Origin of the sequence: Streptomyces sp. NBC_00316 (assembly GCF_036158715.1) — a bacterium.
Classification (GTDB): Bacteria; Actinomycetota; Actinomycetes; order Streptomycetales; family Streptomycetaceae; genus Streptomyces.
Map to the genome: position 1 here is coordinate 5676032 of NZ_CP108023.1, position 115343 is coordinate 5791374.

Consider the following 115343-nt stretch of genomic DNA (forward strand, 5'->3'; position numbering starts at 1 on the left):
TCGAACCGTCCGGGGTCCGGGTCCTTGAACTCCGGGACCAGCACCGGCACCAGGGCCAGCAGCAGCACCATCGCCGGCACATTGATCAGGAAGACCGAGCCCCACCAGAAGTGCTCCAGCATGACCCCGCTCAGCACCGAACCGAGGGCGATCCCGCCCGCCATGGCGCCGGACCAGATGCCGACCGCGCGGCTGCGCTGCTGTTCGTCGCGGAACATGTTCCGCACGAGCCCCATCGTCGACGGCATCAGCGTCGCGCCGCCGATTCCGAGCAGCGCCCGCGCCGCGATGAGCATCTCGGGGCTGGTGGCGTACGCGGCGCCGACGGATGCGGCGCCGAAGGCGGACGCCCCCAGGAGGAGCAGCTTGCGGCGGCCGATCCGGTCGCCGAGTGAGCCCATCGTGATGAGAAGGCCGGCCAGGGCGAAGCCGTACACATCGAAGATCCAGAGCTGCTGGGTGGCGCTGGGGGCGAGGTCCCGGTCGATGGACGGGATGGCGAAGAAGAGGACGGAGACGTCCATCGACACCAGGAGAAGGGGGAGCAGGAGGACCACGAAGGCGGTCCATTCCTTGCGGCCGGCGAGGCCACTGCGGTCAGTGGTGGTGCTCGTCGCGTTCGTCATGACAGGAAATATACGAGCGTATAAAACAGCTGTCTAGTACGTTTGTGTAACACGTTTGTATGGAACCTTGGGCAGCAGTGGACGCCGGTGTCGGGTGGGGCAGCGGGAGGGCATGCGGAAACGCACTGGGCGGTCCACGTGTATACGTGGACCGCCCAGTGCGTTTGTCTGTGCGCCGCCAGGGACTCGAACCCCGGACCCGCTGATTAAGAGTCAGCTGCTCTAACCAACTGAGCTAGCGGCGCCTGCTGACTCGAAAATAATACCTGGTCCCGCGGGGTGCTGATGACACGTGCCCGCGACAGCCCTCAGAGGGCCAGCGAGAGCAGGACCGGAGCGGCCCGCCGGTTCAGGGTGTCCGCCGCCGAGCGCAGCCGGTGTGCGTCCTCGACCGGCAGCGACAGTGCCAGGCAGCCGGCCGAGGAGCCCGCCGTCAGCGGCACGGCCGCGCAGACCGTGCCCACCGCGTACTCCTGGAGGTCGAGCACCGGGACCGTCGCCGGCTGGTTGTCCAGCTTGGAGAAGAGGACCTTCTCGCTGGTGATGGTCCGCGAGGTGAGCCGGGCGATCTTGTGGCGTGAGAGGTGGTCGCGGCGGCCGTCGTGGTCGAGCTGGGTCAGCAGGCACTTGCCGATCGCGCTGGCGTGCGCGGCGGACCGGAAGTCCACCCATTCGTTGACCGCGGGGGTGCGCGGGCCGTCGGCGTACTGGGTGACCCGGATCTCTCCGTCCACGTACCGGCTGATGTACACCGCGGCGCCGACCGAATCGCGCAGCTGGTCCAGGGTGTGCTGGAGCTTCGTCTCCAGCGCCTGCCGGCGGGCGGCGCCGGAGCCGAGCAGGAGGAGCGAGGAGCCGATCACGTAGGCGCCGTCGGTGATCTGCTCGACGTAACCCTCGCGGCGCAGCATCAGCAGCAGCGGGGCGAGGTGCCCGCCCGGCAGTCCCGTCTCGCGGGAGATCTGGGCGTCCATCACGCCGTTGCCATGCTTGGAGATCGTCTCGAGAACACGAAGGGCGTACTGCACCGAGTGGAACGGCGCGGTCGGTTCGGGCTTCAGCGCCACGGTTTCCCCCTACCGGATTGCGACCGCAAGACCAGGTTGTCACCACAAGCTGTCGCACCACGATAACTGCCAAAAGTCGTTTGAGGGGGGCCTGTTGACGACTTGATGAGACGATCCGGCGCTGTCAGCTGGGGCGCACCCGTATGGCATATGCCAAAGTCATGAGCAAGCGACGGAGGGCGAGGTCACGGCACCGCAACGAGGATCTCGCGCGTACGTTCGGGCGCGGGATCCGGGAAGATTTTTTTCCGGCGGACCGGCCGCAGCCGCCCGGCCGGTGCCGGGCATCGGCTTCCGCGGACCCTTCCCCGGTCTCAACGCGGGCGTGGGCAAGGGGTGTTCGCGCCATTGAGGACGTCCGGGGACGGCACGTGTCCGAGCCGCTTGTCGACCACGTTGGGCAACGGCTCCCCGGCCGCCCACCGTTCGTACATCTCCACGAACTGCTCGCCCAGCCGGTCGCGCCAGCCGGCCGTGTCGCCGCTCATGTGCGGGGACACGATCAGCCCCGGCACGTCCCACAGCGTGCTGCCCGGATCCAGCGGTTCGCCCGTGAACACATCGAGCGCCGCACCCGCGAACCACCGCCTGCGCAGTGCCTCGGCCAGATCCTCCTCGACGACCAACGGCCCGCGCCCCACGTTGATGAAGCGGGCCGACGGCTGCATCAGCCCGAAGAACCGCGCGTCGAACATCCCGCGGGTCCGCTGCGTCAGCGGCGCCGCGCAGATCACCCAGTCGGCCAGGGCGGCCAGCCGGTCCAGGTCCTCGGCCCCATGGATGGTGCGCCGCGCGGTGCGCCCCACGAGCGCCACCTCGACCCCCAGTGCGATCAGCAGCCGGGTGATCTCCCGCCCGATCGGCCCTGCCCCGACGACCACCGCGCGGGTGCCGGCGACCTGCTGCGACTCGCGGTGGTGCCACCGCCGCCGCTGCTGCAGCTCCAGGGTGCCGGGGACGTCCTTCGCGAACGCCAGCACCAGACCCAGCACATACTCGGCGATCGGCCGCTCGAAGACGCCCCGCGCGTTGGTCAGGACGGTGTCGGACTCGGCCAGTTCCGGGCAGAGCAGCCGGTCCACACCGGCGCTCGCCGTATGCACCCAGCGGGGCCGTGGTCCGTCGCCGGGCCAGGCGGCGCGTACTGCGTCAGAGGTGAAGTCCCACACCAGCAGGGCATCGGCGTACGGCAGTTGGCCGGCGAGACCGGCCTCGTCCGTGTACCGGATCCGGGCCCGTCCGGTCAGGGCGCCGAGGCGGGGCGACGGGTCGGTGTCCAGGACGAGCAGGGTGGGGTCTGGCATGAGAGGCGGTCGCTCCGCTGCGTCTGAGATGTGCGGATTGACCACGCTCGCACCCCGGCCCGGCTCCGTCAACGCGAAGGCCGGCCGCTGCTGCCGGGGGAATACTGGGCAGCGAGGGACAGCAGGGAGCAGTACAGCGGTCCAGCACTGCAGGAGGGCGAACATGACGACCGTCGGATTCCTCTACCCGGGTCACTTCGCGGAGGACGACTTCCCACGGATGGAGGTCATCCTCGACACCACCATCAGGCTGGTCGTGAACCGCACCGACCCCGGCGAGGACGACCGTCGCGCCGACACCCTGCGACAGCTGGGAGAACCCGAGCGCCTCGCCGCCGGGCTGGAGGAGCTGCGGCGGGCCGGCGTCGAGTCGGTGGTCTGGGCCAGTACCGGCGGGAGCTTCGTGTACGGCTGGGAGGGCGCCCATGGACAGACCACCACCCTGGCCCGGGCGGCAGGGCTGCCCGCGTCCAGCACGTCGCTCGGATTCGTCCAGGCGGTACGGGCGCTGGGCGCCGCCCGGGTCTGCGTCGCCGCGACCTACCCGGAGGAGATCGCCGGGCTCTTCAGCGCCTTCCTGGCCACCGCGGGCATCGACGTGGTCGCCACGCACAGCGGCGATGTCACCTCCGCCGCCGAGGCCGCCGAGTGGGGCCCGGACCGGCTGAAGGAACTCGCGGCCGCCGCGGACCGCCCGGACGCGGATGCGGTACTGCTGCCGGACACCGCCCTGCACACCGCCGCGCACATTCGTGACCTGGAGCGACTTCTCGGCAAACCGGTCCTCACCGCCAATCAGGTGACGGTGTTCGAGGCCCTGCGGCTGGCTCGCCGCCGCACCTGGGCGCCGCAGCTGGGCGCACTCTTCGCCACCCGGGAGGCACCACCGGCTCCGGTGGAGCAGTGACCGGCCGGAACAGCCGCCCGGAACAGGCGTCCGGTACGGCCGTCGGGAATAAACGGAGACGACCTCCTGTTACGTCCCTCCGGACGTAAGCGCATCACCGGAGAGGCCTTTCACGTGGACAAGAACCGAGGCGACGACATTCGCGGCAAGGCCGAGGGAACGGCCCCCGTGCCGCTCTCGGTGCTCGACCTGGTGAGCGTGGGCCAGGGGCGCACCGCGACCCAGGCGCTCCGCACCAGTGTGGACATCGCGCAACTTGCCGAACGCCGCGGCTTCCACCGTCTCTGGGTCGCCGAACACCACTCCATGCCCGGCGTCGCCTCGTCGTCCCCGGCCGTGATCCTGGCCCACCTCACCGCGCACACCGAGCGGATCCGGCTGGGCTCCGGCGGCGTGATGCTGCCCAACCACGCCCCGCTCGTCATCGCCGAACAGTTCGGCACGCTGGAGGCCATGGCCCCCGGCCGCATCGACCTGGGCCTCGGCCGTGCACCCGGCACGGACGGCGCGACCGCCGCCGCGCTGCGCCGCACCGACCGGCTGAACGAGGGCGCCGATGACTTCCCGCAGCAGCTTGCCGAACTGACCCGGTTCCTCGACGACGACTTCCCCGACGGCCACCCCTATTCCCGCATCCACGCCGTCCCGGGTCCGGTCCAGGGTCCCGCGGGCCGACCGCCGATCTGGCTGCTCGGCTCCTCCGGCTTCAGCGCCCGGCTGGCGGGCGTCCTCGGCCTGCCGTTCGCCTTCGCCCACCACTTCTCCGCACAGAACACGATCCCGGCGCTCGACCTGTACCGGGAGTCGTTCAAGCCGTCCGCGGTGCTCGACGCCCCGTACGCGCTGATCGGCGTGTCGGCGCTGGCCGCGGACGAGGAGCGCGAGGCCCGCCGTCAGGTGCTGACCGGCGCCCTGTCGATGGTCCGTCTGCGTACCGGCCGGCCCGGTCTCATTCCGACGCCGGAGGAGGCGGAGGCGTACTCCTTCAGCCCGATGGAGCGCGAGTTCGTCGACAGCTGGCTCGGCAACGTCATCCACGGCACGGCGGACGAGGTCCGGTCCGGGCTGAACGATCTGGCCAAGCGGACGGGGGCGGACGAGCTGATGATCACGGCCAATGCGCATGGGGGCGAGGCGCGGGTGCGCAGTTACGAGTTGATCGCCGATGCGTATGGGCTGGGTGGCTGAGGGCGGTGCGGGCCCGTCCGCGTGACGGGTTCGCCCTCGAGCGCCGGACGGGCCGGAAGGTGCCCACGATCGCCGGGCGGGCTCAGGTGCGCCGGGCGGGGCCGGGGATCGGCCGCAGGGCGCCGCTCAGCCGGCCAGGGGGCTGGTGCCGATCAGCTCTGCGATGCGCTCCGGGGCCACTGCCCGTGAGTACAGCCAGCCCTGCCCCGTGTCGCAGCCGATCCGGCGCAGGCGTTCCGCCTGGCCCGCTGTTTCGACACACTCGGCGGTGACGGTCAGCCCCAGCCGGTGCGCCAGTTGGACCATCGCCTCGACGATCGTCTCGTCGGCGGGGCTGGGGTGCGCGCCGTCCTCGTAGCGGAACCCCTTGACGAACGATCCGTCCAGTTTGAGTACGGACACCGGCAATCGGCTCAGGTACGCCAAGTTCGAGTAGCCCGTCCCGAAGTCGTCGATGGCGATCCGGACGCCCATGTCGCTGAGCTCCCGGAGCGCCTCCAGCGGGCGGCCGGCCGAACCCATCACCGCGGACTCGGTCAGTTCCAGCTGAAGCAGCCCCGGAGCCAGACCGGTCTCGGCGAGGATCTCCGCGACATCGGTCACGAGGTCGGAGTCCCAGACCTGCCGTACGGCCACATTGACGCTGATGAACAGCGGCGACTCGGTCGGATGGTCCAGCTGCCAGCGCCGGGCCTGGCGGCAGGCCGACTGCAGCACCCACCGGCCGAGCTGGACGATGGAGCCGTCCTCCTCGGCGATCGCGACGAACCGGTTCGGCGAGAGCATGCCGAACTGCGGGTGGTTCCAGCGAACCAGGGCCTCCACTCCGCGGACGACCCCGTCGGCCATGCCGACCAGCGGCTGGTACTCGATGGTGAACTCGCCGCGCTCGACAGCGGGGCGGAGCGTGGACGAGAGCGCCTGCCGCGTCATCCGGTGTGCGTTGCGCTCGGGGTCGAAGAGTGTCCAGCGGGCCTTGCCGTCCGCCTTCGCCCAGTAGAGCGTGGTGTCGGCGGCCTGCATCAGCCCGGTCGCCGAGGTGCCGGCCACGGCGCGCTCCACCACCCCGATCGACGCCGATACGGCGAGCCGCTGCCCGGCCAGGTCGAACGGCTTCTGCAGGGCGGTGAGCACCGCGCGGGCGAGATCGGTCAGTTGCTGCGCACCGGCGGACTCCTCGACGAGGATCGCGAACTCGTCTCCGCCGAGGCGCGCCACGAGCGAACCACCGGTGCGGTGCAGGCTCTCCTGCTCGGCGCAGTCGGTGAGCCGGGAGGCGACGGCGGCGAGCAGCCGGTCGCCGATCCGGTGGCCCATCGTGTCGTTGACGGCCTTGAAACCGTCCAGGTCGAGGTAGCAGAGCCCGATCCGGCTCTGCCGCGCCGGGTCTTCGTCCTGGTTCGGCGGGGTCTGCAGGGCAGCCGAGAGCCGTTCGAAGAACAGCATCCGGTTGGGCAGCCGGGTCACCGGATCGTGCATCTGGAGATGGTGCAGCCTGTTCTGCAGCTCGCGCCGGTCGCTGACGTCGGCGACGGAGAGCAGCACGGGGGAGCAACCCGGCCCCGGCGCCCGGGCCGAGCCCGCTCCCGCGGCCTCCGGCATCGGGACGACGGTGATCTCGGCCCACAGCGAGCGCCCGTCCGGGTGTTTGAGCCTGCGCGTGCAGCGGAACCGGGAACGCCGCCCGCGCAGCACCTCGCGGTACGCGTGCCAGGTGAGGCCGTCCGACGAGACGTCCAGCAGATCCGACGCGGACTGGGCGGCCAGGGCGGCGGGGTCGGTGCCGAGCAGCGCGCCGAGGGCGTCGTTGGCGGTGAGGACGAGGCCTTCGTGGTCGACGACGGCCATCGGGAGGCCGGCGGTCAGGAAGGCGGCCCGGTAGTCGGCCGCACTTGCTGAGGCACGCTCCGCATGACGCTCCGTGACCGTCGGTCGCACGGTAACGGGCGCTGTGCCTGCCGCGGGCCTCGGCCCTTCGGAGGTTCCGCTCACCGCTCGCTCCCGCCGTGCAGTTCTGTCCTGAACAGATGTGGTCGGACTGGGCCCGCCGCGCGGAGTGCCGTCGTCGGACCGGAAACCACGCAGGAAAGCGTGGTGAAGCATAGAGGTTGTCGTCCGGCCCGTTCCAGCTCCGTGCCCGTTCCTGGCCCCTGGATCGCCCCGCATGGACCATTCGCGTGCCGATCCGGTTTGCCCGCGACTGATTATTTCTGTGCAGCTCTGTTCTCTCCAGTCGATCTAGGGTCGCTCTTGCGTTGCCGTGGTGATCGATTGTGACTGTCCGTGAACGAGCCCCCGGGTTGCGGCTTGCTTACACGAGTGGGGCAGCACAACAGGGCGTATAGCGCAAAACCGGCACAAAGTGGGTGGTAACCAGCATTCCCGCACCCGGAGGTTGATGTGCCGCGCCAGCGCAGACTCGCCGGGTTGGAGAGGCCGAGTCCGCGCGCCGTCCTGGCCGGAGTGATCGCGCTCCTGTCGCTCGCCGCCATCTCCCTCGTCGCGGGCCCGGCCGTGGCCGCGACGGGTGCGGCCGGCCCGTGCGCCCTGCCCAGGACCGGGGCGCACCACTCACTGGGTGTGGGCAACTGGAACGACGCCTACCCGCGTCCCGACCATCCTCTCGACGCAGTCATGATCTTCCTGTCCTTCCCTGACGCGCACCCGGTCACCACCCCCGCCGAGCTCGCCGCCGACTACTTCCCGGCCACCAGCCGGTTCTTCAGGCGTTCCTCGTACGGGAAGTTCATCCTGCGCCCGCATCCGCAGCCGGACTGGATCCAGATGCCCCGGAGTTCCACCTCGTACGGCATGAAGCGTGACTGGGACGACGGGCGGCGCAGCGAGTACCTGCGCGACGCGATCTCCGTGGCCGACGACCAGGTCGACTTCTCGAAGTACGACATCGTCTATCTCGTCGCCGACCCGGACGCCCCCGGCGTCGACTCCGACGCCACCAAGGTCGTCAACTTCGACAGGCCGCTGCACGCCGACGGCACGGACATCCGGCGCGTCGTCACCGTCTTCGAACAGCACCCTCCGGACCGCAACGTGCTGGCCCACGAGACCGGGCACGTCCTCGATCTGCCGGACCTCTACCACCGGCCGGCGGACGGCAAGGGCGACTGGGACACCTACGTCGGCGACTGGGACGTGATGGGCAGCCAGTTCGGTCTCGCGCCGGATCTGTTCGGCTGGCTCAAGTGGAAACTGGGCTGGCTGGACCGCCGGCAGGTGGCGTGCATCCAGGAGAACGCGAACATCACCCTGGAGTCGATGGCCGCCGTGCCGGTGCCCGGTGAGTCGATCGGCACGCGGCTCGCGGTGATCAGGACCGGGGAGGACAGCGCGGTGGCGCTGGAGGCCCGCAGTGCCACCGGCAACGACCGGGCGACCTGCAGCGAAGGCGTGCTGATCTACCGGGTGCGCAGCGAGACGTCGTCCGGCGGCGGACCCGTCCAGGTCATCGACACGCACCCCGGCACCGATGCCTGCTGGGACCTGTCGGTCTACCCGCCGCTCGCGGATGCGCCGCTGCGGGTCGGTGAGACGTACTCCATCCCCGGTGAGCACACGAGGATCGAAGTAGCGGACCGGACGCCGTCGGGCGCGTGGACGGTCAGGATCACCACGGGTACCTGAGCCGGCCCGGCCGATACCGGAAACGAAGAAGCCCCCCGCTTGCGCGAGGGGCTTCTTCCGTCGGTGCGCCGCCAGGGACTCGAACCCCGGACCCGCTGATTAAGAGTCAGCTGCTCTAACCAACTGAGCTAGCGGCGCCTGCTGACGTCGTAGACATTAGCATCCTGATCGGCGGGAGGAAAAATCGAAATCCGGGCCGACGGCGTGGGCGCCGAGCGGGCCACCCGCACACAGGCCCAGAGCAGTACGTCGGGGCCCGGCAGCCACGGGTCACGGGTGTCGGGGGCGACCACCCAGCGGGGCCCGGCCGCAGCGGAACCACAGGTCAGGGGCGGGACGGTCACCGCGTCGCCGGTGCCGTGACAGAGCAGCGGCGGGACCCTGTCCGCGGAGCCGTCCGGCCCCCGGGACGGCAGGGGGGTCTGGCCCGCCCGTGGTCCGGGGCGGCTGCCCCACTCCTCCCAGTCGAGCAGGGACGGCAGCCGCTGGGCGGTCCCGGGGGCGGCGAACAGCAGCATCCGTCCGCGGTGCGTGGCGACCGGCCCGGAACCGGGTCCGTCGGCCCACAGGTGCTCCAGCATCCGCCGGCCGAAGAGCACGGGCACATTGACCACGTCGAACGCCGTGCCGCACGGCAGTACGCCGGGGGAGCCGGGGTGGGCCGTCCACTGGGCGAGCGTGGAGCGGGGGTAGGCCGTGGCGCCGGCGAGCCAGGCGGCGCCTGCCGCGGTGACCTGTGCGACGCGGTCCCCGGCCTGGTTCTCGTCACGGTTCCCGGTCCGGTCCCGCGCGGCGGCGAAGACGTCGACACCGTGGCGGGAGCCGGTGTCCGGTCCCGTGCGGGACCCGGTGCCGGGGTGCAGGGTCGTGTGGTCTGGCAGCCATGCGGTCATGTGCACCGGTCTACCGGGAGTGACGGACCGGATTCCAGGAGTTGCCGGAAAGCGGGACAGGGCGGGGCGGAGGGGAGTATCTTGCGCGCGGGCATATGCCAGCGGCTGTCCCCGGAGTCAGCTCCGGGCGGGGACCGGACGCTCCGGCGTCACGGCCTCGCGCCACCCAGCAGGCTCCGGCCGAACTCGACCATCTTCTTCGCGTAGTCCTCGGTCCACTCCGCGCGCTCCGCGATGTCCGCCGTCGTCAGCCGGTCGAACCGGCGCGGATCGGCCAGCTGCGCAGCGGCGATCGCCTGGAACTCGACCGCACGGTCCGTCGCGGCACGAAATGCCAGCGTCAGCTCGGTGGCACGGGCCAGCATCTCCCTCGGGTCGTCCATCGACTCCAGGTCGAAGAAGTGCTCGGGGTCGGCGACCGCCGCCGTCGGCTCGAAGAGCAGGGGCGCGGGGCGCAGCCGCTGCCGCTCGTTCCGCTCGGGTTGTGCCATGTGGTTGTTCCTCCTTCGGTGGGCCCGACGGCCACCCTCCATTGTCCAACGCGCCGCAAGAGCGCTTCCGGGGTGGTGTGTGGGGCCCGTGCGCGGGGGGCGCGCACCGGGACACCCCCCGGCGCGACGCACGCCCCCTCCGGTGGCCTATCGCCCGCGCCCCGTGGACGTTACGGACGTCAGGGAACCGGCGGCATCACGGTGCCCATCGCACCCGGTGTTCCGCGAGATGCGACAGCACGGCATGGTTCGCTTCCCAGCCGTCGGGGAATTTCACCGTGACGCCCAGCTGGACCGGTTCCGTCGACGGGTGCTCGTCCAGCAGGTCGGCGACACCCTCGCGGCAGACCACGATGCAGGCGTGGCGGTGGCGGGAGGCCAGTACGCACAGCCGGCCCGTCTCCAGATGGAACGCCGTGGCGTCCGGGCGGCCGGACAGTGGGTGCAGGACCACCGTCACATCGAACTCGCGGCCCTGGAGCCGGTTCGCCGTGTCCACGGCGACGCCCGTCACGCCGAGTTCCGCGAGCGCCGCCCGTACCGCCGCGGCCTGGTCCCGGTGGGCCGTGCCGACCGCGACCCGGTCCGCCGTCACCGGAGCAGGGGCGGGGGAGCGCTCGCTCGTGGCCGCGCCGCCGCGGTCCAGCAGCCTGCGGACCACCTGGGCCACCGCCCGTACCGCCTCCGGATCCGTGCGCGGGGTGTGCCGGGCGGGGAGCTCGAGCAGGCCCCAGCCGGACTCCGCGGCCCGGTCCAGCACCCGGTCCGGGGCGGAGCCGTCCGACGCGACGCCGAACGACAGCCGCCGGTCGCCGTGGCCGGTGCCGCTGCGGAACGGGGTGTACGGGTAGAAGGCGTCCGAGACCAGGGGGGCGGCCGACGCGGGCAGCCGCCACGACACCGGCAGCCGGTGCTGCGGCAGGTGCGGGTTGTGCGCCAGCAGCGTGGAGACCGCGCTCGCCGACGGGTCGTACGACAGCCCCGCCCACTGGTCCGCACCGACGATCGAGAACGGGTCCAACTGGCCCGGATCGCCGACGAACAGCGCCCGTTCGAAGAGTCCGGCGACGGCCAGCAGTGCGTCGGAGCGCATCTGGTACGCCTCGTCGACGATCGCGTGCCCCCACGGCTCGACGTTCTTCACATGCGCCCACTTGGCGGCCGTGGAGATGACGACGTCGAGTCCGGCGAGGTCCGCCGCCTTCGCCGACTTCCGTACGTTGGCCAGGTCGTCGAGGGCCTTGTCGTAGGGGTCCGCGTCGTTGCTGTGCAACCGGCCGACCGGAAGCCCCGGTTCCTTCTCGGCCAGCCGGACCACCAGGTCGTCGACCTGGGCGTTGGTCTGCGCGACCACCATCAACGGACGCCCGGCAGCCGCCAGTTCGAGCGCGGCGCGCACCACGAGTGTCGACTTGCCCGCGCCCGGCGGGGAGTCCACCACGATGCCACGGGCCGTGCCGTGCAGAGTGTCGTCGAGGATCGCGGCGGTGGCTCGTCCCGCCGCCGCGCCCGGGTCGAATACGGCGGTCACAGAAGGTCCTCCGCGGTCACGGGGTCGGGCTTCTCGGCGTGCCCGGCGGCGGCGCCCGGCGGGCCGCCGTGCGTCCAGGGAGTGTCCTCCGGGTCCGGCAGCTTCGGGCCGCCGCGCTGGTCGTGCTCGAACAGCGTCCACGCGATCCGGTCACCCGGCTCCGGCAGCGAACCGGGAGCCGGCTCCTTGCTCCGGCCCATCCGGTCGGTGATCCGCAGCACGAGCAGGCTCTCCTCGGCCGATGCGGCATCCTCGGCCGCGTACGCCACGAACTCCGCGGTCTGCGGCCTGCCGTCCAGCGAGCGGTACACCTTCGTCCGCTCACCGAGATGCGGGCGTTCGGCCGTCCGTACCGTGACCAGCGGGCGCGGTGAGGGCCGCTTCGACTCGCTGTACGCCATCACCACCTCGGTCACCTCCCCGACGAACGCCTCGCCGGCCAGCCGCCGCCCGGCCAGCACCAGCGGATCGTCCAGCGCCTCCTGCGCCTCCAGCTGCGCCTGCGCCGTCTCCCGCGACGCGAGCTTCTGCGCTGCCGTCACCGCGTCGTCCCGGCGTGGCTGCGGCGGCTCCCCGGACCGGACCCGGTCCCGGTGGCCGGTGAACGACCAGCGGTCCCGGGTCCAGCGGTCCTCGGACCTGGCCCCGGGCGGCAACTGCGCCAGCAGGTCCAGCCCCCGCCACACCGCGTCCCAGGTCGGCCGCATCACCCCGGCGAGAAGCGATCCGATCTCCCGTTCGGCCGCCGTCAGTGCGGCGAGCCGGGCATCGGCCGCGACCCCGTCCTCGGCGGCCGCGAGTGCCGTACGCGCCCGGTCGTACTTCTCGATCGCCGGGGCGAGCAGCCGGTTGTCGAACGCCGGGTCCGTCGCCGGACCGGCCGGCGGGCACACCAGCCGGCCGTCGCCGTCCCGCTCCAGCTCGGCCCGGAGCGCGGCCCGCGCCCCGGACTCGCCCGTCGGCGGATCGATCCAGGCGAGGAGCGCGCCCAGATGCTGGTCCTCCAGCGAGGACTGACCCGTCGCCCAGTGCCGGTTCAGCAGATCGGTCATGGCCAGGAGCAGCGAGGAACCCGGCACCCGGGCCCGCTCCCCGTAGTGGGTCAGCCAGCGGCCGAGCAGCGGGACACGGGCCGGGGCCGGGTACGGGGTGTCCGGATCGTCCTCGGCGGTGCGCCGGAACCGCATGGAGCGGCCGAGGAGTCGCACGAAGTCGATACCGGCCCGGCTCGGCACGATCAACTGCGGTGCGTCCGCGCACAGTTCGACCTCGACCTTGACCTTCTTCCCGGTCTCGGGGTCGGTCTCGTTGCGCTCGGCCGGCTCGACCACGTCCGCGTACGACTCGATGTGCGGCAGGACCGCCTCGGCCAGGTCGGCGAGGAAGGCGAACCGCAGATCACGGTCGCGCGGCTGGGCCACGGTGAGCAGGCGTGGCGCGTCCCGGTCGGTGCCCACGAGGGCGCCGAGCGGGGCGCCCGCCTCACCGGCGGTGGTCAGCGGGACGAGGACGAGCGGCCGGTCGGTGAGATGGCGGTGCCGAACGGTGGCCAGCGGCTGCGCCCGCCCGCTCTCCACGGCCTCGAGCCGGGCCAGGGTGCTGATCAGCGACATACGGCGCCGCCCTCCGGAGCCACCGGGCCGGTCGCCCGCTGGTGAGGCAGGGGGCCGGTCGCCCGTGCCGCTGAGCCGGCCGTCTGCTCCAGCGCCTCAGCGCGCAGGGCCGCCGCGCGGCGCAGGGCCGCGGCCGTCGGGTCCGCCGGGTCGCCCTCCTTGCCCGCGGCCGCGGCCAGCACCGCGGTGACCGTGGTCAGACCGCCGAGCTCGCCCCGCACGCTCCGCCCCAGCGCCTCCACCGCACCGGCCGCGCGCGCCGTGGCCCGGCAGTGGAAGGCCAGTTCGCAGGCGGCCAGGCACTCGGGTGCGTACGCCGCCGTCACCGATTCGACCGCGGCTGTCAGCTCCTGCGGCGAACACTGCGGGTCGAAGGTGGTGCCCTCGGGCAGGGCCGCCGCGATGTCCTCGATCCGGGTCAGCCGGGTCAGCTGCCGGCGGGTGACCGCCCGCTGCTTGCGCACGTCCACGACCGACGCCGTCGGCAGGTTGGAGAAGTCCTTCGGGCAGACCAGCAGCACCCGGTGGCCGACATCCGCGCCGTCCGTGACCGCCGCGATCCGCTCCAGCGCCAGGACGTACACGGCCGCCTGCCGGGCGGCCGCGCCGACCTTCGCCGCGTCCGCCGAACTGTCGATCATGGGGAACGACTTGATCTCCACGACCGTCCACCGGCCGTCGGGGTGCACCACCACCGCGTCCGGCTCCAGATAGGCGGGCGAGCCCGCCACCTCCAGGGCCAGCATCGGATGGTCGAGCAGCGCCCAGCCACCCGCCCCGGTCGCCTCCCGCAGGGCCAGCGCCGTACGCGCCGCGCGCCCCTCGGGGCCGGCCGCCGTCAGATCCGGCACCCGGACCTTGCGGGGCGTCTCGCCACCGCCGCCGAGCCGCTCGTGCAGCAGCCGCATCAGTTCGGTACCGCCGTCGGCCTTCACCTTCGCCTCGAAGGCGTTGCCCCGCATGAACGCGAACTGCGACTGACCGAACGCGGCCGGCGAGCCGAGCGCCGTGGCCAGCACCGCCTTGTCCACCCCGGCGCCGTCCAGCAGGGCGCGCCGCCTGCAGCCGGGGTTGGCGGCGAGCGCGGCCAGCGCGCGGGCGTCGAGCGGATGCGGGGCGACGGCCGGACCGCGCAGCTCAGCGAGCCGCTGCCGGAGTGCCGTCGCCGGCTGCGTCGCCCGATGCTGCGGCATCGGTGGAGTCTGCGGAGGAGGTCCGCTGGCCGGGAATTCGCTCACCCGCGGAAGTCTTGCATCCGGCACTGACAATCGGGGACTTCGCGACGGCGGGGGCCGGTGCGAGCCGGGCCCGTACGCCGGCGACGGCCTGGTCTGCGAGCCGCATCACCGGCCTGGTCAGCAGCGCTCCGGCACCCATCACGGCAGCGCCCGCGAGCGCGTCGAGGAAGTAGTGGTTGGCCGTGCCCATCACGACGAACGTGGTGACTATCGGGTAGGCGACACCCGCGGCGCGTATGAGCGGATGCCGCCCGTGGCGCCAGAGGAGGATCCCGCACCACAGTGCCCAGCCGACGTGCAGGCTCGGCATCGCGGCGTACTGGTTGGTCATCCAGCCCATCCCGCGCGGCGCGCTCGCCTCGTTGCCCCACCAGCCGTACGAGCTGTACTGGGCCATCGTGTCCACGAAACCGTGTGTGGCGTGCAGCAGCCGCGGCGGGCACGTCGGCAGCAGTGCGAAGCCGATCAGGCCGAGCAGTGTGGAGGTCATCAGCCACGTGCGGGCGGTGCGGTACACGGCCGCGCGGCGCCGGTAGATCCAGATCAGGACGGCCGGGGTGACCAGGTAATGCAGTGAGGCGTACGCGAAGTCGGCGGGTATGCCGATGGACGGATGGGCGGTCATCAGCCGGTTGAGCGGATGCTCCGCGTTGAGGAAGAGCGCCTTCTCGAGGTGCAGTATGCGCAACCCGTGGTCGACAGCGGTGGCCACATCGCTGCGGACCAGCAGCCGGCCGGCCGAGTAGATCGCGTACACCACCGCGATCAGCGGCAGCTCGGCCCACCAGCGAGGCCGGTGGCTCGGCGCGGGCGCGGTGCTGGCAAGCGGCATCCGGAAGCTCTCCATCATGTGTTCATGCTGCCGAGGACGGCCGTTCAACCGTACGGCGCGGATCGGCCACGAATTCCCCGGGGGTCCTCTGTGGATGCCCCGGTTCGTGCGGAGATTTCTCCGCGGGTGGATGGACGCCCGTTCGGGCCCGGAGGTTGCCTACCGGTGACGTGCGCGATGATGGAAAGGCGGATGACCGTCCCTGTTGTCGTTGTCTCCCGTTCATGTCTCAAGATCCATATTTCAAGATCCAAGAATCAGGGAGAGCCGTCATGGCACCGCGAATCCTGCTCGCCCGGCACGGCCAGACGGAATGGTCCGTGAAGGGCAACCACACCGGCAGGACGGACATCCCGCTGCTCGACGCGGGACGCGAGGGCGCCAAGCTCCTGGGTGAGCGGCTGCACCGCAAACCGTGGGCGGACCTGCCCGGCCTGGAGGTCCGCACCAGCCCGCTCGTCCGTGCCAGGGAGACCTGCGACATCGCCGGCTTCGCGGACCGGGCGCAGCCGTGGGACGCGCTCATGGAGTGGGACTACGGGGCGTACGAGGGCATGACCCCGGCCGAGATACAGGCGATCCGGCCGGGCTGGTTCATCTGGCGCGACGGGGTGCCGGAGGGCGAGACGCTGTCCGGACTGTCCGCCCGGGCGGACGAGATCGTCGACTGGGCGCGCTCGGCCGACCGCGACGTGCTGGTCTTCGCGCACGGCCACATCCTGCGGGCGCTGGGGGCGCGCTGGCTGGGCGAGGACGTGTCGTTCGCGTCGCGCATCCGGCTGGACCCGACGTCGCTGTCGGTGCTGGGGTGGGCGTACGGGGCGCCGGCGCTCGAACGCTGGAACGACACGGGGCACCTGGACCGGTAGACCCGGCCGAACCCGGCGCGTCCGGCGACCGGGGCGGAACCGGTGCACGGGACCCGGGTGCGGATCGCGTGGGGGCGGCCCCCCGGAGGGGCACCCCCGCCACCCGCACCGTGCCTCATGCCTCCGCCCCCACCTCCTCGTACCGCTCCAGGAACTCCGCCACCTCCGGTGACCCCCGCTGGGCCCGCAGTACCTGTACCGCTCCCGCCAGCATCGCCCGGATCCGGGAGGACCGGACCTGGGACAGCAGGTCGAGCACCTGGTGCCCCGCCGTTGCCGCCTCCGCCGCCGCCCCCGCACGGGCCAGGTCCGTCGTCAGTTCGGCGCGGTACAGCGCCATGTTCCGGGTGAAGTGCGGGTCCTGGAGCCGGGTGGCCCGCCGCGCGTGCCGGGCCGCCCGCGGCCAGTCGCCCAGCGCGGACCAGCACTGCGCCTCCAGCATTTCCAGCTCCGCCTCCCGGAAGAACGTCATCCACTCCGGATCGGCATCGGACGCCCCACGGCCGAAGGCCTTGTGCGCCCGCCCCAGCGCCCTTTCGCACCCGCTGCGGTCACCGAGCCCGGCCCTGCCCCCCGCCTCCCGCAGTGCGAGCAGCGCCAGCAGCTGCGGTGAGCCCAGTGGCCCCGCCGCCCGCTGCCCGGCCTCCGCCGCACGCACCGACTCGCGGGGCCGCCCCGTGTCCCGTGCCAGGAACGACGCATTGCAGAACGCGTGGGCCTCCAGCCCCGCGTCCCCGGCCACCCGCGCGGTGGCCAGCGCCTCCGCGTAGTGCGAGCGGGCGTCCTCGAAGCGCCCCGAGTCGTGGGCCAGCCACCCCACCGAGATGGCCAGCTCGCCGGCCCCGGCGTGCAGCCGGTCGGAGGTGGAGCGGCGGGTGGTGGTCCCCGAATCGAGCAGGGCGTACGCCGCCCGCAGCGGCTGGGCGGCGCGCCGGTAGAGGCCTCCGCCGCCGTGCCGGTCGTCCAGCAGCCGGATCTGCCGTACCGCCTTCTCGACGGCAGTCACCTCGGCCTCGCCCACCCGCCGCTGTACGGGCACGGCTGCGGCGGCGATGGCTGTGGTGCCCAGGCCGAGACCCAGGGATGCGGCCGCCATCGCGGTGGTGCCGCTCGTCATGAATACGCGACGCAGCACGTCGCTCTCCTCGTCGGTGTCGCTGTGGAGCGTGGGGGGTGGTGGGATGTCGGGACGGCCGGGGGTGTCGTCGGCGGCTCTCGCTCCCCGGCCGCGCACGGTCTCGCGCGCCGAGAAGCCCAGGTCCGCCAGGGTCGCCCCGGGGAACATGTGGAGGAAGACCCGTTCGTAGGCGTAGTTGGGGCAGCGGATCTCGCCGGATTCCACGCGTCCGATGTACCGGGCGTCGCATGCGACCTGCTCGCCGATCTCGCGGGCGGACCTGCGTACCGCGGCGGCGAACTCCCCGGCGGAGCGCGGTCCGCGCAGTTGTCGGAAGGCGAGGTTGGGGACTGCCCCTGTCGACACCATGGCTGGGCCCTCTCTGGTGCAAGCCGGGAGCCTGTTCCGGTGTCCCGGCGGAGCAAGAACGTACCTGCTGTGACAGCTCGCACACGCAGCGTTTGCCTACAAAACGGATATCTCACCCATGATCTGCCATGAACTGCCACCCTTTGCGGCGGTGCAGCACCGTAGCCCTTGACGCGGGCGGCGCGTTGGTCCATGTGGAGACGGAGTCTGGCTCCATCTGGCGATGAGAGGAGAGGTCCCTTGTTGCACCTCGGCACGGAGTCCGGCTCGCGGACGAATGCGACGACCTGTACGGCGACGACCGATTCCGGGACGACGGGGTCCGAACCCGCCGAGTCCACCGGCCCCGCAGAGCCCGCAGGCCCGGCCGGGCCCACCCACCCCACCGCGCCCGCGGGTCCCGTCGAGAGCGCCGCTGCAGGGCCCGGCACTCCTCTTGCCGAAGGCCCCTGCGATCTGGTGACCGTGCCGGCCCGCCAGGGCCTGGAGGCCGTGGACATCCTGCGCCGCGGCGCGGACCAGGAGGCCGTCGGCCCGGTTCTGCACGACGGCGCCTGCGCCACCCTCGGTTTCCTGGTGCCGCCGGGCACCGCCGAGGCCTGGGACGTGCCGGGCAGTGCCTGTACGCAGACGAACGGCCGCGGGCTGCGGATCCCCGCGGAACCGCCCGTCTCCGGCTCCGGCTGGCTGCTGCCGCCCGCCGACGACGCCCCGGTCACCGACCCGGCCGCGCTGCGCGCCGCGCTCGACCAGGCGGCCCGGCTGATCGAGGCGGCCGACAACTGCCGCTGAGCCGATAATGGCCAGGTGGGCGGGTTTCCCCGCCGCTGCCGGTCCTGCACCGGCCCGGGCGATGATCAGTGAGTAGGGACGAGCGCACGTGGCACGTCGAGGTGGATCGAGCGGCGGCGCAGGCGGCCGGAAACGGGCGGAGCGCACGTCGGACCGCGGCTCCGGCCGCATATCCGACCGCAAGCCGGAGACCCTCGCCGAGACCGTCGACGGCGGCCTCGCCGAGCTGATCCCCGACCGGGAGCGGGCGCACGCCTGGACGCTCACACTCGACGGCGCCCCGCAGTCCCACGTCGACCTCGACGACCCCTCGTACCTCTCCTTCGCCTACCAGCGCCGGATCGGTCACATCGCCGATCTCGCCGCCCCCGCCCAACAGCCCCTGCACGTTGTGCACCTGGGTGGCGGCGCCTTCACTCTCGCCCGCTACATCGCGGCGACCCGGCCCCGATCCACCCAGCAGATCGTCGAACTGGACGCGGCGCTCGTCCAACTCGTGCGCCGGGAGCTGCCGTTGGACCCGCAGGCCCGGATCCGGGTCCGTTCCACCGACGCCCGCGCCGGTCTCGCGAAGATCCCGGACGACTGGGCGGATCTCGTCATCGCCGACGTCTTCGGCGGAGCCCGCACACCCGCCCACCTCACCAGTGCCGAGTTCCTCACCGACGTACGCCGGGTCCTGAAGCCCACCGGGCAGTACGTGGCCAACCTCGCCGACGGTCCGCCGCTGGCCCATCTGCGCGGCCAGATCGCCACCGCCGCGACCGTCTTCCCGGAGCTGGCACTCGCCGCCGACCCGGCCGTGCTGCGCGGCCGGCGCTTCGGCAACGCAGTGCTGCTCGCCTCGGCGCTGCCGCTCAAGGTCGCCGAACTGACCCGCCGGGTCGCCACCGACCCGCACCCCGGACGCGTCGAACACGGCAAGGAGCTCGTCGATTTCACCGGAGGCGCGGCGGCGGTGAGCGATGCGGACGCCCGGCCGTCACCCGCGCCGCCGCCCTCCGCCTTCCAGTGACCGGCCGGTGATCAGGCGATCTCGACCATCGGCGGATGGCCGTTCCAGGTGCAGAAGACCGACACCGTCGTCCCGTCGTCGGTGGAGAAGTCCACCCGGATCCAGCTCGGCTCCGTCCAGACCTGCATCGACCAGCCCGGATCCGGGGTCGCCGAGACCAGCTTCGCCGAGTGGGCGTAGAGCTCGAACACGACCCGGCCGCCGTCCGTCGGGTAACTCTTCACCGTGCCGGAAGGGTTGGCCGGGCGTGCGGACGAAGGGCTGCTCACCGGGGTGCGGGAGGGGCGCGGGGACGTGGTCGCGGACGGCTTCGGAGTGGTGCGAGGGGTGCTGCTGGATGTCGCGCTCGCCGACGGCTGCGGGCGCTTCGTCGAGGACGACAGTGCCTGCGACCCGCTGCGGCCGGAGCGGGCGTTCGCGGAGATGGGCACCGCGCGCGGCGGGTCGTACGCGGTTCCCGCCATCACCGTGTGCACGCCCCACCACGACAGCGTGACCGCCGCCCCGGTGGCGAGCGACCACGCAAGCGCGTGTACGAGTCCTCGTTGCATCCGGCACATCCTGCACCAACGAAGCCGGTGCTGTCCTGAGGAGGACCGACGACCGGTCCATGGCGTACGGTGCCGCCCATGCCAAGTGTGCTTGTGGTCGAGGACGACCAGTTCGTACGATCCGCCCTCATCCGGCACCTCACGGAGGCCTCCCACACGGTACGGAGTGTCGGCAGCGCGCTCGAAGCGCTGCGCGAAGTCGCCCATTTCCGTTTCGATGTGGTCATTCTCGACCTCGGCCTGCCCGATCTCGACGGCGCCGAGGCGCTGAAGATGCTCCGTGGCATCACCGACGTACCCGTGATCGTCGCGACCGCGCGGGACGACGAGAGCGAGATCGTCCGGCTGCTGAACGACGGCGCCGACGACTATCTGACCAAACCGTTCTCGGTGGAGCACCTGTCGGCGCGGATGGCCGCCGTCCTGCGCCGCGCACGCGGCGCAGGGGGCGAGGCGTCGTCGGCGAGCGTCATACAGGTCGGCGGGCTCTCCATAGATCCGCTGCGGCGCCAGGCCGAACTGGACGGCAACGCGCTCGACCTGACCCGCCGCGAGTTCGACCTGCTGACGTTTCTGGCCGGGCGCCCCGGGGTCGTCGTCCCGCGCAAGGAGCTCCTGGCCGAGGTCTGGCAGCAGTCGTACGGTGACGACCAGACCATCGACGTCCATCTCTCCTGGCTGCGACGGAAGCTGGGCGAGACGGCCGCCAGGCCGCGCTATCTGCACACCCTGCGCGGCGTCGGCGTGAAACTCCAGCCCCCGGCCCCGGAGCGGCCCGCATGAGATGGGCCCTGGTCAAGGTGTGTCTGGCCGTCACCGCGATGGTCGTCGTCGCCTTCGCCGTACCGCTCGGCCTCGTCGTCAAGGAGATGGCCCGCGACCGCGCCTTCTCCGACGCCGAACGGCAGGCCGCCACGATCGGTCCGACGCTCTCCATCACCACCGACCGCGCCGAACTGGAGACGGCCGTCCTCACCACCGAACCGGGGGCCGCGGGCCGGATGGCCGTCCACATCCCGGCCTCCGCGGAGCCGGACAGCCGGCCGGTCGAGATCGGCACCCGGCGCGCCACCCGCAAGGACCTGGAGACCGTACGCACCTCGGGGCGTGCCTCGATCAGCGAGGTCGCCGGCGGCTCCGCGCTGCTCCAGCCGACCGCGCTGGGGTCCGGGGGCATCGCCGTCGTCGAGGTGTTCGTGCCCGAGGGCGAGGAGTCCAACGGGGTCACCACCGCCTGGCTGATGCTGGCCGGCGTCGGTATCGGGCTGATCGTCGGCTCGGTCGCGGTCGCCGACCGGCTCGGCGTACGGATGGTGCAGCCCGCCCAGCGGCTCGCGAGCGCCGCCCATGACCTGGGGGAGGGCCGGCTGGGGACCAGGGTCCGGGAGGAGGGGCCGACCGAACTGCGCTCCGCCGCCGTCGCGTTCAACTCGATGGCCGACCAGGTCGTCCAGCTCCTCTCCAACGAACGGGAACTGGCCGCCGACCTCTCGCACCGGCTGCGCACCCCGCTCACCGTCCTCCGCCTCAACGCCGCCTCGCTCGGCGAGGGCCCGGCCGCCGAACAGACCCGGGCCGCCGTCGAGCAGCTGGAGCACGAGGTCGACACGATCATCCGTACCGCCCGCGAGCAGCGCCCGCCGACCCAGGGGCTGAACGGCGGGCCGGGGGCCGGCTGTGACGCCTCCGAGGTGATCCGGGAGCGGATGGACTTCTGGTCGGCACTCGCCGAGGACGAGGGGCGCGAGGTGCGTCTCGCGGGGGTGGACCGTACGGTGCGCATCCCGGTCGCCCGGCCCGAACTGGTCGCCGCACTCGACGCGTTGCTCGGCAACATCTTCCGGCACACCCCGGAGGGCACCGCCTTCGCCGTCGACGTGCACCACAGCGGCGACGCCGTGATCGTGCTGGTCTCGGACGCGGGCGGCGGCATAGCCGACCCCAAGGCGGCCCTGGCGCGCGGCGGAAGCGGCGGGAGAGGGGCGCAGGGCTCGGTGGGCTCGACGGGACTCGGGCTCGACATCGTCCGCCGCGTCGCGGAGTCCACCGGCGGCGATGTGCTGATCGGCCGGTCGGTGCTCGGCGGCACGGAGGTCCGCGTCTGGATCTGGCTCGACGGCCGCCGGCCCGGGCAGGACGGGAGAGGCCGGGGCGGGCGCGGCCACCGGGTGGGCCGGCAGCGTCGCGGCCTGCGGTTCACGGGTCGGGCTTAACCAGTACCGATGCGCCCCTTAAGCCAACCCTAAGAACGTCAACCAGCGTCCGGATCAGGGCATTTGCCGGTTTCGGTGCCGCTAGCGTGCTGCCGCATCCCCACATCCGTAGGACTCCCGTAGGACAAGAGGCAGGCACGCAATGGGCACCAGCACGCACCGGCGCACGGCGAGCACCAGGACCAAGGCGATAGGCGCCGTCGTCGCGGCGGCCGTGATCGGCTCCACGATCTTCGCCCTCACCGGTACCGCCCAGGCCGCCGCGGTCGGAGCTGCGTACACCAGGACCAGCGGCTGGACCGGCGGCTACACCGGGCAGTACGTCGTCACCAACGACACCGACACGGTCCAGTCGGACTGGACACTCGAATTCGACCTGCCCGCGGGCACGACGATCAGCTCCCTCTGGAACGGCGACCACACCGTCAGCGGCAGCCACATCACCGTGAAGCCCGCCGACTGGAACAAGAAGCTGGCCCCCGGCGCGTCGGTCACCGTCGGCTTCGTCACCACCGCGGGCGGCACGGCGGCGGACCCGACCGGGTGTCTCATCAACGGCGCCAAGTGCTCCGTCGACACGGGCGCGACGCCGGAGCCCAGCGGCCGCCCGACCGGGACCGCGACCCCGACCCCCACGGCCACCCCCACGACCGAGCCCTCACCGACCGCCACGGCGACGACCCCCACGCCCACCCCGACCCCCACGGCGACCGACGGCGGCGGTGGCGGCGGTGGCGGCACGGCGGGCGGAGCGGGCTTCGCCCCGTACGTCGACACCTCGCTCTACCCGGCGTACGACCTGGTCGACACCGCGACCGGAACCGGGGTGAAGGAGTTCAACCTCGCCTTCATCACCTCCGGTGGCAGCTGCACCCCGCTCTGGGGCGGCATCACCGGCCTCGGCGACGACCACGTCGCCTCCCAGATCGGCGCGCTGCGCGCCAAGGGCGGCGACGTCCGGGTCTCCTTCGGCGGCGCGGCCGGCTCGGAACTGGCACTCAACTGCACCTCCGCCGCCGACCTCGCCACCGCGTACGGCAAGGTCATCGACGCGTACAAGCTCACCAAGGTCGACTTCGACATCGAGGGCGGCGCGCTGCCCGACACGGCGGCCAACTCCCGCCGCGCCCAGGCGATCGCACAGCTCCAGAAGTCCCACCCGTCCCTGGACGTCTCCTTCACCCTGCCGGTCATGCCCGAGGGCCTCACCCAGCCGGGTGTGGATCTGATCGCCGACGCGAAGAAGAACGGCGTCAAGGTCGGTGCGGTCAACGTCATGGCGATGGACTACGGGGCCTCGTACGGCGGCGACATGGGCTCGTACGCGATCCAGGCGGCGACCGCGACGCAGGCCCAGATCAAGGGCGTGCTCGGGCTGTCGGACGCGGCGGCGTGGAAGGCGGTGGCGGTCACCCCGATGATCGGTGTCAACGACGTCACCACCGAGATCTTCAAGGTCGAGGACGCCACGCAGCTGGTGAAGTTCGCCCAGGAGAAGGGCCTCGGCCGGCTGGCGATGTGGTCGGGCACCCGCGACAAGCAGTGCGCGGGCGGGGCGCAGCCGTACGCGGATGCCTCGTGCAGCTCGATCGTTCAGGAGCCGCTCGCCTTCACGAAGGCGTTCGGCGCGTACAAGTAGTCACCCAGCCCCACAGACCGCCACCCCCCGCGCGCATCCCGGCCGGCCCCACACCCCCCACATCCGGCCGGGGTGCGCCCCCCCATGTGTCGTGCGGGCCCCGCCGCCCCACTCGGTCACCGCCGCACGGCCGGGACCGATGCCGTGAGGACCGACGTGTCCTGGCCCGGCGCCCGGCACCGTTCTCCGACCGGTCCGACCCGGCACTCCGCGTACGTCCTTGCCGGACTGCCCTGCCCCGTCGCCGTCGCGTGCCGGGCGACGTCGCCGATCCCCACCTCGATCGCCGCAGCCGCACCCGTGACGCGGCCAGGCTCGCCGTCACCGCCGCCCGGGCCGTCTCCCGCACGGTGCATTCGTCGAGGTACAGGAGCCGCGCGGCCGGAGAACGGCTGCACGCGCCCACGGCGCACGAGCCCTACCGGCCCCTCACCCTCACCCTCACCCGGGCGGGAAGCGTGAACGGCGGGCCCGCGCGAACCCGGCGGCTGCGGGTCAGAATGAGCCGTGCCCTCCACGGGCAGGGACCCGGATCGCCAAGCCCGCCGAGCAGGAACGCGAGGAGGTCACGGGCGGTCACGCGGCCGTGACTCCCGCAGTGATCCATCACCACATGTCACATCTTTGGTGGATGACCGGTCATAAGGGTGAAAGCTTCACCTGGGATCGCTACCCCGAGGAGAACGACGTCGTGAACAAGCCAGTACGTGAGCCTGCGGCTCCAGAGCTCACGCGGGCGACGGCCAACCCGCCCTTCCCCTGCGAGCTGGGTCCGGAGGGCCCTGGGAAGGCCCTCGGCGATCTGCAGGCGGCGCCCGTCGAGAAGCCCGAGGTGCGGGAGAAGTACGTCACGGCGCCCGCCGGGGTCGGTGATTTACCGGTACGGATCGTCAGGACCGTCGATGGAGGGGAGCACGCCACCGGTCGTCCGCCACGTCCACGGCGGAAGCCGGCCCATCGGCAGCGCGGGCACCCGCGACCGCCTGGTGTGCGAGCGGCGGCTGCCGTCGTCCCTGCTGCCGCCCGGCCGCCCCGTGGCGGGCCTCGGCTTCGGAGAAAGAAGGCGGACAGGCCCCCGACCGCCCTCGCCGGGCAACGCCCCGTTCACCTTCCGGTGGGCGGCCGGGCGTGAATCGGGTATGACCAAGACCGCTCCCGGAGGCGGGCGGAAATGTGGCACGGTCGTCGGGACTCGGCGTGACCGGCTGGGCGGACCGTCCCCAACAAGCCATTGGCCTGCGGTTTTACGGAACGGCGCACGTTCTCGGTCGATGCCTTCGGGATATGGCAAGACCTGGGCGGGACACGATCTCGTGACCTGCAGGACACACTCGGGCAACGGAAGCGTCTTCAACTCTTGACACCCACCCCCTCAAGGCAGGAACCTTCCGACAACGACGCATGGGAGCGCTCCCACATCGTGCGGGGTTTTCCCGCTCGAAACGGCACTGCCCGTGTTCTCCCCCCTGAACCATTCGGCACCCGCACTCACCAGTGCGTATGCCGCGCAGTCAGAACGCCAGTCACATCCTGGAACAAGGAGTAGTGGAATGCGTATCACCCGCACCGTCGCCGGTCGGAGCCGCAGAGCCGCGGTTCTGGTCACCACGGGCCTGACAGCCTCGGCCCTGTTGCTGACCGGCTGCAGCAGCGACTCGGACTCATCGGACAACACGGGCTCTGATGCGAACGGGAAGATAACGCTGACCGTCGCCGACTTCGGGCAGTTCGGCTACAAGGAAGCCGGCCTCTTCGCCAAGTACCACGAGCTGAACCCGAACATCACGGTCAAGGAAGACGCCACCGCCGACGAGAAGGTCTACTACCCCAAGCTGCTCCAGCAGCTGAACTCGGGCAGCGGCCTGTCGGACGTCCAGGGCCTCGAGGTCGGCCGGATCAAGGAGATCGTCGACACCAAGGCGTCCGCCTTCGCCGACCTCAGCAAGGTGATCAACGTCGACGACTGGGTGTCCTGGAAGGAGAAGCAGGCCACCACGGCAGACGGCGCGGTGATCGGCGCGGGCACCGACATCGGTCCGATGTCGCTCTGTTACAACACCGACCTCTTCAAGAAGGCCGGTCTGCCGACCGACCCCAAGGAGGTCGCCGCCAAGGTTGCCGGCGGCTGGGAGGACTACCTCAAGCTCGGTGAGGAGTACAAGAAGTCCGCCCCCAAGGGCACCTTCTTCATGGACTCCGCGAGCGCGATGTACAACGCCGTGGTGAGCTCCAGCCCGAAGCAGTACTACGACGAGAGCGGCAAGCCGATCTACAAGGAGAGCCCCAGCGTCAAGCAGGGCTGGAACCTTGCGGCCGAGGCGGCGTCGAAGAAGCTGACCCAGGGCCTCGCCCAGTTCAGCCCGCCGTGGAACGCCGCACTGCGCAAGAGCACCATGGCCACCGTGGCCTGCCCCGCGTGGATGGCCGGTCAGATCTCGGTCAACGCCGGTGAGGGCAACAAGGGCAAGTGGAACATCACCACCGCCCCCGGGGCGACCGCCGCCAACTGGGGTGGCTCGTTCCTCGCCGTGCCCAAGTCGGGCAAGCACGTCGACGAGGCCACCAAGCTCGTCAAGTGGCTGACCGCCCCCGAGCAGCAGGCCGCCGTCTTCAAGGCGATCGGCAGCTTCCCGTCCAACAAGCTCGCGTACGACCTGCCGGACGTGAAGACCGCGAAGCTGGCGTACTTCAACGACGCCCCGATCGGTGAGATCTACGCCGGCGAGGCCAAGTCGATCCCCGAGACCGTCCTCGGCCCGAAGGACGGCATCATCAAGGACACCATCTCCACCCAGATCAACAACATGGAGCAGCGCGGCACCAGCCCTGACGACGCGTGGAAGGCTGCGACCAGCTCGATCGACAAGGCGATCGGCTGACCGTCGCCGGTGCGGGCGGCCCCCAGGAGCCGCCCGCACCGGCACGCGTACAGCCCCGCACTCGGGCACATCGAAGCACGGCAACTCAGCAACGCAGGGAAGGACTCCCGCCCGTGGCCACCTCGACTCCCACCCGGGACGCATACGCTCCGCCACCCGGCGGTTCCCAGCAGCCACCGCAGATCTCCCGTCGGCGGACATGGCGGAGCCGGCTGTGGCGGTTCGACGACAAGGCATCGCCGTACGCCTACATAGCCCCGTTCTTCCTCGTCTTCGGCGCCTTCGGGCTCTATCCGCTGCTGTACACCGGATGGATCGCCCTGCACCGGGTGGAGATGACCGGCCTGGACCAGATGGAGTGGGTCGGCTGGGACAACTTCGACAAGATCCTGCACGACTCCGAATTCTGGACAGCCGTCAGCAACACCTTCCTGATCGGGGTCATGTCGGCGGTCCCGCAGCTGCTGGTCGCGCTCGGCCTGGCCCACCTGCTGAATTACAAGCTGCGCGCCAGCACCTTCTGGCGGACGGTCATCCTCACCCCGTACGCCACCTCCGTGGCCTCCGCGGCCCTGGTCTTCGCCCTGGTCTTCCGCACCGACGGCGGTCTGCTGAACTGGGTGCTGGAGTTCGTCGGCCTCGGCCACACCAACTGGGCCAACGGCCACTGGACGTCCAAGATCGCCATCTCCATCATCGTGATCTGGCGCTGGACGGGCTACAACACGCTGATCTATCTCGCCGCCATGCAGTCCGTGCCGTCCGATCTGTACGAGGCGGCCTCGATCGACGGCGCCTCGCGCTGGCAGCAGTTCCGCAAGGTGACCATCCCTTCGTTGCGGCCCACGATCCTCTTCACGATCGTCATCTCGACCATCGGCTCCATGCAGCTGTTCGGTGAGCCCCTGCTGCTCGAGGGCGGCACTCTCGGAGCCACCGGCGGCAACGAGAATCAGTACGAGACGCTCAGCGTCTACCTCTACAACTACGGCTGGAATCTGGGGCACCTCGGTCCGGCCGCCGCAGTGGCCTGGGCGATGCTCGCCCTCCTGCTGCTCATCGCCGCGGTCAACTGGCTCATCGGCCGCTTCGTACGCAAATCCGCGGTCTGACCGGGAGCGATTTCCATGACCATGACCAGCCCCACCAAAGCCCCGGAACTCGGCATCCCGCAGCCGGTCCACCGGGCGACGCGGCGCCCGACCCGCTTCGTGCCGGGCGCGGGCAAGCAGCTGCAGGGCGGCCCGTTCGCCTATATCGCCCTGGCCGTCGTCGGTATCGGCTCGCTCCTGCCGCTCTACTGGACCCTGGTGGCCTCGTCCCACACCCAGGACGAGGTACTGGCCTCCACCCCGCCCTTCCTGCCGGGCGGACGGCTGTTCCACAACCTCGACGCCGCATGGAACCAGGCGCACCTCGGCAAGGCGATCGTCAACAGCATCGTCGTCTCCAGTTGCATCACGGTGGCGACGCTCTTCTTCTGCACCCTGGCCGGCTACGCCTTCGCCAAGATGCGCTTCAGGGGCCGCGGCGCACTGATGGCCGGAGTCATCGCCACGCTCACGATCCCGCCGCAGCTCAGCGTCGTCCCGCTGTTCATGATGATGTCCGACATCGGCTGGGGCGGAAAGCTGGAGTCGGTGATCTTCCCGACGCTGGTGAGCGCGTTCGGTGTCTTCTTCATGCGGCAGTACCTGCTCGAGGCCCTGCCGTACGAGCTCATCGAGGCGGCCAAGCTGGACGGCGCCAACAACTTCCGCATCGTGCGGAGCGTGGTGCTCCCGGTGGCCCGCCCGGCGATGATGGTGCTCGGGATGCTCACCTTCGTACAGGCGTGGAACGACTTCTTCTGGCCCTATCTCGCCCTGAACCAGCAGAACCCGACGCTTCAGGTGGCCCTCGGCCAGCTGAGCGCGTCCTACACCCCCGACCAGAGCATCGTCATGGCCGGGGCACTGATCAGTACGCTGCCGCTGCTCGTGGTCTTCGTGATCTTCGGCAAGCAGATCGTCGGAGGGATCATGTCCGGCGCCGTCAAGGGCTGACCGACGACGCCCCGGCCTCCGGGTGACGCTCCGTCACCCGGAGGATGCCTCCTCGCGTCCCGGCCGTCCCGCACCACCCCTCCTCCCCTCTCCCTCCGCCTGCCTCTGTTCCGTCCACTCATGGGAGCGCTCCCGCATGACTGCCGTACGACCTGACACCACCCCGAAGCCGGCATCCGAGGCAACGAACTCGCCGACACTCTTCCCCACGGGCTTCGTCTGGGGCGCGGCCACGGCCGCCTACCAGGTCGAAGGAGCCGCCGCAGAGGGCGGCCGCACCCCTTCCATCTGGGACACCTTCAGCCACACCCCGGGCAAGGTCCTGAACGGCGACACCGGCGATGTCGCCGCCGACCACTACCACCGCTACCGCGACGACGTGGCGCTGATGAAGGAGCTGGGTCTCAAGGCCTACCGCTTCTCCATCTCCTGGTCCCGGGTGCAGCCCACCGGCCGCGGTCCCGCCGTGGAACGCGGCCTGGACTTCTACCGCAAGCTGGTCGACGAGCTGCTCGAGGCGGGCATCACCCCCGTCGCGACCCTCTACCACTGGGACCTTCCCCAGGAGCTCGAGGACGCGGGCGGCTGGCCCGAGCGGGCCACCGCCGAGCGCTTCGCCGACTACGCCGCCATCATGGCCGGCGCCCTCGGCGACCGTATCCCCATGTGGACCACCTTCAACGAGCCGTGGTGCTCGGCCTTCCTCGGTTACGGCTCCGGTGTGCACGCCCCGGGCCGGACCGAACCGGCGGCCACCCTGCGCGCGGCACACCATCTCAACCTCGCCCATGGCCGGGCGATCGAGGTACTGCGCAATCAACTCCCCGCTGGAGCGCAGACCTCGATCACCCTCAATCTGCACCAGGTCCGTCCGCTGACCGACAGCGCCGCCGACGCGGACGCCGCCCGCCGGATCGACGCCGTCGGCAACCGGATCTTCACCGGCCCGATCCTGCGCGGTGCGTACCCCGAGGACCTGATCGCCGACACGTCGCACCTGGTGGACTGGTCGAAGCTGGTCCAGGACGGCGACCTGGCCGCCATCTCCCGTCCGATCGACGTACTGGGCGTCAACTACTACACGCCCACGATCGTCTCCACGCCCCAGGAGGGCCAGGGCGACTCCCGCGACGACGGCCACGGCAACAGCGACCACTCCCCGTGGACCGGCTCCGAGCAGGTCGCCTTCCACCTCGCCGAGGGCAAGAAGCGCACCGCGATGAACTGGGCGATCGACCCCAACGGGCTGTACGAGCTGCTCATGGACGTCACCCGCGACCACCCGGGTCTGCCCCTGATGGTCACCGAGAACGGTGCGGCCTTCGAGGACCGTGTCTCGCCCGAGGGCACGGTCGAGGACCCGGAGCGGATCGAGTACCTGCGCGGCCACCTCGGTGCCGTCCAGCGTGCCGTCGCCGACGGCGCGGATGTCCGGGGCTACTTCCTGTGGTCCCTGATGGACAACTTCGAGTGGGGATACGGGTACTCCAAGCGGTTCGGCGCCGTCTACGTCGACTACGAGTCCCAGCGCCGCATCCCCAAGGCGAGCGCCCACTGGTACTCCGATGTGATCCGCCGTCACGCCCTTCCGGCGGCCCCCGATCTCGCCTAGGGTCTTTCGTTTGGATCAGGCTGGATCAGGGAGCGGGGGCTGGTGCGTGCAGCTGCAGGGCGGAGGAAGGAGCCGACGCGGAGCGGCGGTGACTGACGACGACGCGGCAGAAGTGCGATCCGGACCCCGCGAGCCCAGCATGATCCAAACGAGAGGCCCTGAGGGGTAGCCGCAGGCGCACCCGACTGACGACGGAGACCCGGCCCGCGCCGGGTCTCCGTCGTTTCCGTACATCCGTTCCCCCTGGTCACCTGCACCCCTCGCTGTCATCACGTAGAGTGGGAGCGCTCCCATGAGTGGGGCCCGGCACATCCGGTGGGACCGGACGGATGCCGAGGGGTCCAACGGGTGGACTTGGTTTGGTCATCCGACTGTGAGAAGTTGACCGCGAACGGGAGGCAGCCATGGCGGCAGGGCGGGTACGGAGCGGCGGGCGGCCCACGCTCGAAGAGGTTGCGGCACGGGCCGGAGTCGGGCGCGGCACGGCCTCGAGGGTCATCAACGGCTCGCCGCGGGTCAGTGAGCACACCCGCGAGGCGGTCGAAGCTGCTGTCGCCGAGCTGGGATACGTGCCCAACCGTGCGGCCCGCGCGCTCGCCGCCAACCGTACGGACGCCATCGCCCTCGTCGTGCCCGAGCCAGAGACCCGCTTCTTCGCCGAACCGTACTTCTCGGACATCGTCCGCGGTGTCGGCGCGGCCCTCGCCGACACCGAGATGCAGTTGCTGCTGACCCTCGTCGGCAGCGACCGCGAACGCAAGCGGCTGGCCCAGTATCTGACCGCGCACCGCGTCGACGGCGTGCTGCTGGTCTCCGTGCACGCCGACGACCCGCTGCCGGACCTGCTGGAGCAGCTCGGCATGCCGGCCGTGATGAGCGGCCGCAGATCCGCCTCCGAAACGCTCGCCGCGGTCGACTCCGACAACTTCGAGGGTGCCCGCAGCGCCGTCGGCCACCTGATCTCCCGAGGGCGCCGCACCATCGCCACGATCACCGGGCGCCTCGATGTGTACGGTGCGCAGCGCCGCGTCGACGGCTATCGCAAGGCGATGGCGGCGGCCGGTCTCGGCCCGGTGGAGCAGCTGATCGTCCCCGGTGACTTCACCGAGGAGGGCGGAGCCCGGGCCATGCGCGACCTGCTGGCCCGCCGCCCGGACGTGGACGCGGTCTTCGCCGCCTCCGACGTGATGGCCGCGGGCGCCCGTCAGGTGCTGCGGGAGGCCGGCCGGCGGATCCCGGACGATGTGGCGCTCGTCGGCTTCGACGACTCGGCCGTGGCCCGCCACATGGACCCCGCGCTCACCAGTGTGCGCCAGCCCATCGAGGAGATGGGCCGGGCGATGACGCGGCTGCTGCTGCAGGAGATAGCGGGCGAGAACGAGGAGCGCCCGCAGATCGTGCTCCCCACCGAACTGGTCGTCCGCGATTCGTCCTGACCGTCACCCGGCGTCCTGGCCGGGTGACGACCGTCACATGCAGGACTTGTGAGGGGGGCTCAGCCGCGCGGGCATACGAGAAGGGCCCCGGTCCGAAGACCGGGGCCCTTCTCTTCAGGGTGAGTAACGGGACTCGAACCCGCGACATCCTGGACCACAACCAGGTGCTCTACCATCTGAGCTATACCCACCGTGTCCGGTCTTTTCTGACCGGCCGAGAAAAAGTGTACAGGGTCCGAGAGGGTGCTCGCGCCCCCGTTGTTCAGCCGCTGATCCCGACCCGCGAAACGTACGTGACCAGCGGCTTCCCGAGGTCCTACGAAGGCGGCTGCGTCAGGCGTGTCGCAATGGCCTTCGCATGCTCCGAGTCGGGCCCGGGCTGCGGCACGAAGATCGCCTCCCGGTAGTACCGCAGTTCCGTGATGGAGTCACGGATGTCCGCGAGCGCCCGGTGGTTGCCGTTCTTCTCCGGGCTGTTGAAGTACGCCCTCGGGTACCAGCGGCGGGCCAGCTCCTTGACCGACGACACATCGACGATCCGGTAGTGGAGGTAGCTCTCCAGGGCCCCCATGTCGCGGGCCAGGAATCCGCGGTCGGTGCCGACCGAGTTTCCGCAGAGCGGGGCCTTGCCCGGCTCCTTCACGTGCTCGCGCACATAGGCCAGGACCTGGGCCTCGGCGTCGACCAGCGTGGTGCCGCCGGCCAGCTCGTCGAGGAGGCCCGAGGCGGTGTGCATCTGGCGCACCACCTCGGGCATCGTCTCCAGGGCCCTGTCCGGCGGGCGGATCACGATGTCCACGCCTTCGCCGAGCACGTTCAACTCCGAGTCGGTGACCAGTGCGGCCACCTCGATGAGTGCGTCTTCCGTCAACGAGAGCCCGGTCATCTCGCAGTCGATCCACACCATGCGATCGTTCATGTGTCCCACCCTACGGGGCGCTGCGCTGCCCCGGCAGGGTCGGGCGCCCCGTGGCGTACACGTCGGACGACGGCTTCCCGTGCTCCGGCTGCCCCGGCCCGAGCCCCGTGGCGGATGCGGCCGGAGAGCCCGACGGGGTCACCGTCGCACCGGCCCTCCGGCTCGCGGACATGCCCTGTGCGGGCACGGCCGTCTCGACCGCCGTCGCCACCGGATCCAGCCCCCCGGCCTGCGGACGGCGGGCCCGGTAGGCGGCCCGGTACGCGGCGGGGGAGGAGCCCAGCTGCCGCCGGAAGTGTCCGCGCAGCGCCACCGGCGAACGGAAGCCGCAGCGGCCCGCGACCTCGTCGACGGAGTAGTCGGACGTCTCCAGCAGCCGCTGCGCCTGCAGCACCCGCTGGGTGATCAGCCACTGGAGCGGTGCGCTGCCGGTGAGCGAGCGGAACCTGCGGTCGAAGGTCCGCCTGCTCATGTAGGCGCGCGCCGCCAGCGTCTCCACGTCGAACTGCTCGTGCAGATGCTCCAGCGCCCAGGCCACGACCTCGGCGAGCGGGTCGGAGCCGATTTCCTCTGGTAAAGACCTGTCGAGGTAGCGCTCCTGGCCACCACTGCGCCGCGGCGGGACCACGAGCCGGCGGGCCAGCGCACCGGCGGCCTCCGTACCGTGGTCCGTGCGGACTATGTGCAGACAGAGGTCGATGCCGGCCGCCGTCCCGGCGGAGGTGAGCACGTCGCCGTCGTCGACGAACAGCTCGCGCGGATCGACGTGGACCGACGGATAGCGCTTGGCCAGCGTCGGTGCGTACATCCAGTGCGTGGTCGCCGGACGGCCGTCCAGCAGGCCGGCGGCGGCGAGCACGAACGCCCCGGTGCACAGCCCGACGATCCGGGCCCCCTCCTCGTGGGCGCGGCGCAGCGCGTCCAGCGCCTCGGCGGGCGGCGGAGACGTGATCGAACGCCAGGCGGGCACCACGACGGTGCCTGCGCGACTGATCGCCTCCAGCCCGTAGGGCGTGGTGAGTTCGAGCCCGCCCGTGGTCCGCAGCGGTCCGTCCTCCCCGCCGCAGACGAGGAGCCGGTAGCGCGGAACTCCCGCGTCCTGGCGGTCGATTCCGAACACGGAGAGCGGAATGGAGCTCTCGAATATGGGGCCGCCGCTGAACAGCAGCACAGCGACGACTTCCCGACGTCGTCGTCCGCTGAGCTTCCGTACAGCCTCCGTTGCGGCGGCGGAGTCCTGGCTCATGACGCTAAGCCCCCCTCGGTGTTCGCGTCTTCCTGGTCCTTGCGGCCCTGTCGCTCCTGCACATTTCCCCTCGGTGTTGCACGAGTCCCCAGCCTTCGGCACCCAAGATCGAATCTACTGCGTCCCGTGGTGCCGTCGTGACAAGTTGACCAACCAGGACTATGTCGACAAGGCAACTTGGCGGGAAGCATTCGATCACGAAGGGTTTCACTGACAGGGCGTCCAGGGAAGTGCGCCTCACGTTCGTGGCCCGTCCCTGTTGGTTGGAAGCGTACCGCCTGGTCTCTTCTTGCCTGCTGGCAAGGGGGTTGATCGGCCAATTGCCCAAGCAGTGGACAGGGGTCAGAAGTTGGCTGAAAACATGTGGTTGCGGATGCTGGAATCCATCGTTCGGCCGGCGGGCGACTCCGAGGTGGCGGCTGCGCCCGCATGTTCCCGCGGCCGGACCTGCGGGGCGGGAGTCGGCGGGCGGCGGCGGGGGAGGGCCGGTGCGGATCCCCGGTGCGCCCCGTGCGTTCCGGTGACTCGGCGACGCACGGGTGTGACCAACGGTGCCCGCCGTGCCCGCTCACCGAGCGTCGTCGTCCGGTTGCGCCCCCTCGCTCCAGCGCGTCGCGGGCGCCGACGGCTCGATGTACCACGCAACCGGCATTGCCATACGGGGCGGCCTCGGGCATGCTCCCTGGGACGTCGCAAGCGCTTTGCGGGGGTCTGGGCAGTGGAGGAGTGGCGCCGTACCCTTAGGGGTAAGGGGTTGGGAAGATGATTCCCGGACACCACGACACCGCCCGCCGAGACACCTTCCCCAAACCGCTCACTCCTCACGAGGACTCTCTTCGCCGAGACACCGATGGCCGGTCACGAAATCCCCGAACCCGCGGACCGCAAGCAGGTAGCCGACCCTCTGTCGGACCAGCAGGCGGCCGAAGAAACACGTCATTCCTGCGATCCCGCCTTCCGGCATGGGGTCGTGGTCGGATTCGACGGCTCCATGTCCAGTGAGCGAGCCCTCGCGTATGCCATCGGGATGGCCCGGAGATCGGGTTCCGGCCTGATCATCGTCCATGTCGCCAACCGGCTGCCGACCACGGTCTGGGCGGGCTGCGAGCCGCCCGTCTTCGTCGACGTGCCCGACCACCGCACCGAGGTCCTCGGGCTGGAGCTCGCGTGCGCGGACTACCTCTCCGAGGTGCCGTGGGTGCTCGTCGAGCGCGGCGGCGACATCTGCCACGAGCTGGAGGACGTCGGCCGGGAGTACTCCGCCGACGCGATCGTCGTCGGCTCCACACACGGTGTCGTCGGCCGGATCTTCGGCTCGGTCGCGGGGCGGCTGGCGCGGCGTGCGCAGCGCCCGGTCGTGGTCATTCCCTAGCGGATCCCCGACGGGCGTGGTGGGTGCTCGCCGGACCCGGCGGTCTTCTTCCCGGCGCTTTTCCGACGTGGCGTCAACTCGCCCATGAAAACAGGCAATCTACTCGCCCGTAGAGGTGGATTGTGCGCTTGTGAAGGGTACATAAGGGTCACTGGGAAACAGCACCACTGCCTTGAAGGGAGCCCGCCGTGGACAATGACGTCTCTGCGGGGAACAGCAGCACCTCCACCCTCGGCCATCTCGCCCTGGGACTCACCCTGTTGGCTTTCGGCGTCGGTCACACCGGAGTCATCGACGGTGTGACGGCGGCCGACGCCGTCTCGCTCGCGCTGTATGTCGGCGGTATAGCCCTGTTCGTCGCCGGACTGCTGGAGTTCCGCGCGGGCAGCAGCTTCACCGGCACGGCCTTCGTCGGCCTCGGCGCCTTCTGGTTCACCTGGGGCACCGGTGCCGATGCCCAAGTCTCCGCTCATGCGGCGGGGCTGTTCCTGCTGCTCTGGGCGCTGTTCGCACTGAGTCTGACCCTCGGGGCGGCCGGCGGCGGTCTGCTCACGCAGGGGATGTACGGGCTGCTGTTCCTGGGGCTTCTGCTCCTGGGCGTCGGACAGTTCGCCGGCAGTGACGGGCTCGGCAAGGTCGGCGGCTGGCTGGCCGCGCTCGCCGGTCTCGCCGCCTGGTACGGGGCGACGGCGGCGCTGGCCAAGTGGCCGACGGTGCTGCCGAAGCGTGCTGCCGGCCGAGGCGTGACGGCCACCGGCTGACAGCGACCGGCCGGTGCGACCCGGTCGGCACCGGCCAACGGGAGAGAGCGGCCCCGCACCCATGGTGGCGCGGTGCGGGGCCGCTCTCTGCTGCGTACGGCGGGCGGGGGCTACTCGACCGTGACGGACTTCGCCAGGTTCCGCGGCTTGTCGATGTCGCGGCCCATGGCCAGCGCCGTGTGGTACGCGAAGAGCTGGAGCGGGATGCCCATCAGGATCGGGTCCAGCTCGTCCTCGTTCTTCGGCACGACGATGGTGTGGTCGGCCTTCTCCTGCACCTGGTGCGCGACCGCGAGGATCCGGCCGCTGCGGGCCTTGATCTCCTCCATCGCGGCACGGTTCTTCTCCAGCAGGTCGTCGTCGGGCACGATCGCGACCGTCGGCATCGAGGGCTCGATCAGAGCCAGCGGGCCGTGCTTCAGCTCGGACGCCGGGTAGGCCTCGGCGTGGATGTACGAGACCTCCTTGAGCTTCAGCGAGGCCTCACGGGCGACGGGGTAGCCGCGCACCCGGCCGATGAACATCATGGACTTGGCGTCGGCGTACTCGGCGGCCAGCTTCTTGATCTCGTCCTCGCTCTCGAGGATCTCGGTGATCTGGGCGGGCAGCTTGCGCAGGCCCTCGATGATCCGCTTGCCGTCGGCGACCGACAGGTCGCGGATCCGGCCCAGGTGCAGCGCGAGCAGCGCGAACGCGACCACCGTGTTGGTGAAGCACTTGGTGGAGACGACGCAGACCTCGGGACCGGCGTGGACGTACGTGCCGCCGTCGGCCTCGCGGGCGATCGCCGAGCCGACCACGTTGACCACACCGAGGACCCTGGCGCCCTTGCGCTTGAGCTCCTGGACGGCGGCCAGCACGTCGTACGTCTCGCCGGACTGGGAGACCGCGACGTACAGCGTGTCGGGGTCGACGACCGGGTTGCGGTAGCGGAACTCGGAGGCGGGTTCGGCGTCCGCGGGGATGCGGGCCAGCTCCTCGATCAGCTGGGCGCCGATCTGGCCCGCGTGGTACGAGGTTCCGCAGCCCAGGATCTTGATCCGGCGGACCCCGCGCGCCTCACGGGCGTCCAGGTTGAGGCCGCCCAGGTGCACGGTGGAGAACCGGTCGTCGATCCGTCCGCGCAGCACCCGGTCGACGGCGTCGGCCTGCTCGGAGATCTCCTTGTGCATGTACGTGTCGTGGCCGCCCATGTCGTACGACTCGGCCTCCCACTCCACGGTGGTCGGCGTGGCCGTCGTGCTGGAGCCCTCGGTGGTGTACGTACGGAAGTCGTCGGCCTTGAGGGTGGCCATCTCGCCGTCGTCGAGCGTGACGACCTGGCGGGTGTGGGCGACCAGCGCGGCGACGTCGGAGGCGACGAACATCTCCTTCTCGCCGATGCCGAGGACGACCGGGGAGCCGTTGCGGGCGACGACGATGCGGTCGCTGAAGTCGGCGTGCATGACAGCGATGCCGTACGTGCCCTCGACCGAGCGCAGGGCCTCGCGGACCTTCTCCTCCAGGGTGTCCGCCTGGGAGCGGGCGATCAGGTGGACCAGCACCTCGGTGTCGGTCTCGGAGAGGAAGACCACGCCGTCGGCGACGAGCTTCGCACGGAGCTCGGAGGCGTTGTCGACGATGCCGTTGTGGACGACGGCGACCTTGTGGTCGGCGTCCAGGTGCGGGTGCGCGTTCTCGTCGCTCGGGGCGCCGTGGGTGGCCCAGCGGGTGTGGGCGATACCGGTGGTGCCGTTGAAGCGCTTGGGGACACGGGCCTCCAGCTCGCGCACCCGGCCCTTCGCCTTGACCATCTTCAGCGCGGCGGGCTTGCCGGCCGCGGCCTTGCCGGTGATGACGATGCCCGCGGAGTCGTAACCCCGGTACTCCAGCCGCTGCAGCCCTTCCAGCAGCAGTGGAGCCACGTCACGCTTTCCGATGTATCCGACGATTCCACACATAGAGTCTCTGCCCCTCCATCGACGTACTTGTTGGTGCCCGTTGCTCAGCCGTAGACGATGCGGCGCAGCTGGCGGAGCGAGAGCTCCGGCGGCGCGACCGCACGATGCGGCAGCTCGGCCGCGATGCGTTCGAAGATCTCCGCGTTCACCAGGCCGCCGGACTGCAGCTCGCGGTGGCGGCGGCGGACGAAGTCATCGGTCGTCTCGTCGAAGTACGCCAGCACGTCGAGGATCACCCGGGCTGCCTCACCACGCTGAAGCGTGGTGGAGCGCACCAGGTGATCGATGAGGTCGTCATGCGACGGGCGGCGTTCGAGCACTCGTTGATACTGCGGTGGATGCGGGCTGTACGCAACAATTCTGCCCGATATCGGGCAGGCGTGACGGTGATTGCCCCCTCCGTGGGCATCGAAGCGGCATTGTTTGCTGCTTTTACTACCCAAGGTCACGAATGTGTCACTCAGGAGTGATGCGGGGTGGACGCCCCCTCGGATGAATCCCGCCGTACGGCAGATTCCTCGGCGGGGAAACGGGGAAGTGGTCTACACCTTGACCGTGCGGGGGGCTCGCGATACGCATGGCGATGCGCGGTTGCTCAGGAGATCCGCAGGTGTGAACCGTCGAAAGGTACCCGGCTTGTGAGAGTGCACAGGACACAACGCACCGCCCTTCCCCGCCTTCTCGGCTCGTTGCTGCTCCTCACAGCGGCCGGTATCTCCAGCGCAGGCGCAGTGCCGCAGGGGGCGGCAGCGGCCACCAGTGGCCAGGCCGCCGGTTCACCCCGTCCGCTCGGGCAGATCGTGCCCGCCCCCGCCCGGGTGAGTCCGGACGGATCCCCGTACGCCATCACCGCAGGGACGAAGATCCGCGTCGACGACGGCTCCCGCGAGGCCCGGAAGATCGGTGACTACCTGGCGGGCGTGCTGCGCCCCTCCACCGGCTACGACCTGCCCGTCACCGGCCACGACGGCGGTGACGGCATCCGGCTGCGGCTCGGCTCCCACGACAGCGCCCTGGGCGCCGAGGGCTACACGCTGAGGTCCGCTCGCGGGTCCGTCACCATCACCGCACGCGGCCCGGCAGGGCTCTTCCACGGCGTTCAGACGCTGCGTCAGCTGCTCCCGGATCAGGTGGAGATGAACAGCCGTCAGAAGGGCCCGTGGAAGGTCGCGGGCGGCACGGTCACCGACGCGCCGCGTTATGCGTACCGGGGGGCGATGCTCGATGTCTCCCGGCACTTCTTCTCCGTCGCCGAGGTCAAGCGTTACATCGACCAGATCGCCCTCTACAAGATGAACAAGCTCCATCTGCATCTCTCCGACGACCAGGGCTGGCGCATCGCCATAGATTCCTGGCCGCGGCTGGCCGCCTACGGCGGGCAGACGGAGGTCGGCGGGGGTGCCGGCGGCTACTACACGAAGAGCGACTACAAGGAGATCGTCCGGTACGCGGCCTCGCGCTATCTGGAGGTCGTACCCGAGATCGATCTGCCCGGCCACACGAACGCGGCACTCGCCTCCTACGCCAAGCTGAACTGCGACGGCGCCGCGCCGCCGCTCTACACCGGCACGAACGTCGGTTTCAGCTCGCTGTGCACGCCGAAGGCCGTCACGTACGACTTCGTGAACGACGTGATCCGTGAGCTGGCCGCGCTCACGCCCGGCAGATACATCCACATCGGCGGCGACGAGGCGCGCTCCACCGGCCACGACGACTATGTGGCGTTCATGGACAAGGCGCAGGCCATCGTCGGCAAGCACGGCAAGACCGTGGTCGGCTGGCACCAGCTGACCGGGGCCAAACCGGTCGCGGGCGCGGTCGCCCAGTACTGGGGGTACGACGCGACGGGCGCCGCCGAGCGCAAGCAGGTGGCGGACGCCGCGGCGAACGGCACGAAGCTGGTGCTGTCGCCTGCGGACCGGGTCTACCTCGACATGAAGTACGACAAGGACACCGCGCTGGGGCTGGCCTGGGCCGGATACGTCGAGGTACAGCGTTCGTACGACTGGAACCCGGGCACCTACCTGGAGGGCGTCCCAGGGAGCTCGATCCTCGGTGTCGAGGCGCCGATCTGGTCGGAGACGCTGACCAGCAGCGACGAGATCGAGCAGATGGCGTTCCCGCGGCTGCCGGGGGCTGCGGAGCTGGGGTGGTCGCCGGCGTCCACGCACGACTGGGACGCGTACAAGGTGCGCCTCGCGGCGCAGGGGCCGAGGTTCTCGGCGCTGGGGATCGATTACTACCGCTCCCCGCAGGTGCCGTGGCCCACGCAGTGAGGTGACCGGTCGTCCGGCCGGTGCCCGCATGCCCGATCGCCGGACGGGCATGCAGGCGCCGGGCCCGTCCGGCGATCGGAGCAACGGTCCAGGGTCTCTCGTTCGGATCACGCCGGGCTCGCGGGGTCCGGCACGCGCATCTGCCGTTGTCGTCGGTCACCGACGCTCCGCGTCGGCTCCTTCCTCCGCCCTGCAGCTGCACGCACCAGCCCCCGCTCCCTGATCCAAACGAAAGCCCTGGTACCCCGCGATCGGGTTCCTCAGGGTGCCGATCAGCTGGAGTGCTCCCGACGGGTCCGTGAGGTCGACCATCTGCCTGTTGTTGCGCAGCTGCAGCCGGTTCAGGCAGGACAGTGCGAACTCCTCGGTGAACATGTCGTACTGCTTGAACTTCTCGGCCAGTTGCGGCACCGACTCCTGGTAGCCGGAGACGCACGCGGCGACCGTCCGCCAGAAGGTGTCCTCGTCGAGGACTCCCTCGGTGGCGAGTCCGGCGGCCAGGAAGCGGAAGTAGCAGTCGAAGACGTCGGTGAAGACCGACAGCAGTTTCATGTCGTCGGGGACCTCGGCGCGGACCCGCTCGACCTGGGGCGGCAGCACCGCGTCCGGGTCAATGACCGCGATCTCCTCGGCGATGTCCTTGAAGACCGTGCGGGTGACGACTCCGTCCTCGATCACCAGGATGACGTTCTCGCCGTGCGGCATGTACACCAGGTCGTAGGCGTAGAAGCTGTGCAGGACCGGCACCAGATAGGCGTCCAGGTAGCGTCGCAGCCAGTCGGCGGGGGCCAGTCCCGATTCGGCGATCAGCGCGGCCGCGACGGAGCCGCCCTCGTGGTCGGTGTGGACGAGCGAGGCCATCGTCGCGACCCGCTCGCCGGCCGCCAGGCCGGGCACCGGGCTCTCCCGCCAGAGCGCGGCGAGCATTTTGAGGTACGGGGAACCCTTGGCGGTGGCCGCCTCGTACGCCCGGTGGTGGTAGCCGATGGCCGCCCGCTCCCGGATGATCGAGAACCGCGCGGCGCGCAGCACCTCGTCACGCTCGATCAGCCCGGACAGCCAGTCGTTGATCGCGGGCGTCGCCTCCATGTACGCGGCGGACAGTCCGCGCATGAAGCCCATGTTGAGGACGGACAGCGCCGTCTTGACGTAGTGCCGGTCCGGGTTGCTGGTGTTGAAGAACGTACGGATCGACTGCTGGGCGAGATACGCGTCCTCGCCCTCGCCGAGGCAGACCAGGTGGCGCCGGGCGAGCTCGCCGGCGAAGGTGACGGCGAGCTTGTTCCACCACTGCCAGGGGTGGACGGGTATCAGCAGGTAGTCGCCGAGGTCGAGCCCGAGGCCGGCCATCGTGGTCGCGAACCGGGCCCGGGTCTCCTCGCTCAGCTCGCCCTCGATCAGCGTGCAGTAGTCGAGTCCGGCGCCCGCGGTGAAGGTGGCGCGGTCACGGTGGGCGGCGACCCAGACCAGCCGGATCTCGCTCGCCGCCTCGGGAGCGTACGCGCGGTACTCGTCGACGCCGAAGCCGAGCCGTCCGTTGTTGGCGACGAAACAGGGGTGGCCCTCGGTCATGCCCGTCTCGATCGCCTGGAAGCCGGCGGCGACGAGCCCGGCGGAGGTCACCGACTCCTTGGTCAGTTTGTACGCGGTGCCGGCCAGCGTGGAGGAGATCTCCTCCAGGTAGACCGGCAGGATCTCCGCCGAGAGGCCGAGCGCCTCGCGCAGCTCGATGAAGAACTCCAGTGCGTCCAGGGGGAGTTCGCTGCCGTGCCGGTGACGGGTGACGGAGGCCGCATCGACCTGCCAGTGGTCGAGCGCGAAGCGCCGGGCGGTGAAGCGGTACTCGGTCGCGGAGTCGTCGCTGCGGACCGTGTAGCGGTCGTCGCCGAGCGGTTCGGGGGTCAGCAGCCGCTCATGGGCGAACTCCGCGAGCGCCTTACGGATCAGCAGCCGGGTGGCGGCGGCCCAGCGCTCGGGGGTGAGGTGCGCGACGGCGTCGGCGGTCGTGGTCATCGGGTGGCTCCTTCGCGAAGCGCGGCCTCGAACTGTTCCCGGGTGCAGACGCTGAGCAGGGCGTTCTTCTCCGGCTTTGCGATCTCCCGGAGGACCTCGAAGCCGACGGCCTTGTTGAGCGCGTGCACCGCGCTGTTGCGTGCGTCGGGCTCGACGACCACACGGCGTACCGACGGGTCGGCGAACAGCGTCTCCATCACGGTGGTGATCACGGCGCGCGTGAAGCCGTGCAGCGGAGTGTCGGACGGGGTGACCAGGAAGTGCATCCCGATGTCGCCGGGCTCGGCCTCGTACAGGCCCTTGAGCTCGACCTCGGTGGGGTCGTACCGCTCCATCAGGAAGGCGGGCTCCCCGTCGTGCAGGCCCAGGAACGCGTCGTGATGAGGGTGGGCGGCGATCGCCGTGTACTCCCGCTCGACGTCCTGGAGTCCGGCGTCGCCCATCAGCCAGAAGGCGGCCTTGGGGTGGGTGACCCAGCTGTGCACGAGTTCGGCGTCGGCGAGCGGGTCGAGGGCGCGGACGGTGAACGTGCCGAGGTCGTTGGTCATACGGCGAACTCCTGGAAGGCGATGGACTTCTCGACCGGGTAGTACTCACGGCCGAGCAGTTCGCCGATGATGTACGCGTTGCGGTAGGCACCCATGCCCAGGTCGGGCGAGGTGATCGAGTGGGTGTGCGTGCCCGCGTTCTGCAGGAAGACGCCGCGCCCGGTGGTGTCGATGGAGTAGTTGCGGGCCACGTCGAAGCGGCCCCGGCTGTCATGGCGCAGCCGGTCGGTGATCGGCTCCAGGAAGGCCGGCGGGGTGTAGCGGTAGCCGGTGGCGAGGATCAGGCCCTCGGTGCCGAGGGTGTAGTCCTTGCCCTGTTCCTCCTGGCGCAGGCCCAGGGTGTACGTACCGCTGGACTCCTCGTAACGCACGCTGTTCAGCGCGGAGTTGCTGAGGAGGCGGGTGGGCACGGGGCCGGGCAGGTTCTTCCGGTACAGCAGATCGAAGATCGCGTCGATCAGTTCCGAGTCGATGCCCTTGAAGAGACCCTTCTGGGTGGACTCCACCCGGTAGCGGGTCTGCTCGGGCAGCGCGTGGAAGTAGTCGATGTACTCCGGGGAGGTCATCTCCAGCGTCAGCTTGGTGTACTCCAGCGGGAAGAACCGCGGCGAGCGCGTCACCCAGTTCAGCCGGTAGCCGTGCACATCGATCTCGGAGAGCAGGTCGTAGTAGATCTCCGCCGCGCTCTGCCCGCTGCCGACGATGGTGACGGACTTCTTCGCCTGAAGCGCCGCCTTCCCTTCCAGGTACCGGGAGTTGTGCAGGAAGTCGCCGCCCAGCCCCTGGCAGGCCTCCGGGATGTACGGGGGAGTGCCCGTGCCCAGGACCAGGTGCGGGGCGCGGAACACGCCTCCGGCTCGGGTGGTCACGGTGTAGAGAGCGGTGCTCTCGTCGTACGTGACCGACTCGACGGTCTCGTTGAAGCGGACGCTGCTCAGTTTGGCGGCGGCCCACCGGCAGTAGTCGTTGTACTCGGTCCGCAGCGGGTAGAAGTTCTCCCGGATGTAGAAGGAGTACAGCCGGCCGCGCTCCTTGAGGTAGTTGAGGAACGAGTACGGCGAGGTGGGGTCGGCCATCGTCACCAGGTCCGACATGAACGGCGTCTGGAGATGGGCGCCTTCGAGGAACATTCCGGCGTGCCACTCGAAGTCCGGCTTGGACTCCAGGAACACACCGCTGAGTTCGTCGATGGGCTCGGTCAGACAGGCGAGGCCGAGGTTGAACGGGCCGAGGCCGATCCCGATGAAGTCGTGGGGGTTGGCAATTGGTCGCGGGGGAGCGTGCATAACGTCGGTTTACCTCGATCGTGTGATGGTCGGCTCGTGGGCTTGCGGTGCCGCGTGTGGGCCGGGGTGTGGTCGCCGTGTGATCTGGGACACCGGGTGCGGTGCCAGTGTGCGGGGCCCCTGCTCCACCGGAGAGATGGTTCAGGGCCTCCCCGCCGCCTCTGGCCGCACCCGATGGCCAGGTCGCATAGGGAACTGGCCTCCCGGGATCGGACCACGCACGGGATGCGTGTCGCTGCCTCGGGGTCGAGTACGCCGGGGACCAGTGCGCCCAAGACCGTTCGGGGCGTGCCAGTGCGCGGACTCACTCCCGCACACTGTTCAGGAACGGTCAGGAAGCGCGGTCAAGGGAGTCTCCCAGGTACTGCTCGGCGTGGCCGGCGATCAGATCGAGTACCGCGGCGATGTCCCGCGCGGTCGTTTCAGGGTTGAGCAGGGTGAATTTCAGGTACTGGCGGCCACCGACCTTCGTCCCGGCGACCACTGCCTCGCCGGAGGCGAAGAGCGCCTTGCGGGCGTGGAGATTCGCCCGGTCGATCTCGGCGGGCGAGGTGACGACGGCCGGGATGCAGCGGAACACCAGGGTGGACAGCTGCGGTTCGACGACGACGTCGAAGCGCGGGTCGGCGGTGAGCAGCCGCCAGCCCTCGGCGGCCAGGTCGCAGACTTCGTCGAAGAGCTCGCCGACGCCGTCCGCGCCCATGACGCGCAGGGTCATCCACAGTTTCAGAGCGTCGAATCTGCGGGTGGTCTGCAGGGACTTGTCGACCTGGTTGGGGATGCGCTCCTCGGCCATCCGCTGCGGGTTGAGGTACTCCGCGTGGTAGGTCGCGTGCCGCAGCGTCGCCCGGTCGCGGACCAGCACGGCCGACGAACTCACGGGCTGGAAGAGGGACTTGTGGTAGTCCACGGTCACCGAGTCGGCGTGCTCGATGCCGTCGAGGAGGTGACGGCGCCCGCGGGAGGCCAGCAGTCCGCAGCCGTACGCGGCGTCGACATGCATCCAGGTGGAGAACTGCTCGCAGAGCGCCGCGATTTCGGGCAGCGGGTCGATGGAGCCGAAGTCCGTGGTGCCCGCGGTGGCGACGACGGCCATCGGGACGGCGCCCTCGGCGACGCACTGCTCCAGGGCGCGGGCCAGGGCCACGGTCTGCATGCGCTTGTTCCGGTCGACGGGGACGGAGACGACGGAGTCCGGTCCGAGGCCGAGGAGTTTCGCCGACTTCTGGACGCTGAAGTGGCTGCACTCGGAGGTGAGGATGCGCAGCCGGTTGAAGTGCTCGGGCCGGGACTTGGCCTCTTCGCGGGCGAGCAGCAGGGCCTGCAGGTTGGACTGGGTGCCCCCGCTGGTGAAGATGCCGTCGGCGGCCGGTCCGAGGCCGATCCGGGCGGTGGTCCAGTCGATCAGCCGACGCTCGATGAGCGTGCCGCCCGCACTCTGGTCCCAGGTGTCCAGCGAGGAGTTGACGGCCGAGAGCACGGCCTCGCCGAGCACGGCGGGGATGACCACGGGGCAGTTGAGGTGGCCCAGGTAGCGGGGGTGGTGGAAGTAGACGGCATCACGGAGATAGACGCGGTCGAGCTCGTCGAGCGCGGCGGTCGCGTCGCCCAGCGGCCGGTCCAGATCGATCGCGTCGACGACCGGGGACAGCTCGTCGGCGGAGATTCCGGTGAACGGCCGCTCGGTGGCAGCGAGTTTGGCCGCGACCCGTTCGACTCCTGCGGTCACGGAGCGACGGTAGTGCTCCGCGGTCGTGTCGTTGAGCAGGTGCGAACGCATGAAGGGGTCCTCCCGGACGCGGGGATCTTCATCGGGCCCTCAGGACAGAAGGAGGGGGCGAGGGCGCGATGCCGAAGTAAGGTTAGCCTAACCTAACTTCGATTCGCGTTGTTCCCTCGCCCCCCACGGGACGCAGAAGTTGTCCGAATCACATGCCCTTACGCGTCCTCGGTGGCCGCTTCCGAACGCAGCTGCTCCTCGCTCAGCCCGCGCCGCCAGTAACCGACGAACGTGACCCGCCTGCGGTCGAACTGACGCTCCTGCACCAGATGGCGACGCAGAGCCTTCACGCCCGACGACTCGCCCGCGATCCAGACGTACGGAGTTCCCTCGGGGAGCTCGGCCGCGCGCACCGCGTCGACGGCGGACGGTGCGCCCTCGTCGCGGACGAGCCAGCTGATCCGGGCGCGGGCCGCGGTGTTGAGCGCCTGGCGGTCCCGGGTGTGCGGGACCTCCAGCCAGACCCGGGCCTGCATCCCGGCCGGCAGCCACTCCAGGGCGGCCGATGCGGCGGGCAGTGCCGTCTCGTCGGCCCAGATCAGCACCCAGTCGGTGTCTTCCGGAGGCCGGAAACGGACGGCCGCGTTGTCCTCGACGGCCGGGCCGAGGGCCTTGAGGAGGTCGCCCGGGGCGGCCGCGGCGGCCCAGCGGCAGGCCGGGCCCCCGTCCTCGTGCAGCGCGAAGTCGATATCGATTTCGGTCGAACCGTCGGGGCCGCGACGCTGCGCGCGGACCGTGTACGAGCGCATGACGGCCCGGACGTCCTCGGGCAACGCCCGCCAGGCGGCGAACCATTCGCCGTCCTCGTCGACCGGAACGACTGGTTCCGGCTGGCCGGGGTGCGGCAGGAACAGCGACAGGCTCTGATCCCTGCCTCCGGCGGCGAAGCCGTCGAGTCCCGGCCCGCCGAAGGTGATCCGGAGCATCGACGGCCCCAGTCGCCTGGTCCGGACGACCGTCAGACCGAAGAACCGGAAGGGGGCGACGGGGGGAGCTGCGGCGGTCGTCATGCGAGGGCTCCTTCCAGGAACCGGGAAGCGTGGGTGACGCGGCCCGGCCCGCCGGGAAGATCCCGGCCGGGCCGGGCCGGTACTGGGTTGCTGCGATGTGTGCTGCCGGAGTGCTCCGGCAGCGCTTCCGGTGCGTCAGCCGGCCTTCTTGGCGTTCTCGAGGGCCTTCGCGAGGTCCTCGAGGATCGGCGTGCACTTGTCGTACGAGTAGATCGGCTCGGTGGTGCGCGGGATGACCTGGCCGGCCTTCACGGCGGGCAGCTGCGCCCAAGTGGGCTTGGTCGTCAGGGTGTCGGGCTGCAGGGCCGACGAGCGGTTGTCCATCATGATGATGTCGGCGTCGTACTTGTCGACGTTCTCCCAGCTCAGCTCCTCGAAGAAGCCCGCGGCGTTGACCTTCGGCTCGACGAACTGCACGCCCAGTTCCTGGAAGTACAGGGTGTCCGCGGACATCTTGGCGAGCGAGACGTAGAAGAGGTCCTGGCTGGCCGAGCCGATCATGACCTTGATGTTCGGCTTCGACTTGGCGGCTGCGCGCAACCGGGCCGCGGCCTTCTCGAAGCGGGCCTTGGCGTCGGTGACCTCGGCGGCCTTGACGTCGGCGCCGAGGGACGCGGCGAGGTCCTCGTGGCGCTGGATCGCCTTGGGGATGGTGGTCTCGGCGGCCCACAGGGCGACGCTCGGGGCCAGCTTGAGGATCTTGTCCTTGGACTCGTCCGGCACGTACCAGAGGGCGTCCTTCTCCCACATTGCGGTGACGAGCAGCTCCGGGCCGAGCGCCGCGTACTTCTCGACGTTGAACTCGCCCCAGACGTTGCCGAGTATCTCGACCTTGCTGATGTCGAGGTCGCCGGCCTGCACATCGGGCTTGCCGTCCGCGGTCTTCGTCGGGCCGAAGACGCCCTTCACCTCGATGCCGTAGTCGTGGAGGGCTGCGGCGACACCGGTGAAGGCGACGATGTTCTTCGGGGTCGACTTGGCCTCGGCGGTCGCGCCGCGGTCGTCCTTGAACGTCCAGGTGCCGGCCTTCGCGGAGCTCGAAGCGGAGCCCGAGCCGGAGCCTTTCGAGTCGCTGTCGCCGCAGGCTGCGAGCACGGCGCCGAGACCGACGGCGCCGCCCGCGGCCAGCAGGCCGCGACGGGAGAGGGAGGTGGTCCGGACCTTGGGCATGGGTGTGTCTGCTTTCGTACGCGCCGGTGGGCGCCCGCTGACGAGTTCGAAGGTAGGTTAGCCTAACCTTGGCAACTGTCCAGAGGGTGCCCGTGCCCAACAGGCCGGCTACCAGACGAGAACTCCGCCACCCACGTCCCGGGCCCGAAGGGCCGCCGCGGTGATGTTGGCCAGTCGCTCGGCGACATAGCCCTCGCGGTAGCCGCAGTGCGCGTCGAGTGCCGCCGTGTGCGGACGCAGCAGTTCGCACTCGGCGAGGAACTCCTCGATGTCCTCCGGTTCGACGTACAGGTCGTAGGAGGCGAGCTCCGGCAGGAACCGGGCCCCGAGCGCCCGGACCCGCTCCGCCCCCCACAGGTGGGTCCGGCAGCTCTCGAACCCCGCCATGTCGCTGCCGTCCGGGGGGTTGTCGAGCAGGTGAGGCGTGCCGCTCCTCCCCCGCACGAAGGTGTGCACCAGGAGCGTCATCCGCCGAAGTCCTTCCGGCACGCGTCGAGTCCCTCGATCCGCACATCGACCGTGCGATGCGCCTCCCAGCGCTCACGGTCGATCCGCAGCCGCTGCAGGGTGACGGGAGCGCCCCGCAGGGCGGCCACCTGGAGCCCGTCCGGCAGATAGCCGAGCCGGCGCGAGACGCCCAGCGAACGCGGGTTGTCGGTCATCGCCGACGACGTCGCGGTCCGGGCGCCGAGCCCGGCGAACGCCAGATGCAGCACGGCGGCCCGCATCTCGGTGCCGATGCCCTGTCCTTGGTGCGTCAGCCCCAGCCACGACCCGGTGTTGACCTCGCGGGTCGCCGCGAAGTCCGTGGCCCCCAGGTCCTGCCGCCCGACCACCTCGCCCTCGTGCAGCACGGCGAGGCTGAGCACCCAGTCCCGTACCGACCAGTTGGCGATGCTGCCCAGCACATGCTGGAACACGCCCCGGCCACGCTCGTCCGGCGGGGTGTCGGTCCACGGCACGGTGAACGGCATGCTGTCCGGCGCATGCACCCCGGCGGCGGCGACCGACGCGAGATCGTCGAGCAACTCCAGGTCGGGGACCCGGAGTTCCAGGCGGGGTGTGCGGATGCGGAGCCCGTGGAGGGGCCAGTACCGGTGGTCCATGAACAGACTCTGCCGGGGCGGGCGGCACCTCGTCGACCCAATTACGGCCCGCCCCGTCGAACCGTCAGGCCGGCAGCCCCAGCTCCCGTGCGATCAGTATCCGCTGCACCTCGCTCGTGCCCTCGCCGATCTCCAGGATCTTGGAGTCGCGCCACATCCGCGCCACCGGGTACTCGTTCATGAAGCCGTAGCCACCGTGGATCTGCGTCGCCTCGCGCGCGTTGTCCACGGCCACCGTCGACGAGTACAGCTTCGCGAGCGCCGCCTCCTTCTTGAACGGTTCGCCGTGCACGAGCCTCGATGCCGCGTCCCGCCAGCCGATCCGGGCCATGTGCGCCCGCATCTCCATGTCCGCGATCTTGAACTGGATGGCCTGGTTGGCGCCGATGGGCCGGCCGAACGCGTGCCGCTCCTTGGCGTACTTCACCGACTCGTCCACACAGCCCTGCGCCAGACCCGTGGACAGCGCGGAGATCGCGATCCGTCCCTCGTCCAGGATCCGCAGGAACTGCGCGTACCCGCGGCCCTCCTCGCCCAGCAGGTTCGCCGCCGGGACCCGCACGTCGGCGAAGGACAGCTCGCGGGTGTCCGAGGCGTTCCAGCCGACCTTGGAGTACGGGGCGGCGACCGTGAAGCCGGGGGTGCCGGACGGCACGATGATCGACGAGATCAGCGGCGCGCCGTTCTCCTTGTGGCCGGTCACCGCCGTGACCGTGACCAGCGCGGTGATGTCCGTACCGGAGTTGGTGATGAAGCACTTGGAACCGTTGATCACCCACTCGTCGCCGTCGCGTACGGCCGTCGTCCGGGTGCCGCCCGCGTCGGACCCGCAGTCCGGCTCGGTCAGCCCGAAGGCGCCGAGCGCCTCGCCCGAGCAGAGCCTGGGCAGCCACTGCTGCTTCTGCTCCTCCGTACCGAAGTGGTAGACCGGCATCGCGCCGAGCGAGACCCCGGCCTCCAGGGTGATCGCCACGGACGAGTCGACCCGGGCCAGCTCCTCCAGGGCGATCCCGAGGGCGAGATAGTCGCCGCCCATACCGCCGTACTCCTCCGGGAACGGCAGCCCGAACAGGCCCATCCGCCCCATTTCGCGCACGATCTCGTAAGGGAACTCATGGCGCTCGTAGAAGTCGCCGATCTTCGGGGCGACCACGTCGTGCGCGAACTCCTCGACGGTGCGGCGCAGTTCCTCGTGTTCGGCGGTCAGCCGATGGTCCAGGGACATGGCGGGGTTCACTCCTTGTGGGAGAGGGCGCGGACGGTACGGGACGGGCTCGGACGGCCCAGTTGCTCGGCGAGCCACACGCTGGTGGCGGTGAGCGCGTCGAGGTCGACCCCGGTTTCGATACCGAGGCCGTGAAGCATCCACACGAGGTCTTCGGTGGCGAGATTTCCGGTGGCGCTCTTCGCGTACGGGCAGCCGCCGAGGCCGCCCGCGGAGGCGTCCACGGTGGTCACTCCGTGCTGGAGCGCGGCAAGGGTGTTGGCGAGGGCCTGGCCGTACGTGTCGTGGAAGTGCACTCCGATGGTGTTGGTGTGCACGCCCTCCTCGTTCAGCTCGGAGAGCAGGTCCTGCACATGGCCGGGGGTGGCGACGCCGATGGTGTCGCCGAGGGAGAGCTCGTCGCAGCCCAGGTCCATCAGCGCCTTGGCGACGCGGACGACCTGGTGGACCGGGACAGGCCCCTCCCACGGGTCGCCGAAACACATCGACAGATAGCCGCGGACATGCACCTTGTCGTCCTTGGCGCGGGCCACGACCGGCTCGAACATGGCGAGCGACTCGTCGACCGTGCGGTTGAGATTGCGGGCGGCGAACGTCTCGGTCGCCGACCCGAACACGGCGATCCGGCGGGCACCGAGCGCCAGGGCCCGGTCGAGCCCGCGCTCGTTCGGGACGAGCACGGGCAGCGCGACCCCCTCGATGTCGCCGAGGCGGGGGAACAGGTCCTCCGCGTCGGCGAGCTGGGGCACCCATGCGGGGTGGACGAAACTCGTCGCCTCGATCGTGGCCAGACCGGCCGCAGCGAGGCGGTGGATGAACTCCGCCTTGACCTCGGTCGGCACGACGGCCTTCTCGTTCTGCAGCCCGTCGCGGGCACCGACCTCGTGGATGCGTACCCGGGCGGGCAGATCCGGTGCGGGCACGATCATGGGCAGACTGCCGCCGGTCATGCTTCCTCCTCGTTCGGAACCACCACGGCCAGTACCTGGTCCATGGCGACCGTGGTGCCGGCCGTGACATCGAGCTCGGTGACGGTCCCGGCGTGCGGGGCGGAGATGACGTGCTCCATCTTCATCGCCTCGACGACGAGCAGACTCTGCCCGGCCACGACCTCGTCGCCGACGGCCACCTTCACGACCGTGACCGTGCCGGGCATGGGCGCGGCGAGGGTGTCGGCACCGGAGCGGCCCGCGCCGGTGAGGGACGCCTCGACCGGGTCGTGATCCTGGACGTGCCAGGTATCCCCGTCACGGCCCAGCCAGTTCCCCTCCGGGGAGGAGGTGTGCGCGAACGTATGGGTGACACCGGCGAGTTCGAAGGTGAGACGGTGCGCGGAGACGTCGATGACCCTGGCCGTCTCCCGGCCGCCGGGCACGGGGGCCAGCGGGCCGCAGGCCCCCGTCGCGGGCGTCGGCGGTGCGCACTCCCCGACATGGCCGAACGTCAGCTCGGTGCCCGCGGGGCAGGTGCGCACGGAGACCTGCACCGGGTCGTGGCCCGGCAGCCGGAAGTGACGGACCGTGCGGGCGGGGGCGCCGCCCAGCCGCCAGCCGTCGGCCACCGAGAACGGGTCGACCCAACCGGAGGAATCCCCGGTGGCGGGCTGCCGCAGCAGCGCCGCTGCCGCGTACACCTCCTCCGGTACCCCCTCCGGCACCAGCCCGTCCACCGCACGCTCCACCAGCCCGGTGTCCAGCTCGCCCGCCACCACCGCCGGGTGGGCGAGCAGTCGCCGCAGGAACCCTGCGTTCGTCGGCACGCCCAGGATCACCAGCTCCGACAGCGCGGCGCGCAGCCGCCGCAGCGCCGTGGCCCGGTCGGGTCCGTGGACGATGACCTTCGAGAGCATCGGGTCGTACAGACTGCCGACCTCGACCCCCTCGACGAGACCCGAGTCGGTCCGCACGCCGTGGCCGTCCGGCTCGCGGAGGGAGAGCACCGTGCCGCCGGACGGCAGAAAGCCGCGGGCCGCGTCCTCCGCGCAGATCCGGGCCTCGATCGCATGCCCGTTCAGTGTGATGTCCTGCTGTGCGTACGGAAGTCGCTCGCCGGAGGCGACCCGTAGCTGCCACTCCACCAGATCGATCCCGGTGATGAGCTCGGTGACCGGGTGCTCGACCTGGAGGCGGGTGTTCATCTCCATGAAGTAGTACGAGGCCGGGTCGTTGCCCGGGACGATGAACTCCACCGTGCCCGCACCGACATACCCGCAGGAGCGCGCCGCCTGGACGGCCGCCTCGCCCATCGCCGCCCGGGTCTTCTCGTCGAGCAGGACGGACGGCGCCTCCTCGATGATCTTCTGGTGGCGGCGCTGCAGCGAGCACTCGCGCTCACCGAGGTGCACCACGTTCCCGTGCGCGTCGGCCAGGACCTGGATCTCGATGTGGCGCGGCCGGTCGATCCACCGCTCGACGAGCAAGGTGTCGTCCCCGAACGATCCCCGGGCCTCGCGACGGGCGGCCGCGATCTCGTCGGCGAGCAGCGCCTCGTCACGCACCAGCCGCATGCCCTTGCCGCCGCCGCCCGCCGAGGGCTTCAGCAGTACCGGCATCCCGATTCCGCGCGCCGCATCCGCCAGCTGCGCGTCGCTGAGCCCGCTCCCGGACGACCCGGGCACGACCGGAACCCCGGCCGCCGCCACGGTCTCCTTGGCCCGGATCTTGTCGCCCATCAACGAGATCGCCGACGCCGGCGGTCCGATGAAGACGAGCCCCGCATCCGCGCAGGCCTGCGCGAACCCGGCGTTCTCGGCGAGGAACCCGTAACCCGGGTGGACGGCCTGCGCACCGGTGTGGCGGGCCGCGTCCAGCAGCGCGGGCACGTTCAGATAGCTCGCGGCGGCCGGTGCGGGACCGATCCGTACCGCGGTGTCGGCCTCCCGTACGTGCCGGGCGTCGGCGTCCGCGTCGCTGAAGACGGCGACGGACCGCACACCCAGCTCGCGCAGCGTCCGGATGACCCGGACCGCGATCTCGCCGCGGTTGGCGACAAGAACGGTGTCGAACATCGTCATCTTTTCCCTCACATCCGGAAGACGCCGAAGCCGGGCGCCGCGTGGTCCTTCTGGGGAAGCGGGGCGTTGGCGCACGCGGTCAGAGCGAGCCCCAGCACCTGCCGGGTCTCCAGCGGGTCGATCACCCCGTCGTCCCAGAGCCGGGCGGTGGCGTAGTACGCGTTGCCCTGGGTCTCGTACTGCTCGCGGATCGGCGCCTTGAAGGCTTCCTCGTCCTCGGCGCTCCAGCCGTCGCCCAGCTGGTCGCGCTTGACCGTCGCCAGTACCGACGCGGCCTGCTCGCCGCCCATGACGGAGATCTTGGCGTTGGGCCACATCCACAGGAACCGCGGCGAATAGGCCCGCCCGCACATGGAGTAGTTGCCCGCTCCGTACGACCCGCCGACCACGACGGTCAGCTTCGGCACGCGGGTGCAGGCGACGGCCGTGACCATCTTGGCGCCGTGCTTGGCGATGCCACCGGCCTCGTAGTCGCGCCCCACCATGAACCCGGAGATGTTCTGCAGGAAGACGAGCGGAATGCCGCGCTGGTCGCACAGCTCGATGAAGTGCGCACCCTTCTGGGCGGACTCGGAGAACAGGATCCCGTTGTTGGCGACGATGCCGACCGGATGCCCGTGGATCCGGGCGAAGCCCGTCACCAGCGTCGTCCCGTACTCCGCCTTGAACTCCGCGAACCGCGATCCGTCGACGACCCGGGCGATCACTTCCCGTACGTCGTAGGGCGTCCGGGAATCCACCGGCACGGCGCCGTACAGCCCGGCCGGGTCGACCTTCGGCTCCTCCACGGGCTCCACGGACCAGGGCAGTGCGCCGCGCGCGGGCAGCGTCGCCACGATGTTCCGGACGATCCGCAGCGCATGCGCGTCGTCCTCCGCGAGATGGTCGGTGACACCCGACGTGCGGGAGTGGACCTCGCCGCCGCCCAGCTCCTCCGCCGTCACCACCTCACCGGTCGCGGCCTTCACCAGCGGCGGACCACCGAGGAAGATCGTCCCCTGGTTCCGCACGATCACGGCCTCGTCGCTCATTGCGGGGACGTACGCCCCGCCGGCCGTGCACGACCCCAGGACGGCCGCCACCTGCGGAATCCCGGCCCCCGACATCCGGGCCTGGTTGTAGAAGATCCGCCCGAAGTGCTCCCGGTCGGGGAAGACCTCGTCCTGCATCGGCAGGAACGCCCCGCCCGAGTCGACCAGGTACAGGCACGGCAGCCGGTTCTCCAGCGCCACTTCCTGGGCCCGCAGGTGCTTCTTCACCGTCATGGGGTAGTAGGTGCCGCCCTTGACCGTGGCGTCATTGGCGACGATCACGCACTCGCGGCCACTGACCCGGCCGATCCCGGCGATCACGCCGGCCGCCGGAGCCGCACCGCCGTACAGCCCCTCGGCCGCCAGCGGCGCCAGCTCCAGGAAGGGCGATCCCGGGTCGAGCAGCGCATCCACCCGGTCCCGGGGCAGCAGCTTGCCGCGCGCCACATGCCGGGCGCGGGCCTTCTCACCCCCGCCCAGCCGCGCTGCGGCCAGCCGCGCCCGCAGCTCGTCGCCGAGTGCGGTGTGCGCCGCCTCATTGGCCAGCCAGCCCTGAGATGCGGGATCCGCCGCACTCGCCAGCACCGGTGCCTGCTGCATCCGTCGAGCCCCCTTGCCCGCTCGGCCGGTCGGCCGAATCGGTTAATGAGCGTTAACACGTTTCCTTCAGGTTAACGCTCGCTAACCCGACTGTCTAGAATCGAATCCATGACCACCAGGACGGACGCCCCGACGCGCCGCGAGCAGATCCTCAAGGAGGCTGCCCGCCTCTTCGCCGAGCGCGGCTTCCACGGTGTGGGCGTCGACGAGATAGGCGCCGCCGTGGGGATCAGCGGCCCCGGCCTCTACCGGCACTTCCCCGGCAAGGACGCGATGCTCGCCGAACTGCTGGTCGGCATCAGTGAGCGCCTCCTGGCCGGCGGCCGGCTGCGCGTCACCGAGGACGCGACCTCCGGCGACGGCTCCCCGGAGGCCCTGCTGGACGCGCTCATCGAGGGCCACATCGACTTCGCCCTCGACGACCGCCCCCTGATCACCCTGCACGACCGCGAGCTGGACCGCCTCCGGGACTCCGACCGCAAGCGGGTGCGCCAGCTGCAGCGGCAGTACGTGGAACTGTGGGTCGAGGTGGTCCGCGCCCTCTACCCCCTGCTCCCCGAGAGCGAGGCCCGCGCCGCCGTCCACGCGGTCTTCGGCCTGCTCAACTCGACCCCGCACCTGGGCCGCCCCGGCGCCCTCCCCGGCCGCACGGCCACGGCTGCGCTGCTGCACCGGCTGGCGAGGGGGGCGTTCGAGGCGGCCCAGGTGCGGGTGTGAAGCTCCGCCGGATCCTCGGCTGAGGGCCGTCGGCGTGCGGGCTCGCTCCGGTGCGCGGCGGATCGGCCGGAGCGGGTCGGGCCGGTCCTGCGGTGCCTCGGCATCGTGCCGGAGCCGGACGCGGCCGACCGGCTGAGCGGCATTCCGGCTCCCGGTCGAGACCGGCCTCGACCGGCGCGAACCCGGCCCCCCGATGGCACCGCAGGGCCCTCTCGTCATCGGGGTGCACGCGCATGAAGACATCGCCATGGCCGGACCCGCGGGCCTGCGCGGGAAGGCCGTGCACCGGCGCGCGGCCGACCCCCTTGCCGCGGGTACCGGGGGCCACGACGATCCGGGCCGGCTCGACCTCGTCCTCCTCGATGTCGAACCACCATTCCCCGTAACCGGCGATGCGCCCGTCCTCGACGAGGGCGTGGGCCCGCACGGCGCCATCCCGCCGCCACTCGGTGATCGTCTGTGCGGACACGGGGAACTCCGGCCGCCGGCACCGCACAACGGGCTCCGAGGCGGAGGCCGGCCGGCCCGCCACCGTGACGGCGTGGGCGTCGGCGAAAGGGAGGAGCTCCCTGCGTGACCATCCGTGTGCTCGAACCGGCATGTCGCTGCCGACGGGGTGAGCGGGCGTCAGGGAATCGCCCGGAAGGCGTAGTCGCAGGGCGGAGGTGCTTGTGCTCGTACTTTTTTGATGAGATATCAGATCGGGGAGCGGAGGGCGGCGGGTGCCGTGTGTACACCCGGTCGGCCGTCTGGCGTCACACCTTAGCCATGCCCGATATGACAGGTAATGGGGTAATAAGTACGTTCATCCCAGATCGGCTGCCCGGCCGGCGCCTTCTGCAACTGGGAGAAACGATATGAGCACGCGCACCTTCGCCGTGACCGCCGCAGTGGTGGGCGCCGCGGCCCTCGCCGCCACCGGCATCACCTACGCCTCGAACTCAGGATCGGACACGTCCGCCCACGAGGCCCGCCCATCCGTCCAACGGGCCGCCCCGCACGCACCGAAAGCCGCCACGCCCGCCAAACCGGCCGCCCCTGCCGCGGCTCCCCCCGCCGAAGACAGCGGAAGGGGAAACGACGGGGGCCAGGGCGGCAATGGCGGCGGTGACGACCGGGGCGATGGCGGCGGCTACGGCGGTGACGACGGCGGCTATGGCGGCGATGACGGCGGCTATGGCGGGGGTGGCGGCTACGGCGGTGGCGGTGGCTACGGCGGTGGCGGTGGCGGTGGCGGCGGCCGGGGCGGCTATGACGGGGGCGGTAACGGCGGCTATGGCAGGGGAGGGACCATCCAGTTCAATGACCGTACGTACTCCGCCTACGCGGAGGGCTGCATCACCGCGGCCAGTGGCCTGGGTTCCAGCAGCTTCAGCGTCAGCAACGACAGCTGGAAGACCGTTGAGGTCTTCCGCGGGGCCACCTGTGACAACGGGGCCCCCGTCGCCACCGTCGGCCCCTACAGCACGGGCCACGGCGTCGTGACCGGCTCCGGCAACAGCAGCCTGTTCAACAACGATGGCGTCGTGGGCAGCTTCCTGGTGATCGGAGGCCGCCCCGGGTGGTGATACCGCCTCATGGAGGCCCCGGCCCGTCGGAATCGGGCCGGGGTCTCCGGCATGAGGGACACCGCTCGGCGGCTGCCCGGTTCCCGGCGGCCGCACCTGCGTCCGGCCCGCGACCGGTGCCGCATGATCCGTCCGTGCGGAGCGGTCACGCGGAGCACTCCAGGTGCTCGGTGCTGGAGGACTCGCCGCACTCCCGGCAGTCACGGCAGTGACCCGGTTCCGGGCCACGGAAGACGCGTTCGCAGCGGTCGCATTCCTGGAACGGGTGAGGGCGTTCCACCACCTCGCGGACCGGGGCGGCGGGCAGCGGCGGCGGAAGCAGTCGTGTGAGGCGGTGGCCGAGGAGCGACGCCGGGCTTCTGACGGGCTCCGGAAGGTCGGCGATCAGGGTGCGGCGTCCGGCCTCCGGATCGATTCCGCGCTCCAGCCGGCAGGCCACACCCGGCGCGAGGCGGCGGATGTCGTACTCGGACAGCAGGAGCCGGGGATCGTGGGCGCGCAGGCCGGCGAGGAGATCGACGGCGCTGCGATGACGGGCGAGGTCATGGGTCTGCGGTGCGGGGAGCGGCGGCGGGGCGGGCGAGGCGGTTCGCCGCTCGGGGGCGGGTGCCTGGGCAGGCACCACGGGCCCCCTCGGCGCAACCGGCACCAAGGGGATTCCCGGCACCACCACCGCTCCGGGCACGACCGCCGCGCCCGCCCCGCGGATCAGCTGCGGCTGCGGCTGCCGCTCGGCCCTCGGCTCGGGCTTCGGTACCGGGCGGGCCGTGCCCGCTCCCGGCTGGTGGTACGAATCGGTCCGGGTGACGACCCGGCCGCCGGTCGTCCGCTCCCGCGTACGGGCCAGGTAGGCGTGGCTCTCCAGCTCACGCAGAGCCGCCGCGATCCGCGTCCCGCTCTCCGGGAAGCGATCGGCGAGGAACTTGATGCCGATCTTGGCCCCGGCGGGCAGCGACTGGATGTGCACGGCCAACCCGATCGCCACCAAAGACATCTCGCGGTGCTGGGCGAGGTGGTTGCCGACGACGGTGCAGCGGTTGGTGTGCCGGGTGTTGACGTGAATCACACCGGATGGAGTGGCAGGGCGGGTAACGCCTGCTGTGGCGCGCGAGGGCGCGGTAATCTGCTGAACATCCATCGGGAAGGGTTCGCTTCCTCGGTGGTCAGGCCCTCGATCGGGATTGCCGTCCCGGCCGGGGGCCGACGCATGTCTGGGGTTGTCGGGGCGAGCATATGCCCGCCAACCGGACCGAGATCCAGTCCAGTTGGCAAAGCTCACCCTTGTGGGTGATGGGAGGCAGGGAGGGGCTGGGAAAGGTGATTCCCGGAAGAATCAAAAAAGCATTCTGACGTCGGGGCGGACCACGTCGCGGCCGGCCGCATCGTGGTCCACCGGGTCGCGGCAGTCGCGATCCGGTGCGGCGCACGAAGCTCGATGCACGGGGCGTGGTCCTGGCTGCAACAGGCTCGGCGCCGCCCGGCGCCCCGGCGACCCGCTCGTGCCGCTGATCGCGGCCGAGCGGCTGACGGCGAACTCCGGCTGCAGGCGGTCTGTTCGCCGTCGCCCTCACCCGGACGCTGGGCTCCCGCACCGGATGGGCACAGGAATGGCGCGTCCGCCTCCGGGCCCTGCGGTGTCACCCAACCGCGATGTGCGAGAGGCGGGGTTCACAGCAGTGGAGTGATACCGGGACAGTCGTCCGTGCGTCCTCGGTGACGAGGTGCGGCGTCCGCGGATCCAGGGTGTCGCGCCGCGCTGCACCGTCCCCGCCCCGTCCGCCGTGCAAGACACTCGGCACACTGCGCACACCTGACGGCACAATGGGTTCATGCCGATACCCAGCCGTGCCGCCCTCGTCGAGCACCTCGTCCGTACGCGCATCGCCGGAGATGTCGCCACCCCCCGCGACAACAACCTCTCCCACTACCGCAAGCTTGCCAACGGCGACCGCCACTACTGGCTGGGGCTGGAACTCGGCAACCGGTGGGCCGACGAGCAGGACGTGCTCGCCGTGATGGCCGAGAGATGCGGGGTCAGTGACGATCCGGAGCACCGGCACGGGCAGGACACCATCGACCCCGAGCTGACGGTCGACGCGCTGGAGCGGATGGCGGCCCGGCTGCGCAAGGCGGCTGCGGGGTCGGAGCGGGTGCTGTTCGCGACCGGGCATCCGGGCGGTCTGCTGGACGTGCACCGGCAGACCGCGGACGCGTTGCGGACCGCCGGGTGCGAGATCGTACGGATTCCGTCCGGGCTGATGGCGGACGAGGGCATGGTCTTCCAGTTCGCCGATGTGGCCGTGATGGAGCGCGGGGCGACGCTGTGGCACACGCACTCACCGGCGCCGATGGCGGCGATCCTGGACGGCCTGGAGCGTGCGGGGCGGCCGCTGCCGGATCTGGTCGTCGCCGACCACGGGTGGGCGGGATGCGCCGGGCAGCGGGGGCTCGACTCGGTCGGGTACGCGGACAGCAATGACCCGGCGCTCTTCCTCGGGGAGGCGGAGGGCACCCTGCAGGTCGTCGTGCCACTGGACGACCATGTGCTGGACCCGCGGTTCTACGACCCGATGACGGACTATCTGCTGGACGCGGCCGGGCTGCTCTGAGGCGTACGTCGGATCGGCGGCCTTCGCACACGGTCCCGGAGACGCGAGCAACCGCCGGGTGGGAGCCGGTCTCCTCCGTCCCGCACGGACCCCGACCATGGTCCGTGCGGCGGTGTACTGCCCGGACCACCCCACCCACATCCACGACCACCTTGCGGGCCCGGCCGGACGCATGTCCGCCCTGAAACCGAGGGCGCCGGCGCGGTCAGGCCGAGCCCGCCCCCGGCCCGTCCGTCCGTCGCCGCTGTCCCAGTCCCGGCGTCGGGTCCAGGTACACCCGGCGGATCGACGGATAGCGTTCCCGCAACTGTTCCTCCGCCTCCTCGCAGGCCCACTCGATCTGCTCCGCGGTCGACGCGTCCCGGAAGTCGACCTTCGCGGCGACGAGGACCTCCGTCGGTCCCTGGACCAGGGTGGTCAGCTCCATGACGTCGATGATGTGCGGTACGGAGAGGATTTCCTCGCGTACCCCGGCCCGCATCTCCTCCGGCAGCGGCCGGCCGATCAGCAGCTGGGCGTTGGAGCGGCCGAGGACCCAGGCCACGTACACCAGCAGCACGCCGATCAGGATCGACGCGATGCCGTCCCAGACGCCGGAGCCGGACAGTTGGCCGCCGAGCAGCCCGCCCGCGGCGAGCAGCAGGCCGACCAGGGCTGCTGAGTCCTCCATCACGACCGCCTTGACCGCGGTGTCGGGAGTGTGGCGCAGATAGTGGGTGGTGGGTGCGCCCAGACGGGCGGCTTCGGCGCGGACCTGGCGCAGTCCCGTGCGCAGGGAGACGCCCTCGAGGAGGAAGGCGACGGCCAGCACGAGGTACGAGACCAGCGGGTCGCCGAGTTCCTCGCCCCGGACGAGGGTGTGGATGCCGTCGTAGAAGGCGAACACCGCGCCACCGACGAACGTGGCGACCGAGGCGAGCAGCGCCCAGATGTAGCGCTCGGGGCCGTGCCCCAGCGGATGTTCCTCGTCGGCGGGCTTCTCGCTGCGTTTGAGCGCGGTGAGCAGCAGGACCTCGGTGACGGTGTCGGCGACCGAGTGCGCCGCCTCGGACAGCATGGCGCTCGATCCGCTGATCAGCCCCGCGACCGCCTTCGCCACGGCGATGCCGAGGTTGGCGACCGCCGCGACGATGACCGTGAACGCGGACCCTCCACCGGTCGCGCTGCTGCTGGTGCTGCTCTCGTCGCCCATGGTGGGGAGTATGTCCCGACGGCCGGACCGTGGCCTGTTCAGTCCTTCCTCGGGACCCGGACCACGCCTTCCTGGATGACGGTGATCGCCAGCCGGCCGTCCTGCGTGTAGATACGGGCCTGGCCGAGCCCGCGCCCGCCGGACGCGGACGGCGACTCCTGGTCGTACAGCAGCCATTCGTCGGCCCGGAACGGCCGGTGGAACCACATGGCGTGGTCCAGGCTCGCGCCCACCACGTCGCCGACCGCCCAGCCGCCGCGCCCGTGCGCGAGCAGCACCGAGTCGAGCAGCGTCATGTCGGAGACGTACGTCGCCATGCAGACGTGCAGCAGCGGGTCGTCCGCGAGCTTGCCGTTGGTGCGGAACCACACCTGGGAGCGAGGCTCCTGCGGGGTGCCGACGTGGGCGAACGGCGGGGCGTCGACATAGCGCAGGTCGACCGCGGCCCGCGCCTCCAGCAGCCGGTCCATGACACCCGGGTCGACGAACGCGTCCGCGTACCGCGGCAGCATCTGCTCCGCCGTGGGCAGGGTCTCCGGGTCCGGGGCGGGCGGCATGTCCGCCTGGTGCTCCAGGCCCTCCTCGTACGTCTGGAACGACGCCGAGAGATGGAAGATCGGCTGCCCGTGCTGGACGGCCACCACGCGGCGGGTGGTGAAGGAGCGGCCGTCGCGGATCCGGTCGACGCTGTAGACGATCGGTGCGCCCGGGTCGCCCATCCGCAGGAAGTAGGAATGCAGGGAATGGGCTGTGCGGTTCGCGGGGACGGTGCGGCCGGCGGCGACGAGCGCCTGGGCCGCGACCTGTCCGCCGAAGACCCGGGGCACGACCGCCGAACGGCTCGTACCCCGGAAGATGTCCTGCTCGATCTGCTCCAGGTCGAGCAGATCGAGCAGGGATTCAAGTGCTGAGCTCATGGAGAGAACGTAACCGCCCTACAGGCCCATGGACTTGGCGATGATCGACTTCATGACCTCGCTGGTGCCGCCGTAGATGCGGTTGACGCGGTTGTCCGCGTAGAGGCGGGCGATCGGGTACTCGTTCATGAAGCCGTAGCCACCGTGCAGCTGGAGGCAGCGGTCGATCACCCGGTGCGCGACCTCGGTGCAGAACAGCTTCGCGGAGGCGGCCTCGGCGGCGGTCAGCTCACCGGCGTCGAGGGCCTCCAGCGCGCGGTCGGCGACGGCCTGGGCCGCGTCCACCTCGGCCTGGCAGGCGGCCAGCTCGAACTTGGTGTTCTGGAACGAGGCGACGGTCTTGCCGAAGACCGTGCGGTCCTGCACGTAGCTCTTGGCGAACCGGACGGCGGCAGCGGCCTGTGCGTACGCGCCGAAGGCTATGCCCCAGCGCTCGGACGCCAGGTTGGTGCCGAGGTAGCCGAAGCCCTTGTTCTCCTCGCCGAGCAGGTCGTCCACGGGGACCTGCACGTCGACGAAGGCCAGCTCGGCGGTGTCGGAGACCTTCAGGCCGAGCTTGTCCAGCTTGCGGCCGACGGAGTAGCCCGCCGACTTGGTGTCCACGGCGAACAGGGAGATGCCGAAGCGGCGGTCGTCCTCGCGGGGAGCGGACGTACGGGCGCACACGATCACGCGGTCGGCGTGCACACCACCGGTGATGAACGTCTTGGCGCCGTTGAGGACGTAGTGCGTACCGTCCTCGGAGAGCTTGGCGGTGGTCTTCATGCCCGCGACGTCGGAGCCGGTACCCGGCTCGGTCATCGCGAGGGCCCACATCTCCTCGCCGGTGGTGAACTTCGGCAGCCAGCGCTTCTTCTGCTCGTCGGTGGCGAGCATCTTGATGTACGGCAGGCCGAGCAGGGTGTGCACACCCGAGCCGCCGAAGGAGACACCGGCGCGGGCGGTCTCCTCGTAGATGACGGCCTCGTACTTGTGCGAGTCGATGCCCGCGCCGCCGTGCTCCTCGTCCACCTCGATGCCGAAGACGCCCAGCTCGCCGAGCTTGTGGTAGAACTCGCGCGGCGCCTGGCCGGCAGCGAACCACTCGTCGTAGACGGGGACGACCTCGGCCGCGATGAAGGCGCGGATGGTCTCCCGGAACGCCTCGTGGTCCTCGTTGAATACCGTACGGCGCACGGGGGTGCCTCCTCTGTCGGGCTGCGATCAGCTTCGGGCGAGCATCGGCCAGGCTGCTGGCTAAGCGCTTGCTCAGTTCTGGATCAAAAGTTACCCGGCGGTCACCAGGGCTGTCCAGAGTCGATGGCCCGTGGTCGCCGACATCACAGCCGGGCGGGCCCGTGCGCCCAGTGGCGCTCACGGTCCGTGCTCCCGCCGGTGCTCAGGGCTCGCTCCCGCCGGTGTTCAGGGGCTCGTGCCCGCCGGTGTTCAGGGGCGTGCCCGCAGCCGCTCGGGGCCCGTGCTCACAGCCGCCGCAGTGCGAACCACAGCTCCGTCCGTACGTCCATGTCGTCCAGGTCCGCGTCCAGCAGCGTCGCGCAGCGGGCGATCCGCTGGCGGACCGTGTTGCGGTGCACCTGGAGGGCCGTCGCCGTGCGGTCCCAGCTGCCGTGCAGGCTCAGCCAGCAGCGCAGGGTCTCGGCGAGCGTGACGGTGAGAGGGGCGAGCAGTGCGCGGGCGTGCGCCTCCGCCTCGGCGGGCGGGATCAGTGCGCCCAGGCCGCTGCCGGTGCGGTGGTGGGCCAGCGGGGTGCGGGTGGCCACGGCGCGGCCCAGTGCCCGGGACGCCTGGCCGTCGGCGAGGTCCAGCGCGGTGATGGGGGCGGGTGCGGACGTGCCCAGCGTCCAGCCGGGCTGGGGGGTGATCCGGTCCTCGCCCGGGACCAGGACCTTGACGGCGTCGCCGCCCCGGCCCGCGTCGACCAGCGCCGATCCGAGGGCGACGCCCAGCGCCCCGGCGGTGAGCGGGTCGACGGGGCCGCTCCCGCCGCTGCGGCGCGCGTGCACCAGCGTCCACTGCTCGGCGCCGCCGAGCAGTGGGGCGACGTCCGCCGGGTCCGCGCCGAGCAGCAGCCGGACCAGCGCCGCCGACCGGCCCGCGGCATCGGCGCCCTGGTGCGGGGCGGCCAGCAGGGAGAGGAGGACGACCGCGATCCCGGCGACCGTGTGATCGCCCGCCTCGCGCCGCCCCGTCGTCAGTGTCAGGACGAGCCCCTGTCCGCCGCCGAGCGCGTATGCGAAGAGGTGCGTGTCGCCGAGGGTGTCGGTTGCCGACGTGGGGGCGGGAGAGGCTGCGGCGGTGGTGGGGGAGACGACGCGGGTCAGCCGGGCCAGGGCCGCCCGTACCTCGGGCGCAGGGCGGCGGCCCGCCGCGTGCAGCTCCTCGCCGGCCGCGGAGAGCAGCGCCGCCCGGCCCGTCAGCTGTACGGCCAGCTGATGCAGCACGGCCGGTACCGGATCCGGGCGGGCGGCCGCCGTCGCCAGGGCCTGCTGGGCGCGCGTCACCCGGCGCAGTTCCCGGTGCCGCGCTTCCGCCATCAGCCGCCACACCGCCCGCGCGATCGCTGTGAACGGGGTCGCGGGCGGCACCTCCACGAGGGGCAGCCCGTGCCGCTCGCACGCCTCGATCAGCGCCTGCGGCACCGCGTCGTGCACCGGGGTGACCCCGAAGCCGAGCGCCGCCGCCCCCGCCTCCACCAGCCGGGCGACATACGTGTCCGGCTCCTTGAGCAGCACCCCGGCGCTCAGCAGCAGCTCACCGCCGAGGAGATACGGGTACGGGTCGGCCATCTCCGAGGTGTGCACCCACAGCAGGTCGACGTGGGCCGGGCCCGCGATCAGGCGCAGCCCGAGGTCCTCGCGGGCGAGCAGTTCGGCCAGCGGGATCGGCGGGGTGGGCGGAGCCGACCCGGAGGGGACAGAGGGCCCGGTGGGAGTATCCGGCATGGACGGTCCATCCATTGGCTACGGCGAGATTGGATAAAACGTACACTTCAGCGCCGCCTGTGGGCCACCTACCGTCTTCACGAACCACACAACCCCGCAATGACCAGCAACGTGACTGAGACGGAGGAAGCCCATGGCTGTCGACTACGCGGTGATCGTCGTCTATCTGGCGGGCATGCTCGCCATGGGCTGGTGGGGCATGCGCCGCGCCAAGTCCAAGAGCGAATTCCTGGTGGCGGGCCGCCGCCTCGGCCCCTGGATGTACTCCGGGACCATGGCCGCGATCGTCCTCGGCGGCGCCTCCACCATCGGTGGCGTCGGCCTCGGCTACCAGTACGGGCTCTCCGGCGCCTGGATGGTCTTCACGATCGGCCTCGGACTGCTCGCCCTGTCCATCTTCTTCTCGGCGCGCATCGCCCGACTGAAGGTCTACACCGTCTCCGAGATGCTCGACCTGCGCTACGGCGGCCGGGCCGGCCTCATCTCCGGCGTCGTCATGTGGGCGTACACGCTGATGCTCGCGGTCACCTCGACCATCGCGTACGCCACCATCTTCGACGTCCTCTTCGACATGAACCGGACCGTCGCGATCATCCTCGGCGGCGCCATCGTCGTCGCGTACTCGACGCTCGGCGGCATGTGGTCGATCACGCTCACGGACATGGTGCAGTTCGTCGTCAAGACGATCGGTGTGCTGCTCCTGCTCCTGCCGATCGCGGTCATCAAGGCCGGCGGCTTCAGCGAGATGAAGGCGAAGCTGCCCACCGAGTACTTCGACCCGCTGGGCATCGGCGGCGAGACGATCTTCACCTACGTGCTGATCTACACCTTCGGCATGCTGATCGGCCAGGACATCTGGCAGCGCGTGTTCACCGCGCGCACCGACCGGACGGCGCGCTGGGGCGGCACCGTCGCCGGTACGTACTGCCTGGTCTACGCGCTCGCCGGGGCCGTCATCGGCACCGCGGCCAAGGTCATGTACCCGAAGCTGCCCAGCGCGGACTCCGCCTTCGCGACCATCGTCAAGGACGAACTGCCGGTGGGCGTACGAGGACTGGTGCTGGCCGCCGCGCTCGCCGCGGTGATGTCGACCTCGTCCGGTGCGCTGATCGCCTGCGCCACCGTCGCCAACAACGACATCTGGTCGCGGCTGCGGGGCGTGGCGTCCCGGAGCGGCGGCGAGGAGCACGACGAGGTGAAGGGCAACCGCATCTTCATCCTCATCATGGGCGTGGCCGTCATCGCCATCGCCATCGCGCTCAACAACGTCGTCGAGGCCCTGACCGTCGCGTACAACCTGCTCGTCGGCGGACTGCTCGTACCGATCCTCGGCGGTCTGCTGTGGCGCCGCGGCACGGCCGCCGGTGCACTGGCCGCGGTGTCGGTGGGCGGTGTGGCAGTGATCGGCCTGATGGCGACGTACGGAATCCTCGCCAACGAACCGGTCTACTACGGGCTGCTGGCCTCGCTCGCGGTGTACGTGATCGTGTCCCTGGCGACGAAGCCGACCGACGCCGCGGTCCTGACCGCCTGGCGTGAGCGGCTCGCGGGCAAGGGCGCCGACTCGGACGCGACGCCGGCCCCGGAATCGGTCACCGTCTAGCAGCCACGCGTCCTCAGTCGCCGGACGGGCACCTCGAGCCCGTCCGGCGGCTGAGGACGGAACCCGTTGCGGGAGACACCCCGCACACTTGAACAACGAAGGAACGCCCACAAGGCGTGCACCACCTCCTCAGGAAGGCACCCACATGAGCAGCAACGAAACGCCGCGCGGCCCCGTCGACTCCTCCCGCGTCCCGCGGTACGCCGGTCCCGCGACGTTCGCGCGGCTGCCCCGCCTCGACGAGGTCGGCCACGCCGATGTCGCCGTCGTCGGCGTGCCCTTCGACACCGGGGTCTCGTACCGCCCCGGTGCCCGCTTCGGCGGCAACGCCATCCGTGAGGCGTCGCGCCTGCTGCGCCCGTACAACCCGGCGCAGGACGCCTCGCCGTTCGCCCTCGCGCAGGTCGCCGACGCCGGTGACATCGCCGGCAACCCGTTCAACATCAACGAGGCCGTCGAGACGATCGAGGCCGCGGCCGACGACCTCCTCGGCACGGGCGCCCGCATGATGACGCTCGGCGGAGACCACACCATCGCGCTGCCCCTGCTGCGCTCCGTCGCCAAGAAGCACGGCCCCGTCGCCCTGCTCCACTTCGACGCCCACCTCGACACGTGGGACACCTACTTCGGCGCCGAGTACACCCACGGCACGCCGTTCCGCCGCGCCGTCGAGGAGGGCATCCTCGACACGTCCGCGCTCTCCCACGTCGGTACCCGCGGCCCGCTGTACGGCAAGCAGGACCTCGACGACGACGCCAAGCTGGGCTTCGGCATCGTCACCTCCGCCGACGTCATGCGCCGCGGTGTCGACGAGGTCGCCGACCAGCTGCGCCAGCGCATCGGCGACCGCCCGCTGTACATCTCCATCGACATCGACGTCCTGGACCCGGCCCACGCGCCCGGCACCGGCACCCCCGAGGCCGGCGGCCTCACCTCCCGCGAGCTCCTCGAGATCGTCCGCGGGCTGTCCTCCTGCAACCTGGTCTCCGCCGACCTGGTCGAGGTCGCCCCCGCGTACGACCACGCGGAGATCACCTCCGTCGCCGCCTCCCACACCGCTTACGAGCTGACGACGATCATGTCCCGCCAGATCGCGGCGGCGAAGGGAACTCAGGGCAAGTGAGCCACGACCACCACGACGAGCGCCCGCAGCTCACCCCCGAGCAGATCGCGGCCGCCCTGAACCCTCCCGCCGGACGCAACGGCGGCGACCTCGTCGTCGAGACGCTCCAGGGCCTCGGCGCGACCACCGTCTTCGGCCTGCCCGGGCAGCACGCGCTCGGCATGTTCGACGCGCTGCGCCGCTCCTCCCTCTCGTACGTCGGCCTGCGCGTCGAGAACAACGCGGGCTTCGCCGCGGACGCCTACGGCCGGATCACCGGCGAAGTGGCGCCGCTGCTCCTCTCCACCGGCCCGGGGGCCCTCACCTCCCTCGCCGCGCTCCAGGAGGCGGCGGCCGCCTCGGCGCCCGTCCTGGCCGTCTCCAGCCAGATCCCGACCGCGGGACTGGGCGGCGGCCGCCACGGCTACCTGCATGAACTCCGGGACCAGAAGGCGTCGTTCCGCGACGTCGTGAAGTCCGTCCACACCGTCCGTACGGCGTCGCAGATCCCCTCCGCGATCGCCGCCGCCTGGGAGTCCGCGCTGACGGCCCCGCACGGCCCGGTCTGGATCGAGATCCCGCAGGACGTGCTCCTCGCCGAGACCACCCTGCCGGCGGTCACCGCGATGGACGCCACGCCGAAGCCCCTGCATGCCCGGCCCGAACTGACCGCCGTCGCAGCCCACCTGCTGGCGAACGCCGAGCGACCGGCGATCATCGCGGGAGGCGGAGTCGTACGCTCCGACGCGTCCGGCAAGCTGCTCGCCCTCGCGGAGAAGATCGACGCCCCGGTCGTCACCACGTTCGGCGGCAAGGGGGCCTTCCCCTGGGAGCACCCGCTCTCGCTCCAGTCCTGGCTGGAGGACCGCCACACGACGGACTTCCTCGAAGCGGCGGACGTCCTGCTCGTCGTCGGCTCCGGACTGGGCGAACTCTCCTCGAACTACCACACGTTCAGCCCGCGCGGCCGGGTCGTCCAGATCGAGGCGGACGCCGGGAAGCTGGAGTCCAACCACCCCGCGCTCGGCATCCACGCCGACGCCCGCGAGGCCCTCTCCGACCTCCTCGAAGCGGTCGACCGCCGCGAGGACCCGTCGGCCGCCGACCGGGTCCGTACGGTGCTCGAAGCCGTCCGCGAACGGATCGACGGACAGGACCTCACCCTGGAGCAGCAGCTCGTCGCCTCGGTGCGCGAGGCGCTGCCCGACACGTCCCCCAGCTTCTGGGACATGACGATCCTCTCCTACTGGGCGTGGTCCGCGTTCGACGCCCGTCACCCCAACACCATGCACTCGGCGCAGGGCGCGGGCGGACTCGGCTACGGCTTCCCGGCGGCGCTCGGCGCGGCGGCGGCCGACCGTACGAAGCCGGTCCTGGCGGTCTCCGGCGACGGCGGCGCGATGTACTCGATCGCGGAGCTGGCCACCGCCCGCCAGTACGACCTGCCGGTCACCTGGCTGATCGTCGACGACGGCGGCTACGGCATCCTGCGCGAGTACATGACGGACGCGTTCGGCGAGGCCACGGCGACGGAACTGTCCCGCCCGGACTTCGTCGCCCTCGCCGAGTCGTTCGGCGTCCCGGCGGTCCGTACGACGCCCGAGAAGCTCGCCGACGACCTGGCGAAGTCGTTCGCGGAGCCCGGCCCTTCGGTGGTCGTACTCCCGGCACTGCTGAGGATGTTCGCGCCGACACACCTGTAGTCGGGCGGCCGGATGGTGCACCATGCTGCGGTGAGCAGCATGGTGCACTTCTTTGTCGCGGCCGACGACCGCACGGCCGCAACCGCCCTCGAACACGGGCCCGACGGTTCGTTTCCGTCGCTGACCTGCGGGAACTTCGACGCCGATCTGGCCCTGATCGAATGGGCGAGTCTCTTCACGGGGCGCAGCTTCGACGAGCTGCTGCAGTCCGGCGAACCCCGGGACGTCGCCGGTGACGACGCCGGCTCGGGCTCGCTCGTGGTCGCGGCGCCGGACGGCCTCGTCACCGACCTGAGTGTTGCGACGGACACCCGTCTCGACCGGCTCGCCGGCCTCTGGGCCCGGCAACGGGCGGCGGAGGGCGACGCGTTCGACCGGGAGCTCGCCCTCGACATCCTCACCGGCCTGGCCGCCCTGGCCCGCACGGCGGCGACCGACGGGCAGGGGCTCTACTGCTGGGTGGCCTAGCAGGGCTGCCCGCCGCTCTCCAGGGGCCTTGCGTCACGACCCGGCTGTCAGGGCTGCGCGCGTACAACTTTCCGGCCGGTCAGGAGTCTTCTGTGTGCCGGGTGTGCAGGGGGCGCACCGCGCAGACCACTCAGGGGGACACGTCTGATGACGGACCAGCCTCGAATATCCCGCCGCGCGCACACTGTTCTCGCCGTCACGCTCGCCGCAGGCGTACTCGCACCCGTGGCGCTCGCCGCCACGCCGGCCGCGGCCGCGACGCCGACCGTGAGCTGCACATCCGGAAAGGCGGGACTCGCCGCCAAGCTGTCGAAGGACATCACCGCCGCGCTCAAGGGGCGCAGGTCGACCACGTCGATCGCGCTCTACGACCGGCCCACGAAGACGTCGTGCACGTTCCGGTCCACGAGCAGGTACGACTCCGCGAGCGTCGTGAAGGCGACCGTCCTCGCCACGCTGCTCTGGGACAACACGAAGCGCAACCGCAATCTCACGCAGCGCGAGATCGATCTCGCCACCGCCATGATCACCAAGTCCGACAACAACGCGACCACCAGCCTGTGGGAGCAGCTCGGCGTGGCCAAGGTGAACGCATTCCTGAAGGCCGCGGGCATGACGCACACGGTGCCCGGCTCCGGCGGCTACTGGGGGCTGACCCAGATCACCGCGCAGGACGAACTCAGACTGCTGACCCTGCTGACCGCCAGGAACTCCGTGCTCAGCGACAACGCGCGGGCGTACGAGCTCGGCCTGATGCACAAGGTCATCTCCTCGCAGCGCTGGGGGACACCCGCCGGTGCCCCGTCCGGGGTGACCGTGCAGGTGAAGAACGGCTGGCTGTCGCGCGCCACGCACGGCTGGCGGGTGCACAGCATCGGCGCGTTCACCGGAAAGGGGCACGACTACGGGATCACCGTGCTCACCCAGGACAACAACACGATGAACGACGGCGTCAACACCATCCAGGCCGTCGCCCGGGCCATCCACAAGGACCTGAACGCGGCCGTTCCGCCGAACAGGAGCATCACCGCGCCGCCGATCAGGAGCATCACTGCGCCGCCCCTGCCGCAGGAATCGGTCCCGGCGGTTCCGGAGGCTCCCGCCGTGCCGATGCTGACGGCGACGCCCGGGTCCTCCTAGACCGCGTCGGGGCCGCGCCCGGCCCGTCGGCGCTCCGCCCGAAGACCTACTCCGGACCTCCCCGGTCCTACGCCGAAGGGAGGGTCTTTGTGACGGCGGGATGAAAATCGCAGCTGATCGCGTTGGTGCCTTCCGGTAGAGCAGGTCCAACGGGAGGTATCGGTGACGGACGGCGACACGGGCACGGACGCGGAGCAGCGGGGGTGGGCCCGGCGGCTGGCCGGCTACGCATGGCGCTACCGGCGCAATGTGCTGCTGGCTCTCGGCTCGTCGCTCGCCGGCATGGCCGTGATGGCGGTCGTCCCGCTGATCACCAAGGTGATCATCGACGACGTCGTCGTCGACCACACCCGTTCCCTCGGCGTCTGGACCGGGCTGCTGATGGTGGCCGCCGTGCTGGTGTACGCATCGACGTACATCCGCCGCTACTACGGCGGCCGGCTGGCCCTCGACGTCCAGCACGATCTGCGGACCGGGATGTACGGGACGATCTCCCGGCTCGACGGGAAGCGGCAGGACGAGCTGTCCACCGGTCAGGTCGTCGGGCGCGCCACCAGCGACCTGCAGCTGATCCAGGGACTTCTGTTCATGCTCCCGATGACCATCGGGAACATCCTGCTCTTCCTCATGTCCCTGGCGATCATGGCGTGGCTCTCGCCGCTGCTGACCCTGGTCGCGCTCGCCGTCGCCCCGGCCCTCTGGTTCATCGCCCGCCGCTCCCGCTCCCGGCTCTTCCCCGCCACCTGGTACGCCCAGGGGCAGGCCGCCGCAGTCGCGACGGTCGTCGACGGGGCCGTCTCCGGGGTCCGGGTCGTCAAGGGGTTCGGGCAGGAGGAGCAGGAGACCGGCAAGCTGCGCGAGGTCGGGCGGAAGCTGTTCGCCGGGCGGCTGCGCACCATCCGGCTGAACTCCAGGTACACCCCCGCCCTCCAGTCGGTCCCCGCGCTCGGCCAGGTGGCGATGCTGGCCCTCGGCGGCTGGCTGGCCACCCGCGGCGAGATCACCCTCGGTACGTTCGTCGCGTTCTCCACCTATCTCGCCCAGCTCGTCGGACCGGTCCGGATGCTGGCCATGGTCCTCACCGTCGGGCAGCAGGCCCGCGCCGGTGTGGAGCGCGTACTCGAACTGATCGACACCGAGCCGACCATGCAGGACGGCACGGTGGAGCTCCCGGCCGACGCCCCCGCGCGCGTCGAGTTCGACGACGTACGGTTCGGGTACGACCCCGAGCGGCCGGTCCTCGACGGGTTCTCGCTGACCATCGAGCCCGGCGAGACCGTCGCCGTCGTCGGCGCGTCCGGCAGCGGGAAGTCCACCGTCTCGCTGCTCCTGCCCCGCTTCTACGACGTGTCGCACGGCGCCGTCCTGGTCGGCGGCCACGACGTCCGTGAGCTCACCCACGACTCGTTGCGGGCCGCCATCGGCCTCGTGCCGGAGGACAGCTTCCTCTTCTCCGACACGGTCCGCGCCAACATCGCGTACGGACACCCGGACGCCACCCAGGAAGAGATCGAGCAGGCTGCCCGCGCCGCCCAGGCCGACGGGTTCATCGCCGATCTGCCGCTCGGCTACGACACCAAGGTCGGCGAGCACGGACTCACCCTCTCCGGTGGTCAGCGCCAGCGCGTCGCGCTCGCCCGTGCCATCCTCACCGACCCCCGGCTGCTCCTCCTCGACGACGCCACCTCCGCCGTCGACGCCCGCGTCGAGCACGAGATCCACGAGGCGCTGGCACAGGTCATGGCGGGCCGCACCACCCTGCTGATCGCCCACCGCCGGTCCACCCTCGGCCTCGCCGACCGGATCGCCGTCCTGGAGAAGGGCCGGCTCGCCGACATCGGTACGCACGAGGAGCTGGAGGCCCGCTCCCCGCTGTACCGGCGTCTGCTGACCGACCCCGACGAGCTGGGCGGCACCTCCCCGGGCCACCAGCCGGCCGGGGCCGGCATGTCCCCCGAGGACGACCGCGCGTTCCAGGAGGAACTGGAAGCCGACTTCGACGCCGAGCAGGGCATCAGCCCCGGGCTCTGGGTCCGCAAGGAGAAGTCCCGCGACATCGGCGCGTCCGACATGCCGGCCACGCCCGAGCTGCTCGCCCAGGTCGAGGCGCTGCCTCCGGCCACCGACACCCCGGACATCGACGAGGCGCGCGCCGTGCGCTCCGAGGAGTCGTACGGGCTACGCGGGCTGCTGCGCGGCTTCGGGCTCCCGCTGCTGGTGAGCCTGGCGCTCGTCGCCGTCGACGCGGGCATGAGCCTGCTCCTGCCGGTACTGATCAGGCATGGCATCGACCAGGGCGTCACCCGGATGGCGCTCGGCGCGGTCTGGACGGCCTCCCTCCTCGCGCTGCTGATCGTGCTGGTGCAGTGGGTGGCGCAGATCGGCGAGACCCGGATGACCGGCCGCACCGGCGAGCGGGTGCTCTACTCACTGCGGCTGAAGATCTTTGCGCAGCTCCAGCGGCTCGGCCTCGACTACTACGAGCGCGAGCTGACCGGCCGCATCATGACCAGGATGACGACGGACGTGGACGCGCTGTCCACGTTCCTGCAGACCGGCCTCGTCACGGCGTTCGTCTCCGTCGTCACGTTCTTCGGCATCATGGGCGCGCTGCTCGTCCTCGACGTGGAGCTGGCGCTGGTCGTCTTCGCGACGCTTCCCGTGCTGGTCGTCGGCACGTTCTTCTTCCGCCGCAGGAGCGTCAAGGCGTACGAACTGGCCCGTGAGCGGATCAGCGTCGTCAACGCCGACCTGCAGGAGTCCGTCTCCGGGCTCCGCATCGTGCAGGCGTTCCGCCGCGAGCGGGACGGCGCCGAACGGTTCGCCGGTCGCAGCGACCACTACCGCGAGGCCCGGGTCCGCGGCCAGTGGCTGATCTCGGTCTACTTCCCGTTCGTGCAGCTGCTGTCGTCGGTGGCCGCGGCGGCGGTCCTCATCGTCGGCGCGGGCCGGGTCGACGACGGCACGCTCACCACCGGTGCCCTTGTCGCGTATCTGCTCTACATCGACCTGTTCTTCGCTCCCGTGCAGCAGCTCTCCCAGGTCTTCGACGGCTACCAGCAGGCGACGGTCTCGCTGGGCCGCATCCAGGAACTCCTCCGGGAGCCGACCTCCACCGCCGACGCCGAGAAGCCGCTGGACGTGCTGTCGCTGCGCGGCGAGATCGCGTTCGAGGACGTGTCGTTCGCGTACGGCTCCGGCGACGACGAGGAAGAGGCCCTCACCGGCATCGACCTGCGGATCCCGGCCGGTCAGACCGTGGCGTTCGTCGGCGAGACCGGCGCCGGGAAGTCCACCCTCGTCAAGCTCGTCGCCCGGTTCTACGACCCGACGGGCGGCCGGGTCACGGCAGACGGCACCGACCTGCGCCACCTCGACCGCACCGCGTACCGGCACCGGCTCGGAGTCGTCCCGCAGGAGGCGTACCTCTTCGCGGGTACGGTCCGTGACGCCATCGCCTACGGGAGGCCGGACGCCACCGACGCACAGGTGGAGGCCGCGGCCCGGGCGGTCGGCGCCCACGACATGATCGCCACGCTGGACGGCGGCTATCTGCACGAGGTCGCCGAGCGGGGCCGCAACCTCTCGGCGGGCCAGCGCCAGCTGATCGCGCTCGCCCGCGCCGAACTCGTCGACCCGGACATCCTGCTGCTCGACGAGGCGACCGCCTCCCTGGACCTCGCCAGCGAGGCCCTGGTCAACCAGGCGACCGACCGGCTCACCGGCCGCCGCACCACCCTCGTCGTCGCCCACCGGCTGACCACGGCCGCCCGCGCCGACCGGGTCGTGGTGATGGACCACGGCCGGGTCGTCGAGGACGGCACGCATGACGAACTCCTCGCCGAGGAAGGGCGCTACGCCGTGCTGTGGCGGACCTTCATCGGGGAGGACGAGCCCGCGGGGGTGTGAGCGGCCGGGCGTACTGATCAGCGGATGCCGGAGATCCTGCCGGTCTGCAGGTCCGACTGCACGGTCAGATGGCTGTACAGGGGGTGCTTGCCGCCGCTCCAGGTCAGCCGCACCTTCGACCAGGTGTGACCGCCGCCGCTGTCGCCCCGGGTGACCTTGAAGGCGAGCGGTGTGTTCTGGGCGCGCAGCACGCCGTCCGCGTGGTTGCGCGCCTCCCAGGAACGCAGCTGTGAGCGGAGCGCGGGCGTGAGGTAGAAGGACCTGAGGGCGGTGGCGAGCTTGCCGCCGCCCTCGGCCGCGACGGCGTCGATGTAGGCGCCGTAGAAGTGGGCGACCTGCTGGTAGGCGGGGGTGGACGCGGCGCGCACCGCCGCCGGGGCTGCCGGGGCCTGCGGGGCGGCTGCGGCCGGGGCCACGGAGGCGGCGGCGAGCAGAGCGGCCGCGATCAGGGTGCGGCCGGCGGTGCGGCGACCGTGGAGGCCGGGGGCATGGCGGAGCGGGATCACGACAGGTCCTGTCTTTGGTAGGGGTATGTCCTGCTTGATCAATGGTGTGGCGGTTCGGTTGCGCCGGATGCACAGCGCGCCGGGTGCAACCTCCGGATGGCCTCTCGCGTCGTACGCATGTGCGCATACATGTCAGATCGGGGTGCGAGTGTTCGATGGGGTGGATGGGGTGAGGGGTCTGCTGGGGATCAGGGGAACCGGAAGTGCGGCAAGGGGAGCTGTCGGCGGAGGGCGCCGGGCATGCGCGCAGCTGCTCGTCCCGGCGCTGGTGGCCGTCGTCGGACTGGTGCTCGGCGGTACCGGAGCGAACAGCGCCGAGGCCGCGTCGGTGTGCAGTGGACGGCCCGCGGAGACGGTGAAGTTCCCGACCGGCGAGCTGCGTGTGTACAAGAGCCGCGGCTATGCCTGCGCGGAGACGGTCACGACGAAGCCGGGCAAGCGCCGTGCGATGTCCGTCCGGCTCCAGGCGCGCGGCGGCGGGCCGGTCGTCGACAGCGGCCGGTTCACCACGCTGGCAGGCCCGGTGACGGTGCATGCGCTGCACCGGTGCGTACGGGCCTCGGGCTCGGTCGCGGGCGCCTCGGCCTCCACGGGATGGATCCTCTGCTCGCGCTGACATCCACGCGATGTTCACGCTGACGCTGTGACAACAGGGGCTGGCGGGCCGGGTGTTGCCCCCGCTAGGTTCACGCTGAATGCTGTGAATCAAGGGGAGGGTGTATGCGCAAGACGCTCAGAGGTCTCGTGTCGCTGGCGGTGCTCATAGGCACGGTGGGCGCGACGGGTGCCTCGGCCGGTGCGGCCACCGCCGCGGAACCGGCCGCGTTGGAGTCCGCCCGGACCGCTGCGGGCAGTGACAGCGATACGAACGCGGACATCAAGGACCGCATCCTGGCCATCCCGGGAATGAGCCTGATCGAGGAGAAGCCGTACGCGGGCTACCGCTACTTCGTCCTCAACTACACCCAGCCGATCGATCACCGGCACCCGTCCAAGGGCACGTTCCAGCAGCGGATCACCCTGCTGCACAAGGACACGTCCCGCCCGACGGTCTTCTACACCAGCGGCTACAACGTCTCCACGAACCCCAGCCGCTCCGAGCCGACCCGGATCGTCGACGGCAACCAGGTCTCGCTGGAGTACCGCTTCTTCACCCCGTCGCGCCCGGCGCCCGCCGACTGGTCGAAGCTCGACATCTGGCAGGCCGCCAGCGACCAGCACCGTGTCTTCACCGCGCTGAAGCAGATCTACTCCAAGAACTGGCTGGCCACCGGCGGTTCCAAGGGCGGCATGACCGCCACGTACTTCGAGCGCTTCTACCCCCAGGACATGGACGGCGTCGTCGCGTACGTCGCGCCGAACGACGTGGTCAACAAGGAGGACTCGGCGTACGACCGGTTCTTCGAGAAGGTCGGCACCAAGGAGTGCCGCGACCGGCTGAACGGGGTGCAGCGCGAGGCGCTGATCCGCCGCGAGCCGCTGGAGAAGAAGTACAAGGAGTACGCCGCCGCGAACGGCTACACCTTCAACACCGTCGGCTCGCTCGACAAGGCGTACGAAGCCGTCGTCATGGACTACGTCTGGGCGTTCTGGCAGTACAGCCTGCTCTCCGACTGCGAGTCCATCCCGGCCGACGCCGCGACCGCCCCCGACGAGGCGATCTGGGACTCGGTGGACAGCATCTCCGGCTTCTCCGCCTACGCGGACCAGGGCCTGAGCACGTACACGCCGTACTACTACCAGGCGGGCACCCAGCTCGGCTCCCCGGACATCAGGCAACCGTGGCTCGGCCACCTCAGCCGGTACGGGTACCAGCCGCCGCGCAACTTCGTGCCGCGTGACATCCCGATGAAGTTCCAGCCGTCCGTGATGCGTGACGTCGACAGCTGGATCAAGCACCACGCCCACCACATGCTGTACGTGTACGGGGAGAACGACCCGTGGGGCGCGGAGCGGTTCCGCCTCGGTGCGGGCGCCCGTGACAGCTACGTCTACACGGTGGCCGGCGGGAACCACGGCTCCAATGTGGCCGGTCTCGCCGCCGACGAGAACGCGAAGGCCACCGCGGCCGTGCTGCGCTGGGCGGGTGTCGCCCCGGCCGCCGTGCAGTCGGACCCGGCGAAGGCGAAGCCGCTCGCGCCGTACGACGCGCGGCTCGACAAGCGGGACGTGACGAGCGAGCGCAGGCAGGGCCCCGCACTGCGGCCGTAACGGCCCGGAACGGCGTCCCGTAACGGCACGGACGCCCGGTCCACCTGACGTGTACGACAGGTGGACCGGGCGTCCGGCGGTCAGTACGTCAGGCCGTAGCCGATCGGGTACAGCACCTGCGTCGCGTCGTCCGCCCGCTGCACCGGTACCGGCAGCCTGCCCCCCGGTTCGGCGTGGCCCGCGATCACCCGTGCGGCCGCCCGCAGTTCGACGTCCGTCCAGGAGTAGGTGGCCAGGCTCGCTGCGTGGGCGGGCAGTTGGGCGATGTCGTACGGGTTGCGGATCGCCACGGTGATCACCGGGACGCCGGTCGCCACGAGCGCACCGACCAGGGTGCGCTGCGAGTTGGTCGCCGACACGTTGTACGTCCCCACGACCACCGCGTCCTTGCCCTGCGCGGCCGCCACCGCTTCGGCGATCTTCGCCTGGGTGGGCGCGGTGCCGGTGGACAGTGCGGTCGCCGTGTGACCCAGTTCGCCGAAGGCGGTGGCGAGGGTGGTGGTCGGCGGCCCGGTGGTGCCGGACGGAGAGGCCGGATCGGCGCCGACCACCAGCAGGTTCTTGTGGGAGCGGCGGGACAGTGGCAGCACTGCACGGTCGTTGGTGAGCAGCGTCGTGGTGTTCTCCGCGATCCGGTCGGCGGCGGCGAGGTGCGACCGGGTGCCGACGACACGGTCCACACCCCGGTGGGTGACGAACGGGTCGTCGAACAACCCCAGCTTCGTCTTCAGCCGCAGGATGCGCAGGATCGATTCCTCGAGCCGGGCCTCGCTGATCTCACCGCTCTTCACGGCATTCAGGAGCCCGTTCCAGGAAACGTCGAGGTCCGGCGGGTTCAGCAGCTGGTCCACGCCCGCCTGCAGGGCGAGGACGGGCACGCGCTCGTCGCCGTACTTCGTCCGCACGCCCTCCATGCCGAGCGAGTCCGTGATCACGACACCGTCGTAGCCGAGCTCTTCGCGCAGGATGCCGGTGAGGATCGGCCGGGACAGCGTGGCCGGGTCCTCGGCCGGGTCGAGTGCGGGGACGACGATGTGCGCGGTCATGATCGAGTCGATGCCGGCGGCGATCGCGGCCCGGAACGGCGGGGAGTCGAGCTCGGCCCACTGCTCGCGGGTGTGGTGGATGTACGGCAGGCCGGTGTGGCTGTCGGTGTTCGTGTCACCGTGGCCGGGGAAGTGCTTGGCCGTCGAGGCGATCCCGGAGCTCTGGTACCCCTTCACCTGGGAGGCGACCATCGCGGCCACGGCCTGCGGATCGGCACCGAAGGAACGTACGCCGATGACCGGGTTGGCCGGGTTGACGTTGACGTCGGCGTCCGGGGCGTAGTTCTGGTTGATGCCGATCGCGGCCAGCTCGGCGCCCGCGATCTGCCCGGCCCGCCGGGCGTCGGAGCGCGAACCGCCCGCACCCAGCGCCATCGCGCCCGGCATCAGCGTGGCGGGCTCGCCGACGCGGCAGACGATGCCGTGCTCCTGGTCGGTGGAGATGAGCAGCGGCAGGGGGGTGGGGCCGGCGAGACCGGCGTGCTGGATGCCGTTGGACAGATCGGCGATCTGGTGCGGATCGCGGGTGTTGTGCGCCCAGGCGAAGTAGATGATGCCGCCGACGTGGTATTTGGCGATCAGCTCCGCGGCGGTACGGACCCCGATCTCGGCCAGGTTGGCGTCGATGTCGGCCTGGTCGGGCTCGGTGGCGGAGTGCCCGTACACCCGCATCACGAAGAGCTGGCCGACCTTCTCCTCCAGGCTCATCCGTGAGATGAGCTGCTTGAGGCGCTTGGTGGTGGAGGCGGAGTGGGAAGCGGAGGCTGCGGCGGCTCCCGGGGCGGAGATCGCGCCGGTCGCGGCCGCAGCGACGGTCGCGGCGGTGACGGTGAGAAGCGTGCGTCTGGAGGTGCGGTGTTGCACGTGAGCTCCTTCGGCCGTACTCGGTGACGAGGGGGTGGTGAAAGAAACTTCCAAGGGTCACGGATATCCAGAAAGTAACTTCCGGTCAAGAGGGCGGTCCGACAAACGGATCGGACATCGCTCGTGAGCAGCTCGCACGGCCCACCGCCCCTCACCCCTGCGCCAACCCCACCGCCGCTCCCCGCTCCTGCAGCGCCGCCACCGCCGCCGTGATCGCGGGCCGCCGCGCCGCCTGCGTACGCCACAACGCGTACAGCCTGCGCACCGGTACGGGATCGAGCCGTACCGCCACCACCCCGGCCGGCAACGGTCCCCGGCCCAGCCGCGGGATCATCGCGACCCCGAGACCGGCGGCGAGCAGCGCCAGCTGGGTGTGGTTCTCCTCCGCCTGGTGCCGGATGTCCGGCACGTAACCCGCCGCCCGCAGCGTCCGTACGAGCCAGTCGTGGCAGACCGTCCCCGGCGGCTGGCAGATCCACCGCTCCTTCGCCAGCTCCTCGCGCCGCACCGCGTCCCGCCCGGCGAGCCGGTGGCCCTCGGGCACCAGAAGATCGCACCGGTCGTCGCCGATCACGGCCTGTGCCACGCCTTCCGGGGCGGGCAGCGGGGCGATGTCCCAGTCGTGCGCGACCGCCAGGTCGATCACGCCCTTGGCGACGAGATCGACCGACAGATGGGGGTCGACCTCGGTCAGCCGGATGTCCAGGGCCGGGTGGTCCCGGTCCAGCCCGGCCAGCACGCCGGGCAGCAGACCGCGCGCGGCGGAGGCGAAGGCGCCGATGGACAGCTGCCCCGTGGGCAGCCCCCTGCGCTCCTCCAGCGTCGTCTCCGCGCGCTCCACGATCGCCAGCAACTGCTGGGCTGTGGCGGCAAGATGGAGGGCGTCCTCGGTGAGCGCGACACCGCGGCCACGCCGCTCCAGCAGCGTCGTACGGGTCTCCCGCTCCAGCTTGGTGATCTGCTGGGAGACCGCCGATGGGGTGTAGCCGAGCGCGGCGGCGGCGCCCGCGACGGAGCCGTGGACGGAGACGGCGTGCAGGGCGCGCAGCCGGGACAGATCGAGCACCGGAACCTCCCGGGTCCACCGGATTCATCAGCAATGCTCAATTCCACCATGAAGAAATCCGCGCTGGTGCTACATGGTCCGGGCGGGCGAACCTCGGACCATGCGTCCCCTTCACATCGCCCTGGCCGCCCTGGTTGCTGCCGTCTGGGGTGTCAATTTCGTCGTCATCGAGGTCGGCCTCGCCCACTTCCCGCCGCTGCTCTTCTCCGCCCTGCGCTTCCTGGTGGCCGCGCTGCCAGCGGTGTTCTTCGTCGGGCGCCCCAAGGTGGCCTGGAAGTGGATCGTGAGCGTCGGACTGGTTCTGGGCGTGGCGAAGTTCGGTCTGCTGTTCATCGGCATGGACCGGGGAATGCCCGCCGGACTCTCCTCCCTGGTGCTCCAGGTCCAGGCGGTCTTCACCGCCCTGTTCGCGGCGGTCGCGCTCGGCGAACGGCCGGGCGGAATCCGGGTGGTGGGAATGGCCGTGGCCCTTGCGGGCATCGGGGTCGCGGCGGTCGACGAGGGGGCGAGCGGCCCGGTGCTCGCCTTCGCGCTGGTGATCGCGGCGGCGGCCTGCTGGGGCGTGTCGAACGTGCTGACCCGCAAGGCCGCCCCGCCGGACCCCCTCAACTTCATGGTCTGGGTCTCGACCGTGCCCGTACTGCCGCTGCTCGGTCTCTCCCTGCTCTTCGAGGGCGGGCAGCGCGACGCCGACGCACTGGCCGCGCTGGACTGGAGCGGCGTCGGCATCATCGTGTACGTCGCCTGGATCACCACCGTCTTCGGCTTCGGGGCGTGGGGTTTCCTGCTGCGCCATCACCCGGCGTCGTCCGTGGCCCCGTTCACCCTGCTCGTCCCGGTCTTCGGAATGTCCTCGGCCGCACTGTTCCTGGACGAGTCGGTGAGCCTGCTGCGGTGGTGTGCGGCCGCGCTGCTGGTGGGCGGGGTGGCGCTGACGTCGCTGGCGGGCGCGCGCCGGCCGCGCCCCGCGGCGACGGAGACCGCGGAACCACAGCCGGCGCGTGCCTGAACCGGGCGCCTACTCCTTCGGCGCGCCCAGCCGCGCAAGATGGTCGCGTCCCGCGGCCAGCAGTCCGGGCAGCTCGTCCGCGGCCGGGTGCCAGCGCTTCTCGTACTCCCAGCAGACCCAGCTGCCGGGGTCCAGGGTGTCGAGGCACGCCCGGAGCGGCAGCACCCCGGCGCCGAGGGGCAGCGGCCGGGTGTCCTCCGCCGACGCGATGTCCTTCACCTGTACGTATCCCAGGTGCGGGGCGAGCACCGCATGGCTCGCGGCCGGTTCCTCGCCGGCCAGCCAGGTGTGCATGATGTCCCACAGCGCACCGACCTGCCGGTGCCCGACCACCCCCACGACGCGGGCCACGTCGGCGCCGGCCCGGTGCGAGTCATGGGTCTCCAGGAGGATCCGCACGCCCAGGTCGGCGGCGTGCGGAGCGGCGGCGCCCAGCCGGCGGGCGGCGTTCGCGTCGGCCACGTCCGGGTCCAGCGCGCCACCGCCCGGGAAGACCCGGACGTTCGCCGCGCCGAGATCCCGCGCCAGCTCCACCAGGGCGGCGATCTCGTCCAGCACCGGCTGGTCGTCCCCCTCGGCGGCGACCCGGGCATACCCGGCGAGGGTCAGGATCTCCACCCCGCCCCGCTTGAACTCATCGGCCACGTCGGCGCGTTCGGCCGGGGAGAGACCCGGGTGCACCGGCTCCTCGGGGTGGGCGCGCAGCTCCACCCCCTGATAGCCGTGCTCGACGGCGAGCCGGATGACGTCGGCGACCGGCATCCCCGGCACACCGAGGGTCGAGAAAGCGAGCTTCACGATTGCGTGTTCCTTCCGTCGGTACGTGCCCCTGCGCCTGGCGGACCGGATGTTCCCGCCGGACCGGACAGCGGCCCGCACATCATCGGCCCACGGCACGCGGTACGGGTACCCGCGACCCGGCGGCGCAATCAGCGGGCGCCGTCGTCGACAGGGGAGCCGCCGGTCCTGACCACGATCTCCCGGCCCTCGGGGGGGCAGGACGAGATCCTGGCCGAAGGGCAGCACATCGTCGTCGCGGTACGTGCCGGTGCGCGTCGGTGCCGGTGGACGGGGCAGGAACCTGCCGACCACGCCAACGCGGAGGTCACTTCCGCGGCGGCGCCGTCGACCCCCGCACCATCAGCTCCGCCGTGATCGTCGCGATGCCCCCCGGCGGCGGTGTCTCCTTGCCCATCGCCAGCCGGCCCGCCCGGGCCCCCGCCTCGAACAGCGGCAGTCGTACGGTCGTCAGCGCCGGGACCGCGTCCACGGAGAACGGCAGATCGTCGAAGCCGGCCACGGAGACGTCCTCGGGGATGCGTAGCCCGCGGTCCCGGACGGCGGCGCACGCGCCCAGCGCGACGGTGTCGTTGGCGGCGACGATCGCCGTCACCTCCGGTTCGCGGCGCAGGAGTTCGAGCGTCGCGTCGTAACCGGACCGGCGGTCGTACGGGCCGTGCACGGTGAGGCGTTCCTCGTCGCCGCCCAGCCCGGCGGCCCGCAGTGCCTCGTGGTGGCCCTCCAGCCGGTGGCGGGTGGTGGTCCGCTCCACCGGCCCGGCGACGTAGCCGATCCGCCGGTGGCCGAGCGAGACCAGATGGTCGGTGAGACGCCGGCCGCCGCCCCGGTTGTCGAAGGCGAGCGCCGCCACGACCGCCTCGCTCTCCGGCAGCGGGGGCCGCCCGCACAGCACCACCCGGGTTCCCGCGTCCGCGAGTTTCGCCAGTTTCGCGGCCATCGCGGCCTGGTGGGCCGGGTCCTCCACGGCGCCGCCGGTCAGGACGACGGCGGCGGCGCGCTGGCGCTGGAGCAGGGTGAGGTAGGTGAGTTCGCGTTCGGGGGAGCCGCCGGTGTTGCAGACGACGGCGAGCTTCTCGCCGCCGGCCCGCCCGGATCCGTCGCCCGGGCCGCCGATCTCGGTCTGCGCCGCTCCCGCCATGATCCCGAAGAACGGGTCGGCGATGTCGTTGACCAGAATGCCGACCAGATCGGACGTGGCGGCCGCGAGCGAGCTGGCCGGTCCGTTCAGTACGTAGTCCAGGTCGTCCACCGCGCGCAGCACCCGCTCCCGGGTGGACGCCGCGACCGGGTAGTTGCCGTTGAGCACGCGGGAAACGGTCGCGGGCGACACCCGGGCGCGAGCCGCCACGTCCGCCAGGGTGACTGTCATCGCATCCTCCGAAGGTTTTGGGCCGGGCCCTTGTCCGGGCCGCTGTCGGCAGGCTAGCGTCATACCGCATAGAAAGCGCTTGCTACGGCTGTATGGAGGGGAACTTCGTGACACGCAGGACAGTGCGCATCGCCATGAACGGCGTCACGGGTCGCATGGGATACCGGCAGCACCTGGTGCGTTCGATCCTCGCGATCCGCGAGCAGGGCGGTCTCGACCTCGGCGGCGGCGAGGTGCTGTGGCCCGAGCCCGTCCTCGTCGGCCGCCGCGCCCATGCGCTGGAGGAACTCGCGGCCCGGCACGGTCTGACCGAGTGGTCGACCGATCTCGACGCGGTCCTCGCGGACGACACGATCGACATCTACTTCGACGCCCAGGTCACCTCGGCCCGCGTCGAAGCGATCAAGAAGGCGATCGCCGCGGGCAAGCACGTCTACACCGAGAAGCCCACCGCCACGGACGTCGAAGGGGCTCTGGAGCTGGCCCGCCTCGCCCGCGATGCCGGCATCAAGCACGGCGTGGTCCAGGACAAGATCTTCCTGCCGGGCCTGCTGAAGCTGAAGCGCCTCATCGACGGCGGCTTCTTCGGCGAGATCCTCTCCGTCCGCGGCGAGTTCGGCTACTGGGTCTTCGAGGGCGACTGGCAGGAGGCCCAGCGCCCGTCCTGGAACTACCGGGCCGAGGACGGCGGCGGCATCGTCGTCGACATGTTCCCGCACTGGGAGTACGTACTCCACGAGCTGTTCGGCCAGGTCGCGACCGTTCAGGCGCACGTCCAGACGCACATCCCGCAGCGCTGGGACGAGCAGGGCAAGCCGTACGCCGCCACCGCCGACGATGCCGCGTACGGCATCTTCCAGCTGGCGAGCGGCGCCGTCGCCCAGATCAACTCCTCCTGGGCCGTGCGCGTCAACCGCGACGAGCTCGTCGAGTTCCAGGTCGACGGAACGCACGGCTCCGCCGTCGCCGGACTGCGCAACTGCCGTGTCCAGCACCGCTCGGCCACCCCCAAGCCGGTCTGGAACCCGGACCTCCCGGTCACCGAGCCGTTCCGTGACCAGTGGCAGGAAGTCCCCGACAACGCCGTGTTCGACAACGGCTTCAAGGCCCAGTGGGAGCTCTTCCTGCGCCACATCGTGCTCGACGAGCCGTACACCTGGGACCTCATGGCCGGCGCCCGCGGCGTGCAGCTCGCCGAGCTCGGCCTCAAGTCGTCCGCCGAGGGCCGCCGCCTGGACGTACCGGAGCTGACCCTGTGACCATCCGTCTCCCGCAGGGCCCGTACGAACCCCGCAGCACGCCGCTCGACCTCGTACCGGGCGGGGCGCCGCTCACCTCCCGCACGGTCTTCTCGGCCGCCCATGTCGTTGCCGACCCGTACGCCGACATCAGCCCCGACGGCCCCGCGGCCGTCGACTGGGACGCCACCCTCGCCTTCCGGCGCCACCTCTGGTCGCACGGCCTCGGTGTCGCCGAAGCCATGGACACCGCCCAGCGCGGCATGGGGCTGGACTGGGCCGGCGCCGCCGAACTCATCCGCCGCTCCGCCGCCGAGGCGAAGGCGGTCGGCGGCCGGATCGCCTGCGGTGTCGGCACCGACCAGCTCCCCGCCGGCCCGGCCACGCTCGCCGGGGTGAAGGCCGCGTACGAGGAGCAGCTCTCCCTCGTCGAGGAGAGCGGCGCCCAGGCCATCCTGATGGCGTCCCGTGCGCTGGCCGCCGCGGCACGCGGCCCCGAGGACTACCTGGAGACGTACGCGCACCTGCTGCGCCAGGCCTCGGAACCGGTCGTCCTGCACTGGCTCGGCCCGATGTTCGACCCGGCGCTGGAGGGCTACTGGGGGGCGGCGGACCTCGACGCCGCCACCGACACCTTCCTGAAGGTCATCGCCGACCACCCGGACAAGGTCGACGGCATCAAGATCTCGCTCCTCGACGCCGAGCGCGAGGTCGACGTACGCCGCCGCCTTCCCGACGGGGTCCGCTGCTACACCGGCGACGACTTCAACTACCCCGAGCTGATCGCGGGCGACGACCGGGGCTTCAGCCACGCGCTGCTCGGCATCTTCGACCCGCTCGGCCCGCTGGCCGCGCACGCGGTACGGGTCCTGGACACCGGGGACGTCAAGGGCTTCCGAGAACTCCTCGACCCGACGGTCGAGCTGTCCCGGCACCTCTTCCAGGCCCCGACCCGCTTCTACAAGACGGGCGTGGTCTTCCTGGCCTGGCTGGCCGGCCACCAGGACCATTTCACGATGGTCGGCGGCCTGCAGTCCGCCCGCTCGCTGCCGCACCTGGCCAAGGCGTACGAACTCGCCGACCGGCTGGGCCTGTTCCCCGACCCGGAGCTGGCCGAATCCCGGATGCGCGCCCTGCTCACGGTCAACGGAGGTGTCCGGTGACGGACCTGTCACGTCTGAGCATCAACCAGGAGACCATCAAGCAGTGGTCGCTGCCCGAACTCGTCGAGGGCTGCGGCAAGGCGGGCATCGACAAGGTCGGCCTGTGGCGGGCCCCTGTCCAGGAGTACGGAGTCGAGCGCACCGCCCGGCTGCTCGCCGACGCGGGGATCTCCGTCACCAGTCTCTGCCGGGGCGGCTTCTTCACGGCACTCGACCCGGCCGAGCGGGCCCGCGCCCTGGACGACAACCGCACCGCGATCGACGAGGCGGCGGCCCTGTCGACCGACACCCTGGTCCTGGTCTCCGGCGGTCTCCCGGCGGGCAGCCGCGACCTGCACGGCGCGAGGGAGCGCATCGCGGACGCGCTGGCGGAGCTGGGCCCGTACGCGCGGGAGCGCGGCGTACGGCTGGCGATCGAACCGCTGCACCCGATGTTCGCCTCGGACCGCTGCGTCGTCTCCACCCTGGCCCAGGCCCTGGACATCGCCGAGCGCTTCCCGGCGGAGCAGGTCGGCGTGGTCGTCGACACGTACCACATCTGGTGGGACGACCAGGCGCCCGCGCAGATCGTGCGGGCGGGCCGGGGCGGCCGCATCCACTCGTTCCAGCTGGCGGACTGGATCACCCCGCTCCCCGCGGGCGTCCTCGTCGGACGGGGCCAACTCGGCGACGGCAGCGTGGACTTCCGCGCCTTCCGCGAGGCGGTCGAGACCACCGGCTTCACCGGCCCCATCGAGGTGGAGATCTTCAACGAGGACCTGTGGGCGCGTGACGGCGCCGAAGTCCTCGCGGAGGTCGCGGCCAGGTATCTGGAACACGCCTGCTGAGAGCGGGGGCGTCACGCCGGGCAAAGAGATCGCAAAGGCGTGCAACCCTTTGCCGCCCTGCCGGGTCGTATCTTGCGTCGGGCGCTTCCGGGGAGGGATCCGGGGGGATCGGGAAGCCCTGACGATGGAGGGGGAAAGCGAGAGGGGCCCGGTCTTCGGACCGGGCCTCGTTTCGCTTCCCGGGGCGCGATTCACTCACGGCGTGACGCGGTGGGAGCCGCTGTCACCAGGACGAGCGGAACGCCGTCGCAGGGCCGCAGCCGGAGTCCGCCGTGTTCGACGTGGGTGGTCCGGCCGTCCAGTGCCGTCGCGAAGACCGGGTCCTTGGTGAGTGAGCCGACCAGGTGGCGGGGGTCGGTGGAGGCGGCGACCCGGCCGCGTGCGTTCACCAGGCGGGCGGGTTCCGGCAGGCGTTGGAGCAGAGGCGTGACGACCGCTTCGAAGCGCCGCAGGTAGACATCGGCTGCCGTCACTCCCAGGAAGCGCCCTCCGGCCGTCACCGGTGCGGAGAGAGTGAGGCTGTACTCGTCGGAGCAGAGGTAGTCGACGTACGGCCCGGCGACGGCGCGCTGCCCGGTGTCGCGGGGCAGGGTGTACCACTCCCAGTGGGTGTAGTCGGAGTACGGCGAGCGCTCCGGGTCCAGGTCGAGCAACAGCGGATGCACGGACCCGTCGACGGCGGTCTGCCACCACTCGAGCCATGCCGGCACGTCGTCGAGCAGTCCCGGCGCCGCGACGAAGCCGAGCCCGGATACCAGCTCGCACTCGGCGAGGCGGGCGTGCAGGCCGGGGCGGAGCGCGGCCAGTTCGGCGGAGACCGGACGGCGGCCCGCGGCGACGAACGGGGCGAGCAGTGCCTCGGTGTCCGCAGCGGTCCTGGCCACGGCCTCGAAGACGCCTTCGAGCGCATCACCGATGCGGCCGGCCGCATCGGCGACAGCGATCTCGTCAGGTGCGACCGGTCCGGCGCTTGCGGGACGGGGACTGCTGCCCATCGGGGGCCTCCTTCGGACGGGGACCGCGCGCACCGTCGGCAGAGCCGAGGCGGAGTTCGATCAGGCGCGCCATGAAGGCCTGCACGCATTGTTCGGCCAGGGTCCTGGCACGGTCATCCGCCCCATCATGCACGGCCGAGATCACGGCGTGGTGACGATCCACGGAGTCCTTCAGATGCTCGTCCTCACCGAGCGGGAGGCGCAGCAGCGCCCCCAATTCGGTCTGGAGAGTGACCTCTTCCCTGGTCAGTCGGGCGGACTGGGCGGCCGCGGCCAACTCGACATGGAAGCGCCCGAAGATGCGACTGCGCGCCCCGGAGTCCTTGGCGTCCACCAACTCTCCCAGAGACCTGCGCAGGTGCTGCAGATCGTCGGGCTCGGTGCGCTGGGCCGCGAGCCGGGCGGCGGCCCCGGACACGGCCGCCCAGTGGTCGGCGAGATCACGGAGTTCCTCGGTGCTCCACTCGGAGAGACGGGCCAGCAGCCGGTCCTCGGCAGGGCCGTCGGGCACGGTGACGAAGCTGCCTCCGCCACGCCCTCTGCGGGTGGTGACCAGCCCCTGCTGCCGCAACGCCATCAGGGCTTCCCGCAGGGTCACGGTGGAGACGCCGAGCTGGGCCGCGAGGTCGGTCTCGCCGGGGAGTTGCTCGCCGTCGGCGAGCAACCCGAGATCGATGGCGTCACCGAGACGCCGCACGACGGCGTCCACGCGGGCCAGGGTGTCGACGGGCGTGAAGACGACTCTGCGGGCGCCGGGTTTGTCTCGTTTCACGATCACCACCTTGCCAGTTGGCACAGCCTTTACCTTAGCGGGGCCTTGAAATTAGAACTATGACTTCATATGTTTGCGGCCAACTCCCGACAGCACCAGAAAGGTTCCCGCCCATGGAGGGAATGGCTATTCGGCTGCAGAACCTGCGCAAGACGTTCGGCAGGACGGAGGCCGTGGCCGGAGTCGACCTGGAGATCGCGGACGGCGAGTTCTTCTCGATGCTGGGACCGTCCGGCTCCGGCAAGACCACGGTGCTCCGGATGATCGCCGGTTTCGAGGCCCCCACCGGCGGAACCGTCGAGCTCGCGGGCGCCGACGTCACCCGCCTGGCGCCCTTCGAACGCGACGTGCACACCGTCTTCCAGGACTACGCGCTCTTCCCGCACATGACCGTGGAACAGAACGTCGCCTACAGCCTCAAGGTCCGCAAAGTACCCAAGCCCGAGCGTCTGAAGAAGGCCAGGGAGGCTCTGGCGAGCGTACGTCTCGCGGATTTCGGCGACCGTCGCCCGTCCCAGCTCTCCGGAGGCCAGCGCCAGCGCGTGGCGCTGGCCCGCGCGCTGGTCGGCCGGCCGAAGGTACTGCTGCTCGACGAGCCGCTGGGCGCCCTCGACCTCAAGCTCCGTGAGCGGATGCAGGTCGAACTCAAGTCGATCCAGCGCGAGGTCGGCATCACCTTCGTCTTCGTCACCCACGACCAGGAGGAGGCGCTGACGATGAGTGACCGGATCGCGGTCTTCAACCAGGGGTGCGTCGAGCAGGTCGGTACGCCGGCCGAGATATACGAACGTCCCGCCACTCCCTTCGTCGCCGGGTTCGTCGGTACGTCGAACCTGCTGACCGACGACGTCGCGGAGCAGGTCGTGGGCGACCGGGCGACGTACAGCATCCGGCCGGAGAAGATCCGCGTACTCAAGGAATCGGCCGTCGCCGACGAGCCGCGGCACTCCCGCGCCGCCGGCACCGTCGCGGAGGTCGTCTACCTGGGGGATGCCACCCGCTTCCTGGTGGACCTCGACGCGGGAGGCCGGCTCACCGCCCTCCACCAGAACCTGGAGACCTCGTCCGAGGACGTCGCCGCCTTCCGTGGCTCCCGGGTCACGCTCCAGTGGCACCAACGGCACAACTTCAAGGTCCCTGAGACCCGTTGACCGCGCGCACACGCGCAGCACAACCTCCGGGCCCCTGAGACCCGGTGACCGCACACACCCGCACAACCTTTCCCCGCCCGTCCCCTTCCGTGGAGATCCCTGTGCGTCTGAACCGAACGACCCGAGCAGCAGCCGCGCTCGGTGCCCTGCTGCTCGCCGCCGCCTGCGGTGCCTCGGACAGCGCGACGCCGCCCGGCGGCAGCGCCTTCACCCCACCCGAGCTCACCGCGCAGAAGTCCCTCGGCAAGGCGGAGGGACAGGTGAACCTGATCGCCTGGGCCGGATACGCCGAGGACGGCTCGAACGACCCGAAGGTCGACTGGGTCACCGACTTCGAGAAGCAGACCGGCTGTCAGGTCAACACCAAGACCGCGGGCACCTCGGACGAGATGGTCAGTCTGATGAAGACCGGCCAGTACGACGCCGTCTCGGCGTCCGGTGACGCGTCGCTTCGCCTCATCGCCTCCGGCGACGCCGCCCCCGTCAACACCGGGCTGGTACCCCACTACAAGGACATCTTCTCCGGGCTCAAGGACCAGCAGTGGAACTCGGTCAAGGGTGTCGCCTACGGCATCCCGCACGGCCGCGGCGCCAATCTGCTGATGTACAACACGAAGACCGTCTCCCCGGCGCCCGACTCCTGGTCCGCGGTCTTCGACAAGTCCTCGGCATACAAGGGGAAGGTCACGGCGTACGACTCGCCCATCTACATCGCGGACGCCGCCCTGTACTTGATGAAGACCAAGCCGTCCCTCTCCATCAAGGACCCGTACGCCCTGGACCAGAAGCAGTTCGACGCCGCGGTCGCCCTCCTCAAGGAGCAGAACACGAACGTCGGCGAGTACTGGAGCGACTACCTGAAGGAGGTCTCCGCCTTCAAGAGCGGCGACTCCGTGGTCGGCACCAGCTGGCAGGTCATCCTGAACACCGCCCAGGCCGAGAAGGTCCCGGTCAAGGCCGTCCTGCCCAAGGAGGGCGCCACCGGCTGGTCCGACACCTGGATGCTCTCCGCCAAGGCGAAGCACCCCAACTGCGCCTACAGGTGGATGGACTGGATCGTCTCGCCGAAGGTGAACGCCCAGGTCGCCGAGTACTTCGGAGAGGCACCCTCGAACGCCGAGGCCTGCGCGGAGACCACCGACAAGAACCACTGCGCCACGTATCACGCGGCCGACGAGTCGTACTGGAAGAACGTCCACTTCTGGACCACGCCCATCCCGCAGTGCGTGGACGGACGCACGGACACCCAGTGCGTGCCGTACGCCAAGTGGGTCCAGGCCTGGACCGAGATCAAGGGCTGAGGGTTACTCACCGATGACCGACACCGCGCCTGCCGCCGGATCCGTCCGGCGGCTCGCCGGGATCCTGCACCGACGCCCCCGGCTGCAGCTGTCCCTGCTGCTCTCCGCGCCACTTGCCTGGCTCGTCCTGGCCTACCTCGGCTCGCTCGCGGTGCTGTTCCTGTCCGCGTTCTGGACCACGGACGCCTTCACCTCCAGCGTGGTGAAGGCCTGGAACACGGACAACTTCACCGCGCTGTTCACCACCGACGTGTACCGGCAGGTCGCCCTCCGCAGCGTCGGCGTCGCCCTCACGGTCACCGTGCTGTGTGTGCTGATCGCCTTTCCCCTCGCCTTCTACACGGCCCGCATCGCGCATCCCCGATGGCGGCCGCTCCTCGTCGTGGCGATCCTCACTCCGCTGTGGGCCAGCTACCTCGTCAAGGCGTACGCCTGGCGACTCATCCTGGCCCAGGGCGGTCTGCTCGACTGGCTGCTGGGGCCGCTCGGCATCAAAGGACCGGGTTACGGACTGACCGCGACCGTCCTCGTGCTGACCTACCTGTGGCTGCCGTACATGATCCTGCCGATCCACGCCGGACTCGAGCAGCTCCCGGACAACCTCCTGGACGCCTCCGCCGACCTCGGCGCCCGCACCGGCAGGACCTTCCGTGCCGTGGTGCTGCCGATGATCCTTCCGTCCGTCGCGGCCGGCTCGGTCTTCACCTTCTCGCTCAGCCTCGGCGATTACATCGCCGTGCAGATCGTCGGCGGCAAGACCCAGCTCATCGGCAATCTCATCTACTCCAACATCACGCTGGACCTGCCGCTGGCCGCTGCGCTCGGCACCGTGCCCGTGGTGATCATCGTGCTCTATCTGCTTGCGGTGCGCCGCACCGGAGCCCTCGGCAGCCTCTGACGGTCCGCATCGCATCACGCACAGCGAAGGCCCCCTACGATGAATCTCTCCCGCCCCGCACGCATCACCATGCGCATCGCCGCCGGGCTCGGCTTCGCGGTGATCTACGTACCGCTGTTCCTGGTCCTCATCAACTCCCTCAACCCGGACCGCAGTTCCGGCTGGCCGCCGCCCGGACTCACCTTCGACTGGTGGGCCGACGCCTGGCACAGCTCCGGCGCCCGCGCCGCGCTGTGGACCTCGCTCAAGGCCGGTCTGGGCGCGACGGCGATCGCCGTGGTCCTCGGCACGCTCATCGCCTTTGCCTGCCAGCGCTACAAGTTCTTCGGACGCGAGGCCATCTCCTTCGTGGTCGTCCTGCCGATCGCGCTGCCCGGCATCGTCACCGGTGTCGCGCTCAACACCGCTTTCCGGACGATCCTCGAACCGCTCGGTGTGGGCCTCGGCCTGTTCACCGTCATCGTCGGACACGCCACCTTCTGCATCGTGGTCGTCTTCAACAACGTGATCGCCCGGCTGCGCCGGATGCCGGGATCGTACGAGGAAGCCGCCATGGACCTCGGGGCGCACACCTTCCGTACGTTCGTCGACGTCACCTTCCCGCTCGTGCGCTCGGCGCTCGTCGCGGGCGGGCTCCTGGCCTTCGCGCTCTCCTTCGACGAGGTCGTGGTGACGACCTTCACCGCAGGGCCCGGCGTCCAGACCCTCCCCGTCTGGATCTTCTCCAACATGGCACGTCCCCAGCAGGCCCCCGTCGTCAACGTCGTCGCCGCCGTCCTGGTCCTGCTCTCCGTCATCCCGATCTATCTCGCCCAGCGGCTGTCGTCGGACACCGCCTCCGGCAGCCGCATCTGAGAGGAGCCACTCCCGCGCCTCGAGAAGTCGCCGGCGAGATCGCCGGCGCGCGCACCACGAGCCGGGCCCGCCGGGAGTCCCGGCCGGGCCCCTCGCCTGCGAGGCCTTGATTCTTCCGCCCGCGTGAGCGACGGTGCGGGTGTGCCCCTCGACATCACCGCCATCCGCGCCCAGTTCCCCGCACTCAAGGAAGGCATCGCCTTCTTCGACGGACCGGGCGGTTCACAGACACCCGCACCGGTCATCGAGGCGATCGCCGGCGCGCTCGCCAACCCGCTGTCCAACCATGGGCGCGTGACGCGCAGCGAGCGCAACGCCGACGACATCGTCACCGCCGCCCGGCAGGCCCTGGCGGACCTGCTGGGCGCCCGGCCCGACGGCATCGTCTTCGGCCGCAGCGCCACCCAGCTCACCTACGACATGGCCCGCACACTGGCCAAGGGCTGGGTGCCCGGCGACGAGGTCGTCGTGTCCCGGCTCGACCACGACGCCAACATCCGCCCCTGGGTCCAGATGGCGCAGCAGGCCGGGGCCACCGTGCGCTGGGCGGACTTCGACCCGGCGACAGGCGAGCTGACCACGGACGACATCACGGCGGTGCTGACGCCGCGCACGAGGCTGGTCGCGGTCACCGCGGCCTCGAACCTCATCGGCACGCGCCCGCCGGTGGCGGACATCGCCCGCGCGGTGCACGCGGCCGGGGCGCTCCTGTGGGTCGACGGCGTCCACTACACCGCCCACTGCCTCCCCGGCCTGGACGATCTGGGCGCGGACTTCTTCACCTGCTCGCCGTACAAGTTCCTCGGCCCCCACCTCGGCGTTCTGGCCGCCCGGCCCGAGCTCCTCGGCACTCTCGTGCCGGACAAGCTGCTCCCCTCCTCGGACGCGGTCCCGGCGCGGTTCGAGTACGGCACCCTGCCGTACGAACTGCTGGCCGGCGCCACCGCGGCCGTCGACTTCCTCGCCGCGCTGGACGGACCGGCCGGGGCCGGCCGGAGGCAGCGGCTGGCTGCCTCGTACGCGGCGCTGGAGCAGCACGAGGAAGCGCTGCGGCGGCGCATCGAGGAGGAACTCTCCGCGGACGCGAGGGTGACATGCCACTCCCGTGCGGCCCGCCGTACCCCCACCCTCCTGCTGACCTTCGGCGCGCGGGACACCCTCGACGCGTACCGGCACCTCGCCGGGCGCGGTGTCAACGCCCCGTCAAGCTCCTTCTACGCGCTGGAGGCATCCCGCAGGCTCGGCCTGGGGGACGCGGGAGGGCTGCGGGTCGGCCTGGCCCCGTACACGAGCGAGGACGACGTCGCCCGGCTGCTGGACGGCCTCAGGGACTTCCTGGACCAAGGACGCTGAGCGGACCGGGGCGGCGCCCCGGAACCGGTCTCAGCCGGTCACCACTTGTCGCCGACGCGCACCTTGTCCCACCGGCTCTTCGCTATGCACAGCTCGTGTGCGTCGTCGTCCAGCTCGATCTGCCAGCACGCCGGATGCCGGTGCGAGACACGGTGGGTACCGGTCCGCACCGTGTGGCACGACTTCTTGGTCTTGCCGTTGCTCCGGGACGTGGTGCACTGCTTCTTCGTGACCGGCTCGTTCGTCCACGTCGTGCGGGCCGGCTTGTACTCCTTCTCGGTTATGGTGCCGTGCACATCGCTGCTGCCACAGGCGGCCAGCAGCAGTGCGGTCACGGGCGCCGCGGCCAGGGCGGCGATCCGGCGGAAAGGCATGGGCAGGTCCTCTGCGACAAGGGGGGCGATGCCGGGCCGGGTCGGGAAGGTGGCGACGGCGCTGGTCAGCGCAGCATCATAGGGACGACCGCCTGCACGCCGCCAGAGCACGGCCGCTCGGTGAGCAGGCCGTGCAGTCCCGCCAGGACCTGCCGTCCCGGGCGACCGGGCAGTCACCCCGGCCGCTTCGCGGCTCCTCTGCCCCATGGAGCGCCTGACGCAGCAACGCCGTTCCCCCGTGCAGACCGTGAGGCTTCTGTGCCCGAGATCTGAGGTGCCGGGGGAACGGCGTGCGGTTCAGCGTGCGGAAGGGGTGTCCGAGGCAGGTGACCGCCGGCATCGGGTCTGCCGCCGGCTGATCAGTAGGCCGAGTTGACGTTGTCTATCGAGCCGTAGCGGTGCGCGGCGTAGTTGCAGGCCGCGGTGATGTTGGCGACCGGGTCGTAGATGTTCCACGAGGTGCCGGCGACGTGGTACGCCTTGAAGGTCGGGTCGATGACCTGCATCAGGCCCTTGGACGGGATGCCCTTGGCGGCGTTGGAGTCCCAGTTGTTGATGGCGTTGGGATTGCCGGAGGACTCGCGCATCAGGTTCTTGCGGATGCCCTCGTAGGTGCCCGGGATGCCCTTGGCGTGCATGATCTCCAGCGACTGGTTGATCCAGCTGCTGACGTTGCCGCTGCTGGACTGGGCGGGGGTGGCGGCCGAGGCCGCCGGAGCGCTGCAGAGAGAACCGGCGACGACGGCGGCGCCGGCTGCGGCCATGCCCAGCGAGATCTTCTTGGTCTGGGTCATGCGGGCGAACTTCGTGGAGATCTGCATCGGAATTACCTCTTCCGTGGGATTCCACGAATTGTTGAGCGAGGTGCAACTTCGGGTCAATGACCCCCTTTACTATCGAATTAAGTAGAGGGAACCGGTAATGATGTCCGAAATCGCCGCAAACGGGCCATGAAGCACATGCTTTGTCCTACTAAATCGCATAATGGTGACGCGCGTCATATCGCCCACATCACACGACAGAAGCGTCAAAAACGCCCAAAATGGACACGGGTGTATTGGCTGTGCCGAGCGCAGAGTCCGCTATTCGCCCCGCGTAATGGATGGAAACGCGGCGTCATGAAAACGCCGTGTCAGGAAGGCGCGGTCGGCTCACTCGAAGAGGCCGGGGATGCCGTCTCTGTGCGGATGCTGTCTCTGTGGGGTGGCGGCGAAGGCCTCGTCACGCGGACGGTCGTCGTCGACCCGGCGCCGGACGACGCCGTGCGGACCCTCGTGGGCGGGGCGGCCGTCGCTGATCTTCGCGCAGCAGGTGATCTCGCACGTCTTGCTGAGTGATGCCCGGGCGAGTCCGCGCAGCACCTCGCCCGGTTCGGCTGCGGCATCGGGCGGCATCCGGGTCTCAGGGGCGACATGCTCTGTGACGTCCAAGAACCGTCGCCCCTCCTCGGCGCCGTACGTATGGGTCTGCAGAGGCGTACGGCGCGGGTACTCACGCATGAGCAGCCGGCGCCGACGAGTCCGCCCCGGTCGATGGTGCGGAGCCGACCGTGCGTTGCATGCGAACGTCCGCCCTCACGTCAGGCGCTCATTCCCCGTCCTTGCGCCAATTCTTCATGGGATGCCCCGCTTCGTCCCGCTGACGGTCCACCAGCATCGTCAACCCGTCCTCGGCGAAGGCCTGTTCAGCGGCGAGCGTGCCGTTCGGTGCCACGCTCTCGAAACTCCCACGGCCCGTCCGGGCCGTCGCCTCGGCCCGGAGCGCCCCGTCCTCGTACCACTCGCGGCTGGGGCCGTGTGGTACTCCGTCGACGTACGAATCCAGGCCGACGACGACACCTCCCAAGCGCTCTTCGACCTGTCCTGTGAACAGTTTTCCCCGGTACACGAGGCGTTGCCCGGGGTCCATGTCGACGTCGGAGTCGTCGATGTCGATTCGTTCTTCCTCAGCCGTCATGGAGCCCCGCTCTCGTCGGCCGGCGAGGCCGCGCCCGAGCCGGCTGCCGGAGGCGAGGGGCGGGGTTCGATGTCCGGGACTCCGCCGTCGGACTGTCCGAGGCGGCCGGTACCGTCGGTCCATGTCCAACATGGCCGTCCTCGAGGGTGTGCTCGAGCGCATCACGTACGCCAACGAGGAGAACGGGTACACGGTCGCCCGCGTCGACACGGGCCGGGGCGCGGGGGATCTGCTGACCGTCGTCGGTTCGCTGCTCGGTGCGCAGGTCGGTGAGTCGCTGCGGATGGAGGGGCGCTGGGGCTCGCACTCCCAGTACGGCAAGCAGTTCACGGTGGAGAACTACACGACCGTGCTGCCCGCCACCATCCAGGGCATACGCCGCTATCTCGGCTCGGGGCTGATCAAGGGCATCGGCCCGGTGATGGCGGACCGGATCACCACCCACTTCGGTGTCGACACCCTCGACATCATCGAGCAGGAGCCGAAGCGCCTGGTCGAGGTTCCCGGGCTCGGGCCGAAGCGGACGAAGATGATCGCCGCCGCCTGGGAGGAGCAGAAGGCGATCAAGGAGGTGATGGTCTTCCTCCAGGGTGTCGGGGTCTCCACCTCCATCGCCGTCCGTATCTACAAGAAGTACGAGGACGCGTCGATCTCCGTGGTGAAGAACCAGCCCTACCGGCTGGCCGCCGACGTCTGGGGCATCGGCTTTCTCACCGCCGACAAGATCGCGCAGGCGGTCGGCATCCCGCACGACAGTCCGGAGCGGGTCAAGGCCGGTCTGCAGTACGCGCTGTCGCAGTCCACGGACCAGGGGCACTGCTTCCTCCCGGAGGAGCGGCTGATCGCGGACGGGGTGAAGCTGCTCCAGGTCGATACGGGGCTGGTCATCGAGTGCCTCGCCGAACTGGCGGAGGATCCGGAGGGCGTCGTACGGGAGAGGGTGCCGTCGCCCGAGGGGGGCGAGCCGATCACGGGCGTGTACCTCGTGCCGTTCCACCGTGCCGAGGTGGCCCTCGCGGCCCAGGTGCAGCGGCTGCTGCGTACGCCCGACGACCGGATGCCGGCCTTCCAGGACGTGGACTGGGGCAAGGCGCTGACGTGGCTCGCGGGCCGTACGGGGGCGACGCTGGCGCCCGAGCAGGAGGCCGCCGTCCGGCTCGCGCTCAGCCGGAAGGTTGCCGTGCTGACCGGTGGACCGGGCTGCGGCAAGTCGTTCACCGTGCGCTCCATCGTGGAACTGGCCCGCGCCAAAAGCGCAAAGGTCGTTCTGGCCGCGCCCACCGGGCGGGCGGCGAAGCGGCTGTCCGAACTGACCGGGGCCGAGGCGTCCACCGTGCACCGGCTGCTGGAGCTGAAGCCGGGCGGGGACGCGGCATACGACCGGGACCGTCCGCTGGACGCCGATCTGGTCGTCGTTGACGAGGCGTCGATGCTGGATCTGCTGCTCGCCAACAAGCTGCTCAAGGCCGTGGCACCCGGTGCCCATCTGCTGCTCGTCGGAGATGTCGACCAGCTTCCGTCGGTCGGCGCGGGAGAGGTGCTGCGCGACCTGCTCGCCGAGGGCGGCCCCGTCCCGGCGGTCCGGCTGACGACGGTCTTCCGCCAGGCCCAGCAGTCCGGCGTCGTCACCAACGCCCACCGGATCAACTCCGGGACACCGCCCCTCACCCAGGGCCTCAGCGATTTCTTCCTCTTCGTCGAGGACGAGACGGAGGCGGCCGGTGTGCTCGCGGTCGACGTCGCGGCCCGCCGCATTCCGGCGAAGTTCGGTCTCGACCCGAGGCGTGACGTGCAGGTCCTGGCCCCGATGCACCGCGGTCCGGCCGGTGCGGGCGCGCTCAACGGACTGCTCCAGCAGGCCATCACCCCGGCCCGCCCGAACCTGCCCGAGAAGCGGATAGGCGGAAGAGTCTTCCGGATCGGTGACAAGGTCACCCAGATCCGGAACAACTACGACAAGGGGGAGAACGGCGTCTTCAACGGCACGGTCGGCGTCGTCACCGCCCTTGACCTGGACGAGCAGAAGCTGACCGTACTGACGGACGAGGACGAGGAGATCCCGTACGACTTCGACGAGCTGGACGAGCTGGCCCACGCGTACGCCATGACGATCCACCGTTCCCAGGGCAGTGAGTACCCGGCCGTCGTCATCCCCGTCACCAAGAGCGCCTGGATGATGCTCCAGCGCAACCTGCTGTACACGGCCGTGACGAGGGCCAAGAAGCTGGTCGTGCTGGTCGGCTCACGGCAGGCGATCGGTCAAGCGGTCCGGACGGTTTCCGCAGGCAGGCGCTGTACGGCGCTGGATTACCGGTTGAGCGGCGGGTCGGGCGGAGGATCCCCGAAAAAAATGATCGATCAAATCGGTGGGAAACATCACGGAGGCCTTCCGGAACCGGAGTCAAGGGGGCAGGATGAGTAAGTTCGCGGCACTCAGTGCCGTGAGTAGGTCCAATGGACGACCCCGAGTGCACTCTCCTGAGCCAAATGGGGGAGGGTGGAGACAGTCAGGGAACCTCGAAGAAGAGGCACTACGTCGGTGAGGGATGACGTGAGCGACAACTCTGTAGTACTGCGGTACGGCGATGATGAGTACACCTACCCGGTGATCAACAGCACCGTCGGCGACAAGGGCTTCGACATCGGGAAGCTCCGGGCACATACCGGCCTGGTGACGCTGGACAGCGGATACGGCAACACCGCCGCGTACAAGTCCGCCATCACCTACCTCGACGGCGAGCAGGGCATCCTGCGGTACCGCGGCTATCCCATCGAGCAGCTTGCCGAGCGCTCGACGTTCCTCGAGGTCGCGTACACGCTCATCAACGGTGAGCTTCCGAAGGTCGACGAGCTGTCGACCTTCAAGAACGAGATCACCCAGCACACGCTGCTGCACGAGGACGTCAAGCGCTTCTTCGACGGCTTCCCGCGCGACGCCCACCCGATGGCCATGCTGTCCTCGGTCGTCAGCGCGCTGTCCACGTTCTACCAGGACAGCCACAACCCGTTCGACGAGGAGCAGCGTCACCTCTCGACGATCCGTCTGCTGGCCAAGCTGCCGACGATCGCCGCATACGCGTACAAGAAGTCGATCGGGCACCCCTTCGTCTACCCGCGCAACGACCTCGGGTACGTCGAGAACTTCCTGCGCATGACCTTCTCGGTCCCCGCCCAGGAGTACGAGCTGGACCCGGTCGTCGTCTCCGCGCTCGACAAGCTGCTCATCCTGCACGCGGACCACGAGCAGAACTGCTCGACCTCCACGGTCCGTCTGGTCGGCTCCTCGCAGGCGAACATGTTCGCCTCTATCTCCGCCGGCATCTCGGCGCTGTGGGGCCCCCTGCACGGTGGCGCCAACCAGTCCGTGCTGGAGATGCTCGAGGGCATCCAGGCCAACGGCGGCGACGTCGACTCCTTCATCCGCAAGGTGAAGAACAAGGAGGACGGCGTCCGGCTGATGGGCTTCGGCCACCGCGTCTACAAGTCCTTCGACCCGCGCGCCAAGATCATCAAGGCTGCGGCCCACGACGTGCTGTCCGCGCTCGGCAAGTCCGACGAGCTGCTCGACATCGCGCTCAAGCTGGAGGAGCACGCGCTCTCCGACGAGTACTTCGTCTCGCGCAACCTCTACCCCAACGTGGACTTCTACACGGGCCTGATCTACCGGGCCATGGGCTTCCCGACCGAGATGTTCACCGTGCTCTTCGCGCTCGGCCGGCTTCCCGGCTGGATCGCCCAGTGGCACGAGATGATCAAGGAGCCGGGATCCCGCATCGGCCGCCCGCGCCAGATCTACACCGGCGAGGTCCTGCGTGACTTCGTCCCGGTCGAGGGTCGCTGACCTTCGTACCGCCCCGGCCCCGTCGGCCGGCTGCCTTCGCCCCGCGTACCGCGCTTCGCACAGAGCGCGGTGTCCGGGGCGATTTGCTTGCCCGGGGAGCCCGCCTGAGGGGCCTTGCAGCGCCGTTCTGCCGGACGGTGCGCCGTCGTGGCGCGAGGCGCCCCACGGCGCGCCCTGGTGGCGAGAAGCGCCCCACGGCGCGCCCTGGTGGCGAGAAGCGCCCCGCCGTCGATCCCCCCACGGGCCGACAGCGAGGCGCTTCCCATATCCCGGAGCGGATTCCCCCCACGGGATCCGGCCGGGCGTCTGAGGGAGCCGAAGCTCCTGGGCGTTCCTCGTACTGCTGCGCTGATCCGCCGCTCCTCACGGCGGTCTGCCGGGGTACGTACGCACGGGAGGGCCGCTCAAAGCTCCCCGGTGCACGTGCCCCGGCCAACGCTTGCCTGAAGCGTCCCCCAAGACACTTCATTCGGACGTCCCCCAAGACGTCCTTGGCATCGCACTCTAAGACTCGCGAGCCCGCTGAATGGTTACCCTCAAATCGATGTGATCTAAATCTCTTTGTGGAAATCATGTGAAGGAGCGCAACCGCAGGCTGTTCGTCACGACGAAGATCGAGGAGAACGCCATCGCCGCTCCGGCAATCATAGGGTTGAGCAGGCCAAATGCCGCAAGGGGCAGGGCAGCGACGTTGTAGCCGAACGCCCAGAAGAGGTTGCCCTTGATGGTGGCCAGAGTGCGCCGCGAGAGGCGGATGGCATCGGCGGCCACCTTGAGATCTCCACGAACGAGCGTGAGGTCGCTCGCCTCGATCGCGGCGTCCGTGCCCGTGCCCATCGCCGGCCCGAGATCGGCCGTCGCGAGCGCGGCCGCGTCATTTGGACAGAAGGACGACGGGGGCGGCGAGTACGGCCGAGACGACGAGGCGCTGACGCAGGGCCGCGAGGGTGCGGGCCGCGTCAGCTTTCGCGGTGTCCGGGGTCTCGAAGTCCGTACCGGGTTCCGCACCGGGGCCGATGTCGGCGAGGGATCCCGCCGTGTCGGCCGCCGGCTCGGGCGCCGGCCCGGCCGTTTGCCCGGGCGCGGCCGACGGCGCCGGTGCGGGCCACGGCACCGACTGCGCCGTGTACCCGGTCCTCTCGACCGTGGCGATCAGGTCCGCCAGCCGGGTCCCGGCACCGAACTCGACGCGGGCCTTCTCGGTCGCGTAGTTGACGGTGGCCGTGACGCCGTCCATCCGGTTGAGCTTCTTCTCGACGCGGGCCGCGCACGAGGCGCAGGTCATCCCGTCGATCGTGAGCTCGGCCCGCGAAGGCGCGGCTGCCGGCGCTTCGGCCTCTGTTGCGCTGTGCATGTCCGAACTCCTGAAATGCCGACCGGGCCGTGCCAACCAGTATTCGCTGGTCGGTCCGGCCCGGTGGCAACGGGTGGTGCGGGTGGTGCGAAAGACGCGGGTGACGTGGGTCCGCTCCGAGGGTGTCCCGGTGGCCGGGCGGCGTTCAGGCCTGACCGACGAGCACGTAACCCGCCTCGTCGACCGCTGCGCGCACGGCGTCCTCGGTCAGCGGCACCATGGAGACCACGGTCACCCGGCCGGTGGAGGCCACGGCCTCCACCGACGTGACACCCTCGATGCCGGAGACCTCCTCGGAGACGGCGCCCTCGCAGTGCCCGCAGGTCATACCGGTCACCTGGTAGACGGTCGTGACCCCGCCCATGGTGGCCTCACCGCTCGCACTGTCGTGGCAGGAGCCGCTGGGCGAGCAGCAGGAGTCGGTGGCCTGGGGCAGCTGGGTCTCGGTGGTCATGGTGGTTCTCCTCTTCGACGCGGACATCTCCGTGTGGCGCCAGGGGGCACGGGGAATGACGGTGCACCCCAACACTCTTCACTTTATACCCCTAGGGGGTATGAATGCGAGGCGGGAGGCTGCTCCGGTCGGGTGGTGTCGGTTCGGGGGCATGCGGAGGGCGGCATCATGGGTGGCCACGCGGCCATGGCCGACGGGCCGAAGCGGGAGGCGGAGCAGGATGCGGGCAGTGGTGTTCGAGGAATTCGGGCGGGACGCCAAGGTGCAGGACGTGCCGGATCCCGTCCCCTCCGGCCAGGGTGTCGTGGTCCGCGTCGAGGCGACCGGACTGTGCCGCAGCGACTGGCACGGCTGGATGGGTCACGACCCGGACATCACCCTGCCGCATGTGCCGGGCCATGAACTCGCCGGTGTGGTCGAGGCGGTGGGAAGCGGAGTCGTCAACTGGCGCCCCGGCGACCGTGTCACCGTTCCGTTCATCTGCGCCTGCGGCCGCTGTCCCGCCTGTGCGGCCGGGGCCCAGCAGGTCTGTGAGCGGCAGACCCAGCCGGGGTTCACCCACTGGGGGTCGTTCGCCTCGTACGTGGCGCTGGAACAGGCCGACGTCAATCTGGTCGCCGTGCCCGAGGGGCTGTCGTTCGCGGCGGCGGCAGGTCTCGGGTGCCGGTTCGCCACGGCGTTCCGGGCCGTCGTCGGCCAGGGGCGGGTGGCGCCGGGCGAGTGGGTCGCGGTGCACGGCTGCGGCGGGGTCGGACTGTCGGCCGTCATGATCGCGGCGGCCTGCGGAGCCCAGGTGGTCGCGGTCGACGTCTCGGCTCGCGCGCTCGAGCTGGCGCGGTCGTTCGGGGCGGTGGAGTGCGTGGACGCGTCCGCGTATCCGGGCGGCGCGGACGAGGCGGTGCGTGAACTGACCGGTGGCGGAGCCCATCTGTCACTCGACGCGCTGGGCTCGCCGGTCACCTGCGCCGCCTCGGTCCGCAGCCTGCGGTGGCGGGGCCGCCATGTGCAGGTGGGCCTGCTGCCCACGGCGGCCGGTGACCCCGTCGTCCCCATGGCGCGAGTGATTGGGCTGGAGCTCGAGATCCTCGGCAGCCACGGAATGGCCGCGCACGACTACCCGCCGATGATGGACATGGTGCGCAGCGGCGCCCTGCGCCCGGACCTGCTGGTGACCTCGACCCTCGCGCTGGACGCGGCCCCGGCGGCGCTCGCCGCGATGGGAACGGCGCCCGGGGCAGGGGTCACGATCATCGAACCGGCGAAGTAGCCCACCTCCGGCCCTCCCTGCGCCCGGCGCCCGGGGCCTGCGACGGGCCGGGAGGGAAGGGGGACGGGCGAGGAGATGTCACTCCTTGCGGCCCCGGTTGCCCGGGCGGGAAGCGACCCAGGCGCGGACGGTGTCCGCGTACCAGTACGGCTTGCCGCCCTCCACATGGTCCGGTGCGGGGAGCAGACCGTGCTTGCGGTACGAGCGGACTGTGTCCGGCTGCACCCGGATGTGCGCGGCAATGTCCTTGTAGGACCAGAGCCTTCTGTCCGTCATGAGTGGCACCTCTCTGCTCTGTTCTGCACCGCAGCGGCAGCCGGGAGCCGTCTGGGGAGCCACGGCGCGCACGCTGACGATCACTCGGCCTGTGTCCGGTGAACGACGCGGAGTGACGAGCAGGGAGGGGCTGTCGAGCGCCTGTGACGGAAGACCCGCGTAACGAAGACATGTGTGACGCGGGAGTGATCTCTGTGACAGAACGCGCGCATGGGACGAAAGAGAGCCCGCCTCGATCCGGGCGAGGAGCCCTGGTGCTGTGACCGGAAGGGTTTGCCGGGAAGCTCGCGGCGTCCGGTGCGGTGCATCGCAAGGCGGAGCATCGCCCGCGTACGGGATGTACTCGGGTGATGCGACAACGCGGCGAGGTGCCGTACCGGGCGGCGCGAGCCGGTGAACCTTTCCGGTCACAGCACTAGGCGTGCCAGAGTGCCGACCAGGTCTGCTCGTCGACCAGGCCGTCAGGGACGAGCGGCGGGTGGTCCGCCTGGAAGCGCTGGACGGCGATGAGCGTCATCGGGCCGAAGGTGCCGTCGACCGCGCTCCACGGCAGATAGCGGCGGTTGGCCAGCAGGCACTGCACCTCGGACACCCGGTCGCCCTGATCGCCGTAGAGGGTCGGTTGGTTGCCGTCGTAGAACACGCACGCCGCGCCCGGGCCGGGCGGTGCGAACGGTGGTACCGGGTCGGGCGCGGCCGCTGCGGCGACGGGGCCGGCGGCGAGGGCGGCGACCAGGGCGAGGACGGCCAGGGCCGAGGCGCCGGCCGTCCTGGGGGAGAAGGGCGTCTTTCGGGTCACGGCGAGCAGCTCCTTGTTCGGTCGAGGGGTGCGGCGGCAGCCGCACCTCATCTCGCCGAGAACAACACCGCACAGTGTCCCGACGTCACTTACCCGGACGGCTCGGCGTGTCGGGTGCGCGGTCCGGGGTGCCGCACGAGCGGAGGAAGTCGCGGGTGCGGCGGGCGATCGGGAGGGGCTTGTCGGGAGGGCACGGATACATGTCCTGCTCGACGATCGCGAACAGGTCGACGTCCAGCCGACGGGCGGCGTCCAGCACCGGGCCAAGGGCCGGCACGCCGTTCGGCGGTTCGCACATCACCCCGCGTGCCACGGCTGGGCCGAACGGCACCTCGTCCGCCACGACTTGGGCCAGGATCTCCGGGTCCACCTGCTTGAGGTGCAGATAGCCGATCCGCTCGCCGTAGGTCTCGATGAGCTTGACGCTGTCGCCGCCGCAGTAGGCGTAGTGGCCGGTGTCCAGGCAGAGCGAGACCAGATCGGGGTCCGTGGCGTCGAGGAACCGGCTGACGTTCTCCGCACTGTCGATGTGGGTGTCCGCATGCGGGTGGACGACGATGCGCAGTCCGTAGCGGTCCTGCACCTCGCGGCCCAGCCGCTCCGTCTGGGTGGTGAGGTCGTGCCACTGCTCCACGGTGAGCGTGCGCTCCTCCCGCACCTCGCCGGTCTTGTCGTCGCGCCAGAACGACGGGATGACCACCAGATGTTCGGCGCCCATCGCCCGGGTGAGCGCAGCGATGTCGGCGACATGCGCCCAGGTCCGGTCCCAGACGCCCGGTCCATGGTGCAATCCGGTGAAAACGGTGCCCGCGGAGACGGTCAGGCCGCGGCGCCGGGTCTCGTCGGCGAGGCGTGCCGGGTCGGTCGGGAGATAGCCGTACGGGCCCAGCTCGATCCACTCGTAACCGGCCTCGGAGACCTCGTCGAGGAAGCGCCGCCACGGCACCTGCTGAGGATCGTCGGGGAACCAGACCCCCCAGGAGTCGGGTGCCGAGCCGATGCGGATGCGGGCCGGAGCGGATGCGGAGGAGGTCATATCGCCCAGCCTTCCGGCCTCGGGAGACGGGTGTCAAGACTTGGTCCGTATGTCCGGACAAAATGTTGACAGGGTTCCGGGGGGAGGGCTAGACCTGGGGGCAGCCGCTCCGGTCGCCGGTCGAAGGGATGCGTATGCCTGGGACGTACGACGTGATCACCATGGGGCGGATCGGGGTGGATCTCTACCCACTCCAAACGGGTCTGCCGCTGGCTCAGGTCGACACCTTCGGAAAGTTTCTCGGCGGCTCACCGACCAATGTGGCCGTCGCCGCGGCCCGGCTCGGCCGGCGGACGGCGGTGGTGACGCGCACCGGCCGGGACGCGTTCGGGGACTATCTCCACCAGCAGCTGCGGGAGTTCGGGGTGGACGACCGGTGGGTGACACCCGTCGACGCCTATCCGACGCCGGTGACCTTCTGCGAGATCTTCCCGCCGGACGACTTCCCGCTCTACTTCTACCGCCGGCCCAAGGCGCCCGACCTGGAGATCCACGAGGCGGAGCTCGATCTCGACGCGATCCGGGCGGCGCGCGTCTTCTGGATGACGGGCACCGGCCTCTGCGCGGAGCCGAGCCGCACCTCGACGCTCCGGGCGCTGCGCGCGCGGAGCGAGGCCCGGGCGCGGTCACGCGGTGAGCAGGGACCCGGCCCCGGACCCTTCACGGTCTTCGACCTGGACTGGCGCCCGATGTTCTGGGCCGACGGCCCCGGTCACCTCGGCGCGGACCACTCCGCCCACCCCACCGCATCCGTGCGTTACCGCGAGGCCCTCGCGCACGCCACCGTCGCCGTCGGCAATCTCGACGAGTGCGAGATCGCCACCGGGGAGCGCGAGCCGTACGCCGCGGCCCGCGCCCTGCTCGCCGCGGGCGTCGAGCTCGCCGTCGTCAAGCGGGGCCCCAAGGGCGTCCTCGCCGTCCACCGCGACGGCACCGTCGCCGACGTCCCGCCCCTGCCCGTCGAGGTCGTCAACGGCCTCGGCGCCGGAGACGCGTTCGGCGGTGCGCTCTGCCACGGGCTGCTCGCCGGCTGGGAGACCGAGCGCATCATGCGGTACGCCAACGCCGCCGGTGCCATCGTCGCGTCCCGGCTCGCCTGTTCGCCCGCCATGCCGTTCCCGTACGAAGTCGAGGAGGCGCTCGCCCGCGGCGCCGTCGCCGCCGGTGGCCCAGGGGCGGTCTCATGAGGCCCGCGGCCTCCTCCGTCTCCGACCTCGTACGGCTGCGCGTGCGCCATCCCGAGGCCGTCGGCGAGGCCGCCGCCCGGCGCCGGAGGCGGCCCCTCGTCGGCGACAGCGGCCGCCTGATGATCATTGCGGCCGACCATCCGGCCCGCGGCTCCTTCGCGGTCGGCGAGCGCCAACTGGCCATGGCCAACCGGTTCGAGCTCCTGGAGCGGCTCTGTCTGGCCCTCTCCCGGCCCGGTGTCGACGGCGTCCTCGCCACCGCCGACATCCTCGACGACCTGCTGCTCCTCGGTGCGCTGGAGAACAAGGTCGTCGTCGGTTCGATGAACCGCGGCGGGCTCGCGGGCGCCTCCTTCGAACTCGACGACCGCTTCACCGGCCACCGCCCCGACGACCTCGCCCGGCTCGGCTTCGATGCGGGCAAGCTGCTGCTCCGGATCGACTACGACGACCCCGGTTCCCTCGACACGATGCACGCCACCGCCCGCGCGATCGACGCCATGGCCGCGCACCGGCTGCCGGTCTTCGTCGAGCCGTTCCTCTGCCGCCGTATCGACGGCAAGGTCCGCAACGACCTCGGTGCGGCGGCGGTGACCACGTCGATCGCCATCGCCTCGGGGCTGGCCGGCACCTCCGCGTACACCTGGCTCAAGGTCCCCGTCACCGAGAACCCCGACGACATGGCGCGCGTGATGGAGACCTCGACGCTGCCCGCCGTGCTGCTGGGCGGCGAGGTGGGCGCCGACCAGGAGGGTGCGTACGAGAAATGGCGTGGCGCGCTCCGACTGCCCACCGTCCAGGGGCTGGTGGCCGGGCGGTCGTTGCTCTATCCGGTCGGCGGCGATGTGGCCGGAGCTGTCGACACGGCCGTGGCACTGCTGTAGCGAATGAGCAGGGACGGGTAAGGAGAGGGCATGACGACGGACAACGACGCACGGGTAAGGGAACGGCCGTGGCAGGAGCGGCATCTGCCCGCCGGCAGCGCGGCCGACGGACCGTACGCCCTGGACATCGACCCGAAGCGGGCCGGCTGGGACCGGTCGAGCCTGCGCGTGGTGGAGCTGCCGCCGGGCGGTGTTCACACACTCGTCACCGGGGAGAGCGAATGGATCGTCCTGCCGTTGACCGGCGGCTGTACGGTGCTCACCTCAGGTGAGATCTTTGAACTGCTGGGACGGGAAACCGTGTTCAGCGGGGTGTCCGACTTCGCGTACGTACCGCGTGACGCCCATGCGCAGATCTCCTCCGGCGCGGGAGGCCGCTTCGCCCTGGCAGGAGCGAAGTGCGGGCGACGACTCCCCGCCCGCTACGGGCCCGCGCCGGAGGTTCCCGTCGAGCTGCGCGGCTCCGGGACCTGTTCGCGCCAGGTCAACAACTTCGCCGCCGCCGACACCTTCGACTGCGACCGGCTGATCGCCGTCGAGGTCCTCACCCCCGGCGGCAACTGGTCCTCCTACCCGCCGCACAAACACGACGAGTACCGCCCCGGGGCCGAGTCCGTCCTCGAAGAGATCTACTACTTCGAGATCGAGGAGAACCACGGCAGGCCCGGCCTCGGCTACCACCGGGTGTCCCCGTCCCGGCCCGGCGGTACGGACGTCCTCGCCGAAGTCCGCAGCGGCGACGCCGTCCTGATCCCCGACGGCTGGCACGGCCCGTCCATCGCCGCCCCCGGCCACACCATGTACTACCTCAATGTGATGGCGGGTCCGGGGGAGCAGCGGGAGTGGCTGATCAGCGACCACCCCGACCACGGCTGGATCCGCGACACCTGGCCCGCCCAGCCGGTCGATCCCCGGCTTCCGCTCCACGGACTCTCCGGTCAGGAGGCACCCCAGTGAGTACCCGCAGGCTCACCACCGCCCAGGCCCTGGTGGCCTTCCTCGCCCGCCAGTACACCGAACGCGACGGCCGGCGGCAGCGTCTGATCAGTGCCACCTGGGGCATCTTCGGCCACGGCAACGTCGCCGGGATCGGCCAGGCCCTCCTGGAGACCGGGCCCGCCATGCCCTACCTCCAGGGCCGCAACGAGCAGTCCATGGTGCACGCCGCCGTCGGATACGCCCGCCAGTCGGGCCGGCTCTCCGCACAGGCCGTCACCACCTCCATCGGCCCCGGGGCCACCAACCTCGTCACCGGCGCCGCCCTCGCCACCGTCAACCACCTCCCCGTCCTTCTGCTGCCCGGTGACGTCTTCGCGACCCGCCCCGCCGACCCCGTACTCCAGCAGCTCGAGGTCCCGTCCGCGGGCGACGTCTCGGTCAACGACTGTCTGCGCCCAGTTTCCCGCTACTTCGACCGGATCACCCGCCCCGAAGCGCTCGTCCCGGCCGCCCTCCAGGCCATGCGGACCCTCGCGGACCCGGCGGAGACCGGCGCCGTCACGCTCGCACTCCCGCAGGACGTACAGGCGGAGGCGTACGACTGGCCGGAGGAGTTCTTCGCCGAGCGCGTCTGGTACGTACGCCGCCCGGGGCTCGACGAGCACGAACTGGAGCAGGCGGTACGGGCCGTGCGCAGCGCCCGTCGCCCGCTGATCATCGCGGGCGGCGGGGTGCATCACAGCGCGGCGGAGGAGACCCTCGCCGCCTTCGCAGCCGCCACCCGCATCCCCGTCGCCTCCACCCAGTCCGGCAAGGGTTCGCTGCACCACGACCATCCCGCCGACGTCGGCGGGATCGGCCACACCGGCACCGCGACCGCCGACGAACTGGCCCGTACCGCCGACCTGGTCATCGGCATCGGCACCCGCTGCACCGACTTCACCACCGCCTCCGCCACCCTCTTCCCGAACCCGGCCGTCCGCTTCCTCGGCGTCAACATCACCGGCTTCGACGCCCACAAGCTCGCCGCGCTCCCGCTCGTCGCCGACGCCCGTACGGCTCTCGAAGCCCTGACCAAGGCGCTGAACGAGCGCAACTACCGCGTCGACCCGGACTACGAGACCGAGTACACCGATGCCAAGCAGCACTGGGAACGCCGCGTCGACGCGGCGTTCGCCGCCGACGACCCGGAGGCGCGGCCCACCCAGGTCCAGGTACTCGGCCTGCTCGACAGCCTGGTCACCGACGACGACATCCTGATCAACGCGGCGGGCTCGCTCCCGGGCGATCTGCACCAGCTGTGGCGGACCCGCTCCCGCCGCCAGTACCACGTCGAGTACGGCTACTCCTGCATGGGATACGAGATCCCGGCCGCGATCGGCGTACAGCTGGCCGCCCCCGGCCGGCCCGTCTGGGCGCTCGTCGGCGACGGCACCTACCTCATGAACCCCACCGAGATCGTCACCGCCGTGCAGGAGAACCTGCCGATCAAGGTCGTCGTCCTGCAGAACCACGGCTACGCCTCGATCGGCGGACTCTCCGAAGCCGTCGGCAGCGAGCGCTTCGGCACGGCCTACCGGCAGCGGGCCGCCGACGGCACCTTCACCGGCCCCCCGCTGCCCGTCGATCTCGCGGCCAACGCCGCCTCCCTCGGCATGCTGGTGCTGCGCGCCAGGACCGTGCGTGACCTGCGTGAAGCCCTCGCCGATGCGCGTGCGTCGGACCGTCCCACTTGTGTCTACATCGAGACCGAAACGGCAGACACAGTGTCGGGCCCCCCTCCGGCGCAGGCGTGGTGGGATGTTCCTGTAGCCGAAACGGCCTGCCGCCCGTCGGCGGTCAAGGCCCGGGAAGACTATGACCGGCAAGTCGCAGCCCGACGCCGCCACCTCTGAAGGCCTGAAGGAGTACGCAATGAAGACCGTCAACCACTGGATCGGTGGCAAGACCGTCGAGGGCACGTCGGGCAACTACGGCCCGGTCACCGACCCGGCCACCGGCGCCGTCACCACCCAGGTCGCCCTCGCCTCCCTCGAAGAGGTCGACGCCGCGGTCGCCGCAGCGAAGGACGCGTACGCGACGTGGGGCACGTCCTCGCTGGCCACCCGCACCGCCGTCCTCTTCCGCTACCGCGCCCTGCTCGACGCCCGCCGCGACGACATCGCCGCGCTGATCACCGCCGAGCACGGCAAGGTGCACTCCGACGCGCTCGGCGAGGTCGCCCGCGGTCTGGAGATCGTCGAGCTGGCCTGCGGCATCACCACCCAGCTCAAGGGCGAGCTGTCCACCCAGGTCTCCAGCCGGGTCGACGTCTCCTCGATCCGCCAGTCGCTCGGTGTCGTCGCGGGCATCACGCCGTTCAACTTCCCGGCGATGGTGCCGATGTGGATGTTCCCGCTGGCCATCGCCTGCGGAAACACGTTCGTGCTGAAGCCGAGCGAGAAGGACCCGTCGGCCGCCAACCTGCTGGCCGAGCTGGCCGCCGAGGCCGGACTGCCGGACGGCGTGCTGAACGTGCTGCACGGCGACAAGGTCGCCGTCGACGGACTGCTGAACCACCCGGACGTCGCCGCGGTGTCCTTCGTCGGCTCCACCCCGATCGCCCGCTACATCCACACCACCGCCTCCGCCAACGGCAAGCGCGTCCAGGCGCTCGGCGGCGCGAAGAACCACATGCTCGTCCTGCCGGACGCGGACCTCGACGCCGCCGCCGACGCCGCGGTCTCCGCCGCGTACGGCTCCGCCGGTGAGCGCTGCATGGCGATCTCCGCGGTCGTCGCGGTGGGCGCCATCGGCGACGAGCTCGTCGCCAGGATCAAGGAGCGAGCCGAGAAGATCAAGATCGGCCCCGGCAACGACCCGACGTCCGAGATGGGCCCGCTGATCACTGCCGCCCACCGCGACAAGGTCGCCTCGTACGTCACCGGCGCGGCCGCCCAGGGCGCCGAGGTCGTCCTCGACGGCACCGGTTACACCGTCGAGGGGTTCGAGGACGGCCACTGGATCGGCCTCTCCCTCCTTGACCACGTCTCCACCGACTCGGACGCCTACAAGGACGAGATCTTCGGCCCGGTGCTGTGCGTCCTGCGCACCGAGACGTACGAGGAGGGCGTCGCCCTCATGAACGCCTCGCCGTTCGGCAACGGCACCGCGATCTTCACCCGCGACGGCGGCGCGGCCCGCCGCTTCCAGCTGGAGATCGAGGCCGGCATGGTCGGTGTCAACGTGCCGATCCCGGTGCCGGTGGGCTACCACTCCTTCGGTGGCTGGAAGGACTCGCTCTTCGGCGACCACCACATCTACGGCAACGACGGCGTGCACTTCTACACCCGCGGCAAGGTCGTCACCACCCGCTGGCCGGACCCGGCCGACGCCCCCGCCGGCGTGGACCTCGGCTTCCCCCGCAACCACTGATCCGTACGCACGGGACCCAGGACCTCTCGTTTGGATCAAAGACCCGAGGCCCCGGCTGCCGCCCCCGCATTCCAGGGAGGCGGCGGCCGGGGCCTCGGCCACGTGCGACGGCACCGACTCCGGGTGCCCGCACCCGGTCCGTCCCCTGATCTTCATGTCCCGCACTGCGCATGGCATTCTGCACGGACCGCCGGACCCCGAGGAGAGACCACAGTGGAACTCACGCCTGCCCAGGAGCGGGGAGCCGCGCTCCCCGAAGGACTTGCCGAGGCGATACGCGACACCGCCGAGGAGATCGCGGCGCTGCTGCGCGGGCGCGCGGACACGGATGTCCCGGTCCCCGGATCCGAGTGGACCCTCGGCGAGGCGGCGGCCCACCTGGCGCAGGCCAACGAGCTGATGGCCGAGGTCGCGGCCGGCCAGGAGCGCACATGGGGGGACGGCACGCCGCAGAGCCTGGCGGCGGCCAACGCGCGTGCCCTCGCAGGGTTCGACGAGCGCCGGGCCGACCCGCTGGCGGACATGATCGTGGCGCAGGCGGCCGCCTACCTCAGGACGGTGGCCCGACGTCCGGCCGAAGAGGCTGAGAAGCCGCAACCGACGGTGCACAGCCCGCTTGGCCCTATGGACGTGGCCACCCTCGGCTCGTACCTCCTCACGCACATGCTCGGCCACGGTTACGATCTCGCCCGCGCGGTGGGCCGTCCGCACATGGTCGACCGCGCCCGGGTCGAGCTGTCGATGCCCTTCATGATCACGGCCATGCCGCAGGTCGTCGCCGCTGCCGCCGCAGGCCTGACCGCCCGCTACACGATCCGGCTGCGCGGCGGCTCCAGCTTCGGGGTGGCCGTCACCGACGGTGCGGTGACCGTCAGCCGCGAGCCGCTCCACCGCCCCGACTGCACCATTTCCATCGAGCCGGTCACCTTCCTGCTGATCGCCCTCGGCCGGTGCGATCCATGGGGGGCGATGGCCCGGGGACGAGTGCTGACATGGGGCCGCAAGCCCTGGCTCGCACCCCGCTTCCCGGCCCTGTTCACGGCGCCCTGAGCCGCGGAAACCCGCTCGCCGAACCGGACCGGCCGGTGCTGTGATGACGCCATGACAGCACCGGCTGCCCCGCAGCACCAGATCCGCGCCCGGCACACGGACACCACCGTCACCGTCTACCAGGCCTACTCACGCTCCATCGGCCTCCCCGCCGCCCGTGACGGACGCTTCCCCGCCGCCTGGAAGCGCGACCGCATGACATGGGTCGCCAAGCCGCGTTCATAGTCTCTTCCGTGCTGCGGGCAGCCACCGGATCCAGACTGCCCTACTCCACCTCGATGCCGTAACCCTGAACGAGTTCCTCCAGGCCGCCCGCGTAGCCCTTGCCACCGAGGACGAAGTCCCAGTCCCCGCTGGACCTTCGGTGGAAAGAGCCGAGTACCAAGGCGGTCTCGCTTGGCCGGCCGTCGGAGACCTCAAGTCGTCCCAGTTCGGCCATTGCCGGATCAAGTAGCCGGATGCAGGCATCTGTGAAGCCGGAGAGATCGGCGTCTGGATTGACTTCTGGGTCGATGGCGGCCACGAGTACGAACCGATCAGCTTCCTCTGGCAACCCATCGAAGGAGACGCAGATCGCGGCCTTGTCTGGCGCCGTGGCGGGAAGGGCGCGTACCGAGCCGTCCGGAGTCTGCGGGTTGTTAAAGAAGACGAAGTGATCGTCGCTGAGGACGCGGTTGCCACGGCAGACAAGGGCACACACGTCCAGGCCGACGCTGCCGGTCCATGACATGCCCAAGACGTTGTAGTCATCAGGCAGTCGCGTGTCCGGACCTGACGATGTCCGTTGCCCTGCGGCTTGACGACCAGCCTCGCCCAGCCGCCCACGCAGCCCATGCCGATGCAGCAGGTCGACAAGCTCAGCGCCCGAGATTAGTTCCAGCGGCTTGCCGTTGGCGAAGGTGTGTGAGCCAGGGCCGAACCCCGATGTCGTCACAAGGACACCCTTGTTGGCGCCGGCATCCTGCACAGTTCCGTACAAGTCACGCACGGCGGTGGGGGGCACCGTGTTGCGGTAGCGCTTCACCTGTACGACGATCTTGCCACCTCGGATCGGTGTCGGATCCAGTGCGTCGACGTCCACACCGCCGTCGTTCGAACGTTGGGTCGTCACCGCCTGCATCCCCATGGCCCGGAAGAGATCGGCAACAAGATCCTCGAAGGCGACCGGATCCATGTCGAACAGGTCCGGCTCCCCATCGCTGCCGTGGGCGACAACGCGGTTTCCGACGTCGTGGGGCCGCCGACTCGGCCGTACTGGCGTGAGTTGGTCCGGTCGAGCCGAGAGCTGCCCTCGCAGTGCGTCAGCCAGACAACTACCTGCGTCCACCTGCGCCAGGTGCAGTTCACGGAACGAAGAGCGCGAAGCCATGACCGTTGCGAGAAAGATATGGCCGGGCCGGCCCGTCGTAGGGTCATGCCCATCCACGAACCCGTTCAAGGCCACTGACTCGAGTGCATCCAGCTCGTCTGCGCTGAAGAGTTCGTGCAGTACGAGCAGCATGCACTGCGCGAGAACCTCCCTGTACAAGGCACGACGCTGGCCTACCGGACGAGGTGTCTCCTTATCCTGATCGACCCCCGACATGTACCGAACGGACTTGGTCTCCGGGACCACACCGTGGGCGGGCAACTCCCAGTCCAGCACCAACTGCCGGGCTGCCGGGTCGTAAGCTGCCGCAACCTGACGCGGGAAACCTTCAGGCCACGCTGTCGAGGCATAGAGAGCGGCGGAGAAGTACTCGACGACGGCATCGGGATCCCGGCGTCTCATGCCTTCGGTTATGGCGACGACGCCGGCGTTGTGCCCACGTACCTCTGCCAGCTGAGCATCGGCCCACTGCTGGTACTCCCGCTGGTACGACGCAAACTGCTGCTGCCGTTGAACCTCTGCGGCTTGGGCGGTGTGCCAGTCCCGCTCGTAGCGCGCCCGTGCTTCGGCCTGTGCCTGCGCCCGGCGGCTTGCGGTCCAACCGCCCTGCACTTGGTAGTGATTGAAATCCGGCATCGGTACCGGCTGCGCCAACGGTCCCGGGGCGAAGGGTTGGACTCCCT

96 protein-coding genes, 3 tRNA genes and 3 pseudogenes (2 of these 102 running past the window's edge) are annotated in these 115343 nt (G+C 70.7%); 47 read left to right on the forward strand and 55 right to left on the reverse strand.

The window, feature by feature from the left end; genetic code table 11:
- The 4 genes from OG878_RS25275 to OG878_RS25290 all read right to left on the reverse strand — a co-directional run.
- A protein-coding gene (locus tag OG878_RS25275) for an MFS transporter (RefSeq protein ID WP_328888886.1) crosses the window boundary here: on the reverse strand, positions 1-626 show its beginning. 886 nt of this gene lie to the left of the window's left edge; only the first 626 of its 1512 coding nucleotides appear in the window; the start codon lies at positions 624-626; the stop codon falls past the left edge of the window.
- Positions 627-797: 171 nt separating this feature from the next.
- Positions 798-871: transfer RNA gene (locus OG878_RS25280), tRNA-Lys, on the reverse strand.
- A gap of 63 nt (positions 872-934) precedes the next feature.
- Positions 935-1693: an IclR family transcriptional regulator gene (locus OG878_RS25285; RefSeq protein WP_328888887.1), complete on the reverse strand. Its 759-nt coding sequence runs from the start codon at positions 1691-1693 to the stop codon at positions 935-937.
- A 314-nt stretch (positions 1694-2007) separates the two neighbouring features.
- Positions 2008-2997: a D-2-hydroxyacid dehydrogenase gene (locus OG878_RS25290; RefSeq protein WP_328888888.1), complete on the reverse strand. Its 990-nt coding sequence runs from the start codon at positions 2995-2997 to the stop codon at positions 2008-2010.
- 163 nt (positions 2998-3160) lie between these two features.
- Between OG878_RS25290 and OG878_RS25295 the strand changes: the two genes are divergently transcribed.
- Both OG878_RS25295 and OG878_RS25300 read left to right on the forward strand, forming a co-directional pair.
- The gene (locus OG878_RS25295) at positions 3161-3904 is read left to right on the forward strand and encodes a maleate cis-trans isomerase family protein (protein ID WP_328888889.1); all 744 of its coding nucleotides are present in this window, start codon (positions 3161-3163) and stop codon (positions 3902-3904) included.
- Positions 3905-4018: 114 nt separating this feature from the next.
- Entirely contained in the window at positions 4019-5092 is a 1074-nt protein-coding gene (locus OG878_RS25300; protein WP_328888890.1) for an LLM class flavin-dependent oxidoreductase, read from the forward strand.
- A gap of 126 nt (positions 5093-5218) precedes the next feature.
- Here OG878_RS25300 and OG878_RS25305 read toward each other — a convergent pair whose 3' ends face one another.
- Positions 5219-7084: a putative bifunctional diguanylate cyclase/phosphodiesterase gene (locus OG878_RS25305; RefSeq protein ID WP_328888891.1), complete on the reverse strand. Its 1866-nt coding sequence runs from the start codon at positions 7082-7084 to the stop codon at positions 5219-5221.
- A 435-nt stretch (positions 7085-7519) separates the two neighbouring features.
- Here OG878_RS25305 and OG878_RS25310 point away from each other — a divergent pair, with 435 nt between their 5' ends.
- The gene (locus OG878_RS25310) at positions 7520-8734 is read left to right on the forward strand and encodes a M6 family metalloprotease domain-containing protein (RefSeq protein ID WP_328888892.1); all 1215 of its coding nucleotides are present in this window, start codon (positions 7520-7522) and stop codon (positions 8732-8734) included.
- A gap of 64 nt (positions 8735-8798) precedes the next feature.
- On the opposite strand, the gene OG878_RS25315 is transcribed toward OG878_RS25310, so the two are convergent.
- From OG878_RS25315 to OG878_RS25345, 7 genes are all read right to left on the reverse strand, one after another.
- Positions 8799-8872 (reverse strand) — tRNA-Lys (locus tag OG878_RS25315).
- Entirely contained in the window at positions 8863-9627 is a 765-nt protein-coding gene (locus OG878_RS25320; protein ID WP_328888893.1) for a bifunctional DNA primase/polymerase, read from the reverse strand. The genes OG878_RS25315 and OG878_RS25320 overlap by 10 nt, the downstream gene beginning before the upstream one ends.
- A gap of 149 nt (positions 9628-9776) precedes the next feature.
- Positions 9777-10118, reverse strand: a complete 342-nt coding sequence (locus OG878_RS25325; RefSeq protein WP_277326354.1) for a hypothetical protein — start codon at positions 10116-10118, stop codon at positions 9777-9779.
- 196 nt (positions 10119-10314) lie between these two features.
- Entirely contained in the window at positions 10315-11649 is a 1335-nt protein-coding gene (locus OG878_RS25330; RefSeq protein ID WP_328888894.1) for an AAA domain-containing protein, read from the reverse strand.
- Positions 11646-13262, reverse strand: coding sequence for a hypothetical protein (locus tag OG878_RS25335; protein ID WP_328888895.1), 1617 nt, complete (start codon positions 13260-13262; stop codon positions 11646-11648). Before OG878_RS25335 ends, OG878_RS25330 begins: the two co-directional genes overlap by 4 nt.
- Positions 13253-14500 (reverse strand): hypothetical protein, encoded by a 1248-nt coding sequence (locus OG878_RS25340; protein ID WP_443049167.1) that lies wholly within the window; start codon positions 14498-14500, stop codon positions 13253-13255. Before OG878_RS25340 ends, OG878_RS25335 begins: the two co-directional genes overlap by 10 nt.
- A complete protein-coding gene (locus OG878_RS25345) occupies positions 14400-15332 on the reverse strand; it encodes a phosphatase PAP2 family protein (RefSeq protein WP_328891379.1) in 933 nt (310 codons plus the stop codon). Before OG878_RS25345 ends, OG878_RS25340 begins: the two co-directional genes overlap by 101 nt.
- Before the next feature lie 272 nt (positions 15333-15604).
- On the opposite strand from OG878_RS25345, the gene OG878_RS25350 reads away from it, so the two are divergent.
- A complete protein-coding gene (locus OG878_RS25350; protein ID WP_328888896.1) occupies positions 15605-16201 on the forward strand; it encodes a histidine phosphatase family protein in 597 nt (198 codons plus the stop codon).
- Positions 16202-16316: 115 nt separating this feature from the next.
- Here OG878_RS25350 and OG878_RS25355 read toward each other — a convergent pair whose 3' ends face one another.
- Complete coding sequence (locus tag OG878_RS25355) at positions 16317-17687, reverse strand: tetratricopeptide repeat protein (protein ID WP_328888897.1); 1371 nt, start codon at positions 17685-17687, stop codon at positions 16317-16319.
- Positions 17688-17927: 240 nt separating this feature from the next.
- Here OG878_RS25355 and OG878_RS42340 point away from each other — a divergent pair, with 240 nt between their 5' ends.
- Together OG878_RS42340 and OG878_RS25365 are read left to right on the forward strand one after the other, a co-directional pair.
- Entirely contained in the window at positions 17928-18479 is a 552-nt protein-coding gene (locus OG878_RS42340) for a hypothetical protein (RefSeq protein ID WP_443049168.1), read from the forward strand.
- Positions 18480-18567: 88 nt separating this feature from the next.
- Entirely contained in the window at positions 18568-19494 is a 927-nt protein-coding gene (locus OG878_RS25365; protein ID WP_328888898.1) for a spermidine synthase, read from the forward strand.
- An 11-nt stretch (positions 19495-19505) separates the two neighbouring features.
- Here OG878_RS25365 and OG878_RS25370 read toward each other — a convergent pair whose 3' ends face one another.
- On the reverse strand, positions 19506-20045 hold the full coding sequence (locus OG878_RS25370; RefSeq protein ID WP_328888899.1) for a hypothetical protein: 540 nt from the start codon (positions 20043-20045) through the stop codon (positions 19506-19508).
- Between the two features lie 78 nt (positions 20046-20123).
- On the opposite strand from OG878_RS25370, the gene OG878_RS25375 reads away from it, so the two are divergent.
- From OG878_RS25375 to OG878_RS25410, 8 genes are all read left to right on the forward strand, one after another.
- Positions 20124-20828 (forward strand): response regulator transcription factor, encoded by a 705-nt coding sequence (locus OG878_RS25375; protein ID WP_328888900.1) that lies wholly within the window; start codon positions 20124-20126, stop codon positions 20826-20828.
- A complete protein-coding gene (locus OG878_RS25380; protein ID WP_328888901.1) occupies positions 20825-22258 on the forward strand; it encodes a sensor histidine kinase in 1434 nt (477 codons plus the stop codon). The genes OG878_RS25375 and OG878_RS25380 overlap by 4 nt, the downstream gene beginning before the upstream one ends.
- A gap of 142 nt (positions 22259-22400) precedes the next feature.
- Positions 22401-23897, forward strand: coding sequence for a glycoside hydrolase family 18 protein (locus OG878_RS25385; RefSeq protein ID WP_328888902.1), 1497 nt, complete (start codon positions 22401-22403; stop codon positions 23895-23897).
- A 1550-nt stretch (positions 23898-25447) separates the two neighbouring features.
- Positions 25448-26776: an ABC transporter substrate-binding protein gene (locus OG878_RS25390; protein WP_328888903.1), complete on the forward strand. Its 1329-nt coding sequence runs from the start codon at positions 25448-25450 to the stop codon at positions 26774-26776.
- A gap of 113 nt (positions 26777-26889) precedes the next feature.
- On the forward strand, positions 26890-27888 hold the full coding sequence (locus OG878_RS25395) for a carbohydrate ABC transporter permease (protein WP_328888904.1): 999 nt from the start codon (positions 26890-26892) through the stop codon (positions 27886-27888).
- A 15-nt stretch (positions 27889-27903) separates the two neighbouring features.
- Entirely contained in the window at positions 27904-28821 is a 918-nt protein-coding gene (locus OG878_RS25400) for a carbohydrate ABC transporter permease (protein WP_328888905.1), read from the forward strand.
- A gap of 136 nt (positions 28822-28957) precedes the next feature.
- Positions 28958-30433 carry a GH1 family beta-glucosidase gene (locus OG878_RS25405; RefSeq protein WP_328888906.1) on the forward strand — a complete coding sequence of 492 codons (1476 nt, stop codon included), beginning with the start codon at positions 28958-28960 and terminating at the stop codon, positions 30431-30433.
- A 404-nt stretch (positions 30434-30837) separates the two neighbouring features.
- Complete coding sequence (locus OG878_RS25410) at positions 30838-31869, forward strand: LacI family DNA-binding transcriptional regulator (protein WP_328888907.1); 1032 nt, start codon at positions 30838-30840, stop codon at positions 31867-31869.
- A 118-nt stretch (positions 31870-31987) separates the two neighbouring features.
- Here OG878_RS25410 and OG878_RS25415 read toward each other — a convergent pair.
- From OG878_RS25415 to OG878_RS25425, 3 genes are all read right to left on the reverse strand, one after another.
- A tRNA-His gene (locus OG878_RS25415) sits at positions 31988-32060 on the reverse strand.
- A 125-nt stretch (positions 32061-32185) separates the two neighbouring features.
- Positions 32186-32788 carry an oligoribonuclease gene (orn, locus tag OG878_RS25420; RefSeq protein ID WP_328888908.1) on the reverse strand — a complete coding sequence of 201 codons (603 nt, stop codon included), beginning with the start codon at positions 32786-32788 and terminating at the stop codon, positions 32186-32188.
- 10 nt (positions 32789-32798) lie between these two features.
- The gene (locus OG878_RS25425) at positions 32799-34034 is read right to left on the reverse strand and encodes a helix-turn-helix domain-containing protein (protein ID WP_328888909.1); all 1236 of its coding nucleotides are present in this window, start codon (positions 34032-34034) and stop codon (positions 32799-32801) included.
- Between the two features lie 850 nt (positions 34035-34884).
- On the opposite strand from OG878_RS25425, the gene OG878_RS25430 reads away from it, so the two are divergent.
- Both OG878_RS25430 and OG878_RS25435 read left to right on the forward strand, forming a co-directional pair.
- Positions 34885-35406 carry a universal stress protein gene (locus OG878_RS25430; protein WP_277326334.1) on the forward strand — a complete coding sequence of 174 codons (522 nt, stop codon included), beginning with the start codon at positions 34885-34887 and terminating at the stop codon, positions 35404-35406.
- 188 nt (positions 35407-35594) lie between these two features.
- Positions 35595-36167 carry an acetate uptake transporter gene (locus OG878_RS25435; protein ID WP_277326333.1) on the forward strand — a complete coding sequence of 191 codons (573 nt, stop codon included), beginning with the start codon at positions 35595-35597 and terminating at the stop codon, positions 36165-36167.
- Between the two features lie 110 nt (positions 36168-36277).
- Here the strand turns inward: OG878_RS25435 and glmS are convergent, their stop codons facing one another.
- Positions 36278-38107, reverse strand: a complete 1830-nt coding sequence (gene glmS / locus OG878_RS25440; protein WP_328888910.1) for a glutamine--fructose-6-phosphate transaminase (isomerizing) — start codon at positions 38105-38107, stop codon at positions 36278-36280.
- A gap of 44 nt (positions 38108-38151) precedes the next feature.
- The gene (locus tag OG878_RS25445; protein WP_277326331.1) at positions 38152-38427 is read right to left on the reverse strand and encodes a hypothetical protein; all 276 of its coding nucleotides are present in this window, start codon (positions 38425-38427) and stop codon (positions 38152-38154) included.
- 318 nt (positions 38428-38745) lie between these two features.
- Here OG878_RS25445 and OG878_RS25450 point away from each other — a divergent pair, with 318 nt between their 5' ends.
- A complete protein-coding gene (locus OG878_RS25450; RefSeq protein ID WP_328888911.1) occupies positions 38746-40383 on the forward strand; it encodes a beta-N-acetylhexosaminidase in 1638 nt (545 codons plus the stop codon).
- A 240-nt stretch (positions 40384-40623) separates the two neighbouring features.
- Here OG878_RS25450 and OG878_RS25455 read toward each other — a convergent pair.
- From OG878_RS25455 to OG878_RS25510, 12 genes and pseudogenes are all read right to left on the reverse strand, one after another.
- Positions 40624-42396, reverse strand: a pseudogene (locus OG878_RS25455) (IucA/IucC family protein); the annotation flags it as partial.
- Complete coding sequence (locus OG878_RS25460) at positions 42393-42944, reverse strand: GNAT family N-acetyltransferase (RefSeq protein WP_328888912.1); 552 nt, start codon at positions 42942-42944, stop codon at positions 42393-42395. The gene OG878_RS25460 and the pseudogene OG878_RS25455, both read right to left, overlap by 4 nt.
- Entirely contained in the window at positions 42941-44230 is a 1290-nt protein-coding gene (locus OG878_RS25465) for a lysine N(6)-hydroxylase/L-ornithine N(5)-oxygenase family protein (RefSeq protein WP_328888913.1), read from the reverse strand. Before OG878_RS25465 ends, OG878_RS25460 begins: the two co-directional genes overlap by 4 nt.
- Positions 44231-44561: 331 nt before the next feature.
- Complete coding sequence (locus tag OG878_RS25470; protein WP_328888914.1) at positions 44562-46010, reverse strand: pyridoxal phosphate-dependent decarboxylase family protein; 1449 nt, start codon at positions 46008-46010, stop codon at positions 44562-44564.
- Positions 46011-46168: 158 nt separating this feature from the next.
- Positions 46169-47020 (reverse strand): siderophore-interacting protein, encoded by an 852-nt coding sequence (locus OG878_RS25475; protein WP_328888915.1) that lies wholly within the window; start codon positions 47018-47020, stop codon positions 46169-46171.
- A 135-nt stretch (positions 47021-47155) separates the two neighbouring features.
- Complete coding sequence (locus OG878_RS25480; protein WP_328888916.1) at positions 47156-48190, reverse strand: ABC transporter substrate-binding protein; 1035 nt, start codon at positions 48188-48190, stop codon at positions 47156-47158.
- 108 nt (positions 48191-48298) lie between these two features.
- Complete coding sequence (locus OG878_RS25485; RefSeq protein ID WP_328888917.1) at positions 48299-48658, reverse strand: hypothetical protein; 360 nt, start codon at positions 48656-48658, stop codon at positions 48299-48301.
- The gene (locus tag OG878_RS25490; RefSeq protein WP_328888918.1) at positions 48655-49296 is read right to left on the reverse strand and encodes a GNAT family N-acetyltransferase; all 642 of its coding nucleotides are present in this window, start codon (positions 49294-49296) and stop codon (positions 48655-48657) included. Before OG878_RS25490 ends, OG878_RS25485 begins: the two co-directional genes overlap by 4 nt.
- Before the next feature lie 64 nt (positions 49297-49360).
- Positions 49361-50521, reverse strand: coding sequence for an acyl-CoA dehydrogenase family protein (locus OG878_RS25495; protein WP_328888919.1), 1161 nt, complete (start codon positions 50519-50521; stop codon positions 49361-49363).
- A gap of 8 nt (positions 50522-50529) precedes the next feature.
- Positions 50530-51471 carry a hydroxymethylglutaryl-CoA lyase gene (locus OG878_RS25500; RefSeq protein ID WP_328888920.1) on the reverse strand — a complete coding sequence of 314 codons (942 nt, stop codon included), beginning with the start codon at positions 51469-51471 and terminating at the stop codon, positions 50530-50532.
- Complete coding sequence (locus OG878_RS25505; RefSeq protein ID WP_328891381.1) at positions 51468-53528, reverse strand: acetyl/propionyl/methylcrotonyl-CoA carboxylase subunit alpha; 2061 nt, start codon at positions 53526-53528, stop codon at positions 51468-51470. Before OG878_RS25505 ends, OG878_RS25500 begins: the two co-directional genes overlap by 4 nt.
- Before the next feature lie 14 nt (positions 53529-53542).
- Positions 53543-55165, reverse strand: a complete 1623-nt coding sequence (locus OG878_RS25510) for a carboxyl transferase domain-containing protein (protein WP_328888921.1) — start codon at positions 55163-55165, stop codon at positions 53543-53545.
- A 108-nt stretch (positions 55166-55273) separates the two neighbouring features.
- Between OG878_RS25510 and OG878_RS25515 the strand changes: the two genes are divergently transcribed.
- Positions 55274-55882 (forward strand): SACE_7040 family transcriptional regulator, encoded by a 609-nt coding sequence (locus OG878_RS25515; protein ID WP_328888922.1) that lies wholly within the window; start codon positions 55274-55276, stop codon positions 55880-55882.
- On the opposite strand, the gene OG878_RS42345 is transcribed toward OG878_RS25515, so the two are convergent.
- Complete coding sequence (locus tag OG878_RS42345) at positions 55767-56483, reverse strand: GNAT family N-acetyltransferase (RefSeq protein WP_443049169.1); 717 nt, start codon at positions 56481-56483, stop codon at positions 55767-55769. The genes OG878_RS25515 and OG878_RS42345 overlap by 116 nt on opposite strands.
- Positions 56484-56739: 256 nt before the next feature.
- Between OG878_RS42345 and OG878_RS25525 the strand changes: the two genes are divergently transcribed.
- On the forward strand, positions 56740-57450 hold the full coding sequence (locus tag OG878_RS25525; protein ID WP_328888924.1) for a hypothetical protein: 711 nt from the start codon (positions 56740-56742) through the stop codon (positions 57448-57450).
- A gap of 145 nt (positions 57451-57595) precedes the next feature.
- Here the strand turns inward: OG878_RS25525 and OG878_RS25530 are convergent, their stop codons facing one another.
- Positions 57596-58516: a helix-turn-helix domain-containing protein gene (locus OG878_RS25530; RefSeq protein WP_328888925.1), complete on the reverse strand. Its 921-nt coding sequence runs from the start codon at positions 58514-58516 to the stop codon at positions 57596-57598.
- 763 nt (positions 58517-59279) lie between these two features.
- Between OG878_RS25530 and OG878_RS25535 the strand changes: the two genes are divergently transcribed.
- Positions 59280-60059 (forward strand): phosphatase, encoded by a 780-nt coding sequence (locus OG878_RS25535; protein ID WP_328888926.1) that lies wholly within the window; start codon positions 59280-59282, stop codon positions 60057-60059.
- 205 nt (positions 60060-60264) lie between these two features.
- Here the strand turns inward: OG878_RS25535 and OG878_RS25540 are convergent, their stop codons facing one another.
- From OG878_RS25540 to OG878_RS25555, 4 genes are all read right to left on the reverse strand, one after another.
- Positions 60265-61251 carry a cation diffusion facilitator family transporter gene (locus OG878_RS25540; RefSeq protein WP_328888927.1) on the reverse strand — a complete coding sequence of 329 codons (987 nt, stop codon included), beginning with the start codon at positions 61249-61251 and terminating at the stop codon, positions 60265-60267.
- Positions 61252-61289: 38 nt separating this feature from the next.
- Positions 61290-62168 (reverse strand): acyl-CoA thioesterase II, encoded by an 879-nt coding sequence (gene tesB / locus OG878_RS25545; protein WP_328888928.1) that lies wholly within the window; start codon positions 62166-62168, stop codon positions 61290-61292.
- Between the two features lie 18 nt (positions 62169-62186).
- A complete protein-coding gene (locus tag OG878_RS25550; protein WP_328888929.1) occupies positions 62187-63344 on the reverse strand; it encodes an acyl-CoA dehydrogenase family protein in 1158 nt (385 codons plus the stop codon).
- A gap of 284 nt (positions 63345-63628) precedes the next feature.
- Positions 63629-65110 carry a PucR family transcriptional regulator gene (locus tag OG878_RS25555; protein ID WP_328888930.1) on the reverse strand — a complete coding sequence of 494 codons (1482 nt, stop codon included), beginning with the start codon at positions 65108-65110 and terminating at the stop codon, positions 63629-63631.
- 133 nt (positions 65111-65243) lie between these two features.
- Here OG878_RS25555 and OG878_RS25560 point away from each other — a divergent pair, with 133 nt between their 5' ends.
- From OG878_RS25560 to OG878_RS25585, 6 genes are all read left to right on the forward strand, one after another.
- Positions 65244-66713, forward strand: coding sequence for a sodium:solute symporter (locus tag OG878_RS25560; protein WP_328888931.1), 1470 nt, complete (start codon positions 65244-65246; stop codon positions 66711-66713).
- Positions 66714-66858: 145 nt separating this feature from the next.
- The gene (gene speB, locus OG878_RS25565; RefSeq protein WP_328888932.1) at positions 66859-67836 is read left to right on the forward strand and encodes an agmatinase; all 978 of its coding nucleotides are present in this window, start codon (positions 66859-66861) and stop codon (positions 67834-67836) included.
- Complete coding sequence (locus OG878_RS25570) at positions 67833-69518, forward strand: thiamine pyrophosphate-binding protein (protein WP_328888933.1); 1686 nt, start codon at positions 67833-67835, stop codon at positions 69516-69518. The genes speB and OG878_RS25570 overlap by 4 nt, the downstream gene beginning before the upstream one ends.
- A gap of 30 nt (positions 69519-69548) precedes the next feature.
- The gene (locus tag OG878_RS25575) at positions 69549-69986 is read left to right on the forward strand and encodes a hypothetical protein (RefSeq protein WP_328888934.1); all 438 of its coding nucleotides are present in this window, start codon (positions 69549-69551) and stop codon (positions 69984-69986) included.
- A gap of 147 nt (positions 69987-70133) precedes the next feature.
- Positions 70134-71126 (forward strand): serine hydrolase, encoded by a 993-nt coding sequence (locus tag OG878_RS25580; protein WP_328888935.1) that lies wholly within the window; start codon positions 70134-70136, stop codon positions 71124-71126.
- A 162-nt stretch (positions 71127-71288) separates the two neighbouring features.
- Positions 71289-75035, forward strand: coding sequence for an ABC transporter ATP-binding protein (locus OG878_RS25585; RefSeq protein ID WP_328888936.1), 3747 nt, complete (start codon positions 71289-71291; stop codon positions 75033-75035).
- A 17-nt stretch (positions 75036-75052) separates the two neighbouring features.
- On the opposite strand, the gene OG878_RS25590 is transcribed toward OG878_RS25585, so the two are convergent.
- Complete coding sequence (locus tag OG878_RS25590) at positions 75053-75541, reverse strand: hypothetical protein (protein ID WP_328888937.1); 489 nt, start codon at positions 75539-75541, stop codon at positions 75053-75055.
- Positions 75542-75710: 169 nt separating this feature from the next.
- Between OG878_RS25590 and OG878_RS25595 the strand changes: the two genes are divergently transcribed.
- The gene (locus OG878_RS25595) at positions 75711-76157 is read left to right on the forward strand and encodes a hypothetical protein (protein ID WP_328888938.1); all 447 of its coding nucleotides are present in this window, start codon (positions 75711-75713) and stop codon (positions 76155-76157) included.
- Between the two features lie 104 nt (positions 76158-76261).
- Entirely contained in the window at positions 76262-77752 is a 1491-nt protein-coding gene (locus OG878_RS25600) for a S28 family serine protease (RefSeq protein WP_328888939.1), read from the forward strand.
- An 80-nt stretch (positions 77753-77832) separates the two neighbouring features.
- On the opposite strand, the gene OG878_RS25605 is transcribed toward OG878_RS25600, so the two are convergent.
- Positions 77833-79662 (reverse strand): glycoside hydrolase family 3 protein, encoded by a 1830-nt coding sequence (locus OG878_RS25605; protein ID WP_328888940.1) that lies wholly within the window; start codon positions 79660-79662, stop codon positions 77833-77835.
- A 151-nt stretch (positions 79663-79813) separates the two neighbouring features.
- Entirely contained in the window at positions 79814-80728 is a 915-nt protein-coding gene (locus OG878_RS25610; RefSeq protein ID WP_328888941.1) for a LysR family transcriptional regulator, read from the reverse strand.
- A 100-nt stretch (positions 80729-80828) separates the two neighbouring features.
- Between OG878_RS25610 and OG878_RS25615 the strand changes: the two genes are divergently transcribed.
- A complete protein-coding gene (locus OG878_RS25615) occupies positions 80829-81737 on the forward strand; it encodes an EamA family transporter (RefSeq protein WP_328888942.1) in 909 nt (302 codons plus the stop codon).
- Positions 81738-81746: 9 nt separating this feature from the next.
- Here OG878_RS25615 and OG878_RS25620 read toward each other — a convergent pair whose 3' ends face one another.
- Both OG878_RS25620 and OG878_RS25625 read right to left on the reverse strand, forming a co-directional pair.
- Positions 81747-82535: a sugar phosphate isomerase/epimerase family protein gene (locus OG878_RS25620; RefSeq protein WP_328888943.1), complete on the reverse strand. Its 789-nt coding sequence runs from the start codon at positions 82533-82535 to the stop codon at positions 81747-81749.
- A gap of 307 nt (positions 82536-82842) precedes the next feature.
- Complete coding sequence (locus OG878_RS25625; RefSeq protein ID WP_328888944.1) at positions 82843-83907, reverse strand: LacI family DNA-binding transcriptional regulator; 1065 nt, start codon at positions 83905-83907, stop codon at positions 82843-82845.
- A 107-nt stretch (positions 83908-84014) separates the two neighbouring features.
- On the opposite strand from OG878_RS25625, the gene OG878_RS25630 reads away from it, so the two are divergent.
- The 3 genes from OG878_RS25630 to OG878_RS25640 are packed head-to-tail and all read left to right on the forward strand — an operon-like array spanning position 84015 to position 87135.
- Entirely contained in the window at positions 84015-85166 is a 1152-nt protein-coding gene (locus OG878_RS25630; protein ID WP_328888945.1) for a Gfo/Idh/MocA family protein, read from the forward strand.
- Positions 85163-86308, forward strand: a complete 1146-nt coding sequence (locus tag OG878_RS25635) for a dihydrodipicolinate synthase family protein (RefSeq protein ID WP_328888946.1) — start codon at positions 85163-85165, stop codon at positions 86306-86308. Before OG878_RS25630 ends, OG878_RS25635 begins: the two co-directional genes overlap by 4 nt.
- Positions 86305-87135: a sugar phosphate isomerase/epimerase family protein gene (locus tag OG878_RS25640; protein ID WP_328888947.1), complete on the forward strand. Its 831-nt coding sequence runs from the start codon at positions 86305-86307 to the stop codon at positions 87133-87135. The genes OG878_RS25635 and OG878_RS25640 overlap by 4 nt, the downstream gene beginning before the upstream one ends.
- Positions 87136-87326: 191 nt before the next feature.
- Here the strand turns inward: OG878_RS25640 and OG878_RS25645 are convergent, their stop codons facing one another.
- Both OG878_RS25645 and OG878_RS25650 read right to left on the reverse strand, forming a co-directional pair.
- Positions 87327-88130: a cache domain-containing protein gene (locus tag OG878_RS25645; RefSeq protein ID WP_328888948.1), complete on the reverse strand. Its 804-nt coding sequence runs from the start codon at positions 88128-88130 to the stop codon at positions 87327-87329.
- Positions 88084-88902, reverse strand: a complete 819-nt coding sequence (locus OG878_RS25650) for a FadR/GntR family transcriptional regulator (protein ID WP_328888949.1) — start codon at positions 88900-88902, stop codon at positions 88084-88086. The genes OG878_RS25645 and OG878_RS25650 overlap by 47 nt, the downstream gene beginning before the upstream one ends.
- Before the next feature lie 113 nt (positions 88903-89015).
- Between OG878_RS25650 and OG878_RS25655 the strand changes: the two genes are divergently transcribed.
- The 5 genes from OG878_RS25655 to OG878_RS25675 all read left to right on the forward strand — a co-directional run bounded on the left by OG878_RS25655 (position 89016) and on the right by OG878_RS25675 (position 94460).
- Complete coding sequence (locus tag OG878_RS25655) at positions 89016-90053, forward strand: ABC transporter ATP-binding protein (protein ID WP_328888950.1); 1038 nt, start codon at positions 89016-89018, stop codon at positions 90051-90053.
- 101 nt (positions 90054-90154) lie between these two features.
- A complete protein-coding gene (locus tag OG878_RS25660) occupies positions 90155-91354 on the forward strand; it encodes an ABC transporter substrate-binding protein (protein ID WP_328888951.1) in 1200 nt (399 codons plus the stop codon).
- A gap of 13 nt (positions 91355-91367) precedes the next feature.
- Positions 91368-92252: an ABC transporter permease gene (locus OG878_RS25665; protein WP_328888952.1), complete on the forward strand. Its 885-nt coding sequence runs from the start codon at positions 91368-91370 to the stop codon at positions 92250-92252.
- A gap of 39 nt (positions 92253-92291) precedes the next feature.
- Positions 92292-93107 carry an ABC transporter permease gene (locus tag OG878_RS25670; RefSeq protein ID WP_328888953.1) on the forward strand — a complete coding sequence of 272 codons (816 nt, stop codon included), beginning with the start codon at positions 92292-92294 and terminating at the stop codon, positions 93105-93107.
- 141 nt (positions 93108-93248) lie between these two features.
- On the forward strand, positions 93249-94460 hold the full coding sequence (locus tag OG878_RS25675; protein ID WP_328888954.1) for a cysteine desulfurase-like protein: 1212 nt from the start codon (positions 93249-93251) through the stop codon (positions 94458-94460).
- A 38-nt stretch (positions 94461-94498) separates the two neighbouring features.
- On the opposite strand, the gene OG878_RS25680 is transcribed toward OG878_RS25675, so the two are convergent.
- The 4 genes from OG878_RS25680 to OG878_RS25695 form a co-directional block, all read right to left on the reverse strand.
- The gene (locus tag OG878_RS25680) at positions 94499-94834 is read right to left on the reverse strand and encodes a hypothetical protein (protein WP_328888955.1); all 336 of its coding nucleotides are present in this window, start codon (positions 94832-94834) and stop codon (positions 94499-94501) included.
- Positions 94835-95193: 359 nt separating this feature from the next.
- Positions 95194-95655: a transglycosylase SLT domain-containing protein gene (locus OG878_RS25685; protein ID WP_328888956.1), complete on the reverse strand. Its 462-nt coding sequence runs from the start codon at positions 95653-95655 to the stop codon at positions 95194-95196.
- Between the two features lie 330 nt (positions 95656-95985).
- Positions 95986-96264, reverse strand: a complete 279-nt coding sequence (locus tag OG878_RS25690) for a hypothetical protein (RefSeq protein WP_328888957.1) — start codon at positions 96262-96264, stop codon at positions 95986-95988.
- A 157-nt stretch (positions 96265-96421) separates the two neighbouring features.
- On the reverse strand, positions 96422-96790 hold the full coding sequence (locus OG878_RS25695) for a hypothetical protein (protein WP_328888958.1): 369 nt from the start codon (positions 96788-96790) through the stop codon (positions 96422-96424).
- A gap of 121 nt (positions 96791-96911) precedes the next feature.
- On the opposite strand from OG878_RS25695, the gene recD2 reads away from it, so the two are divergent.
- Positions 96912-99212, forward strand: a complete 2301-nt coding sequence (recD2, locus tag OG878_RS25700; protein ID WP_328888959.1) for an SF1B family DNA helicase RecD2 — start codon at positions 96912-96914, stop codon at positions 99210-99212.
- Positions 99213-99341: 129 nt separating this feature from the next.
- Positions 99342-100631: a citrate synthase gene (locus OG878_RS25705; protein ID WP_328888960.1), complete on the forward strand. Its 1290-nt coding sequence runs from the start codon at positions 99342-99344 to the stop codon at positions 100629-100631.
- A gap of 570 nt (positions 100632-101201) precedes the next feature.
- Here OG878_RS25705 and OG878_RS25710 read toward each other — a convergent pair.
- From OG878_RS25710 to OG878_RS25720, 3 genes and pseudogenes are all read right to left on the reverse strand, one after another.
- Positions 101202-101510 (reverse strand): annotated as a pseudogene (locus OG878_RS25710) (heavy metal translocating P-type ATPase); the annotation flags it as partial.
- A complete protein-coding gene (locus OG878_RS25715) occupies positions 101506-101985 on the reverse strand; it encodes a heavy metal-associated domain-containing protein (RefSeq protein WP_328888961.1) in 480 nt (159 codons plus the stop codon). The pseudogene OG878_RS25710 and the gene OG878_RS25715, both read right to left, overlap by 5 nt.
- A 145-nt stretch (positions 101986-102130) precedes the next feature.
- Positions 102131-102439, reverse strand: a complete 309-nt coding sequence (locus OG878_RS25720) for a heavy-metal-associated domain-containing protein (RefSeq protein ID WP_328888962.1) — start codon at positions 102437-102439, stop codon at positions 102131-102133.
- Between the two features lie 220 nt (positions 102440-102659).
- On the opposite strand from OG878_RS25720, the gene OG878_RS25725 reads away from it, so the two are divergent.
- Positions 102660-103706 (forward strand): zinc-dependent alcohol dehydrogenase family protein, encoded by a 1047-nt coding sequence (locus OG878_RS25725; RefSeq protein ID WP_328888963.1) that lies wholly within the window; start codon positions 102660-102662, stop codon positions 103704-103706.
- A gap of 78 nt (positions 103707-103784) precedes the next feature.
- Here OG878_RS25725 and OG878_RS25730 read toward each other — a convergent pair whose 3' ends face one another.
- From OG878_RS25730 to OG878_RS25740, 3 genes are all read right to left on the reverse strand, one after another.
- A complete protein-coding gene (locus OG878_RS25730; RefSeq protein ID WP_328888964.1) occupies positions 103785-103982 on the reverse strand; it encodes a helix-turn-helix transcriptional regulator in 198 nt (65 codons plus the stop codon).
- A 415-nt stretch (positions 103983-104397) separates the two neighbouring features.
- Entirely contained in the window at positions 104398-104781 is a 384-nt protein-coding gene (locus OG878_RS25735) for a peptidoglycan-binding domain-containing protein (protein WP_328888965.1), read from the reverse strand.
- Positions 104782-104866: 85 nt separating this feature from the next.
- Positions 104867-105817, reverse strand: coding sequence for a sugar phosphate isomerase/epimerase family protein (locus tag OG878_RS25740; protein WP_328888966.1), 951 nt, complete (start codon positions 105815-105817; stop codon positions 104867-104869).
- Positions 105818-105951: 134 nt separating this feature from the next.
- Between OG878_RS25740 and iolC the strand changes: the two genes are divergently transcribed.
- The 7 genes and pseudogenes from iolC to OG878_RS25775 all read left to right on the forward strand — a co-directional run.
- Positions 105952-107004, forward strand: a complete 1053-nt coding sequence (gene iolC, locus OG878_RS25745; RefSeq protein ID WP_328888967.1) for a 5-dehydro-2-deoxygluconokinase — start codon at positions 105952-105954, stop codon at positions 107002-107004.
- Positions 107001-107888, forward strand: a complete 888-nt coding sequence (locus OG878_RS25750) for a Cgl0159 family (beta/alpha)8-fold protein (protein ID WP_328888968.1) — start codon at positions 107001-107003, stop codon at positions 107886-107888. The genes iolC and OG878_RS25750 overlap by 4 nt, the downstream gene beginning before the upstream one ends.
- A 30-nt stretch (positions 107889-107918) precedes the next feature.
- Positions 107919-108845, forward strand: a complete 927-nt coding sequence (iolB, locus tag OG878_RS25755; protein WP_328888969.1) for a 5-deoxy-glucuronate isomerase — start codon at positions 107919-107921, stop codon at positions 108843-108845.
- Positions 108842-110722 (forward strand): 3D-(3,5/4)-trihydroxycyclohexane-1,2-dione acylhydrolase (decyclizing), encoded by a 1881-nt coding sequence (gene iolD / locus OG878_RS25760; protein WP_328888970.1) that lies wholly within the window; start codon positions 108842-108844, stop codon positions 110720-110722. The genes iolB and iolD overlap by 4 nt, the downstream gene beginning before the upstream one ends.
- A gap of 19 nt (positions 110723-110741) precedes the next feature.
- Positions 110742-112241 (forward strand): CoA-acylating methylmalonate-semialdehyde dehydrogenase, encoded by a 1500-nt coding sequence (gene mmsA, locus OG878_RS25765; protein WP_328888971.1) that lies wholly within the window; start codon positions 110742-110744, stop codon positions 112239-112241.
- Positions 112242-112454: 213 nt separating this feature from the next.
- Positions 112455-113291 (forward strand): maleylpyruvate isomerase family mycothiol-dependent enzyme, encoded by an 837-nt coding sequence (locus OG878_RS25770; protein ID WP_328888972.1) that lies wholly within the window; start codon positions 112455-112457, stop codon positions 113289-113291.
- 51 nt (positions 113292-113342) lie between these two features.
- Positions 113343-113498: pseudogene (locus tag OG878_RS25775) on the forward strand (DUF4291 family protein); the annotation flags it as partial.
- Between the two features lie 58 nt (positions 113499-113556).
- On the opposite strand, the gene OG878_RS25780 reads toward OG878_RS25775, so the two are convergent.
- A protein-coding gene (locus OG878_RS25780; protein WP_328891382.1) for a restriction endonuclease crosses the window boundary here: on the reverse strand, positions 113557-115343 show its 3' portion. 274 nt of this gene lie beyond the right edge of the window; only the last 1787 of its 2061 coding nucleotides appear in the window; its start codon lies off the right edge, out of view — the gene reads right to left on this strand; the stop codon is at positions 113557-113559.

Coding starts and splice junctions, on each gene's coding strand:
- OG878_RS25480 (WP_328888916.1), bottom strand. CDS start 48,190: ATGCCCAAGGTCCGGACCACCTCCCTCTCCCGTCGCGGCCTGCTGGCC.
- OG878_RS25320 (WP_328888893.1), bottom strand. CDS start 9,627: ATGACCGCATGGCTGCCAGACCACACGACCCTGCACCCCGGCACCGGG.
- OG878_RS25385 (WP_328888902.1), top strand. CDS start 22,401: ATGGGCACCAGCACGCACCGGCGCACGGCGAGCACCAGGACCAAGGCG.
- OG878_RS25580 (WP_328888935.1), top strand. CDS start 70,134: ATGACGGACCAGCCTCGAATATCCCGCCGCGCGCACACTGTTCTCGCC.
- OG878_RS25645 (WP_328888948.1), bottom strand. CDS start 88,130: ATGGGCAGCAGTCCCCGTCCCGCAAGCGCCGGACCGGTCGCACCTGAC.
- speB (WP_328888932.1), top strand. CDS start 66,859: ATGAGCAGCAACGAAACGCCGCGCGGCCCCGTCGACTCCTCCCGCGTC.
- tesB (WP_328888928.1), bottom strand. CDS start 62,168: ATGAGCTCAGCACTTGAATCCCTGCTCGATCTGCTCGACCTGGAGCAG.
- OG878_RS25655 (WP_328888950.1), top strand. CDS start 89,016: ATGGAGGGAATGGCTATTCGGCTGCAGAACCTGCGCAAGACGTTCGGC.
- OG878_RS25410 (WP_328888907.1), top strand. CDS start 30,838: ATGGCGGCAGGGCGGGTACGGAGCGGCGGGCGGCCCACGCTCGAAGAG.
- OG878_RS25500 (WP_328888920.1), bottom strand. CDS start 51,471: ATGACCGGCGGCAGTCTGCCCATGATCGTGCCCGCACCGGATCTGCCC.
- glmS (WP_328888910.1), bottom strand. CDS start 38,107: ATGTGTGGAATCGTCGGATACATCGGAAAGCGTGACGTGGCTCCACTG.
- mmsA (WP_328888971.1), top strand. CDS start 110,742: ATGAAGACCGTCAACCACTGGATCGGTGGCAAGACCGTCGAGGGCACG.
- OG878_RS25535 (WP_328888926.1), top strand. CDS start 59,280: ATGCCGATACCCAGCCGTGCCGCCCTCGTCGAGCACCTCGTCCGTACG.
- OG878_RS25425 (WP_328888909.1), bottom strand. CDS start 34,034: ATGAGCCAGGACTCCGCCGCCGCAACGGAGGCTGTACGGAAGCTCAGC.
- iolB (WP_328888969.1), top strand. CDS start 107,919: ATGACGACGGACAACGACGCACGGGTAAGGGAACGGCCGTGGCAGGAG.
- OG878_RS25470 (WP_328888914.1), bottom strand. CDS start 46,010: ATGCGTTCGCACCTGCTCAACGACACGACCGCGGAGCACTACCGTCGC.
- OG878_RS25515 (WP_328888922.1), top strand. CDS start 55,274: ATGACCACCAGGACGGACGCCCCGACGCGCCGCGAGCAGATCCTCAAG.
- OG878_RS25685 (WP_328888956.1), bottom strand. CDS start 95,655: ATGCAGATCTCCACGAAGTTCGCCCGCATGACCCAGACCAAGAAGATC.
- OG878_RS25355 (WP_328888897.1), bottom strand. CDS start 17,687: ATGGTGTCGACAGGGGCAGTCCCCAACCTCGCCTTCCGACAACTGCGC.
- OG878_RS25600 (WP_328888939.1), top strand. CDS start 76,262: ATGCGCAAGACGCTCAGAGGTCTCGTGTCGCTGGCGGTGCTCATAGGC.
- iolC (WP_328888967.1), top strand. CDS start 105,952: ATGCCTGGGACGTACGACGTGATCACCATGGGGCGGATCGGGGTGGAT.
- OG878_RS25460 (WP_328888912.1), bottom strand. CDS start 42,944: ATGACCAACGACCTCGGCACGTTCACCGTCCGCGCCCTCGACCCGCTC.
- OG878_RS25485 (WP_328888917.1), bottom strand. CDS start 48,658: ATGACGCTCCTGGTGCACACCTTCGTGCGGGGGAGGAGCGGCACGCCT.
- OG878_RS25345 (WP_328891379.1), bottom strand. CDS start 15,332: ATGCCGCTTGCCAGCACCGCGCCCGCGCCGAGCCACCGGCCTCGCTGG.
- OG878_RS25730 (WP_328888964.1), bottom strand. CDS start 103,982: ATGACGGACAGAAGGCTCTGGTCCTACAAGGACATTGCCGCGCACATC.
- OG878_RS25430 (WP_277326334.1), top strand. CDS start 34,885: ATGGCCGGTCACGAAATCCCCGAACCCGCGGACCGCAAGCAGGTAGCC.
- OG878_RS25375 (WP_328888900.1), top strand. CDS start 20,124: ATGCCAAGTGTGCTTGTGGTCGAGGACGACCAGTTCGTACGATCCGCC.
- OG878_RS25390 (WP_328888903.1), top strand. CDS start 25,448: ATGCGTATCACCCGCACCGTCGCCGGTCGGAGCCGCAGAGCCGCGGTT.
- OG878_RS25740 (WP_328888966.1), bottom strand. CDS start 105,817: ATGACCTCCTCCGCATCCGCTCCGGCCCGCATCCGCATCGGCTCGGCA.
- OG878_RS25540 (WP_328888927.1), bottom strand. CDS start 61,251: ATGGGCGACGAGAGCAGCACCAGCAGCAGCGCGACCGGTGGAGGGTCC.
- OG878_RS25560 (WP_328888931.1), top strand. CDS start 65,244: ATGGCTGTCGACTACGCGGTGATCGTCGTCTATCTGGCGGGCATGCTC.
- OG878_RS25695 (WP_328888958.1), bottom strand. CDS start 96,790: ATGACGGCTGAGGAAGAACGAATCGACATCGACGACTCCGACGTCGAC.
- OG878_RS25720 (WP_328888962.1), bottom strand. CDS start 102,439: ATGACCACCGAGACCCAGCTGCCCCAGGCCACCGACTCCTGCTGCTCG.
- OG878_RS25370 (WP_328888899.1), bottom strand. CDS start 20,045: ATGCAACGAGGACTCGTACACGCGCTTGCGTGGTCGCTCGCCACCGGG.
- OG878_RS25380 (WP_328888901.1), top strand. CDS start 20,825: ATGAGATGGGCCCTGGTCAAGGTGTGTCTGGCCGTCACCGCGATGGTC.
- orn (WP_328888908.1), bottom strand. CDS start 32,788: ATGAACGATCGCATGGTGTGGATCGACTGCGAGATGACCGGGCTCTCG.
- OG878_RS25665 (WP_328888952.1), top strand. CDS start 91,368: ATGACCGACACCGCGCCTGCCGCCGGATCCGTCCGGCGGCTCGCCGGG.
- OG878_RS25405 (WP_328888906.1), top strand. CDS start 28,958: ATGACTGCCGTACGACCTGACACCACCCCGAAGCCGGCATCCGAGGCA.
- OG878_RS25465 (WP_328888913.1), bottom strand. CDS start 44,230: ATGCACGCTCCCCCGCGACCAATTGCCAACCCCCACGACTTCATCGGG.
- OG878_RS25670 (WP_328888953.1), top strand. CDS start 92,292: ATGAATCTCTCCCGCCCCGCACGCATCACCATGCGCATCGCCGCCGGG.
- OG878_RS25725 (WP_328888963.1), top strand. CDS start 102,660: ATGCGGGCAGTGGTGTTCGAGGAATTCGGGCGGGACGCCAAGGTGCAG.
- OG878_RS25475 (WP_328888915.1), bottom strand. CDS start 47,020: ATGACGACCGCCGCAGCTCCCCCCGTCGCCCCCTTCCGGTTCTTCGGT.
- OG878_RS25715 (WP_328888961.1), bottom strand. CDS start 101,985: ATGCACAGCGCAACAGAGGCCGAAGCGCCGGCAGCCGCGCCTTCGCGG.
- OG878_RS25490 (WP_328888918.1), bottom strand. CDS start 49,296: ATGGACCACCGGTACTGGCCCCTCCACGGGCTCCGCATCCGCACACCC.
- OG878_RS25325 (WP_277326354.1), bottom strand. CDS start 10,118: ATGGCACAACCCGAGCGGAACGAGCGGCAGCGGCTGCGCCCCGCGCCC.
- OG878_RS25335 (WP_328888895.1), bottom strand. CDS start 13,262: ATGTCGCTGATCAGCACCCTGGCCCGGCTCGAGGCCGTGGAGAGCGGG.
- OG878_RS25290 (WP_328888888.1), bottom strand. CDS start 2,997: ATGCCAGACCCCACCCTGCTCGTCCTGGACACCGACCCGTCGCCCCGC.
- OG878_RS25615 (WP_328888942.1), top strand. CDS start 80,829: ATGCGTCCCCTTCACATCGCCCTGGCCGCCCTGGTTGCTGCCGTCTGG.
- OG878_RS25510 (WP_328888921.1), bottom strand. CDS start 55,165: ATGCAGCAGGCACCGGTGCTGGCGAGTGCGGCGGATCCCGCATCTCAG.
- OG878_RS25505 (WP_328891381.1), bottom strand. CDS start 53,528: ATGTTCGACACCGTTCTTGTCGCCAACCGCGGCGAGATCGCGGTCCGG.
- OG878_RS25525 (WP_328888924.1), top strand. CDS start 56,740: ATGAGCACGCGCACCTTCGCCGTGACCGCCGCAGTGGTGGGCGCCGCG.
- OG878_RS42345 (WP_443049169.1), bottom strand. CDS start 56,483: ATGCCGGTTCGAGCACACGGATGGTCACGCAGGGAGCTCCTCCCTTTC.
- OG878_RS25400 (WP_328888905.1), top strand. CDS start 27,904: ATGACCATGACCAGCCCCACCAAAGCCCCGGAACTCGGCATCCCGCAG.
- OG878_RS25625 (WP_328888944.1), bottom strand. CDS start 83,907: ATGACAGTCACCCTGGCGGACGTGGCGGCTCGCGCCCGGGTGTCGCCC.
- OG878_RS25555 (WP_328888930.1), bottom strand. CDS start 65,110: ATGCCGGATACTCCCACCGGGCCCTCTGTCCCCTCCGGGTCGGCTCCG.
- recD2 (WP_328888959.1), top strand. CDS start 96,912: ATGTCCAACATGGCCGTCCTCGAGGGTGTGCTCGAGCGCATCACGTAC.
- OG878_RS25295 (WP_328888889.1), top strand. CDS start 3,161: ATGACGACCGTCGGATTCCTCTACCCGGGTCACTTCGCGGAGGACGAC.
- OG878_RS25495 (WP_328888919.1), bottom strand. CDS start 50,521: ATGTCCCTGGACCATCGGCTGACCGCCGAACACGAGGAACTGCGCCGC.
- OG878_RS25750 (WP_328888968.1), top strand. CDS start 107,001: ATGAGGCCCGCGGCCTCCTCCGTCTCCGACCTCGTACGGCTGCGCGTG.
- OG878_RS25350 (WP_328888896.1), top strand. CDS start 15,605: ATGGCACCGCGAATCCTGCTCGCCCGGCACGGCCAGACGGAATGGTCC.
- OG878_RS25680 (WP_328888955.1), bottom strand. CDS start 94,834: ATGCCTTTCCGCCGGATCGCCGCCCTGGCCGCGGCGCCCGTGACCGCA.